Source organism: Paraglaciecola sp. 2405UD69-4, from assembly GCF_047525415.1.
Taxonomy (GTDB): domain Bacteria; phylum Pseudomonadota; class Gammaproteobacteria; order Enterobacterales; family Alteromonadaceae; genus Paraglaciecola.
Genome location: NZ_JBLIXM010000003.1, coordinates 288,357 through 403,699, shown reverse-complemented (window position 1 = coordinate 403,699; position 115,343 = coordinate 288,357). Strand labels below are relative to the sequence as shown.

Genomic DNA, 115,343 nt, shown 5'->3' with positions numbered 1-115,343 from the left:
TGAAGAGCGGCGTGTTGATGCTGGAACATAACCACGACCCATTTCTACTTTAATGCGCATGCTAAGTTCAGCTTCGCCAGTTAAAGTACAAACTACATGATCAGGGTTAACAATTTCCACATCGCCATCATGCTGGATATCACCAGCTAATACTGGGCCAGCTCCCGACTTCACTAGAGTTAGCGTTGCTTCAGTTTTGCCTTCAAGACGCACGGCTAAACCTTTAAGGTTAAGCAATATTTCAATAACGTCTTCTTGCACGCCTTCTTTGGTGCTGTATTCATGTAATACACCATCAATTTCAACTTCTGTTACAGCACATCCTGGCATTGAAGACAATAAGATGCGACGTAACGCGTTTCCTAGCGTATGGCCAAAGCCACGCTCTAAAGGCTCTAAAGTTACCTTAGCGCGTGTAGGCGAGACGTTATCAATTTCAACTAATCTTGGTTTTAAGAATTCAGTTACAGAACCCGACATTGTTTCCTCTCTTCTTTAAGCTTTACTTAGAGTAAAGTTCGACGATCAACTGTTCGTTAATTTCGGCAGACAAATCAGTTCTTTCAGGAACACGTTTAAATGTACCTTCCATTTTTTTGTTGTCTACTTCAATCCAAGTTGGTTTTTCACGCTGATCTGCTAACTCAAGAGCAGCAACGATACGTGCTTGTTTCTTCGCTTTTTCGCGAACAGACACAACATCATCAGCAGAAACGTTAAAAGAAGGAACGTTAACAACTTTACCGTTAACCAAAATGGCTTTGTGGCTTACAAGCTGACGTGCTTCAGCACGAGTACTTGCAAAACCAATACGGTATACAACATTGTCTAGACGCTGCTCTAAAAGTTGTAACAAGTTCTCACCTGTATTACCTTTCAAGCGTGCTGCTTCTTTATAGTAGTTACGGAATTGCTTTTCTAATACACCGTACATACGACGTACTTTTTGCTTTTCACGTAATTGCACACCATAGTCTGATAAACGTCCACGACGGGCGCCATGCTGACCAGGTGCATTATCTATTTTACATTTCGAGTCAATTGCTCGAACGCCACTTTTAAGGAACAAATCTGTTCCTTCGCGGCGGCTAAGTTTGAGTTTGGGACCCAAATATCTTGCCATGATCTTTCTCCAACTGTCCGTCGATTAAACGCGACGTTTTTTCGGTGGACGACAACCGTTGTGAGGTATAGGTGTCACATCGGTAATATTAGTGATTTTATAACCAGCAGCGTTTAAAGCTCTGATCGCAGATTCTCGACCTGGACCTGGACCTTTAACAAACACTTCTATGTTTTTCAAACCGTAATCCTGAGCGGCAACACCTGCACGTTCAGCAGCTACCTGAGCAGCAAATGGTGTAGATTTACGTGAACCACGGAAACCTGAACCACCTGACGTAGCCCAAGACAAGGCGTTACCTTGACGGTCTGTAATTGTCACTATGGTGTTGTTGAAAGAGGCGTGGATATGAGCCATACCATCTGCAACTTGACGTTTTGCGCGTTTACGCGCTTTGGTTGGTGCTTTAGCCATAATACCCTCGCTTATCGTTTAATTGCTTTGCGAGGACCCTTACGGGTACGCGCATTGGTTTTAGTGCGCTGACCACGTAGAGGAAGACTACGACGGTGGCGTATACCACGGAAGCAACCTAAGTCCATCAAACGTTTAATACTCATTGATACTTCACGGCGAAGGTCACCTTCAACTGTGAATTTAGCTACTTCATCACGTAACTTATCAATCTGTTCTTCTTCAAGATCTTTGATCTTTGTTGTCTCTGCAACACCAGCTGCTGCACAAATGCTTTTAGCACGTGTGGAGCCGACACCATAAATTGCTGATAATGCAATTACGGCATGCTTGTGCTCAGGGATGTTAATGCCAGCGATACGGGCCATTAACAGTACTCCTCTAAATTTATAGTTATTAGCCTAAAAAGCCCGATAGGATACTTACCCAATAACTAAATTGCAATTAAGGATTGAGGCGCTAGTGTATCTAGACGACCCCCAATCCCAGTTGATTAACCTTGCCTTTGCTTATGCTTAGGGTCAGAACTGCAAATCACACGCACAACACCGTTGCGCTTAATGACTTTACAGTTACGGCAAATCCGCTTGACGGATGCACGAACTTTCATTTCATCACTCCGTAAATCGCTAACTTAACGGCCGTAGCCCTTAAGGTTAGCTTTCTTAAGAACAGACTCATATTGATGAGACATCAAATGTGTCTGTACCTGCGCCATGAAATCCATGACAACCACTACCATAATTAGTAATGATGTACCGCCAAAGTAGAACGGAACGTTCCAGGCGATCAACATGAACTCAGGCACTAAACATATAAAGGTTATGTAAAGCGCACCAGCCAAAGTTAGGCGGGTCATTACCTTATCAACATATTTTGATGTTTGCTCACCTGGGCGAATACCTGGGATAAAAGCCCCAGACTTCTTCAAATTATCTGCTGTCTCACGAGGGTTAAAAACCAACGCAGTATAGAAGAAACAGAAAAATATAATTGCCGCAGCATAAAACATCACATACAAAGGTTGTCCTGGAGACAACATTAAAGCCACATCTTGTAACCAAGATAAAGACTCATTCTGACCAAACCAGTTTGCAACTGTGCCTGGAAACAAAATTATACTTGAAGCAAAAATTGGCGGTATTACACCAGCCATATTTACTTTCAAAGGTAAATGCGTACTTTGAGCAGCAAACACCTTACGACCTTGTTGACGCTTAGCATAGTTAACGACGATACGACGTTGTCCACGCTCAACAAACACAACAAAGTAAGTAACCGCAACAATTATCACGCCCACTAATAACAAGAACAATAAGTTTATTTCACCTTGTCTAGCTTGCTCAGCAACATTACCTAATGCTGATGGCAACCCAGAAACAATTCCGGCGAAAATCAGAATAGAGATACCGTTACCGATACCTCTCTCTGTAATTTGCTCACCTAGCCACATAAGGAACATAGTTCCAGTAACTAAGCTAACAACTGCTGTAAAGTAAAAACCGAAACCAGGATTAATTACCAAACCTTGCATAAGGTTAGGTAAGTTAGTCGCAATTCCAATTGCTTGGAAAGTAGCCAACACCAACGTAAAGTAACGTGTGTATTGACTAATTTTGCGCTTACCTGCTTCGCCTTCTTTTTTCAACTCCATCATTGGTGGATGCATATGCGTTAACAATTGCACAATAATAGAAGCTGTAATATATGGCATGATGCCTAGGGCTAGAACTGATGCACGTTCAAGAGCACCACCAGAGAACATGTTAAACATTTCTACGATAGTACCTTTCTGTTGGTTGAATAACTCAGCCAACACCGCAGCATCAATACCAGGAATAGGTACAAAAGAACCCAACCTAAATACTATGATCGCACCAAGTACGAACAACAATCTTGATTTAAGCTCGCTCAAGCCGCCTTTAGCGCTTGAGTCCTGTCCTGGTTTAGCCATCTAGCTTATTCCTCTACTTTACCGCCAGCTGCTTGAATCGCTTCAAGTGCGCCTTTAGTTACCTTTAAACCACTAACCGTTACGGCACGTGAGATATCGCCACTTTTCATAACTTTAACAAACAACATTTCTTTCTTGATAAGACCTGCTGCTTTTAAAGTTTCAAGTGATACAACTTCACCTTCTACCTTTGCAATTTCACTTAACGTAACTTGGTCAGAAACCATAGATTTACGAGAAGTAAAACCGAATTTAGGAAGACGACGTTGAATTGGCATTTGACCACCTTCAAAACCAGGCTTTACAGAACCGCCAGAGCGAGACTTTTGACCCTTGTGACCACGGCCACCAGTTTTTCCAAGACCAGATCCCATACCGCGACCTACACGTTTACCAGCTTTTTTCGCTCCAGGTGCAGGAGCAAGAGTATTCAATTGCATCTTTTACTCCTCCACTACTTCAACCATGTAAAATACACGGTTGATCATGCCACGGACAGAAGGGGTATCTTCTAATTCACGAACATGACCGATGCGACGAAGACCTAAACCTGTAAGCGTAGCTTTATGTTTAGGTAGACGACCGATAGAGCTTTTTGTTTGCTTTACTTTTATCATCTTAGCCATGTTCAATTACCCCAAAATTTCTGAAACAGACAATCCACGCTTAGCAGCAACAGACTCAGGCGAATTCATTTCTGTCAACGCATTGATAGTTGCACGCACAACGTTAATTGGATTGGTAGATCCGTAACATTTTGAAAGTACGTTTTGTACACCAGACACTTCTAATACTGCACGCATCGCACCACCGGCAATAATACCAGTACCTTCAGATGCTGGCTGCATATATACTTTAGAGCCTGAGTGACGACCTTTAATCGGGTGCTGTAGTGTGTTGCCATTAAGATCAACAGTCACAATATTGCGACGTGCTTTTTCCATAGCTTTTTGGATTGCTGCAGGCACTTCACGTGCTTTACCATATCCAAAACCAACACGACCATTACCGTCTCCTACTACTGTTAGAGCAGTAAAGCTAAAGATACGACCACCTTTAACTACTTTAGAAACACGGTTAACAGCGATTAATTTTTCCAACAAGTCACCTTGTTGTTGAGCTTCTACTTTAGCCATAATTAACTCCTAGAACTGAAGACCAGCTTCGCGAGCTGCTTCAGCTAATGCCTTAACGCGACCGTGATATTTGAATCCACTACGGTCAAAAGCAACAGACTTGATGCCTTTCTCCATAGCGCGTTCAGCAATCGCTTTGCCAATAGCTGCAGCTGCGGCTGAATTACCAGTGCCTTTTAGGCTGCTAGCGATTTCAGTTTCAACTGTTGAAGCCGACGCCAATACTTCAGAACCGCTTGGAGCGATTAACTGAGCATAGATGTGACGCGGGGTACGGTTAACAACCAAGCGATGCGCTGCCAATTCACTAATTTTTTTACGTGCACGAGTAGCGCGACGCAAACGAGCTGATTTTTTATCCATCGTACTGACTCCTACTTCTTCTTAGCTTCTTTACGACGCACAACTTCATCTGCGTAACGAACACCTTTACCTTTATAAGGCTCTGGTGGACGGTATGCGCGGATATTAGCTGCAACCTGACCTATCAATTGCTTATCAACGCCTTTAACGATGATTTCAGTTTGACTAGGAGTTTCAACAGAAATACCTTCAGGCATTTCATATGCTACAGGATGTGAGAAGCCTAAAGTTAAGTTAAGTTTCTTACCTTGCGCTTGAGCACGGTAACCAACACCATTTAACAATAACTTTTTCTCAAAACCTTCAGCTACACCAACAACCATGTTGTTTAGCAAAGAGCGAGCAGTACCAGCTTGAGCCCAACCATTTACTGCTCCTTCACGAGGAACAACTTTAAGTTGTGCGTCTTCTTGAACTACTTCAACTGCTTCGTTAAATACACGGGTAAGCGAGCCGTTTTTACCTTTTACTGTGATCTCTTGACCTGAAATAGAAATTTCTACACCAGATAAGACATCTACAGGAGCTTTTGCTATACGTGACATTATATTCCCCTTACGCTACGTAGCCGATGATCTCACCACCCATGCCCGCTTTACGCGCTGCACGGTCAGTCATCACACCTTTAGAGGTAGACACGATAGCTACACCTAAACCACCCATAACTTTTGGCAACTCATCTTTTTTCTTATAGATGCGAAGACCAGGGCGACTTACGCGCTCAATGCTTTCGATTACTTTTTTGCCTTCGAAGTACTTTAAAGTAACTTCTAAAACAGGCTTAACGTCACCAGATACTGCGAAGTCTGTTACGTAACCTTCTTCTTTAAGTACGTTTGCAATTGCAACACGAACTTTTGAAGAAGGCATAGATACAGAAACCTTGCTAGCCATCTGGCCGTTACGTACGCGGGTAAACATATCCGCGATAGGATCTTGCATACTCATATCAGCTACTCCTTACCAACTGGCTTTTTTCAAGCCAGGCACTTCACCGCGCATCGCTGCTTCACGCAACTTGATACGACTCATGCCAAACTTGCGTAGGAAACCATGTGGACGACCTGTGATGTTGCAGCGATTACGCTTACGACTTACAGATGAATCACGTGGCAGTTGTTGCAGCTTAAGAACAGCATCCCAACGGTCTTCGTCAGAAGAGTTGACATCGCTGATAGTTGCTTTAAGAGCAGCGCGTTTTACCGCGTACTTAGCAGCTAGTTTGGCGCGTTTTGCTTCGCGCGCTTTCATTGATTCTTTTGCCATAACCCTACACCTTACTTTTTGAACGGGAAGTTAAACGCGCTTAATAAAGCGTGTGCTTCCGCATCGTTTTGAGCGCTAGTAGTGATAGTAATATCCATACCGCGGATTTTATCAACCTTATCGAAATCAATTTCAGGGAAGATAATTTGCTCACGAACGCCCATGCTATAGTTACCACGACCGTCAAATGACTTAGGATTTAAGCCACGGAAATCGCGGATACGTGGAATTGCAATTGAAACTAAACGTTCAAAGAATTCCCACATACGTTCACCACGTAGGGTTACTTTACAGCCAATCGGATAACCTTCACGGATTTTAAAACCCGCAACAGATTTACGAGCAACAGTTACAACAGGCTTTTGACCAGCAATTGCTTGCATGTCAGCCGTGGCATTTTCCAATACCTTTTTGTCTGCTACCGCTTCACCTAAACCCATGTTTAGAGTGATTTTTTCAATCCGAGGGACTTGCATGACGCTTTGATAGTTGAACTGCTTCGCAAGTTCCGCTACCACTGAGTCTTTATAGAAATCATGCAGTTTCGCCATCGTACTCTCCAATTAATTAAATTAGTTCACCGTCAGATTTAAAGAAACGAACTTTCTTCTCACCTTCAAGACGGAAACCCACACGATCTGCTTTACCCGTTTTCGAGTTGTAGATCGCTACATTTGATACGTGAATCGATGCTTCTTTTTCAACAATACCACCCGCTTCACCCAATTGAGGGTTAGGCTTCTGATGCTTCTTGATAAGATTTACACCTTCAACGATTAGACGGTTAGCTGCAGGAATAACTTTAAGCACTTTGCCTTGTTTTCCTTTGTCTTTACCAGTCAAAACGATGATTTCATCATCACGACGAATTTTATTAGCCATATCGTGACTCCTTATAGTACCTCAGGGGCTAGTGAGACAATTTTCATGTTATTCACACGAAGTTCTCTCGTAACCGGACCAAAGATACGCGTACCAATCGGTTGCTTGTTTGCATTTAGCAAAACAGCTGCATTGTTATCAAAACGGATAGATGAACCGTCTGGACGACGAACGCCTTTCCTAGTACGCACCACCACTGCATTTAGTACATCACCTTTTTTTACTTTACCGCGAGGAATTGCTTCTTTCACAGTAACTTTAATGATGTCACCAATATGTGCATAACGGCGATGCGAGCCACCAAGAACCTTAATACACTGAACCCTGCGAGCGCCGCTATTATCAGCAACATCCAGGTTAGTTTGCATTTGGATCATGTTAGTGCTCCGCTGTTAAAATTAAGACTCTTCAGAGTCGTTTATCTGTAAAAAAGCAGCTATTCGTTGCTTTTTTATACATACCCCAGTTAAAAGGGCGCGAAATACTAACAGAAAAGTAAGGGGAGGGATAGTACAATTTTAAAATAATATAATAAAACTACAGCTATTAGTCTTAAGTGTGCGTTTTACCACATTGTAGCGCTACAGGTAGCATTTTAGTGGAGACTTAAGGAAATCAACTTCATAAAAAAGGCCTCTAACGAGGCCTTTTTTAGTTATGAAAGATTAATTAAGCACGGATATTTCAAACCCAGTCGCTGAATCATCTGTTTTCTCAACAGTTATGATGTAATTAACTTCTTCATTAATCCCTAACAATTCTGTTCTGTCCAGCAAAACCTGAGTGTCATTATTATCTTCAAACACTGCTATCAACTCATAAAAATCACTAGGTAAAGTAATACTTCTACTTTCTTCGTAATCTAATCCAGCCACTAGATATTCTGCGCTTTCTATCGTTTCGTCTTTACGAACAAAATAGAAGTCTATATCAAAGAAGTCAGGTGCTAAATTAACAATTTGTATTTGATGATCAAATACTTGCGGTAAATTACTTTCTTCGAACGAGATAGCGGTCAAAGCTTCATCTGCATTTCTATATAAAACCACTGCCTTACTTTCACCTTGATTTAATGTGATTAGGCGATTGTTAAATGCAGTAGACTCATCAAGTGAGGCCGAAAGGCGGTAATCACCAAATTCAATTTCAGTAAAGTCGCTTAGTTCATTAGCCCCAAGGCTCAACTCTTGCTCTGTATTATCGTCATTACCAGCAAGGGTTAAGTCGATAGAAGCATCGTCATCTAAACTGTTATAAATTCTATACTGTGCCGTTGCATCATCGTCAGCATAATTTCCAACAGAAGAAGAGTTAATAATCAAATCTACAACAACATTATCTTGAATAGCACCTGTAGTGGTTCTTAAAGCGATAACATATTCAGTATCGAAGGCGAAACTTATAGTCGCACTTTCGAAGAAAGGTTCAGTTGAACCTGACTCAGTTAAATAAATAATATATTCACCTTCATCAAAGTCGTCACTGTCACTATCACCATCCCAATATTCGAATTCATCAAGCTGCTGATAATTTACAGCACCTAAGAAATTAGCAGCACTGAAAGGCTCACCTGCTTCACTCATATAAAGGTCATAACTTTGACCATCAGCAATAACTGATGTCGCAAATACACGAAAATGATCTTCTAAGTCTTCTCGAGTATATGTGTATTCTATAAAAGAAGGAGTTTCGTAATCGCCACTTAGGATAATCAAAGACTTGTCACCATTTTTTAGGTTAACAGTCATTTCTTCTAGCGTAACTTCTTGGTCATCAGCGTCGATACGATAAAATTCTAATTCAAGTTCGCCTTTCTCAAGGGTAATTAGGCTAGATGCGTCACCATATGTTGCTGAACCTAAAAGGTTTCCATCTACTTCAGCCATCAATGTTGTAGCGCTGTTTGCAGAGCCATTATAGAACTGAATGTAAGAATCGTTAAATGTGTCATTTCCATTGCCACCAGAACCGCCACATGCTGAAAGAAGCAACAGCGACAAAACAGCGGGAGACAAAAAAGCATTTTTCATAAAAAATTATCCATAGTTATTACATGTGTACAGAAATAGGATGTAGGACAAGTAAATAAGTTCCACATTATTTACACATTCTTAGCAAAGTGCCGCCAACAGACGACCGCAAGGCGTCAAATTAATACTGGAACGGGAGTTTACAGAGATTTTCTATACTTTGCTATTGCAATGCAATTTTAGTCGTAAATATGCCGTTAATAAGCTTTTCATATTTATTTTCTAACGTATGCCTTTTTATTTTCAAAGTGGGAGTGAGTAAGTCATTATCCACTGTCCATTCATCTTTTAACACGACTATATGGTCCAGTACAGCGTGGCTTTCTAAGGTCGAGTTCACCTCATTAAGAGTATCTAATAAACTAGTCTCTATTTCTTTTGGTGAACGCTTTAAAGCATCCTCTGATAAAACAACTAAGGCGATAGGCTGTTTCAATTGCGCACCTGTCACACAAACCTGCTCTATCATAGAATTAGCCATTAACTTTGATTCAATAGGCACGGGCGCTATATATTTTCCTTTGGAGGTCTTAAATATTTCTTTGAGACGACCAGTAATTTTTATATAACCATCATCATCTATCGAGCCTTTATCGCCGGTTCTTAAATAGCCATCATCGGTTAAAACCTCAGCAGTCTTCTCTGGCTCCAAATAATACTCTTTCATATTACATGGCCCTTTGACCTGAATCTCACCATCTTCCGAAATTCTAATATCTACACCTTCATAGGCCTTACCAATACACCCTATTTTGTCGGCCCTAAAAGGCACGCAGCAAGTACCGTATGCACTGTTTTCTGTCATACCCCAGCCTTCAGATATATTAATACCAATATCTTTAAACCATTCTAAGGTAGCTGCGGCTATTGGAGCAGAGCCACTGGCACATAAACGAGCCTGACTTAACCCTAACTTTTGTTGTATTTTCTTTTTAACAATTGAATTCACAATAGGGATCTTCAAAAGAAAGTTAAGCTTCTTTTGTGGCATATTAGCCAGCACTCCCATTTGAAACCGAGTCCATAAACGAGGAACAGAGACAAATAATGTGGGTTGAGTAGCACATATATCTCTTGAGAATGTATCTAAAGACTCTATAAAACTGACTTTTTCTCCTGAATAAAAACTGGCAAGCTCAATTAACACTCGCTCTGTTATATGTGCTAAGGGTAAATAGCTCATGACTCTGTCTGATGAGTCAATATTTAAAGCCTGTAGGGAAGCATGGGCAGCCCAACAAATCGAACGATAGTTATGCACTACGCCTTTTGGATTTCCCGTACTACCTGAGGTATAGATAATTGTCATCACTGAGTCTAGATCTGGGACAGGCGCTTCCATAAATGGAGCTGAGTTTAATAATTCCTCCCATTGTTTATCTGCAGGAATATTCGGGTAAGGAAATGCCAATTTTATAATATCATCGCCTACAGCTGCGACTTGGTTTTCAGTGTCATCAAGTTTACCTACAAACACCACAGGGCACTTAGCATGCTCAAGAACATAACGGATAGTTTTTTCGCCAGCAGTCGCATAAATGGGAACTGATATATGACCTGCCATCATGATAGCCAAGTCTGTAATAAACCACTCTGCACAGTTTTTAGACAATATAGCTATGTGGCTCTTTTCAGGTAAATTCAGTGCAAGCAAACTACTCGCGACTTTGCGAGCCTGCTCTCCTACACTCTTCCAAGTGAATTCTGTCACTACACCCTTCACTGGTTGTTTCAAATATACAGAATTAGGCTCAGTTGATTCCCAGTGGTAAAGCATTTCAAGAGGAGTTTTTAGCAACATATTTTATCCCAATATATAAAGACTAATGGTTTCTGACACTTAGCCTACCGCTTAATAATTACAATATTTTAACATCAATATTAATCTAATGAATAGTTATTTACATTATTTTAAAGTTTCATTGATAATTATCATAAATATCAATTACCGAAAGTTATAGGCGTGGCGCTTCAAACAAAGAAAAATAAGCGTTAAAAAATCAGAAAAGTACTACATGCTTATTGACAAAATAGCATGGTAAACAGGGGGGAATAGTGAAGGCTTGAAATCACTTTTTACTTAAGCAGAGGAGGGGTATTGGTTACTTGATAAACTTAATTATGCTTTATCAATAATCAGGTAAAGTGGCAGATATGCCACTTTATAATTGGTAATAAAAACAGCTAAGCTCTTTGCCTTACAATTTCATACAGACAGATCCCTGTTGCAACAGAAACATTTAAGCTAGAAACGGAGCCTGCCATTGGAAGTTTAATTAACTCATCACAATGCTCACGTGTTAAGCGGCGCATTCCTTTTCCTTCAGCTCCCATAACCAAAGCCATCGGACCGACAAGTTTACAGTCAAAAAGGCTGCTTTGTGCTTCGCCAGCTGTGCCTACAATCCAAACGCCAGCATCTTTTAAGTCCCTAAGTGTTCTGGCTAAGTTAGTTACTTGCACCAAAGGGATTACATCAGCTGCGCCACAAGCAACTTTTCGGACCACAGGAGTAAGAGCTGCGGACTTATCTTTAGGCACTACCACAGCATCGACACCTGCAGCATCTGCAGTGCGCAGGCAAGCGCCGAGGTTATGAGGGTCTGTGACACCATCTAGTATCAGTAATAAAGGCGTTTTAGAAGACTCAACAATCCTTGTTAAATCATTTTCATTAAACTGTTTAGCCGGTTTCACTTTCGCAACTACACCTTGATGCTGCCCGCCATCAACTTTGTCATCCAAGGTCTTTCTTTGGCAAAATTGCACTGATGCACCAAACTTTCTAGCTTGGTTGACAATTGAGTGAATACTTTTGTCATCACGTCCTTTTAGCACGAACAACTCAATTAACCTTTCGGGCTCTCTATTTAAAACCGACTCAAGGGCGTGAATGCCATATAACCACTCTTGTTGAGCCATTATTTATTCCTTTTTCTAGATGAACTTGCAGGTTTGTTACGAGAACCTTTTGTTTTACTGCTGGATCTCGATTTTCTGCCAGTCGGTTTTTTCGTAGGTTTCTTTTGAGCTGAAGGCTTAGCGTCTTCTTTAGGCTTACTTGCTGTTTTGTCTGAGCTTGAGGCCGTACTTTTACTGGTGCTTTTCTTACGGCGAGATGGTTTACGATTAGCGGAACGTTTGATGGCTTTACCATGTGCACCATCAAGTAAAAAGTCAATTTTACGTTCATCTAAATTTACAGATGCAACTTTCACTTCTACAGGATCGCCTAAACGATAAATAACCCCTGAACTCTCTCCAATAAGATACTGCTTTACCTCATCAAAACGGAAATAATCATTATCTAAAGACGTAATATGTACTAAGCCATCAATATGGAACTCTGTTAAACGAACAAAAAACCCGAAATTAGTGACAGATGCAATAACCCCTTCAAAGACATCGCCAACATGATCAAGCATAAACTCGCACTTCAACCAATCAGACACATCTCGAGTTGCGTCGTCTGCTCTACGTTCAGTCATAGAACATTGCTCACCTAATGCTTCAACTTCGTCTACTGAATATGTTTTTCCGCCTGATTTACTCTTCTTTTGGCTTTGCTTATCAACAATTGCCTTAAGGGCTCTATGAACGACCAAGTCTGGGTAGCGGCGAATTGGAGAAGTAAAGTGAGCATAGGCTTCTAATGCCAACCCAAAATGACCAATATTTTCATGGTCGTATACTGCTTGCTTCATTGAACGCAGCAACATAGTTTGAATTAGCTCTTGATCTGGGCGACCTTGAATTTTTTCAACTAGATCGGTGAAATCCTGAGGTGAGACCTCAGAACCAATTTTATGGGTGATCCCAACTTCAGCCAAATAAGATAGAAAAGAGCTTAAGCGATCAGGATCTGGCTCGTCATGAATTCTAAACAGCCCTTCAGCATTATTTTTCTCAAGGGTTTGAGCCGCTGAAACGTTTGCCAGAATCATACACTCTTCAATCAGCTTATGGGCATCATTGCGAGTAACAGGTACGATATTCTCTATTTTTCGTTGAGCATTAAATACAAATTTACTTTCTTGGGTTTCAAACTCAATTGCACCTCGCTTATTGCGTGTCCGCTTCAGCGCTCTGTACATATCATGAAGGTTTTTAAGATGGGGAACTTGCTCAGCATAACGCTTATGTAATTCAGGATCTCCCTGTAAGATACTCCATACCTTTGTGTAAGTTAAACGGGCATGAGAGTTCATAACAGCTTCATAAAATTTGTGCTGCAGTAACTGCCCAGATGAACTTATGGTCATCTCACAAACCATACATAAACGGTCGACTTCAGGATTAAGTGAACATAAACCGTTGGAAAGCACCTCAGGTAACATCGGAATAACTTGCTCAGGAAAATAAACAGAATTTCCCCGGTTTTGAGATTCGCTATCTAAAGCTGTTCCTGGGCGAACATAATAACTAACATCAGCAATAGCCACCCATAATTGCCATCCTCCATCATCAAGAGGCTCACAAAATACAGCATCATCAAAATCCCGAGCATCTTCACCATCTATGGTAACTAACGGTAACTGACTTAAATCAACTCTACCGTCTTTAGCTTCTTCAGGTACCTCTTCAGTTAAGCCTTTTATCTGTTTATCAACACCTTTAGGCCAATTATGGGGAATATCAAAGGTGCGTAGAGCCATATCTATTTCCATGCCTGGCGCCATATGCTCGCCTAGCACTTCAATAATCTTACCGATAGCATTTTCTCTTCGACGAGGCCTTTGGATAATTTCAACCACCACAATATGGCCCTGACGAGCGCCATTACTTTGCTCTTTAGGGATCATGATTTCATGATTTATTCGGCTATCGTCGGGTATGACAACACCCACATTATTTTCAAAAAAGTAACGCCCTACAATTGGCTCTGCACGAGGCTCAATGATTTTTGCAATACGAGCTTCCCGTCTGCCTCTATTATCTGTACCACTTTCTTTCGCTAAAACCACATCACCGTGTAATACAGCAGCCATTTGAGCATTATGAATAAATAAATCTTTTTCGCCATCTTCACGCTTTAAGAAGCCAAAACCATCTCTGTGTCCAATGACTCGCCCTTTGATCAACTCTTCAATTTTTAACTTGGCGTATTTTTTCTCTCGAGTAAACTCTACCTGACCTTCTCTTTCCATCGCTCTCAAACGACGTTGAATCCCAATCCTAGAATCTTCATCTTTTGCATCAAGTAATTGGCAAAAATCTAGGAAAGACAAAGCTCCCTTAGCTTTATCTAGGAGTGCAAGCAGATATTCTCGGCTCGCCACTGGGTTTTCGTATTTTTCTTTTTCCCGCTGATAATGGGGATCGTCTGAATGAGACAAATGGAAGGTCCGTTGATTTATAGTATGAATGGCTATTATAACGAGTTAAACAATTTAAAAAACAGTGCTTTCATATTTTATATCTTACTAAAAGACAAAATCTGACAAACCATTCCCGTTTGTTTACAAAAGCTAACCCAATAATTTTATGAATTTAATGGCCTTTTAGCTTTTCTAACAGCTTTAGGATGCATTAACTTCTCTAACCCTGTAATACACTTTGCAATTTTAGCATGGGTAGATTTGTCTGAAGTAATTGCATTGTACAACCAATGATATGCATCTTCGTAATCGTAGGGACTACCAAAGCCATCAATGAACAACTCAGCCAACTGAATTTGAGCCTTTAGATTACCCAAAGCAGATGCTTCACGAAGATATACTACAGCTCTTTCTTTGTCTTGCTGTACAAGTTTACCCAAAGAATAATAGCGCCCTAATTGTTCAAGACCAGCGGCCAAACCTTGTTCAGCAGCCTGATGCATAAACATAATACCTCTCTCGGCGTCTTCTTGAACACATACTCCCCAGGCTAGCATGTCTCCCCATAAAAACTGGTAAGCAGGTATTTTTAATGTTTCAGCTCGAGCTTGGATATCTTGAACAAGCTGGCAATCGTCTATCACCACGCGGCTAAGATGCTCATTTCTATTAATTAGTTGCAACAGCTCTTCTTGGGAATAAAGCTGAACTGCTTTAATATTTTCAGCGGCGGTTAGGTTGCCTATAAACAAAAGCATGGCAAAAATAGAGCATAACGGTTTTATTATGTGCATGATGACTTTTCTATATTTAAGCTAATGGTATTTTATCGGCAACATTTAGGTTTTTCTAAACTACAAAGTTAGATTTTCTTGGATAAGCAATCCAAGATCTATGTTGGGCTCATAGCTAGTTGCAAAACTTGTGCATGTTCAAATAAATCATGACCTAAATCAGTCAAGTAGCCACCATCGGGTTGTGTCACTATCCCTTTATCAAATAATCTCTGCGCCGCAGATACAATCTCTGGCTCCGCATCATGATGTATCTTTATACCTTGCATTAGACTTTTATTGGGAAATTTAAGTAGTAACGTGAGTTCAGTAACCATATCAGATGTAAATGTCATCGTGTTTCCTCTCATAATCAAACATTGAATAATATGTTTTCATTCACATTATCCGCTTATAAGATGATTAGGTGAGCTTAACTAGATAGGCAATTTCATTATTTTTATCTCAAACACCATATCATCTGACACCACGTTACCACCAAAATTAAGGTGGGATCCAGTTTTTGAGATAACTAAACTGCCCCACTAAAATTTAACTGCCGCCAACTTTCATAAACAAATACTGAGACTGCATTAGAGAGGTTCATACTGCGGCTTTCGGGTAGCATAGGAATACGCACTCTTTGCTCCGGCGGTAATGCTTGGATAACATCATCTGGAAGCCCTCTAGTTTCTGGCCCGAACAATAAGGCATCACCAATTTTATATTCTACTTCAGCAAAAAAGGCTTTGCCTTTTGTTGTACATGCAAAGAGTCTTTCAGGAGAGCGAGCTTCAATATACGCCTCTAGACTAGGATATTTTTTAACCTTGGCAAACTCATGGTAATCCAGCCCTGCCCTGCGAACTTTTTTATCATCCCAATCAAAGCCTAGCGGTTCAATTAAATGTAAAGCAAAACCAGTGTTAGCACATAATCTAATAATGTTACCTGTGTTAGGGGGAATTTCCGGTTGGTATAAAACAATATCAAGCATAAATTTGGCTCTTAAAAAATGATGGGGAATAGTAACAAAAACAGATTGGTTTATCTGTACTCGACTATTTAAAAAAAGTTAAGATCCTAGTCATAGTAGGGACTCTATATTTATCACTCTCTGCAAATAATTCATGCTTGGCATTTTCTACTCGCATAATTTCACTGTGTGGGATTTTCTTGGCCACTTTAAGCTGACGCTTGTTATCAACTACGCTATCGCCACCAGCTTGTATAACCAGTGCTGGAACGTTAAAAGTAGCGGCTTCGCGCTCTATTTTGTCCATAGCAATTAATGCTGCCTTTAGCCAACTACCTGTCACTCCACCAAGTTGTAATTCTGGCTGATTTTCATATTCCTGCCTAAAAATAGCGTACCTAATATCACTGTGGGTAAGCTCATTCTTTTCGAAAGGTTTACTAATGTAAGCCTTTTGTCCCCAAAAAAAGCGTACCTCTTTATAAATAAAACTATTTAGAGACAACAAAGCTTGTGAAAGCCAGTTAGGTAAAGAAGGACGAATTCCAAACATAGGAGCAGAAAACACCACCTTCTGAAAAAGCCCCGGATAACGAAGTACCAATAATGCGCCTATGGCACTGCCCATAGAGTGGCAAACTAAATGTGCTTTATGTTGACTGCGTTTTAACACCACAGTATCCATAAATGTTTTAAAATCACTTACATAATCTTCAAAGTCTTCTACATAGCCCATATGAGTGTTTTTTAACAACCGCCCTGACATTCCCTGCCCTCGGTGATCATGTATAAAAACAGAGTATCCATTTTGATAAAAATCATAAATCACCTCTTTATACTTAATAAAGGACTCAATTCTCCCCGACGAGATAACAATACTCCCAACAGCATTCGGGTGAATGGCATAGGCATAGGCAATTGGCACTTCATCTTTTCCAGCCAAGCTGGAAATGGTAATTGTCTCTCGCCAAAATGACTGAATATCACTGTGATACTTAGCCATTAAGTTCTTTTCATTACATAACCTAAATTGAGACATCCCACACCCTAATACTTAATTGACAAAGCGAACCACAACTTCTTTTTTTGCAAATTTACAACGAAAAACCCCAACTACTACCCACTAAAACACTCGCTTTACTCAATAGTTAAAGGGATGGATATCCTAACTAATAAGCCTCCATTTGGGCTATTTTCAGCACGCATATTGCCACCATGCTTTTTGACAGCTTGGGAGGCAATGGCTAACCCTAAGCCTACCCCACCACTGTCTCTATCTCGAGCTGTTGACTCACGGTAAAAGGCATCGAATATTTTAGTGAGTTGCTGCTCCGGTATTCCTTTACCATCATCTAATATATTCCAGGTTAACATTCCTTGGCTCAGCATAACCCGAACATCTATGTTACTAGCTCCATAATGAATGGCATTTCTTAAGACGTTTTCAACTGCACTGCTTAATAACTGAGGATCAGCCTGAAAAGTCACATTCTCTGTAAACTCATAATTCACGCTCTTACCTTTTTGTTCCGCTTCAAATTGCGCATCAGCAATAATAGGTGTCATCACGTCTGTTAAATTAATGGTTTGTATATTTTGAATGGGCTGTTGATTATCTAGCTTAGACAAGGTCAATACTTGACTAATCATACTTTCGATTTGTAAAGCCTCTTTTTCTATTCTGTCTAAAGCGACTAACATATCCCCAGACACTTCAGATTCGCTTTGTTGCTGCGCAATGCCAATTGACAATTGCAACCGAGTTAACGGAGATCTTAATTCATGAGAAATATCGGCTAACAACCTTTTTTGCCCTTGGAGCAGCTGCTCTACCTGCTCTGACATATGATTAAAGTCCCTCCCCAATTGACCAATTTCATCTAAGCGATCACTCACCGAGGAAACTCGGACGCTCAAATCCCCACCAGCCATTTTTTTAGAGGCATCTTGTAACTGGATAATTGGCTTTAATAGAGAATGCACAAATAAGTAACACAAGCCACCGCTAAGCATAATCAACAGACCAATAAATAAACCAGGATATTGATGACGAACTACCCTAAGTGTTCCCCCTGGCCTTGGAGTGGCGACAAATAAAGAGAATTCTTTGTCGCCCACATTCACGCTGCTTGCTCCCCAATAAGCCATACCATCAGCCCAAATAGCCAATGATTTATGTTGCGCTTCAAATAACTTTACCGTATCCACTGAGGCGTAATTACGTCTGTTGTTATCAAAAATGATAGTTTTATCAGCAAGATTAAACATGACTAAATTAACACGGGCTCGTTTGCTAACCTGTGCTAAGGCGTCTTGCAATAACTGCTCATCATCTAATCTATGTAACCTGTCTATTTGTTTTTGAACCTTGCGGGTTATATTCCCTAATTCTTTTCTCTGTTCGGGGTTTAGTGGCCGATACTTAACCTCGGAGTCAAGTTGCTTAACTAGCCAAATGGAACTTATAAAAATTAAAAAGGTGGCTAACCAAAACCACAGAAACATTTTTGCAAACAAGCTTTTTGCAGGATTGAAACGCCTAAAAAAACTCATGATTCCACCAAATACAAATAGCCAGCCCCTCTATGGGTTTTGATTTTTTCAGTAGGGTTAAATTCAGCAAGTTTTTTGCGTAAATTACTTACATGCATATCTATACTTCTGTCAAAAGCGGCTAATTTACGCCCTAGTACTTTTTCGCTGATATCGTTTTTGCTCACTAGGATTCCGTGATTTAACATAAGCAGATGCAAGATAGAGTACTCCGTGCCCGTTAACTCTAATAAGTGGCCATTACAGTGAACTTGTTGAGAAGGTGGTGACAACTCTACATCCCCTAAAACTAAATTTTGCTGAACACTGGTAGCCGGTAATAATCCCATACGACGAACTAAAGCCTTTATTCTTGCTGAGAGCTCTCTATGATTAAACGGTTTAGCAAGATAATCATCTGCGCCCATCTCTAGTCCGAGGATTTTATCGAGGTCATCTCCCTTAGCCGTTAACATTAAAACCGGTGTAAAATGACTTACTCGAAGTTTCTTCAATACTTCAAAGCCATCTAGTTTAGGTAACATGACATCAAGTATAATTAAATCATAATGCTTACCTGATGTTGCTTGAGTAATACCAGACTCACCATCATGCACAATATCAATATCGTAACCCTGTGGTTTTAGGTACTGAGATAGAAGATCAGTTAACTCGATATCGTCATCGATTAGTAAAAGTTGTTTGTTACTCATTTGCCACCTTTTAATTTTAAATGCACATCCAGGGGTACTTGGTAAGCTATTATACAGTAGGCGGAATAATGCCACGCCCCACCTTTACAAAAGCTTTACATTCCCTTTGCGTTTCTTTGCATTGCAATCGCTACACTGTCCCTACTGAAATTAACCAACCGTAAAAAAGGAATATCCTTATGTTAAAGCTTAAAACATTGCTAACTCCAATCGCAGTTTCACTAGCACTGGTTATAACTACCCCAGCGTTTGCTAATAAAGACCGAGGCCATCAACGTGATGGTATGCGTCATATACTATCGCAGCTTTCTTTAACTGATGCTCAAAAACAAGACATCAAAGAAATAAGAAAACAAGGTCGCTTAGATAAAGAGGCATATCAAGAAGGAGGTTCGTCATTTTTCTCTGAACTGCAACCTTTAATTCAAGCTACTGAATGGGACCAAACGCAAGTTGAGATCAGCTTGGCACAACATCAAGCTGCCATATCTGAAAAAATGTTGCACCGTGCTGAACAGAAAAACCAAGTATGGAATACACTAACTGAAGCCCAGCAAGCTGAGTTTTCAGCATTGGTAACAGAAAAACAAGCAGAGAGAGATGCCAAACGGGAAGAATCCCAAGACCATAAAAAAGGGAAAAAAAGAGGCAAAGCTCGCATGTTTAGAGGCTTAGATTTAACAGATACTCAAAAAGCCGACATCAAAGCCGTCAGAGAGCAAGCTAAAGCAACAGAAGCTGCTTTAAAAGACAGCTTAAAAGAGTTTAAAAAATCAGAGCGTGCACTAGTTAACAGCACTGACTTTACGGCAGAAAAATGGCAGGCATTAAGTAGTCAGTATCAAGATGACTTCTTAGCGTTGGCGGTTTCTAAAGCAAAAGTAAATCATGATGTTTGGAACTTACTTACTGTTGAACAACAACAAAAAATGAGTGAGAAAATAGAGAAAATGAAAAGTCGTAAGCATCACGGAAAAAAACAAAAGAAACAACAAACTGTTTAATTTATTAAGGTCCCTTAAAATTTATAAATCTAGTTTGTAAGTAACTTGTAAAAAAGCGCCTGTCGGCGCTTTTTTAGTCTTATTCTCAACATACTTACATTTCATTCAAAACACTTTTGTTTTATCCTCGAGCACAATAGAACACCAGTAATTTATTTATCTGGCGCCAAGGATCATAATGAAAAAAACACTAAGTATAATACTACTACTTGCACTAACTGCATGTGAGCACACCTCTTCTTCTCCTAAAACCTTAAGCTCTAATCAGCTTGATATAAACCAGCAAGCTTCTCCTTCAGAGACGGAAAAACTTAATCAATGGTTTTCTGAAAAGTACCAAGAAAAACTCCTAAGATCTCCCATTACATTAACCAGACTTGGAAGAAAGGAGAGATACGGTGAGTTTGATGACTTTAGTGAGGCTGCCGAAGACAAAGAGTTAATGTGGTTGGCTCAAAGTGTGGCAGAGCTCAAACAAAATGTGGACTATGAGCTTTTAACAGATGATGCCAAAGTATCCTATGATATTTGGGTTTATCAATATGAAGCAGCCAAGGCGCTAGCCCCATACAAACATCAAAAGTACATTTTCACACAAATGCTTGGTGCTCATACAAGCCTACCTAACTTTCTAATAAACTTTCATAAAGTAGATGATTTATCAGATATGCAAGCCTATATAAAAAGAATAGGAAGCTTATCTACTGCTATCAATCAATTATTGGCAAGAGCAAAACTGCATGCAGACGAAGGCGTCCGCCCGCCTTATTTTTCTTATGACGCTATTATTGCACAGTCTAGTAATCTAGTGACTGGCGCGCCATTTGATAAATCAGATGTCGACTCTCCCATTCTATCCGATGCCAAAAAGAAAATAAGTGCATTGGTTGTAGCCAACACCATAACAACAGACCAAGCCAAGGAGTTAGAAGCTAAGGTTTTAACAGCACTGAAAACTCAATTTCAACCAAGTTACCAGAGCCTAATAACCTGGTTTACACATGACAAAGCAAATGTATCAGATCAAGCCCAAGGCGCAGGCGCCCTGCCAAATGGCAAAGCCTTTTACGATGCTATGTTACGCAATGCCACAACCACCGACTTAAATGCTAATGAAATTCATGAAATTGGCTTAGCTGAAGTCGCAAGGCTCCTAGGATTAATGGAAAATATAAAACGCCAAGTAAAGTTTACCGGAAGCCTTCAAGAGTTTTTTGCCTTTATTAAAAGTGATGTGACTAATCAAGAATTTTACTACCCTAATACCGACGCAGGTCGGCAAGGTTATTTAGATGATTCAACGGCTTACCTTGAGTATATTCACAGCAAACTGCCAGATTATTTTGGAATTTTACCAAAAGCAGATTTAGTCGTTAAAAGAGTAGAGGCTTTCCGAGAGCAAGCTGGTGCACCGCAACACTACAACCCGGGCACACCTGATGGCTCACGCGACGGTGTCTACTACGCGCATCTGTCCGATATGACCGCCATGCCCAAAAATGAAATGGAAGCCATTGCTTACCACGAAGGTAATCCAGGGCATCATATGCAAATATCTATCGCTCAAGAACTACAAGGTATACCAGAATTTCGCACCCAAGCTTTCTTTACCGCTTACATAGAAGGCTGGGCACTTTATGCTGAGTTGCTCGCACTAGAAATGGGTGCCTATAATTCACCTTATACTGACTTTGGCCGCTTAGTGACAGAGATGTGGCGTGCTATTCGGCTTGTGGTGGATACAGGAATACACTCAAAAGGTTGGACAGAGCAGCAAGCCATTGATTACTTCAAGCAAAATTCACCCATCTCTGAGGGAGCAATACTCGCCGAGGTAAGACGGTATTTTGCATGGCCAAGCCAAGCTACCGCATACAAAGTTGGCATGTTAAAAATTCTAGAACTTAGAGAAAAAGCTAAGTTAGCCTTAGGCGATAAGTTCGATATAAAGGAATTTCACGATACAGTGTTAGGTGGCGGTGCGGTACCTTTAAATGTATTAGAGCAAATGGTAGATAGCTGGATAGCCTCAACGTTAACCAAGTAAACCCGCAATAGAATGACAAAGCAATTAGCGTAAAAATAATACTAGCCTGAAGATTCGGCAAACTGGAGATTTTATGGAAGACATTCAACTGCGTACTAAACTGGATGAGTATTATCATCAAGTCAAGCAAGTAATATTAAACAAACAGCACCCTATTTCTGGCCTTTTGCCAGCAAGTACAGCAGTGACGGTACATGGTAATTATCAAGATGCCTGGGTACGTGACAATGTTTACAGTATTTTAGCTGTATGGGGCTTAGCACTTGCTTATCGCAATATTGATGACGACAACGGCAGAGGGTACGAGCTCCAGCAGCGCACAGTGAAATTGATGCGAGCTTTGCTACGTTCCATGATGGCGCAATCCAATAAAATTGAAAAATTCAAAAAAAGCCGCGCTCCAATAGATTCTTTACACGCTAAGTACGACACAGCAACAGGTGAGCCAGTTGTAGGTGATGACGAATGGGGCCATTTGCAAATTGATGCCACCTCAGTATTTTTACTCACCATGACCCAAATGATTGCTTCTGGTCTCGATCTAATCTGGTCAGAAGAAGAGGTTAACTTTGTACAAAACTTGGTGTACTACATAGAAAGAGCTTACCGCACCCCAGATTTTGGTATTTGGGAGCGAGGAGCTAAAACAAACAGTGGCAATGTAGAACTCAATGCAAGCTCGCTGGGGATGGCAAAAGCCGCGTTAGAGGCACTATCAGGGTTTAATCTTTATGGTACCAAAGGCGCCCAATCTAGTGTTATTCATGTTGTCCCCGACAACATTGCTCAAGCTAATATTACCTTATCAGCCATGTTACCTAGAGAGTCGAACTCAAAGGAAACAGACGCAGCGTTACTTAGCGTTATCGGATATCCAGCCTTTGCTGTCAAAGACAAAGAGCTACTACAAAAAGTTCGTGACGATATAGTCAACAAACTTGAAGGTAATTATGGACTTAAACGATTTCTTCGTGACGGCCACCAAACCGCAATTGAAGATGAAGGCCGTTTACATTATGAAGAGCAAGAGCTAAAACAATTCGAACACATAGAGTCAGAGTGGCCGCTCTTCTATACCTATTTGTATTTAGACGCTATTTTTCGAGATGATAAAGAAAAAGTAGCTTATTACCGTGAGCGCCTCAATACAGTATTAGTTGAGCAAGACGGACAGCAGCTACTGCCAGAACTTTATTTTGTCCCTGAAGAAAATATAGAGCAAGAACGTGCAAATCCTGGCTCTCAACCACGAGAACCCAACGATAATGTACCCTTAGTTTGGGCTCAAAGTTTATTCTTACTAGGTGCAATGTTAGAGGATAATTTACTTCGTAGAGGTGACTTAGACCCGCTTGGAAGACGTCATCTTAAGCAAGCTAAAAAACCAACTGTGCAAATAGTACTTTTAGCCGAAGATGTAGTTTTGCAACAAGAGCTTGCCACTTATGGTGTCGCTACACAAACCCTAGACGATATATCTCCTGTTAAAGTTTATCTCCCTGAACACATTGCCAAAGTGCATGGTCAAATAGGTTTATGCCCGCCACTTGGCTTAACTGGACGCCATGAACGCAGCTTAAAAAGCTTAACAACAAGCCGAGTTTACATGATGGCTAAGCAGCAAGCTGTGTGCCTTACGCCTTCGTTTTTGCAGCAAGAGCACTTTCTTAGTTACGACATTGACTTTTTAGTAGGTCACTTTAAGTCGGAGTTAAACTACTTACACAGAAATTGGACCGAGCTAGGCCGGCCTACTGTCACAGTATTGCTGACTCACAATCTTTTAGAAACCAACAGAGATAGTTTTTATACACTTATAAAACAAATAGATAGCGGTGAAGTAGATGGCATTCCTGTGCGTCATCAACATATGGCTCAACTACTTAACACAGCAACCGTTGAGTACATTGAAAACATTCATGATCTTAATTTACCTGAGTCGCCACTAGCAGACCTATTATATCGCCCTTGCATGTTGCCACTTGAGGGAGAACATCAACCTCTTCTGCAAAGCACAGAACTAGAAATTGCCCTTGAAACAAATATTGCAGCCCTTACTAGCCAATTAGCTGGCGCGAGTAACTTGTATCATCAAATAGCTCTGCTGACCCAGTTAGTCGCATTAACTTCTATCAACCATGATATTGAACTAGATGGGAAAAAACGTAAGTTATATGAACTCATAGAAGAGGTACATGCCCATGCTGGCCGTTTAAGGCTATGGTCAGTGTTACGTCAAGCTACTGGTTTACAAGGTAAGAACGTTGGCGAGATAGATCTAGCAGTCGGCGATCTACTAGTAGCACAAAAATTTATACAAGTAGGTCGTTCATATCATGATGACTCAATTATCACTCGACCACTAAGTGATGATGAGTTACTCGATAGAATCAAAAAATACTGCCGTGAAGATGTTCGAGACCAAGTTTTAACCCAAGAAGTATTGCTATATCTTGGTCTTTTAATCAAATCTCGCCCTGAGTTATTCAGCGAACTATTAACACTTAGAGTCAGTCAGCTCATTATCTTACTAACAAGCCAAATTGTCAGAACTGAAAAAGTCACGGCAGACCAAGCTTATGAAACCTTAATGAACCAGTCACCTTGTGACATTCAATCTAGACTGGAGTCTGTACTTGAAGACTTCCAAATCTTGGCAGACTTACCTCAAAAAATGGAAACGCTTCATGCTCAAGGTAATAGTCAATCTTTAAATTGGAAACAAAATTTAGGGCTAGATGAATTAGCCGTTCCAGAAGAAGGATGGTTAGCTTGGAGACAACATCAAGGTATTATTGACCGCCGTTCGAGCCAGTTTTTGGCAAAAATTTGGAAAATTTTGCACCACACCAGTGGCTTAGTTATCGGTAACAAGTTAGATAAACGTAACCGGATATCCAGCAGTATAGTATTAAGTGATATGACAGAGGGCGAACAAGCTTTTGCCTTACTAATAGAACACATGCTTAACAACATACAGGCCGCTGAATATCGACAGCTAACCATTGAGGCGCTGGAAGCTTTAGCAAGCTTTTTTGAACAAAATCCAAGTTTGAAAATTGATGAAGCCATAGTAATAGACGTAACCATCGGTCATGCTGTTAACCTAGCTCATATAGACAAATACCCAGACCACCAAGCTAACTATGATGAGCATAAGACACAAGCATGGGAGGAGTTCTATGCTCAAGCCCCGTCAAAAAGCACTAGCTTTATCATTTCGGCCTTAAGTCACCTATTAACTGTTCGTCCTAACGAAGCAGCTGCAATAAGTAGCTAATGAAAATAGGCTACTTATAAACAAACCTGGCTTATGGCCAGGCTTGTTTATTTAGCAACTGAGTTCACTTAGCTAAAATTTAAGAGGACTAATGCGCACTATAAATCCGGAATATCTCTGTGGTAAGTAGAGCCTTCAACGAAAAATGGTGAAGTAATTAACATGTCAGCGGTGGCCATATTACAAGCAACAGGCAGGTTCCATACTGAACATAAACGCAAAAGGGCTTTTACATCTGGATCGTGAGGTGCTGGGTTTAATGGATCCCAGAAAAAGATTAGGCAATCTAGTTTTCTCTCAGCGATTAACGCGCCAATTTGCTGATCACCACCGAGTGGGCCACTCTTAAAACAGTGAATATCTAAATTCAACTCTTTTTGTAACAGGCCTCCAGTGGTTCCCGTTGCCACCAACTTATGTTTACTCAACTCTTCTTTATGGGCCAAAGCCCACTTGATTAAATCTGGTTTCTTGTGGTCATGGGCGACCAAAGCAATGGTTTTTTGCATCGATTTCTAAGCCTTACATTTTAGGTTTGTAAAAAAGGGTAACAAGATAAAAGCATTAAACCTACAGTTTTTAAAAACACACCTTACCTATCATTTGCTGCAGTATAGTTACTGTAGGGTTAACATAGTCTAAAGATATAAATTCATCTGGCTGATGAGCTTGTTCAATACTTCCGGGCCCTAACACAATAGTGTCGCATCCAAGCTGGTTAATAAAAGGGGCTTCTGTAGCGTAATTTGCACTTTGATATTTTTTACCGGTTAATCGCTCAGCTAAAGCTAAAATGTTTTGTTCGTCCCTACAGGCAAAAGCTGGCGCACTAGGGTACATCAAATCCAAACTCAAACGATTAGGGTATTTAGAGAACACTGGCGCTAATGCTTCGTCTATTAAAGCCAATGCTTGCTCGTCAGGTAAAGCTGGAACAGCACGCAAATCAAAATTAAGGCTACAATGTCCACAAATACGGTTCTCGCTGTCTCCTCCATGTATATGGCCTAAATTCATAGTGACATGGGGCACTGAAAAACTATCATCATGATACTTAGCTCTAAGCTTTGTCTGTAAGTCCATCAATTGGCCAATCGCCTGATACATAATTTCTACTGCATTCAGTCCCTTATCTGGGTCGCTTGAATGACCAGATTTACCCTGTATTTTAAGGCTTTGTGCAATGTGACCTTTATGTTTATATATAGGAACCAGCTCTGTTGGCTCGCCAATAATCGCCATGTCCGGTTTAATTAATTGTTGCTGGGCAAAAAACCTAGCGCCCGCCATGGACGTTTCCTCATCAGCAGTGGCTAAGACATACAGCGGCTTTTGTAACTTTTGCAGGGGTAAGGTTTTTAATGCTTCTAAAATAAAGGCAAAAAAACCTTTCATATCGCAGCTACCTAAACCAAACAATTTGTTATCTTTTTGTTTCATATCAAAAGGATCTGTTTGCCACCTCCCCTCATCAAAAGGCACAGTATCAGAGTGACCTGACAACAATAAGCCACCTTCACCACTACCTAACTTGGCAAGCATGTTAAATTTATTTCGGCTATCAGGAACTTTTTGAATAGTTATTTCAAATCCAAAATCCCTAAACCAGCCTGCTAACAATTCAATTAGTGGTTTATTAGTCTGATCCATTTTTTCATCAAAGGCACTGATAGAAGGGACTTTAATAATAGATTGATAGTGTTCTATGAAAGATAAATTTGGCATAACCACCCACTTAAATAATTATTCACTATTATTGCATAACTATACAATACATGGCATTCTACGCCTATTATAGATTGGTATAGAACACAGATTTAATGTTACTAGTGTCAGTACCTTAACTTATTTTGGTAACGTAACGAATATGCACATCCTAATTTCTATTTACACTTCCCTGCCTAGCTTCGCCAATATTTTGTTTCGACGATAGCCGAAATTGTGGCGTCTAGCTCACTCTTTACTTTAAACTGTTATGTTTTGGTAAAGAGTGATTTTTCTTTTTCCCCTTTTTAAGCAAGTACAACTCTAAGTAGAGTTGATAGAGAGTTTCTAATGTTGAAAACCTGTATTATTGGAGCCAGTGGTTATACTGGCGCTGAATTAGCCGCTATTGTAGACCAGCATCAAAATTTTGAGCTCGCCGGTTTATATGTATCTAGCCATAGTGCTGATGCGGGTAAAACCTTAGGAGAGTTACATCCTAAGTTATTTAATCAAATTACTTTAACCTTACAGCCTATTGATGAGACTAAGCTCTGTGAGCTAGCTGCTGACTTTGACTTGATTTTTCTTGCAACCCCCCATGAAGCCAGCCACAAATGGATGCCAGAACTTACAGGTAAAAAAGCAGTTGTGATGGACTTATCAGGGGCTTTTCGAATTAAAGATAAACAGGTTTTTGCTGATTTTTATGGCTTTGAACATACAGCCGAGAGCTTATTAGATGAAGCTGTTTATGGATTAGCTGATTGGCACCAAGCGCAAATTAGTAAGGCGAATTTGGTGGCAGTACCCGGCTGTTATCCAACAGCTTCCTTAACTGCTCTTAAGCCATTGCAGCAGGCGCAACTCATTGAAGATGGCCACCTTCCTATCATCAATGCTACGTCTGGTGTCTCAGGTGCAGGACGTAAAGCCTCCTTAACTAGCAGTTTTAATGAAGTGAGTTTACAAGCTTACGGCGTACTAGGCCACAGACACCAGCCTGAAATAACTGACTACCTTGGTACACCTGTAATTTTCACCCCCCACCTTGGTAATTTTAAACGTGGGATATTAGCCACAATTTGTGTCAAGACTCCGACAGGCACAACACCAGCCCAAGTAAATGAAGCCTATCAGTCAGCCTATAGCGGTTCATCCATAGTAAGGCTTAGGAATACTTGGCCTAAAGTGGATGATGTGACTCATACCCCTCATTGTGATTTATTTTGGAAACTAGATGAAAAAACAGGGTATTTAATTGTCACTAGTGCAATTGACAACCTTTTAAAGGGTGCTGCTTCACAGGCGATGCAATGTGCTAATTTACGCTTTGGATTCGAATCTCACTTAGGGCTGGTAAATTAATCATGTCAGACAAACAAAAGTTAGTTATTAAAGTGGGAGGGGCATTTATGCAAGCCCCTGAAATCGCAATACAGCTATTAAATACCATTTCCAAATTACAAAGCTCTTACCAAGTAGTTTTAGTTCATGGTGGTGGCACTATGGTTGAAGAACTATTAAGTGCCCTTAGCTTAACCAGTCAAAAAATAGACGGCTTACGGGTTACCCCAAAAGAGCATATGCCTTACATAACAGGCGCATTAGCAGGAACAGCAAATAAACAGCTTTGCGGCCTAGCCATACGCGCTGGTATAACTCCTGTAGGACTGAGCCTAGCCGATGGTAATATGTGTAACACCACAGTGTTACGAGAAGAGCTTGGTTCAGTGGGTACAGTTGAAGCTTCCCAAAGCACTCTTTTAGATGCACTCGCTGATACAGGTATGCTTCCTATTATCAGCTCAATTGGCGCTGACACCTCAGGTAACCTGCTTAATGTCAATGCAGACCAAGCAGCCACTGTTATCGCTCAGCTTCTTAATGCCCAACTGTTACTCTTGTCAGATGTACCTGGCGTACTTGATGCGGAAAAATCTTTAATTGAGCAGTTAGATCAAGAAAAAATCGAACAGCTAATTGAAGAAAACGTTATCCGAGATGGTATGATTGTAAAAGTACAAGCTGCACTAACCGCGGCGACAAGCTTAGGCCGAAGTGTGACTATCGCAAGTTGGAAAAATTCAGAAAAACTACTCGGGCTGTTGCAACAACAAGCAATTGGAAGCAAAATTTCGCCCTCAACAAAAACAACGCACTAAATTCGCAGTAAATATACAAGGTATGATCATGAAAAAAGATCTTCTCTCATTTAAAGATTGGAGCGCAGAGCAATTAACCGCATTGCTTGAATTAGCGAAAACCATAAAAAGCAACCCTAGTGCGTATCGTAATGCGTTAGACGGATTATCTGTTGTCGCATTATTTGAGAAACCTTCACTGCGAACCCGAGTTAGCTTTGATATAGGTATCAATAAGTTGGGAGGGCATTTAGTCTACCTCGACAGCCAGTCAAATAAATTGGCAGGACGTGAAGATGTAAAAGATATGGGAGCTAATTTAGCCTGTTGGGCTGATGCTATTGTGGCCAGAGTGTTTGCTCATAGCACCCTTGAAGAATTAGCCGAATCAGCAAAAGTACCTGTTATTAATGCCTTATGTGACATGTACCACCCTTGTCAGGCAGTTGCTGACTACTTAACTATTAGCGAGCACTATGACGATCTTAGTAAAGTAAAACTTGCATACATAGGTGATGGAAATAACGTCACACATTCTTTAATGTTAGTGGGTGTCGCTTTAGGGTGCGAAGTTATAGTCATTACCCCTAAAGGTCACGAGGTTGACCCACAGATAACCAGTATCACAGAAAAGCGTGCTGCTGAGTTTGGTGGCAAGTTAACTGTAAGTAACGATATTGACGCCGCTATTGGCGCTCACGTGTTATACACAGACACTTGGCTATCTATGGGTGATGATACGCCTCTAGCTGATATTAAAGATACCTTTGCAGGATATGAAATAGACGAAGCGCTAATGAAAAAGACAGGTGCTGATTATGTCCTACATTGCCAGCCAGCGCATAGAGACTTAGAAATAAGCGGAAGCTTGATTGACTCAAAACAATCTTTATTATTCCAACAAGCTGAAAATCGCATGCATGGTCAAAATGCAATTTTAGTGGAATTGTTAGCAAAAGACTTTAAACCGAATTCGTAAATAGCAAACTCACTCTAGTTTGCAAAAAACAAAATAGTGTTAGGTTGTAACAACAAACCTAGCAAAAAAATACACTAACGTAGTATCAAAAAACATTAATAGAGATACTGCTATTAACAGGAAATATCATGGCAATCGCAAAAAACAAACCTATCAAAAAAGTGGTATTAGCTTACTCTGGTGGACTAGACACCTCTGCAATTATTCCTTGGCTAAAAGAGAACTATGACTGTGAAGTTATCGCTTTCGCTGCTGATGTAGGCCAAGGTGAAGAAGAACTTATTGGGTTACACGAAAAAGCAATCGCCACTGGCGCAAGCGAATGTTACATAGTTGATTTAAAAGAAGAGTTTGTTGCCGATTATATCTATCCAACCATTACCACAGGTGCGGTATACGAAGGCGAGTACCTTTTAGGTACATCTATGGCCCGCCCAATTATAGCCAAAGCTCAAGTTGAAATTGCACGTAAAGTAGGTGCAGATGCGCTATGTCATGGTTGTACAGGTAAAGGAAACGACCAGGTGCGCTTTGAAGGTACCTTTGCAGCCTTAGCACCTGAGCTAACTGTTATCGCTCCTTGGCGTGAATGGGACATGGTTTCTCGTGAAGACTTACTAGACTATCTAGCTAAAAGAGACATCAAAACAACTGCCTCAATCACCAAAATATATAGCCGAGATGCAAATGCTTGGCATATCTCCCATGAAGGTGGTGAACTAGAAGATCCTTGGTGTGAACCTACCAAAGGTATTTGGACAATGACAGTTGACCCAGAAGATGCGCCAGATGAAGCTGAACGAGTTCACCTTACATTTGACCAAGGTAAACTCACTAAGGTAGATGGAGAAGAGCTCACTCCTTATGGCGTACTAATGAAACTAAACAAGATTGCTGCCGCACACGGTGTGGGCCGTATCGATATAGTAGAAAACCGTTTAGTAGGCATGAAGTCTCGCGGATGTTACGAAACTCCTGGTGGCACAGTTATGATGGCAGCATACAAAGCCCTTGAGTGTTTGGTGCTTGATAAAGCATCTTTGAAATACCGTGAACAAATTGGTTTAGAGTATTCTCACGTTATGTACGATGGCCGCTGGTTTACTGCGTTAAATGATGCGTTATTGGCCGGTGCCGCAAGCTTTGCACAAAAAGTAACGGGCGAAATAGTGGTTAAACTATACAAAGGTCAAGCCACAGTTGTTCAAAGAAAATCACCCAACAGTTTATACTCTGAAGATTTTGCAACATTTGGTGCAGACGATGTTTATGACCAAAGTCATGCTGAAGGCTTTATTCGTTTATTCAGCTTATCTAGCCGTATAGATGCCATGAACAAAAAAGGCATAGCTTTTAAAAATACAGGGATAGAATAATGAGTTTATGGGGAGGCCGCTTTCAAGACGGTAGCAGCGCCATGTTTAGAAGGGTAAATGATTCATTACCCTTTGACCGTGCTTTAGCAAGTCAAGACATTAGAGGCTCAATTGCTTGGTCAAAAGCTATTTGTAAAGCAGGCGTATTGACACAAGACGAACAACAACAATTAGAAGGTGCTTTGCAGGCTTTATTAGTTAAAGCAGAAGATGGCACCCTAGATTTTGATGCTAGCAGTGAAGAAGATATCCATAGTTTTGTGGAAGCTACCCTTATCGAACAGTTAGGTGATGTGGCCCGTAAATTACATACTGGCCGTAGCCGTAATGACCAAGTAGCCACTGATTTTAGACTTTGGACCCGAGAGCATGTTGATCTATTGGTTGCCGATCTAGAAAACGTAAAAGCCTCGCTTGTTGCTACAGCTAAGCTAAACAAAACAGTGATCTTACCTGGGTACACCCATTTACAACGAGCTCAACCTGTACGTTATCCACATTGGTGTTTAGCTTACGTAGAGATGTTTAAGCGTGACATTAGCCGATTAAAGGACTTACGAGCTCGTTTAAACCAATCTCCACTTGGTTGCGGTGCATTAGCTGGTACAACCTACCCAATTGATCGTCAAGAAATAGCTGACGACCTTGGTTTTGACAGCCCATGTTTAAACAGCTTAGATGCAGTATCGGATCGTGACTTTGTACTAGAGCTGTTATTTGCTGCAAGTACTAGCATGATGCATATGTCTCGTATGGCTGAAGATTTAATTTTCTTTAACTCTGGTGAAGCTGGCTTTATTACCTTAGGTGATGAAGTAACATCTGGCTCATCGTTAATGCCGCAGAAGAAAAATCCTGATGCATTAGAGCTAATGAGAGGGAAATGTGGCCGTGTGTTTGGCAGCTTACAAGGCATGCTAGTGACAATGAAAGGTCTTCCTTTGGCATACAATAAAGATATGCAGGAAGACAAAGAAGGCCTACTTGATGCGGTAACTCAATGGCACATATGTCTATGTATTGCCTGTGAAGTGATAGACAGCATCAAGTTAGACTCAGAGCGCTGTGCAAAAGCTGCCCGTGAAGGTTACGCAAACGCAACTGAATTGGCTGATTACCTTGTTGCTAAAGGCATTCCTTTTAGAACGGCACATGATATTTCAGGTCAAGTCGTATTGGCTGCTTTAGAGCAGAAAAAAGCCATTGAAGAACTTAGTCTAGAAGAGCTTAAAAAGTACTCTGACTTGATTGAAGATGACGTGTACGAAATTCTGCAACTTGAATATCTAGTAGATAAACGCAGCATTTTAGGTGGCACAGGTATTAAGCCCGTAACTGCAGCGTTAGATGCTGAATTAGCCAAAAGTAGCTAAGGACTCAATAGTGGTTGTATCTCATATCGATAGCGTAAAAATTATTCGTAATTCGGCGCCCTACATCAATGCTCACAGGGGTAAAACCTTTGTATTGATGTTTGGCGGTGAGGCCATCGAAGATGAAAACTTTGCCAATATCATCCATGACATCGCGCTATTAAATAGCTTAGGTGTCAGGTTAGTATTAGTACATGGTGCACGACCACAAATTGATGAAAGAGCTCTACTTAGGGGCTTAACACCTCGATTCCATCGAGATGTACGTATTACAAATAAGCCTACCCTAGAGTGTGTAAAAGATGCGGCTGGATCTGTAAGATCCCAAGTTGAAGCACTACTCACTATGGGGTTGGCTAACTCTCCTATGCATGGCTCACAAATAAGAGTGTGTTCAGGAAACCTAGTAGTCGCTATGCCTATTGGAGTACAAGATGGCGTTGACTACGAAAATACTGGGTTAGTAAGACGTATTGATGTAGATGGTATTAACGATCACCTCAACGATGGCTCTATCGTACTTTTACCTCCTATGGGATATTCCGCCACAGGCGAGGTTTTTAACCTTTCACATAAAGATGTCGCCACTAATGCAGCCATTGCATTAAATGCTGACAAGTTAATCTTATTCAGAGAGCAAGACGGTTTGATATCTGAGGACGGAAGGCTACTTAGAAGCATAGAGTTAGATCAAATTAACGACATGCTTACCCAACCGTTTTATGCACCCGAGAAGCAGTTATTTGAAGCCATAATCTCTAGTTTAGAAGCTGGTATTAGCCGTTGTCACTGTGTAAGTTATCGTCAAGACGGTGCGCTATTACAAGAGCTGTTTACTCGAGATGGCGCAGGCTCATTAATATCGCAACGTTCATATGAGCAACTAAGACATGCAAATGTTGAAGATGTGGCTGGTATTTTAAAACTAATCAAACCTTTAGAAGAAAAAGGGATATTAGTCACCCGCTCAAGAGAGCGGCTCGAGCAAGAAATTGAACACTTTATGCTACTTGAAAGGGATGGCATGACCATAGCGTGCGCTGCACTTTATCCCTATACAGAAGATGAAATGGGAGAATTAGCATGTGTCGCTACGCACCCTGATTACAGGGGAGGAAATCGTGGTGAACGGTTACTCGAAGCCATTAAAAAACATGCACAGCAGCAAGGGCTCAGCACCATATTTGTATTAACCACTGTCACAGCACATTGGTTTCAAGAGCAAGGCTTTAAACAGGCTACCCTTGACGACCTGCCTGCTAAAAAGAAGCAACTTTATAACTTTCAACGAAATTCAAAGGTGTTTAAACTAGAGATCTAGTTAACTGACGTTAAGACCTCTTATATGAAGCAGCACTTCTCATTAAACACCCCATTTTGTATCACTGTAATTTTCGTGCTTTTGTTTTCAAGCTGCGATTTGTTTACAGATAAAGCAATTAAGCAAGCTGAACAGTTTATTACCCAGCAAGATATTGATAAAACTACCGAAAATTGGAAAACTGATTTACCCAAGCCTCCCGAACTAAACTTTACTAAGGGAGCAACTTACCTTTGGAAACTATCGACAAGTCATGGGGATATAGAGATCACCTTTATGCCCGAAATTGCTCCTATGCATGTCTCTAGTACAATTTATCTTACAACTTTAGGTTTCTATGACGGTTTAGTATTTCACCGCATTATTCCCGGCTTCATGGCTCAGGGGGGCGATCCACTAGGAACCGGGAGAGGTAATCCAGGTTACGCTTATTCTGGTGAGTTTGATGCTAATACTAGGCATACAGAAGCAGGTATGCTCAGCATGGCAAATGCAGGCCCAAACACCGACGGAAGTCAGTTTTTTATTACTTTTGCCGCAACCCCTTGGTTAGACGGAAAACATACCATTTTTGGCCAAGTCACCCAAGGTATGGAAGTGTTAGAAGCAATGGAAAATTTAGGCTCGCGAAATGGACGGCCTAGTGAAGATGTATCTATTATCAAAGCTAGTATCGTGACTGATTAGCATTAGAGCCAATATCTATTAACCGCACTTGACTGCTATTTGTTGAGTGCGGATTGCTTCTTCTCCTAGTCACCATAAACTCCCCCTTCCTTTGAAATAACCGCCAGTCATTCAAACGACTGTACCTTATTGTATTAGACTCAAACATAGGCCTAAACTTCATGATAAAGTCTCTTTAAAGGCTTTTTAGGCACTTACATTCTTGCAGGCTCAATTTTGCCCACTGCTAACTTACAGATTAGATACAACCTAACAATGGCATGGCCACTGGCATTTAACGCATTGCTGGTTCAGTCCATGTTATTAATCGACACATTTTTAGTCGCCCCCCTTGGTGAGCTCGCTGTCGCTGCTTTAGGAATAGCCAGCACACTCATTGCTTTTATTCTCGGTGTAGAGATTGCTATCGGCAACGGCATACAGCTACTAGTAGGAAGAGCTTTTGGCTCTAAAAGCCAAGAAGAACTAGCAATAGCCTATTGGTCAGGGCTGGTGATCAATATCTCTACTTCTGTGTTATTTTTCCTTATCTTGACTATTTTCGACACCCATATAATCACAGCCATTACTAACAATGCGGCTTTGATACCTGTAACTGAAACTTACCTATCAATCACTAAATACATAGTCCTCATTACCGCTTATACCCAAGTGTGTACTGCACTATTGAACGGCTGTGGTAAAACCCGAAAGCCATTACAAGGCTTTATGATTGAATTGCCCATCAATGCAGCTATCAGCTACATACTTATAAACGGCATGGCTGATTACCAAGGCCTAGGTGTCGAAGGTGCTGCTTGGGGGAGTCTAATCGCCGTCATAATTAGAGCTGCATTTCTCCATCTAGTATTAAAAACAGACCTCACAATAAACCTTAGCTACCCAGTAAATCGCAAATTATCAGCTGAAATTGGCCCTCAGTATCTTGAAATTTATCCTATTGCTGCAAACTTCTTGGTGCTATCTGTTGGCGCGACCATTTATCACCTTTTATTCGCCCAATTAGACTTATATTCCTTTGTTGCCATCACCCTTATATTTCCATGGATCAGAGCCGGAACTCAGTTTCCAAACTCATGGGCCCAAGCCTCAGCTATTACTATTAGCCAAACATTAGGACAAAAGGATACCCAAAACCTTAGTTTGTTTGTAAGTGCTGCAACAAGGATAGGCATGTGGATTTCTGTAGGGGTTGCATTAGTGTTTATTATATTAAGCTTATCGGTACCCATTATTTATCCAAATATTGCCCTGCAGACACTTAGCGCCATAATAGCTATTGCTTCACTCTTCATAGCCTTACCTATAGTCAGGGCATACAACACAATAGCTGGGAATATTCTAAGGGCACTTGGCCAAAGTAACCTAGTATTGAAAATTCACTTTATTACACAATGGCTAGTAGCATTACCGCTATGCGCAGTGCTGATCATATATCTAGATGCTTCAATTTTCTGGGGGTTTGCCATGATCCCTCTTGAAGAAGTTCTGAAAATTTATTGGTTTTATCGATTCAAAAAACACTATGTGAGTCTTGCAAACAAAAAGCGGGAGTTGTAACTATGAAGATATTGAATGTGTCTTAGCTAAGTGGGCATGAGCCATAGTGAAATAAAACATGCAACAATAGCTAAGTATTGCTTCATAAAAAAACCGATGGTGACAACCATCGGTTTTTAAATAAAACGGATTAAATTAAAGTCTTTACTTTATTTAACGCCAGCAATTGCTTCTTTAGCTAGTTGAGTAATTTTATCCCACTCGCCGTTTTCCATAGCGTCTTCTGGTGCTAACCAAGAGCCGCCACAACAAGCAACGTTAGATAATGATAAATAGTCATTGTAGTTGCTAGGGCTGATGCCACCAGTAGGACAAAATGTGATTTCTGGGCATGGACCGCCAATTGCTTTAAGCGCTTTAACACCACCAGATGCTTCAGCAGGGAAAAACTTAAGGTGAGTATACCCAAGGTCTTTAGCTGTCATAAGTTCAGAGATAGAAGAAATACCAGGTATAAGTGCAATACTTCCTTCATTACCTGCTTTTAATAAATCAGTTGTTAAACCTGGGCTAATCGCGAACTTAGCACCAGCGTCAATCACTTGTTGTAATTGCTCGCGGTTCGTAACTGTACCAGCACCAATTACTGCTTCAGGTACTTCTTTAGCGATTTTAGCTATAACGTCTAAAGCCGCGTCAGTTCTTAACGTTACTTCTAAAACCTTAATACCGCCCGCAATCAAAGCTTTGGCTAGAGGCACAGCATGCTCTACGTTTTTGATAACTAAAACCGGCACCACTGGCCCCTGGCTGAATATTTCTTCTGATGTCATTTTCCAATTTTTTGTCATTGAATTTTAACCTTTAAAATTTTGATTTAAGTAGGCCATAGCTCCAATCAAACCATGATCGGGCTCGGTAATAATGAAAGTGGGAATACCAACAACATAGTCTTTAAATCGACCTTTTGCTTCGAAACGCTCACGAAACTCACTTTCTTGAATAAACTTGGTGAAACGGGGGGCAATGCCACCACCAATATACACGCCACCACGTGTTCCCATATTAAGGGCAAGATTTCCTGCAAAACTACCCAAAATTTTGCAGAATTGGTTCAAGGTAGCCAGGCATAATGCACAGCTACCATTGAGAGCTTTTTCAGTAATTTCAGCTGCGTCTGACAAGACTGCCTCTGAACTTTCATATTCTGATAGTGCTTGATAAATTTGCACTAAACCACGGCCGGATAATACTTCTTCGGCCGATGCATGACCTAATTTTTTGGTTAAAAAACGAAGGATAGCAATATCAAGCTCATCGACTGCAGCAAAGTCTACGTGACCGCCTTCACCATCAAGAGCTAACCATCCGTCATTAACTGGTGCTAGATGTTTTACACCTAGACCAGTACCGGGACCGAATACCGCTATATTCTCATTTTCCTGAATGACACCTGCCCCAACTTGATACTTTTGCGCATCTGTAAGAACAGGTACTGCATGAGCTACAGCTGTAAAATCATTGATGACACCTAACCAATTTAGGTTTAATTGCTGCTTGAGTTCGCTGATTGAAAAATCCCAGTGACTGTTGGTCATCGAGATATTGTCACCAGTCACGGGGCAAGCTACTCCTAAACATCCAGCGGTAAAAGTAACATCCGAATACTCAGAAAAATAAGTATTAATAGCATCTGTAATAGTGGCAAAGTCTACACATAGATACTTTTTAATATCCTTTACTTGCTCATTTTCTACTTGAGCGATACGAATATTTGTACCGCCAACATCAGCAACAAACTTCATACTTAATCCTGACCTAGAAATAAAGAGCAAGCACCTTGCTCAGCACCTGTTAAGGTAGTTCGAATGGCAGCAAACATCTCCCTACCCATTCCAACCTGATGGCTTGCGACATCTGTCACTTTCGCTTCACGTTTGCTCAAGTCATCATCAGACACTAGGACTGACATAACACCACTTGCTGTATCTAGTTCAATCATGTCGCCGGTTTGTATTTTTGCTAACAAACCACCTTTCAAAGCTTCCGGAGTCACATGAATAGCAGCAGGTACTTTACCTGATGCACCCGACATACGACCATCGGTTACCAACGCCACTTTAAAGCCTCGGTCCTGTAATACAGCAAGAGGCGGCGTTAAACTATGAAGCTCTGGCATACCGATAGCTGATGGGCCTTGGAAACGCACCACAACAACACAATCTTTATTTAGCTCGCCAGCTTTGAACGCTGCATGGAGTTCAAATTGGTCTTCAAATACAACAGCTGGAGCTTTAATGTGGCAATTAGGATCACGAAGCGCTGAGGTCTTCATTACCGCACGGCCTAAGTTACCCGATAATACAGATAAACCACCATCAACTTTGAATGGCTTCTCAACCGAAGCGACGACTTCTTTATCGTATGACTCTGTCGGCCCATCTTGCCATATCAATTTACCATCTTTGATTACAGGCTCTTGTGTATACTGCTCAAGACCATCACCACAGATAGTTTTTACGTCATTATGGAGTAATCCAGCATTTAGTAACTCTCTAAATAACAGTGCCATACCACCAGCGGCAGTAAAATGGTTAATATCTGCAGAGCCATTTGGATATATTCTAGTTAATAGAGGAACAACCCTTGAAATATCCGCAAAATCATCCCAGTTGATGATGTATCCCGCTGAGCGAGCAACTGCAACTAAATGCATGGTGTGGTTAGTTGAACCACCAGTGGCAAGCAAGGCAACTAGCCCATTTACAATCGCTTTTGCATCAACAATATGTCCCATAGGACGATAGTTATCACCTAGGTCGGTAATACGCGTGATTTGCTTAGCAGCTGCATCAGTTAAAGCATCTCGCAAAGGCGTGCCTGGATTAACAAAAGAAGACCCGGGTAAATGTAACCCCATAGTTTCAACTACTAATTGGTTACTGTTTGCTGTGCCATAAAAAGTACAAGTACCGGCTGAGTGATAAGACTTAGACTCTGCGTCTAACAATTCTTCTCTGGTTGCTTTACCTTCAGCATAAGCCTGACGTACTCGCGCCTTTTCTTTATTTGGAATACCAGATGGCATTGGACCAGCAGGTACAAAAATACTAGGTAAGTGACCAAAGCTAAGGGCTCCCATCAATAAACCAGGGACAATCTTATCGCATATACCAAGCAACAAATTGCCATCAAACATATTGTGCGACAAAGAAATAGCTGTAGCCTGAGCAATAATATCTCGACTCATCAAGCTAAGATCCATACCAGGTGTACCTTGGGTAACACCATCACACATTGCAGGAACACCGCCCGCAAATTGTGCAACACTGCCTACTTCACTTACGGCTTTTTTAAGAATTGCCGGATATTCTTCATATGGCTGATGGGCCGACAGCATATCATTGTATGAAGAGACAATAGCGATATTCGCTTTTGTCATACTTCGTAAGTCGGCTTTATCTTCGGTACCACAAGCTGCAAAGCCATGGGCTAAGTTTCCGCAAGATAAAACACCACGATGAGGTCCTTCACGGCGAGCTGCATCTATTTTATCTAAATATGCTTTGCGAGTATGTTTACTTCGCTCAACGATTCGTTCTGTGACTTCCTGAATGGCAGTGTTCACAATTTTCTCCAAAAAAACTAAAAGTGGTTAGAGCTTAAGCCTTAGTTAAGGTGCCCACATCAATTCTACGTCAGCATTATTTAACACTGCACGAATAGGCATCTCTAATTCATTGTCACCGCCCAAAGCAACATCTAAAACGTCTTTTTTACCTTCGCCTGTAAGGTGTAAAAATATTTGCTTGCTGTTAATTAAAGCGGGCAAAGTCAGAGACATTCTTTGATTAGGAGCGGTAGTCGGTTGTACTGCGATATACGACTGACCAGAATCTAAGTCTAAACCTTCAGATATTTGCTCTGAACATGGGAATAAAGAGGCTGTATGACCGTCTTCGCCCATACCTAAAATAACAACATCAAATGGCCTGTGAATATCTTGCAAGTTGCTTGAACATTGCTGCACAGCTTCATTTGCATCAGCATGATGGGTTTTCAAAGGGAAGAAATTAGCATTAGCAGCATTATTGATCAGAAGCTTTTCACGGAGCATTTTCTCATTTGAGGCATCATTGCCATTATCAACCCAACGTTCGTCGGCCAAACTAATGTCGACTAAGTCCCAGGCAAGGTTAATTTTAGATAATGCACCAAAGAGTGCTGCTGGCGTCCTGCCACCAGAGACAATCAAACTAGCTCGACCATTCTCTTCAATTCCATCTCTTAGCAATTTTGAGATTTTACGAGTAAACGCTAAATTTAATTGCTCAGTGGTTCTAAATTTCGACTGTGTTAACGGCATTATTTTTTCCCTATTTTACTTTCATACCAAGCTCTATCTTCTCGTGCTAATAGTGCAATAGAAGATACTGGTCCCCATGTTCCTGCTTGATAAGGCTCTGGAGCTTCTTTACTCGCTCCCCATGCAGCAAGAATTCCATCAACCCAAGTCCATGCGGCTTCAACTTCATCTCGGCGTACGAATAATGATTGGTTACCCAACATAACTTCTAATAATAACTTTTCGTATGCATCCGCAATACGCTCATCTTTAAAGGTATCAGAGAAGCTTAGGTTCAACTTAGATTTTTGTAGGTTCATTGCACCTGAGCTGGTTAACCCTGGTACCTTATTCATTACTGTAACTTCTACACCTTCATCAGGTTGTAATCTGATCGTAAGCTTATTGGGCGGTAACTGGGTAAAACTATCTTTAAACAAGTTATGAGGCTGACGTTTAAAGAAAATGTTAACTTCACTTGTTTTATTCGGAAGGCGTTTACCTGTTCTCAAATAAAATGGAACACCTGCCCAGCGCCAGTTGTCTATATCAACCTTCAATGCGATGAAGGTTTCAGTTGTACTTTGTTGATTTGCATCAGGCTCATCTAAATAGCCTGGTACCTCTTGCCCCTTAATAAAGCCTTCAACATATTGTCCGCGCACGGTATTCTGACGAACATTAGAAGCATCAATAGGACGTAATGCTTTTAATACTTTCAGCTTTTCGTTACGAATGTTAGTTGCGTCAAGAGTAGCAGGCGGTTCCATGGCGATTAAGGTCAAAATCTGTAATAAATGGTTTTGCACCATATCACGCATTTGGCCTGCATCATCAAAATAGCCCCAACGGCCTTCAATACCCACAGACTCTGCAACACTAATTTGTACATGGTCAATACAGTTATGATCCCAGTTGGTTGCAAATATTGAATTTGCAAAACGTAGCGCAACCAAGTTCAGTACTGTTTCCTTACCTAAATAATGGTCAATACGATAAATTTGTCTTTCTTCAAAGAACTCTGCAACCTGATCATTAATTACCTTAGACGACTCCAAATCATGACCAAGTGGCTTTTCAAGTACGACACGCATACTCTTATCGATAATTTTTGCTGCTTTTAAGCCACGGCAAATATCCCCGAAAATTGAAGGAGGGGTAGCAAAGTAACAAACCATGATGCGTTTCACATCAACGTGCTCTTTGAACACTTGGTAGCTCTCTGCATTTTTCATATCAACGCAGACGTAATCTAGCTTTTCTTTAAACCTTTCCCATGTTTCAGGACATAAGGCTTCTTTTGTGAAACTTTCAATGTTTTCTTTAACTAACTTAACATATTCTTCAACGCTAACGTCTTGACGAGCCACACCGATAATTTTTGTTTCAGCATGCATTAAATCAGCTTTTTCAAGTTGATACAGGGAGGGTAAAAGTTTACGTCTGGCCAAGTCACCTAGGGTACCAAACAAAACAAAGTCACAAGGTTCGAATGAATTTTCCAAAACCATTTTTTTTGCCTACTTAAATATTGAGAGAAATTGTTGCCAGACTAGACCCATATATCTGCATATAGGATCCCTTAGCTTATGGTATAAAATTTAACATTAAATGTAGTAAATTTACAACTTATCATGCCCTATTCACCATACTTATAGCCCACTTGGTCTATTAAACTGCATTTGTTGTAAATTTTTATGTCAAAAAATTACAACAATAGTACCCATAAGGAAAGTTAAAGGGTAATCTTACCAATAAGGTAAAACAATTATAATGAAGTTTTCTGTTTAATATGAATATTCTGGAAAAAATAACTCAACACGATTCTTTATTTAGTAAGTCAGAACGTAAAGTCGCGGAAGTTATCCTCGAAAACCCCCAAATGGCTATTCACAGTAGTATAGCAACACTGGCTAAAATGTCAGAGGTAAGTGAGCCTACTGTTAATCGCTTTTGTCGCAGACTAGACACCAAAGGATACCCAGATTTTAAACTACATTTAGCCCAAAGCCTGGCTAATGGTACGCCCTACGTAAATAGACACGTAGAAGAAAACGATGGGCCAGACGAATATACAAATAAAATATTTGAATCAACTATGGCTTCTCTTGAAGTCGCTCGTTCGTCTGTTGATATCAATACCATTAATCGAGCGGTAGACTTACTAACCCAAGCTCAAAAAATATCATTCTTTGGTCTAGGGGCATCTGCTTCAGTGGCACACGATGCATTAAACAAGTTCTTTAGATTTAACGTTCCAGTGGTTTATTTCGAAGACATATTAATGCAGAGAATGAGCTGTATGAATTGTGGAGAAGAAGACGTAGTTGTATTGATTTCTCATACGGGACGGACCAAAAGCTTGGTAGAAATCGCGCAAATCGCCAGAGGCAATGATGCGACAGTCGTAGGTATTACATCTAAAGATAGCCCCCTCGCCAAAGAATGTAACTTAGTATTATCGCTAGAAGTGCCCGAAGACACTGACATGTACATGCCTATGGCCTCACGGATCGCACAATTAATTTTAATTGATATCCTAGCAACAGGCTTTACGCTAAGACGTGGTAACAAGTTTAGAGAAAACTTAAAAAGAGTAAAAGATACTCTCAGGGGCTCTCGATTCGACAAGAGAGACGGATATCAATAAAAGGAATAAAAAGAGCTTTAGAGCTCTTTTTTTTCATTATTGATTCACTTTATGGCTAATTTGCACTACCATTTTCGTAATAAAATTACAGATTTGTTAATTTGTGACGATTTAAGCGTTACATGTTAAAATCGTCATAAATAATTAAAAGAAGTATTGCTAAATGCTAGCTATGCTTACGAATATAATATTTTATGTATCAGACACCTATCGAACAAAGATAGATTAATAATGCGCGACAACTACAGAGCAATATAACAATGTTAAGACGAACAAAAATACTGGCGACCTTAGGTCCATCTACCGATACCGTTGAACAAATTGAAGGAATTCTAAACGCCGGAGCCAATGTGGTAAGGATGAATTTTTCTCACGGTACTGCACAGGACCATATAGATCGCGCAGAAAAAGTTCGAACTGCAGCAAAAAAATTAGGAAAATACGTTGCCATTTTAGGTGATTTACAAGGCCCTAAGATTAGAGTTTCAAAATTCGCTGAAGGCTCAATTATTCTAAAGATTGGTGACCATTTTATTTTAGATGCGGACTTAGACCGTGATGCTGGTAACCAAGAATCAGTAGGAATTGACTACAAAGCTCTTCCCCAAGATGTATCAGCTGGCGATGTTCTATTACTTGACGACGGCCGTATTCAACTAAAAGTTGAAAGCGTTGAAGGAAATAAAGTTCACACCAAAGTAACAGTCGCAGGAAAACTTTCAAATAATAAAGGTATTAACCGTCAAGGCGGTGGATTATCAGCAGAAGCTTTAACTGAAAAAGACAAAGAAGACATAATCACAGCGGCCAAAATCGGAGTGGATTATTTGGCGGTATCTTTCCCTCGCTCAGGTGACGATCTTCGCTATGCTCGCCAATTAGCAGAAAAAGCAGGTTGCAGCGCCATGATTTGCTCTAAAGTTGAAAGAGCTGAAACCGTAGCAAGCAATGAAGCCATTGATGATATTATCGAAGCATCAGATGCAGTTATGGTTGCAAGGGGTGATTTAGGGGTTGAAATTGGTGATGCTGAGCTGGTGGGCGTGCAGAAAAAACTTATTTCTCGTTCACGTCAGTTAAATAAAGTGGTTATTACTGCAACGCAAATGATGGAATCAATGATAACCAGCCCAATGCCAACCCGTGCTGAAGTCATGGACGTTGCAAACGCTGTATTAGATGGCACAGACGCAGTGATGTTATCAGCGGAAACAGCTGCAGGTGAGTTTCCTGTTGAAACAGTAAGCGCTATGTCTAGAGTTTGTATCGGCGCAGAAACCCATCCAAGTGTAACCATTTCTAAGCATAGAGTGGATGAATCATTCAACTCTATCGGTGAAACTGTTGCATTAAGCGCGGTATATTCTGCTAATCATTTAAAAACAATCAAAGCAATTGTTACCTTAACTGAAAGTGGCAGCACTCCATTATTAATGTCTCGTATTACTACTTCGCTTCCTATCTATGCTTTATCTAGACACGACAGTACCTTAAATAAAATGGCGCTTTACCGTGGTGTTAAGCCTGTATATTTTGACTCTAGAGGTAGCGATCCTGGTCAATTAAAAAATGACGTCATTGCGACTTTAAAAGAAAAGGGCATTGTAGAAACTGGCGATCAGTTCATTATGACCTACGGGGATGTAATGGAAACAGTAGGTGGAACTAATGCTTGTAAGATTGTTACTGCTTAAACGCTTTAGATAACAACTTGTCCCAACTTGATAAAAACGAGCAGCAATGCTCGTTTTTTTATGGCCAAAATAAACATACATATTAATAGGGCCTATAGTTTTTTATTATTTAAATAAAGTAAACTTATGCGCTGTCCTAATTACACTCTCATACTTGACCATTAATATTGAGAGAATAATGAGCACTAACAAAGAGTTTGATATTGTAATTTATGGCGCTACTGGTTTTACCGGTAGATTAGTAGCTGAATATTTAGTTAAACAGTACTCAAAAGATAACTCACTAAAATGGGCAATGGCTGGCAGAAGTGCAGCGAAACTAGCCCAAGTAAGAGACGAAATAAACGCCCCAGAAGATACTCCCTTAGTTATTGCTGATGCTGATGACATAGATACAATCCAAGCCATGTTACAACGCACCAAACTTGTACTTACCACTGTTGGCCCCTATCAAGTTTACGGTTCTGAACTCGTGGCTATGTGTGCTAAGTCAGGTGTGGATTACGTTGACTTATGTGGTGAACCGGTTTGGATGGGAGAGATGATCGCACTTCATGAAAAAACGGCAAAACAAAGTGGAGCGCGCATAGTATTTTCCTGTGGTTTTGATTCTGTGCCGTCTGATTTAGGTGTTTATCAACTTCAAAAGTTAGCCAAACAGCAATTTGGCCACGTCATGTCTACAATAAGATGCCGAGTCAAAAAAATGAAAGGCACTTTTTCTGGCGGCACTGCAGCTAGCTTTAAAGAAACATTAACTGCCGCTAAGAAAGACCCCGTAAAAATGGAAGCTTTATTGAATCCATTTTCTTTAACACCCGGATATACAGGGGCTAATCAACCTATAGGCAATAAACCCTTTTATGAAGAAGACTTAAATACATGGGTAACGCCTTTTGTAATGGCAGTCATCAACACTCGAAACGTACATCGCTCTAACTTTCTTTTAAATAAAGCCTATGGTGAAGCATTTACCTATGACGAAATGTTCATGACAGGTCCTGGAGAAAAAGGTGAAGCAGTGGCTAATGCTATGGCAAATGACAAAAGTATGGGTGGGGATAGCGGACCTAAACCAGGCGAAGGACCAAGTAAGGAAGAACGAGAAGCAGGCTTCTACGAACTACTTTATGTGGGCACTGACGCCTTTGGAAATGAAATTAAACTCTCAGTAAAAGGTGACAAAGATCCAGGTTATGGTTCCACTTCAAAAATTATAGCTGAAGCTGCGATTTGTCTTGTACAAGATGCCACAGCAACGCCTGGGGGAATTTGGACTACAGCACCAGCTATGGGAGATATATTAACTAAACGTTTAGAAAGAAATGCTGGATTAAGTTTTACTCAAGAATAATCCCTTCTAATACTTGGGAGCCCAATTGTTGGAAATGCCCCAACATGAATGCTCCCAATATTGTAAGCCTTTACCTAAACCATCCTGCAATACTAAACCTATCTGTATTACTTACACAAACCTCATGGGGAAAGCGCTCACTCAAAAAAATAATACATCGATTGAACAAGGGGTTAACCTTAAGTGTTGGCTCTACTTGATCTTCATCTAAGTACAAAAATAACTCCCCACCATCCACTTGCTGCCATTGCTCATTCAAATACAAAACAGTACTTAACCTCCGATTCTTTTGAGCTAAAGCCTGCTGGGTCTTAAAGGCATCTAAATGACGTAAGTAAAAGTCCCCTTTTTTATAATGGGAAAAATGACATTCAAACTCTGATAGCCCCATGTATAACCGACGATTTATTCCTTCCCTTAAGTGCTCCATAAGAACCATATAGGCTCCTTGAATGCTACTTTTTTCCGAGAGCCATAATGTTGTATCGGTTCTTATTTTTGAATCTAGTTTTTTGTTTAGGTTTCGACCAATACCCGCTTCTTGAAACTCAGAAGCAGATAACACTTTAGCTTCATCTAATAAATTTTTACTTAACTCACTCGGTAAAAACTGGTCTATCACTGCATAACCATCATTTGCTATTGAGTCTGTAATCTGGTCAATAACTGCCTCGGTGAGTCCGTTTTTGGTATTCTTATTACTCATAATTACCCTTTAAAGGTTTACTGGGCATTTTCGTTAAGGGCACTATATTATTCAAGTGAATATTTTTCAGTAACCTTAAAATTGCTTAGATATTAGCTAAAAAGTAGCAGCAGGGGTTGCTAGGTAGATGACTAAAGAGCGAATGGCAACTCATGATTTTTAACGGTTAACTTGCGGGTCATAATAAATGTATTTTGGATAAGAGCAGCATCACTACTAGCTCGATGGCGCTGCTCTTGCATTTCCTTAAATAGTTTGTCTTTGGTAGCGTGCCATACTGACATTTGAGGTTCCTTTAATATCATTTCCAAAGAGCTAACTTGAAATTGCATTTCTAACCCAGCAGAATGATACAGTTTGATTAACCAAGTATCATCCACTACCCATCCGTCAGAATAGACTACTTGCCCACTAAGAAACTGATTCAGCTGACGACATACAGAATGGGCTGACTCTCCTTTTTCACTTAAAAGGCGCCGGCTAATGCCGTGTAGAGACTCTGCTTTTTCATCCCAATGAATCCAATCAGGCTGTGGCTTTATAAGACTACAAAAGCGATCCCCTGCTGCATTAATCACCCCAACCTCAATGGGGTAACTTGCTGCACCAAAGCCACTTGCTTCAATATCAATAATTGTTGGGATCAATATTCTTCTCTCACAATTTTTAACCTGCACTTCTAAAGGGTAATTTTATCACCCTGTTTTTTTTTACAATATATAGCATGAGTTAACCGTAACTCAATGATTAATATGTATTTACTCAATAAGAGCATTGGAATAATGTAATTTACGACTATTGTCTACAATAATACCATCGTAGCCGGGAGTCATATTTAACAAGTCCATTCCCTTTTGAACACCTAATACAAAAACAGCGGTAGACAGAGCATCATTTAACGTACTGCTAGGCCCAATAATTGACACGCTTTGCACCTCATAGGCCGATGTGCCCGTTTTAGGTGATAATATATGATGATAACGTAGACCGTTTTCTTCAAAATACCTTTCATAATCACCAGAAGTAGATAAGGCAATATCTACCAAAGGTAGCACCACTGCCTGCTTATCCTTATTTCTAGGGTCTCTTATACCCACCATCCAAGGCTTATCTAAACGACTGCCTAGCAAACGGGTATCTCCCCCCGCGGTTACTAAAGCATGTTTTATGCCCATCTTTTTCAAAATGGCAATAGAGTTATCTACGGCATGTCCTTTAGCAATACCTCCTAGATCTATCTTTACATTTTCGTTGGCAAAGGAAATGCTGTGGCTAACCTCAATAAATTGTATATGCCTGTAGTTAATTGCTGGAAGCAACTTGCTGATATTTACTTGATCTGGCTTTTTATTTTCACGATAGTCATACAAAAATCCTACGCTCGCAAAGGTAATATCAAACGCTCCTTGTGTTTCTTTAGATAGCTCGACAGCTAAACTTATTAGCTCATATAGTTCTTTAGAGACAGTTACGGGTCCCTTTGCGGCAGATTCATTTAACTGACTTAATTCACTGGAAGCTTTATATGGACTCATAAGCTCGTCAATTCGGCGCATTTCGTTCATCACAGCTTCTGTGGCAGCTTCTCCTAAAGCATCAGAGTCACTCCATAACTCCACATGAATATTGGTACCCATGATCCCTTGTTTCTTTTCAAACCACTTCGCCAGGCTGCCAGTTGACGTAAACATCAGTACCAAAAACAAAACACATATTCGAGAGCTACATTTCATTGCTATAACTCCAACCCTACCTGATATAACTGATTTTTCTTCAAACCATATTGTTCAGCAGTCAATGCTGCAGCCTTTTTAAGCGGGAGTTCTTTCATTAATAACTTTAGTAAACCAAGGGCCTCCGCTGAGATATTTGTTTGACTCGGTTTTTCGCCAGCTACCATTAATACAAACTCACCTCTTTGATGGTTTGCATCTTCTTTAAGCCAATCTAAACAGGCCTGCGTAGTTCCCGAGTAAAATGTTTCGAAGGTCTTTGTTAACTCTTTAGCTAATACCACCTCACGGTCAGCTCCAAGCTCGTTTCTCATTAGTTCTAGAGTATCCACTACTCGCCTGGGTGATTCATAGAAAACTGTGGTCATTGTTTCTGATAACAAATTTTGTATTGCCTGCTGTTTAGCCACTGCCTTTACTGGCAAAAAGCCTGCAAACTTAAACTTGTCAGTGGCAAGTCCAGCAGCACACAGTGCGGTAATTGCAGCACATGGACCAGGCAAAGGCACAACCTTAATACCTGCGAGCCTGCATTGGCTAACAAATCCATATCCTGGATCACTAATCAAAGGTGTGCCAGCATCAGAAATTAGAGCGATGGTCTCCCCTTGGCTTAACTTTTCAATTAACTGTTTGGAGCGCTGTGCTTCATTGTGATCATGGAGAGAAATTAATCGGGTTGATATAGAGTAATGTTGCAATAATTTTTGACTATGCCTGGTATCTTCAGCTGCTACTAAATCAACCTCTGCGAGAGTTCGCAATGCTCTATGAGTGATGTCCTCAAGGTTCCCAATTGGCGTGGCCACAATAAATAACGTACCTGATTCAATCAAAGATAATTCTCCAAAGTAAAGTTCTCGTTGTTGCTAGATATTTATTCCCGATACTATAAACTATTCGACTCTTTCTTTTATGAGTATCAGCGATGAGTTTTCGAAGTTTTAGGGTAATTAGCGTCGCGGTTTTAATATTATTTTCCTGTTCTAGTACAGTAGAGAAAAAACCGCAAGTTGTAGAAAAAGTACCATCAAAAAAAGAAACCGAAACAATTAAAGATTCGGCTTACTACCTTCAAAAAGCTAAAACAAGTTTCGCTAACAACGCAAACATATATCAAAGAAACTCATTTTTGTTATCGGCCGCAGAAGCTTTTCAAACAGAAGAAAAGTGCGATAAAAGCATAAAAATGCTTCAGGTATTACAAACAGAGCTTCAAGATGAAAAAATGATCCGCCATGCCAACCTTGTAGTTGCTGAATGTTTGGTAATGCTGTTAAAAAATAACTCCCAAGGGGCTGATACTTTTTTGGCAGATTTGCCAACAGATACGATTTATAAAGATAGAGTGAACGCCCTTAAAGCAGAGCTATTTACTAGAAAACAAGACTGGCTCAGCGCAGCAAACTTTTATTTAAAGTCATCTGACTTTGACATTGAAAAAAGTAACAAGGTTTGGTCACTTTTAAAAAACTTGAACCTAGATGAGTTGGAACAGGCAAGTTTAAGACATACTGATCTACACCCTTGGTTACAACTAGCCATTATCAACAAACGCTTTGCTTTAGACCCAGCAGAATACAAGCAGCAAATAGTGAATTGGCAAAGTAGAAACTTGAATGAAATAATTGCTACTAACCTGCCCGAAGAGGTAGTACAAATGATGCAATTGGAGCCTATATCACCTTCAAGAATAGCAGTATTAGTTCCTTTAAGTGGCCGCTTAGCTAGCCAAGGCTTGGCTATCAAAAAAGGTATACTCGCCTCGTACTTCTCAGATTTACCAAATAATGTAACCAAGGGTTATAATGCAGACTTGCTCCCTTCTGAAAATGGCAGCCCATTTAAAGAACTGCGCTTTTTTGATTCCTCTTTGAAAACTCCAGAAGAGTTAAATGCCCTTGTCGCTGACTTTGACGTAGTCATAGGACCATTAATTAAAGACAAGTTAGCTGGATTAAAAGCAATTTTACCCGAAGATAAGATCCTTTTAGGCCTTAATAGGCTAGATAATATAGAAGCAGAACAAGTCAGTTCGATATCAAATTTGTCTTCAGAAGCTGAAGACAAACGCCAAGCTGAACGTTATTACTTTGCTTTAGCCCCAGAAGACGAAGCGCAGCAACTGGCTAGGCATATTTATAAAAAGCAATTGATTCACCCTGTTATATTTGCCTCTGAAAGCTCCGCAACACAACGAATGGCTCAAGCTTTTATTGATGAATGGCAGAGGCATTCTAATTATACATCCCCAGAATTAATAACCTTCAAATCTAATAAAGATATGCGGGAGAAAATCACCAAAGCACTAGATGTATCACAAAGTAAAGCACGAATTAGACAAATAGAATATTTATCCAATCAGGAAGTCTTTGGCGTAGAAAGAAACAGGCGAGATATAGATGCAATCATACTATTCGCCAACCCGAATCAAACAGAATTATTGAATCCAATTATTGAAGCAAGTTTGAGCCCATTTGCTAGACAATCTTTATCTGTATTTGCTTCATCTCGTAGCTACAGCATTGATGTAAATCAGAATAGTTTGAGAGACTTACGAAATCTAACCTTTACTGATATGCCATGGATGTTACCAGATCACCAATGGGATGATTTATCAGCACAAGTGAATGAGCTATGGCCACAGGAAAAAGACAGCTTATTGAGACTATTCGCAATGGGAGTAGATGCTTACAATTTGGTCCCTCACCTACGAACCCTGAAGTTACTATCTGAGGTTGAACGCCATAGCCTAACAGGAGACATCACCATAGATATAGATGGCGTAATTCATAGGCGCCTACCTTGGGCTCAAGTTAAACAGGACAAGGTAACCTTAATTGAACTGGATTAAGCAGGCTATTTCACCATTAATAGGCAAACAAGCAGAAGACTTGGCTAGAACCTTCCTAGAGAAACAAGGTCTCAAGTTTATTCAGCAAAATTATCGTTGCCGTACAGGTGAAATAGACCTCATTATGCAAGATGCAGAGCAGTTAGTATTTATAGAGGTGAAGTATAGAAGCAAAAGCCATTACGGCTCTGCAATGGAATACTTTCATGCAACTAAACGTCGAAAATTTGAATCTGCACTGATGCACTTTATGATGGAAAAGTCATTAAATCCAAGTATTGCACCCCATAGAATTGACCTAATCGCTATAGATAATAAAAACGTTAATGAAGACGATATAAACTGGTTTAAAAACCTTTAGGTCCCAAATTTAAATAAGTTAACAATTTGCATCAGGAGACTTATGCTAGAAGATATCAAGGCAAGTTTTAAAGAAAGTATACAAACTAAAATTGCCTCCATAGAAGTATTACCGGAGCATATTGCCAATGGCGCATATATGGTGGTTAATGCATTAATAAATGACAACAAAGTTTTATGCTGTGGTAACGGTGGTTCATCGGTTAGTGCACAGCATTTTTGTTCATTACTGCTTAATAAATTCGAAAGAGATAGACCTAGCCTGCCCGCTGTAGCACTCACTTCAGACGGCGCAGTGCTATCTTCAATCGCTAATGATTATAACTTTGATGAGGTATATTCAAAGCAAGTACGAGCATTAGGGCAAAAGGGAGATATTCTAGTTGTTATTTCCACAAGTGGAAATTCTCAAAATATAATCAAAGCCATGGAAGCAGCATTAAGCCGAGATATGACAATTATTGCCTTAACCGGTAAAGACGGAGGGCAGATGTCTGGCTTGTTGGGTCAAAATGACGTAGAAATTCGAGTCCCTTCCAATCGCGTGGCAAGAATTCAAGAGGTGCATTACCTAGTGGTTCATAGCCTTTGCGAAAGCATAGATAACGCCCTATTTCCCGAGTAACAATTAGGATAAAAATAATGTCAAAACAGCAAATTCGTAAAGGTATTATCATCGTAACCTTTAGCTTATTAATGCAAAGTTGTGCCGGACTTATAATCGGTGCAGGTTTAGGCGTAGCTTCAGTAGCACACGACAGACGTACCTTAGGTACCCAAGTTGACGATAGAACGATTTCAGGGAGAGTATCAGTTGTACTGGCCGATGATATAGAAATAAAAGAACAAGCCAGTGTCGTGGTGCAGGTTTTCAATGGTAGCGTGTTGTTAGTTGGGCAAGCCCCAACCGATGCCCTAATACAGAAAGCTGAACGGCTAGCCGGTACAGTAGATAACATTAACAAAATACATAACCAAATTAGGTTGGGTGATCCAATTACCGCAAGCGCAGTTGCAAACGATACTTGGTTGGCTTCAAAAGTAAAAACCAAACTCCTAGCTGATAAGAGAATAGATGGTTTACACGTAGAAATCGAAGTGGAAAATGCTGAAGTCTTTTTAATGGGCTTAGCAACCCAAGAAGAGGCTGATATAGCTGTAGACATAACTAGAAATATTTCAGGTGTAAAGCAAGTGGTTAAGGTTTTTGAGTACCTCTGATACCCAAGCTGAAACCTGGTGTATGAAACATAAAAAAAGCGCCTATGGCGCTTTTTTTATGTTTTTCTATTTTACTACTGTCAAAGTAGGTTTGCCTTTTTTCGGCTGTGGCTTGGGCGCTGGCTCTTCAGGCTTTTCAATATCTTTAGTATCAAGACTATCCTCAACTGTAAAAACAGTGCCTGCACCATTTTCTTTAGCATAAATAGCTAATACAGCAGGGCAAGGTATTGAAAGGCTGCGAGGCACACCACCAAATCTAGCTTCAAAACTAACCTCTTCCAACCCTAAATGAAGTTTCCCAGTAGAAGCAGGCGATACATTCAAAACAATTTGCCCATCTTGTACAAACTCTTGTGGAACTTGAGTTCCTGGATAATGAGCATCTACAACTATATATGGAGTGAGATTATTATCTACAATCCACTCGTAAAAGGCTCTTAACAAATAAGGTTGATTAGCAGTCATAAACAGTATTCTCTCTAAAGAGGCTTGTGAATTTCGCGCTCTTGATCCGTTAATGAAGCTTTAAAAGAAGCTCTATCAAAAATACGATTCATATAAGCACGGACATCTTTACTACCCGCTCCACTAAGCTCAATACCTAAAGCAGGTAAACGCCATAACAGTGGTGCTAAATAGCAATCGACCAAACTAAACTCTTCACTCATAAAGAACGGAGTTTCTGCAAATAAAGGAGCAAGTGCTAATAAAGCTTCACGAAGTTCTTCACGAGCTTGAGCCACATCACCCTTGTTGGCCAATATATTTTCAACCAATACATACCAGTCGTTTTGGATACGGTGCATAGTCAAACGACTTTGACCTCTTGATACTGGATATACAGGCATAAGTGGAGGATGTGGAAAACGCTCATCCAAATATTCCATAATGATGTGAGAATTATATAAAACTAACTCACGATCAACTAAGGTTGGAACTGTGCCATATGGATTAAGATCAAGTAGATCTTCTGGTAAATTAGTTGGATCAGTATAAGAAATTTCTACACCAACGCCTTTTTCTGCTAATACAATACGAGCTTGGTGGCTATATATATCAAGCGTATCTGAAAACAACGTCATAATTGAACGTTTATTTGTGGCAACTGCCATTTAACACTCTCCTAAATTCGAATGCATCGCTGCATATCTATTACTATTCAGCTATTCAGTCACACAAAACTTGTGGAAGATAAATAACAGAAAAGAAAGGGGCGTTCAGCCCCTTTCAAAATTTTGCGAATTATACACTATTTTATTTCACAAGATGTGAGGAATTAATGTACATCTCTCCAATATTCTTTCTTAAGTAAATAAATTAAGACAAACAATATCAGTAAGAAAACAATTACCCAACGGCCGATACTCTCAGACTCTAATCGAGAAGGTTCGCCTGTATAAACCAGGTAATTCACTAAATCTAAAACTACCGCATCGTATTCAGCTGGGCTTAGTGCACCACTTCCATCGGTTTTAATACCAACGTGACGCTCAACCATTTCACCGTCGACCATAGCTTCTTCTGTGCTGATACGTGGCACACCTTGCAACTCTTGTAATACATGTGGCATACCAACTTCAGGGAAAACCATATTATTCACACCAAATGGACGACTTTCATCAACATAGAAAGTACGTAAATAGGTATAAATCCAATCAGCACCACGAACTCGAGCTACTAAAGTTAGGTCTGGAGGTGGAGCACCAAACCACTTAGCAGCAGACTCAGATGGCATTGCATTTTTAATGTGATCACCAGGCTTTTCACCGGTAAATTGCAGATATTGCTGACCTAAGTCCACAGGAATACCTAAATCTTCAAAAGTACGCTGATATCTCTGGTATTGAGTTTGATGGCAGCCCAAGCAGTAATTCATAAACATCTTAGCGCCATTTTGCAATGATGCTTTATCTGTTAAGTCATATTCTGCTTTATCTAAATGAACACCGCTACCTGCAGCTAAGGCTCCAAACGATACTAACAAAGACAATACTAAAACTATCTTTTTCATTCTGTGATCCTCTCTGGTACGGGCTTGGTACGTTCATTTTTGCTGTAAATAAATAACAGAGCAAAAAAGCCAAAATACATAATAGTTGCTACCTGAGATGCAACAATCTTCCAGTTTTCTTGAGGTGTTCCACCTAAATAACCTAGGAAGATGAAAACAACTGCAAACACAATTAAGTTCCATCTATGTAAACCACAACGATAACGCCAAGACTTCACTTTACCTCTATCAATCCAAGGTAAAAGAGCTAGCGCTACAATAGCGGCAAACATACAAATAACACCACCTAGCTTATGAGGTACAGCCTTTAATATCGCGTAGAAAGGTGTGAAGTACCAAACAGGGAAAATATGCTCCGGAGTCTTAAGAGGGTTAGCAATTTCAAAGTTAGGATGTTCTAGGAAATATCCACCCATTTCCGGATTGAAAAACATGACGTAACAGAAAAGGATCAGGAATACACTAAAGCCAACTAAGTCTTTCAACACTATATGCGGGAAGAAAGGTACTATGTCATCGACGATATCGTACTTACTTGTGTAGTACTCATGGATTTGAAACTTAGTTTTCTCGTCTTCAGACAATGAGCCTTTCTTACGTTTAACATCAGTTCCATCTGGGTTATTTGAACCAACCTCATGTAAAGCAACAATGTGCAAAAATACTAAGATAACAATGACTAATGGAAGTGCAATGACATGTAAAGCAAAGAACCTGTTAAGGGTTGCACCTGATATAACATAATCACCTTGAATCCAAACCACTAGATCAGGACCAATAACAGGAATAGCACTAAATAAAGATACGATTACTTGAGCTCCCCAGTAAGACATTTGTCCCCATGGAAGTACATAGCCCATGAATGCTTCAGCCATTAATGCTAAGTAAATAAACATTCCAAACAACCACAGCAATTCACGTGGCTTTTGATATGAACCGTAAATCATACCTCTGAACATATGCAGGTAAACAACGATAAAGAATGCTGAAGCACCAGTACTATGCATGTAACGCAGTATGTAGCCGTATTCAACATCTCTCATGATATATTCAACAGATGCAAATGCTTCTTCTGCTGTTGGTGTAAAGCTCATGGTTAGCCAAACACCGGTAACAATTTGGTTGACTAAAACTATGGTTGCCAAGAAGCCAAACATATACCAGAAATTCATATTTCTTGGTGCTGGATACTGAATTGCGTGCATATTTGCAACGCGCATTATGGGAAGACGATATTCAACCCAATCCATTAAATTTTTCCACATACTATGCCGCCCCCTCTTCTGAACCAATCAAAAGAGTATTGTCGTCAATAAATCGGTAAGGTGGCACGACTAGATTCAATGGTGCCGGAACGTTATCGAAAACTCGCCCAGCCATATCAAACTTAGAGCCATGACAAGGACAGAAAAACCCTTCTTGCACACCCTCTACATACTCTGCAAATGCACCATCTTTTAGGTGCTGAGGAGAACATCCAAGGTGAGTACAGATCCCTACTAGCACTAGATATTCTTCTTTCAATGAGCGGTATGGATTTTTAGCAAATTCTGGCTGCTGCTCTTGATCTGAGTTAGGGTCTTTTAGTTTATCATCATGATCCGACAATGATGCTAGTAACTCTGGTGTTCTACGGGCAATCCATACTGGCTTACTTCTCCAAATAACCCGAATCAACTGACCAGGTTCAATCTTGCTGATATCGGCTTCTACATCAGCCCCAGCAGCTTTCGCTTTTACACTAGGGTTCCAAGAACCAATAAAAGGAACTGCAGCACCGACTACACCGACACCACCGACAACAGAAGTTGCGACCGTCAAAAAACGACGTCTGTTACTACTATCAGGTTGGTTTTCGGTCTCAGACGAATCATGCGCATCTAAAGATACATTGCTCATCCATTAATCTCCGAGGGTTGGATTGACAAATATTACCCTATCAGTGGTGCCAAAACACACAGAAGTGATAGGAAATATATAGGTATTGTTATTAACAGAAAATGATAAAAGAAAAACCACATAAAAGACAAGGAAATCGTCAATAAAATGAAGAAATACTGACACTTAACACTTTTATTTAAAAGAAAGTAATAAAAAACCCAGCAAAAGCTGGGTTTTTGAGAATTTCTCTTGGAAAGAGTGTCGTCTGACAATTAACGTTTTGAGAATTGTGGACGCTTACGAGCTTTATGAAGACCAACTTTCTTACGCTCAACTTTACGTGCATCACGGGTAACAAAGCCCGCTTTACGTAATGCTGGACGAAGAGTTTCATCAAACTCCATCAAGGCACGTGTAATACCGTGACGTATTGCACCAGCTTGACCGCTAATACCACCACCAGCAACGGTGACGTATAAGTCAAATTTCTCTGTCATTTCAACTAGTTCTAGAGGTTGACGCACGATCATACGTGCAGTCTCACGACCAAAGAACTCATCAAGAGGACGTTTGTTTACTACAATGTTGCCGCTACCTGCACGTAGAAAAACACGAGCGGTAGAGCTTTTGCGTCGGCCAGTGCCGTAATATTGATTATCTGCCATCTGTAATGCTCCTTAAAGGTCTAAGACTTGAGGCTGTTGAGCAGCATGTTTATGCTCAGGACCCGCGTAGACTTTCATTTTGCGGAACATATCGCGTCCAAGTGGACCTTTAGGCAACATACCTTTAACCGCTTTTTCAATGATCATCTCTGGTTTGTGGGCTTGTAACTTTTCAAAAGTAGTATCTTTAAGGCCACCTGGATATCCAGTATGAGAATAGTACATTTTGCCTTTGGCTTTATTACCAGTAACAGTTACTTTCTCAGCGTTGATCACAACTATATAATCACCAGTATCCACATGTGGAGTATACTCTGGCTTATGCTTTCCGCGTAAACGGCTAGCAATCTCAGTCGCTATACGACCAAGAGTTTTGTCTGCGGCGTCAACCACATACCATTCACGTTTTACCGTTTCTGGCTTTGCAACAAAAGTTTTCATTTTAAAATTACCCGAAATATATAAATAATCGTTACTTGGCTTTATGCTCGATATTTTACCACCGACTGCTACATAAAACCGCTAAAAATCAATACTTTGACCCCTTCGAGTCGTATGATTCATCCGCTTTCCCAAAGCGGGGGCAACTGGGCAGGGCGCGAATTATACAGAAGTTCCTATAAAACGCGAGTATAAAATTTAAGCTTTTTGCTATTTAGTGATTTTTTACACTTATCTCAATAATCACATGCCATAGATAAAATTACAGCAACCGTATTTTCATTCCCATTTAACGGCAAAAAATTACACCATTAGTCTAATTTTTAATAAACCTAATTCAGTTATATTGAGCTTTCGGTAAAGGTCTTTTCATCACTTTAGTTAATTAGGTGTATAAAAAATTTGAAATTTATTGAAACAGGAGTTGGTCTTAAGTTTACATAATGGACTACAGTGATTCTTTGTTTGTCCGTTTTTAAAATAACCATTAACAGGATAATAATTTATGAAAAATTCAAACTCTATTAAAAATGCTTTATTAGTAGGTTGTACTATTGCAGCATCGCAAATGGCAGTAGCTAAGCCAAATGATCAATTATCAGTAACTGATTCTGCTCCAGAAGAAGTCAAAGTAGCGGTTCAAGAATGGAAAGAAGGAAAAAGACTACGAGGACGTAAAGACAAATGCTACGGCATAGCGTTAGCCGGTGAAAATGACTGTAAAGCTGGTGCAGGAACAAGCTGTGAGGGTACTTCTACAGTAGATTTTCAAAAAGATGCTTGGACATTTTCTCCAAAAGGGTCTTGTGAATTTATCGTAACCCCACATGGCCCTGCGTCTAAAAAACCAATTGCTTAGTTGATTGTCACTTTGATACCAAAACTAACAGATTTGCCCGCCTCTGCGGGCATGTGTTTGAAACCTGAATATTTCAACTCAATCCATACCAACCTAGATGGCGACCTATGGTTTGAAGTACATGCAGAGAATTATCTTATCCAAGGTGGGCCTAGATTAGAAAAACTGCAAGATATAGCGAGTCACTTTCCAATAAGTATCCATGGAGTGGGGGCATCCTTAGGTGGTCCGGATCCAATTAGTAAAGAACATCTCGATAGATTAACGAATTTGCTAAAGTTAATACCAAGCGCAGCATTTTCAGAACATATTGCATGGTCAGGAACCCAAGGCAATTATTTGGGCAATCTAATGCCTACGCCGCTAACCAAACAATCTCTGAACAATACCGCCCAAAATATCCTACAATTTCAAAACGCTCTACAACGTCCTATTTTAGTTGAGAATCCTGCTAATTATCTCAACTTTAAGTCTGAAATGCCCGAGAGCGAATTTATGATGTCTCTTGTTCAAAAAACCGAATGCGGAATTCTTTTAGACGTTAATAACTTATTTCTCAGCGCCAACAACACTGGAGTTGATGCCCATAGCTACATACGAGATTTAGACCCCAATGTGGTAGGAGAAATACATATTGCAGGTCACTCTAAAGACCCTATAGAAAAAGGGTTATTAATTGATTCACATGACAGTCCAGTATCAAAAGAGGTATGGGAGCTATTACAAACTACTCTTTCGCTTCTAGGACCTAAACCTGTACTAATAGAGCGGGATGATAACTTACCTACATTTGACGTACTCTTAGACGAGAGAAATATGGCGCAAAAACTAATTAACTCCTATAAGAACTTAGTTTGATATGAGTGAGTTTCACGCGGCATTTATTGACTATGTAAAAACGGGAAGCCTAGAGGCCATTTCCTCCCATCTATCAGGTACTGAAAGCCAAGGTCGTTTGGCTGTGTATCGCAATACTTTCATAAGTGGCTGTATAGACGGGTTAGTCAGAAAGTACCCTAGCTGCGAAAAACTATTAGGCGTAGATTTTTTTAAATCACTAGCCCGGGACTATGCTATTAACTACCCTCCCTCTAGTCCTGTGATTAGCGAGTTCGGCGAAAACTATCCTGAATATATTCGAGATACACTTAAACAAAACTATCCCCAATTAAGTTACGTTTGGGACATATGCCAATTAGATAGGGCTTGGCACCATGCCTATTTTGCACCAGAGAAAACTCCTTTGGATGAAGCAGGCATCGAATCCCTCATTACAAATATAGAAAATCAATCTTTATCATTACACCCAAGTGTGCAACTTGTACAAACTAAGTCCGCAATTTCTGATTTGTGGTCACAGCTAAGAGATGGCGACATTAATGAAAAAACGCCCTTAAGCCTCACACCTGAAACAATAATGCTATGGCGAGATGAAGATAAGATTTTACACCGCACACTTTGCACTCCTGAAGCTATATTTATTCAAAGTATTCAAGAGGGAAAAACCTTAGGAGAGTCAGCAGAAATAGCCATCCAAAGTGAGGAACTAGATATCAGTAATACCTTTAGTCAACTTTTACTTAATAACTTAATAACTTAAAGAGAACACACATGCACACATTGATTATTTCGTACAATAAGATAATGGAAAAGTTAAGTTTATATCTGACAGATTTAACGCTACTTATTGCAAGACTACTTGTTGCAAACGTATTTTTTTCTTCGGGGATGACAAAGTGGAACGGATTTTTTAGCTTTAATCCAGAGAAATATGATTTGTTTTTATATGAGTTTTTTTGCCCTGACCCAATCCGTGAAGGCGCCTTGTTATTGTGCGATGCAGAGACTTTAGATTACGTAGAAGGCTCTTCAATTATTACCTTCATAGAAACCTTAGCTGTCGGAGCTGGTGTAGCTGAGATTGTATTCCCAATATTGCTTGCTTTGGGCATATTTGCACGTGTTGGTGCAGTGGGTTTAATTGCCATGACCCTATTTATTCAATTAGCGGTATTCCCTAGCTGGGATCATTGGTGGAACCCAGCGGTTTGGTGGTTTGTGGTATTGATGGCAGTATTAAGTATGGGACCAGGTAGACTATCCCTAGATTCATTACTGGGGTTAGAGAAAAAACGTTGATATGTATCAGTGCATCCCTTGCAAATTTAGAATTATTCAAGGGATGCATTAAAACCGAAAAGCTAGCGCTCAGGTACTAACAATGCTGGGTCTAGCCTCTCTTTAAACCAATTTATACGCCAGTCTAAATGGGCACCAGTGACTCTTCCAGTGGCTCCTATTTCAGCCACTAAATCACCCTGTTTAACTCGTGTACCCGCAGCTACTAGCCCTTTACTTAAATGCAGAAAAGTTGATGTAACACCGTAACCATGGTCAATGATCATAGTCCCACCAGAATAATACATGTCAGATTCAAACAACGTTACGATCCCATCTGCAGGGGCAAATACAGGTGTACCAGTTGGCCCGGCTACATCTAACCCAAAGTGCGGTCTTTTTGGGGTCCCATTAAACACTCTGCGACTACCATATACACCACTAATAGGCCCTTCAGCAGGCCAGATAAAATCTTGGGTAAAGTCCAGCCTATCATCATTATTTGACCTAGCACTCGCTATTTGTTGATTATCTTTACGAATACGCTCAAAAACCTCTTTTGAGGGGCTAACATACTTACTAGCCACACCTTCAATTCTTTGCTCTTCGTAAGTGCGTTTTGATAAAGTAATGGTTTCATTATGTTCATCACCATGGTTACTTTGCCAAGTTAACTGGTGCTCAAGCTGAGCATCTCGCCCAAAGCCAAACACAAATTGGCCAGTTTCAGAGATATTTATAGGCTTATTGTCTAACCAAACTTGGCTACCTGCAGGAAGCTGACCTCGTATTAAACTACCTTGGGTCAACTCCCCTTTAAGAGTGAGGGCATCCGCTAATGCATTAAATACCCAAAGCATTGTGGCCATTAAGATAAGGGGTTTAAGCAAACGCTATGGCTCCTTTACCTACGCCTTCATAAGCAAGAACTCTAAAGTCCTCGTCAGGTGACAACCTTTTGTGCTCATCAGCCATAAACTGCGCTAAGCACTCTACTGTGGTATCTGTATCGAGCATTTCAGATTCAGACTTAGGAATAGCTAGTTCAAACCTTCCCTGTGAGGCTTCATAGGCAAACACATGATGTTGTTCAAAATTGCCTTGCTCTAATTGAAAAGCAGTTTGATTCGGTTCAACTATATCTTCTGTTGAACCAATATAAATATCACACCAGCGCTTGGCCCAGTATTCTTGCCACTTTATACTTTCAATCTGATTTTCAAAAATCACTACTTTTGACCTATGACCATGGGCGATACGCTGACAGTTTCCGTCATGCTTTTTCAAACCATGGGTGTAATGATAGTAAGGGGTATTAATCACCTCAGCGCGAAGGTTCAACTCTATCCCCGCAACATTTTCAGGTAAGTGGGTTGCTATCACATCTTTCAGGTAATCACCCACAGAAGGCATAGTGACTTCATCTGAATATACAAATGCATATGCTTCGGCTGGGCAATTAAGGTGGATAGATTTATTGTCTGGTCGCATAAAATCGACCTTCACCCTGTCTGTTTTTTCATTTTGCTGAACTCGGCTAAACTCATGTTCAACAGGTACCAGCAATTTGTGATCTATGTACTCATCAATTAAGTATTTGAGTTGTTTTTTGACCTTGCCAAAATCCAACACCATACTTTCTTCATTTAAATCGCCATTTAAGATTACGTCAACGATCCAGCTTTCTCCCACCATTCCCCGCTTGGGGCATAAGTAAGAAAAATCCATCACAGTTAAATCATTCACAAATAATTGCATAAAAAAGTATTGTTACCTTGTCTACATTACATACTTAAAACGTTAGCTTTCGAGTCCAACAACTTAGTTGGGATATCTATAATATCAGTTTTGAGACTTCAAAAGTTGATCTTTAAGATTTGGTGGAATACCACGTATCATTAAAGTATCAGATCCTGCATCATAACTTACTCTATCTCCGAGTAACTTACGCTCAAAGCTCAACGATATACCACCACCTTGACCGCTAAATTTAGCGAGTGTTTTTAGGGCGCTTCTATCCGCTTGAAAATTTTCTTCTACTGGTACTTCAGCCTGCTGATTAAAAGCCTCAAAGCTTACGTGATCACTCGGTAATTTTGCTGCTAATTCTTGAATTTGAATATCTTCACCAAGCTCTAGTTTCTCTTTATAATATTCAGAAACCGTATCTCTTGCTTGATGCTTTTCTTCTGGATCAAGTTGCTCCGCAGCCAAAAACGCATCAACTGTAGTAAGTAATTGTTTGTTTTGTTGCTTTATATCAACCAACTCTTCACAGCCAATAAAGTGCATAAAGAAGTCTGAAACCTTACGCCCCATTCTGCCTTTAATAAAACTGATATATCGTTGCTGCTCAGCAGAGACAGACAATTGCGTAAGATCTATTCTTACTGCCAACTGCATTTTACTCAGGTCGAGATGATCACTACTGGTAAGCTCTAACTCTTGATTAATTTCAACGTGTTGCTTAGTGTTAATAATCGCAATCATCAAGTAATCTGTTGCCAAAAACTGATAATGGCTAAATACCACAAAGCCTGTTTCTAATGTTCCAGTATCTATTAATGATTTTTTTAATAGTTCACTTGCCTGAATACTAAAGTCTACAAAATCTTTACTATCATCTAGCATGTCTTGCAATATACTTTTGAATGGCACCGAGTGGGGAGTGAGTGCACTCCCTTCTTCGTCATCGGGTTCTTTACTAACACTGACAATTTCAGCATTTTCTGCAACAAAACCGCCTACACCTTTACTAGGTTTAGTATTAAAAGCGTGATTAATTTGCTGAGCCAAATTCTCAATTTCTGGACTGACATCAAAACAACTCGTCCTAGGAATTAAAACCAATTCTTGCTGTTGATTAACGGCTAATTGGTGCACCACAAAATGATGAATTAAAGCACTCACATTTTTTCCTCAAAGTAATTAAATTCGTTCTGTTATAGTTGGTTGATAGCAATTTTACTGGACCATTGTTACTATCGCCCTAATTATACAAGTAAAATATCTGAGCCTATCCATATGCCACAACAATCCAAATATTCTGACAGCCAATTTGAAGCCATTATGCATGACATTATAATTGCGTTAGAAAAACACCAAGCAAACAGAGACCTTTCTCTTATGGTGTTAGGCAACCTCATTACCAATATTTTTCAGCAACAAGTAAGCGATAATCAGCGCGAACAAATGGCCGAACAGTTTACACAAGTGCTGCTTAAAAGTATCAATGGAAAATAAAAAAGTTAAAGGTAAAGCAAACCTATGATTTTAGCTGAAACGCCCCGTCGCAAGTTAGTTAGCCAATTAGTCACCTGGGGGCATTGGTTTGCACTCCAAAATATCGTTTTAGCTATCATTATTGCGGCCATTTACATTTTAAACTCCCCTGCGCCATTTACAGCAATTGGTAATCTGTACCTATTTACGAATTGGGTTAGCCATATTGGCTTTCTGACATTTTTTGCGTTTGTTATTTTAATTTTGCCATTGTGCTATTTGTTATCAAACGCCAAAGCAGTAAAAATAATAAGCTCAATAGTCTCAGCCTTAGGTTTAGCCCTCCTCGCTTTTGATGCACTACTGTACAATAAATATGGCGTACACCTCAGCTTTAACTCAGCCGTATTAATACGTGATGAAGCACAAACCGTAATGTCAGATTTTGGTTGGCAACAATGGGGATTCTTAGCCTTACTATTTATTGTGTGGTTTTTATTCCAGTTAGTGGTAGCCAATGCTTTATGGCAACGTGTAAAAAGACTGCAAAAAAAGAAGCTAGGTTTACCTATAAGTAGCTTTTTTGTTGCTTGCTTTGTAATTAGCCATGGCCTTCATGTATGGGCAGATGCCAAGCTTTATCAACCAATAGTTAAGCAAGATAATATGTTCCCATTATCTTACCCAGCTACAGCAAAAACACTAATGTCTCGCTATAGCCTATTAGATCTAGAAGATTATCAACAACGAAAAGCACTGCAGTTCGATCAAACTATTAGTGGCATTAATTACCCTGCTACACCTGTCTATTGCGCCGTACAGAATGACCAAAAAGTGTTACTGCTTGGTGTAATTGATGAAGAAATAAATGGCTCAATTCCCGGAATATCAACCATGAGCCAGCATTACGGACTACAGTCTAGTTTACCAAGTAGTATTAAAACTGTTCTTTACGGACTTCCCGAGTTATATCACAGTGCTTTATCAAGCTATGAGCCCATTTTACTAAGCTTACCCGCATCAATGGGCTTAAATATAAGTGTGTATTCTGAAGAGAAAATCGCCCCTAAAGTAGATAAATATACTCAAAACTGGGACGAGTTTAAAAATAATGTGCGACAACTACAAAGTAACCTTGCTATTGGTTTTGTTAGTACAGAAGGTTTGTCTCAACTGCTAACTACAGAAGTCCAAAATAACTACCAAATTTTAATTACACATCTGGGGCAAACAGATACGCTGCCTAGTCAGTTATTCAGCAATATTAATATCAATAAAAAGATGTCTAGCCATGAGGATTTGGCACCAACCATCTTGAATTTATTAGGTTGTTCTGCCAACACCAATGCATATAGCACAGGAAGTGATCTAACCAGCGATAATAAACGTCGCTACATAGTTAGCACCCAAGGAAGTAAAGTTTTACTTCTTACTGACAAGCAAAGAATTGAGATAATGAACAATGGCAATGTGCGCATTTTTGACTTATCTACAAATGAAGAAGTATTCACACCTGTTGACACTGGTTTACTTAGCCAAGGCATAAAACGTCTAAGTAGCTTTTCAGCCAAATCCGCCCGCTAAAGCTAAATAAATATTATAAACGCCCCTATAGTAGGCATTGTAGGGGCGCCACACTGTATAACACCTAGTTAAAACTTTCGCGTCTAACAGCCCGTTATTTATGAATAAGTTGACCGCTAAAAGAGTAAAAAGACATGAATGTTATGTAGCCAGTTTTTGTTAATGTACTGCTTTTTAAACTAGCCATTGAATTACCCTTGACATAAATTCCAATCGGACCTAACCTTAATGATAATTGTTATCATTAAGGTTAGGTCCGATTATGTCTTCAGAGTATTCTTTTGTTTTCTATTCTTTAGAGCTAGCAGTACGTTACGGCAGCAACAGCAGCGAAAGCCATGATGACATTGCCTGTTATGTCCACGTAGCCTTAGAAAGAGCAAGAAAACTTACCTGTATTAAAGCAGCTCGAACTGCACACTTGCGAATTGTTGATACTCTAATAGAAACCATGTGCGATACCTGTCATAACCAAAACTGGCGTATTCAGTGCCACCGGTATTTAAAAAAACTTATGCCTTTGATGTTTGAGATCCTTGACGAAGGAGACTATGCGAAGAAGACAAAAGAAATTGAAACCTTGTACAAATTTTTCGTCAGCCACGAACAACTTCCGAACAAAGACAAAGCAAACCTAAAAAGCCATTCATACCTTTCTAAGAAATGATACTTCAGAAACTTCATAACCTTACTTAGAATCAAGTTGACTAAAAAAGTTCCATATCCACTTGACATATTATTAACAAAACAGATAATGAAAACTATTCTCATTACTATAAATTTGGAATACTTCAATGAAAAAGTCTTCAATATCTTTGGCACTATTACTCGCTTTATCATTAACCGCTTGTATCGACGACGGTGAAGATGGGGTTGCTGGTGCTGACGGCGCAACTGGTGCTGACGGTACCGATGGTGTAAGTGTTTATGTTACCCGTGACGATGTTGTCACATCTAATGCTAACATTGCATACGCTGCCTATGCCGACTCTTTAATCTCTGCACAAAGCCTTCGTGATTCACTAACAACATTTGTTGCAGACCCTAGTGAAACAAACTTTGTTGCTGCGAAACAAGCATGGTTAGATGCACGCGAACCCTATGGACAAACAGAAGTCTATCGTTTTCGCGTAGGTCCAATTGACGCACTTACTACAGATGAGAATGGAGACTATGTATTAGGTGAAGAAGGCGATGGCCCTGAAGGACGCATCAACGCTTGGCCTTTAGGTGAAGCTCTTATCGATTACGTTGCAGCTGAAGTTGACGGCGATGAAGGTGAAGGATTAGCCGGCAGTAGTATCATTGAAGACACTGATTCTTACCCAAACATTACAGAAGATGTAATAAGTAGCTTGTTCGAGTATGAAGGCGAAGAAGCAAACGTAACAACAGGCTACCATGCCATTGAATTTTTACTTTGGGGTCAAGATTTAAACGCCGATTTATCTGGCAGTGGCGACCGTGATGCCACAGCTGGTCAACGTACTGTATCTGACTATTCAATTGTAAGTGGCGAATGTACTTCTGGTACAGAAATAGTAGCCGATGAAATTTGTGTTAGACGTGGTGAATATTTACTAGCTGCCGCTGAAATACTGATTGATGATTTAACCACAGTTGTTGAAGCTTGGGAGCCAGAGACAGGTTTCCATTACGAGAACTTTGTAGCAGGTGGCGATGACTCACTAGCCCTTATTTTCGAGGGAATGGGCCGCTTAAGTTTTGGTGAATTAGCCGGTGAGCGTATCAACATTGCTCTTACTACTGACTCACAAGAAGACGAGCACTCATGTTTCAGTGATAACACTCACCGCGACATTTTCTTAAATGCTAAAGGCGTACAAAATGCATTTAATGCTTCATATACACGTATTGACGGTGAAGTAGTTGAAGGTGCCTCACCTTACGATTTACTAGTAGTTGAAGGTGAGTTCGAACTTGCAAACAACCTGCGTTCAGCACTTGAAGCAACTATGTCAGCAGCTTCAGTTATTGACACAAAAGCTAAAACAGGTACTCCCTTCGATGTGTTGATTCAAGAAGGTATCAGCCAAGAAAATGTAGTGGCTGTTATCCAAGCGTTAGATACTCAAACCGGCTACATTGAAGACTCAATAGACGCCCTAAGTATCACAACTGGTGACTTGTATCAGGATACTGAAGAAGAGTTCTAACAGTAACTGATCTAAATTAAAAGTTAATATATAGAAAGGGGCCTAGTAGGCCCCTTTTTTAGTTAAATGTGTATAATAACGCTTCTTATTACTAATAGTACCGTCAACAGCATGAGTATAAGTTTAAATAGTTCTTTACCAAACCAAGCTAAGATTTTTGGTTCTCTCTTTATTAGTATTGCCTTAACTGCCTGTGGTGGCGGAGGAGGAGCATCTAACTCCAACGATACTCCTATTGTTATTATTGAGGAGCCTGAAGAGCCTGAGCTAGACCACAGTGGTTTAACTCCCGTTGAAAGCGATATCATTGATAATACAGAATATTTAGCAGGTGGTGACGTCACCCTTTTTGTAACTAATGATAAAGCATTTGAAACACGTCCAGATGCAATAGCCGACGACTTTACATTCGACAGTTTTTTCACTCAAGGCGACCACTTATTTAGAACTGCCCATGATGATTCTGGCCCCCTAATGAATAGCGATACCTGCCAAAGCTGCCACATAAATGATGGCCGTGGGGAAATATCAGACGATATAGACACTCCTTTTATCAGTACCCTAATCAAAATTTCAGATTCAGCAGGCAATGAAGATCCTATATACGGTGATCAAATTCAAATTTTTGCTGAGCAAAGTTTTAGTACCTCAGACTTAAGCGCCGGCATTGCTCAGTATGATGCCTCAATTAACGGAGACCAGCTTTTTGGCGAAGCTTACGTATTTGTAGAATACCAAGATATAAACGGCACCTACCCAGACGGTACTGCATTTACACTGCGTAACCCTGTATACAAAATAAAATCTCCTAGCTTTGGCCCGTTCACAGAAGATATTCAATTCTCAGTACGCATGGCACCTAGTGTGTTTGGTACTGGTTTACTAGACGCTATCCCAGCTGACAACATTTTAGCCCTAGCAGATGAAAGTGACAGTGATAATGACGGGATATCTGGCCGTGCATCTATGGTAACAGACGCCATAAGTGGTGAAACTGTGCTTGGCCGCTTTGCCTATAAAGCCCAAGCCGCAACTGTATTACAACAATCTGCAGCTGCGTACCGCGGCGATATTGGTTTAACCAACAGCCTGGCCACAGCTGAAAACTGCACCGACTTACAGCTTGCCTGTCAGGTATTAGCCGAACAAGAAGGTGAAGTTGGTGACGACTACGATGTATCGGATAGAGAATTAGCTTTAGTGGAATTTTACACCAGCGTATTAGGTGTTCCAGCAAGAAGAGGCTATGACAGCAACTCACAAACTTGGGATGCGGATATCAGTGAAGGAAGGCGTTTATTTTTTGAATCAGGCTGTATTGGATGCCATACACCACGTCATGTAACGGCAGATGCCAATGGCAGTGCACTGGGTGACATTCCCTTAATCGGAGACCCCGACCCTACAGATGCAGCAGACATCATTGAACCTTTGTCGAATCAAACTATTTACCCATATACAGATTTACTGCTTCATGATCTAGGCGGTAGTTGCGCTGTTACTCGCGAGTTAGCAGATGGCACATCATGTACCGAAGGCGAAGCCTGTTATTACGTACAACGCTGTGAAGGCCTAGCTGACGGCGTTGCACAGGGTGACGCTATTGGTAGCGAATGGAAGACTCCCGCACTTTGGGGCTTAGGTTTAGTACAAACCGTTAATTCAGATTCAACCTTTTTACATGATGGGCGAGCCCGAACCATAGAAGAAGCCATACTTTGGCATGGCGGTGAAGCTGAAGCAGCTAAAAGCAATTTCATGGAATTAGATGCAAGCGCCAGAACGCAAATGCTGCAGTTCTTAAGCTCTCTCTAAGTTAACTAGGTAACCTTTACTCACCATGCCTAATTTTCCTTTGCTACTTGTTGTGATTTTTGGTCTAAGTGCTTGTTCGAAGGCACCAGAGTTTGACCAGAGTGAGCTGACTCCTGCGGGAGAAATGACAGCCAAAAGGGTATCCCACCGTACCTATGTGGTTGAGGGCGAAGGCGTAGATTCCTTACAGAAACTTAATTTTTGGACCGGTTTTTCGTTGTTTCGAGACCCTTGGGTTATTGCACCTAGCTCAACAAAAGACAGAGACGGATTAGGACCTCTGTTCAACACTCGGTCTTGCATTAGCTGCCATTCTCGAGGTGGAAGAGGGCCAGCGCCAGAACAAGGTATTTCTAGCCCAACAGCCATGGTAATTCGGCTCGGTCTTAAAGACTCAGTGGACAAAAGCCTGAGCTTTCATGACACTGAAACCTTTAAAAACTACGGAGAGCAAATTCAACCACGGGCTATCAATACGATACATACAAGCCGTTTGCCTGAACCACTTACCCCCGAAGCTAAATTAAAATTAGAGTATGATTTAATAAAAGATACCTACCCAGACGGTACCCAGTACGAACTAAGAAAACCACATTATGAATTAGTTGACCTCGCCTACTCAGACATACCTGACTCAATTGGCCTATCACCTCGATTTTCTCCTATTGTTTACGGAGCGGGGTTACTTGATGCCATTTCCGAGCAAGACCTACTTGCCCAAGAAGATATCAATGATCTCGACCAAGATGGCATTTCAGCTCGATACAACCGTGTGCCTTTAATAAAACTATACTTGTCTAGTGAATTACAACCAGATGCCACAAAAGGGGTAGGACGATTTGGCCACAAAGCTAAACATCCATCTTTAGGACAACAAATAGCCGCGGCATTTCGAGATGACATAGGTATCACTAACTCTTGGTATCCAGAAGAATCTTGCACTCAAATCCAACACAAGTGCGCCATTGCGTCAGAGCTTGGCCAACATTCAAGCATAGAAATACCCGATAAATTACTCGCACTAGTAATAGATACCAACCAGTTTATGGCCGTGCCTCCAGCTCGTAATCTCACCTCAGAGAAAGCGCAAGCTGGGCGAGAAATATTCTATCAAGCAGGCTGCGCTACTTGCCATACGCCAAGTTACACCACTGCAGCCAACTATCCTGTTGCGGCCCTAGCCAACCAAAAAATATGGCCTTATACAGATTTAGCCCTTCATGATATGGGCCAAGGCTTAGCAGACGGCGTAACGGAGAATGACGCCTCAGGACAAGAATGGCGCACGCCACCACTTTGGGGCCTTGGTGCTCAAAAAATATTTAGAAAACAGCCTTTGTATTTACACGATGGCCGTGCACGCTCAGTCGAAGAAGCCATTTTGTGGCACGGCGGCGAAGCACAAAGCAGTAATACATATTTTAAAAAACTATCTAAAATCGAACGCCAACAATTGGTCGCGTTTTTAAACGCAATTTAGGAGCAGAACATGAACAATCAGCCCACAGCACAATTGAAAAAGCTATTTATTGCCACAACCATAGGCCTTACCACTTTACTCAGCGCTTGTGGTGGCGGAGGAGGCGGTGGTAGCTCTAATGGAGGAACAACTACCCCAGTAGTGGAAACACCTACCACAGACATCACCACTGAGTTTGGCGATTACCTAACAGACTTAGTAGATGGGCATATCATACCAAGCTATAGCGCTATGCAAACCCAAGCGCAAGCCCTTACTGATACAGCAACTGCGTTTTGTGCACTTAGCTCTCAAACCTCTGGCGACCTTAGTAATTTGCAACAAAGCTGGAGCGACTTCAATCAAAGTTGGCAAGCTATTCAATGGTTAAAAGTAGGCGCAATTTCTGATGATAATCGTATTTTTCGTATGGAGTTTTGGCCTGATAGCCAAGAAAAAGTACCAGAAGACGTAGATGACTTAATTGAAGATCATCAACAAATTACAGTGACGGCTGAGCTTATATCTGAAGAAAGTGTGACAGTTCAGGGCATATCGGCACTTGAGTATTTACTTTTTCCTGCAAGCACAAGTAATTCGCTATTAAATGCAGAAGACAAAGCAAAACGCTGTGAAATAACGGCCGCTATTTCAGAAAACTTACTCAACATGAGCACAGAAATTCTCAGTGATTGGCAAGCAACAGGAGGAAATTATCGCTCTGAAGTTATCAATGGCACAGGTGAATTTGATTCAGTGCAAGAAGTCATTGAAGAGCTAGTTACCACTTGGTTAGAACATATTGAAATAGTCGAAGACTCTAAAATAAATGAAATAGTCGGCACTGAATCACCGGGTAACCCAGAAAGTGCTGAACATTACCTAAGCGACGAGTCACTCCTTAGCATTGCCACAAACATCGACACCATTATGACTATATACACCAACGATGATGGCAAAGGCTTTGACGAAATCCTTACTGATTTTATTGAGCTAGCATCTGTAGATAATGACATTACCGCTTCTTTAACAAGTATTTCAGCGCAAATTACTCAAATCACCCAAGACTTTGACTCGTACGAAGCCGCTCTTGCCGATGACAATGGCCGAATTGCACTTAGTGATTTAGTTAATGAAATGCGAGAGCTAATAGATTTAATCGACATCGACTTTACCCAGGCCCTAGAAATCAGCCTTAACTTTACTTCTTCAGACGGCGACTAACTAACCATGCGAACGAACTTAACCCTATCGAGCATTTTCCCCTTATCAAAATATACCCTGGGGCTAATATCACTTTCAGTTTTGGCGGCAAACTTTAATGTTACAGCACAAGAAAACGCCTCAGACAAGCCAGAGAGCTTACAAGAGGTAATACAAATTTTTGGGCAAAAAAATGCATTAGAAACCGCCACAGGCTCAGGCTTTGTAGTGGATGAAGCTGCGCTAGAACAATTTGAGTTCGACGATATACACCGTGTATTGCAAAGCGTACCAGGAGTGTATATTCGTGAAGAAGACGGTTATGGCCTGCGTCCAAATATCGGGCTGCGCGGAGCCACCAGTGAGCGCAGTAGTAAAATAGCCTTAATGGAAGATGGCGTATTAATTGCGCCAGCCCCATACTCTGCACCTGCGGCTTATTATTTCCCCAATGTTTCTCGAATGACACAAGTAGAAGTATTTAAAGGCCCTTCTGCTATCAGTTATGGTCCAAACACAGTTGGTGGTGCCATTAACATGCAGTCTCGTGCTGTGGGTAAAGATAATACTGGCGAATTGGACATAGCCTTTGGGCAACAGGAATATGGTAAAATTCATGGTCACTACTCTAAAGAGATTGGCGACTTAGGAGTAATGGTAGAAGGTATACATTTAAGAGCTGACGGCTTTAAGTCACTACCTGATGATGGAAATACCGGATTTACCAAAAATGAAATACTGGGCAAAGCCGACTACGCATTTACCGAACTAGCTTACAATCAACAAGTACAGGTTAAAGTTGGCTATTCAGAAGAAGTTTCTTACGAAACCTACTTAGGCCTTAGTGATGAAGACTTTGCTGAAGATCCCTACCAGCGGTACGCTGCCAGCCAAAATGACAAATTTGATTGGGAGCATCTGCAACTTCAAGCCGACCATTACATGGAGCTGAGTCCAGATATCACGGTATTAACACAAGTGTACCGTAAAGACTTTAATCGTGACTGGGACAGGCTTAACAGTTTTGAGTCTAATCGCAGCATTAGCTCAATATTGGCATCTCCAGATGTTGGCTTAAATAGCCGCTTTTTATCTGTTCTCAAAGGTGAAGAAGATAGCCTAAGCGATTTTGGCGAAACCTTAAGTTTTACCTTAAACGACCGTACATTTTATTCCCAAGGTATACAATCCAAGCTTACGTGGGACAAAACCATCAACCAAGCTGAAATAAGCACAGACTTTGGAATACGCTTGCATCAAGACCAAGTAGAGCGACTTCATCGCGCTAGGTTCTTTAATATGGAAAGTGGCGAGTTAGTATTTGCAGGCCTTGCAGACGAAGTCATCTTAAACAACAAAGAAAATACCACTGCCATTGCTGCCTACGTAAACTCTAAGGTGGAGTACGGCAATTTACATACTTCATTAGGCTTACGGGTAGAAAGTATTGATGGTGAATCAAACGACTTCTTACTCAATACTCTAGACAAAAACAGCGATACTGTGGTGCTACCAGGGGCGGGTATTTTTTATCAATTATCTCCAGAGTTGGGATTACTAGCAGGAGTCAACAAAGGCTTTGTTCCTAATAGCCCAGGTGAAACCAGTGATATAAAACCAGAAGAAAGCTGGAATTATGAGTTTGGCTTTAGAGCAAACTTATCAACATGGCAAATAGAAGGCATAGGTTTTTACAACGACTACAGTAATCTAAAAGCAAGCTGTACCTTGTCTAGTGGTTGTACAGACGAGTTAGGCAGTGAGTTTAATGGTGGAGAAGTAGAAATATATGGTGCTGAACTCAGCGCCACCGGCCAATTCGAAATCGATAAAAGCTTACATATTCCTGTCAATATTGCGTACACCTATACTCAGTCAGAATTCCAGAGCAGCTTTGAGTCAAGCTTCTCCCAATGGGGTAACGTAACTGCGGGAGACGAGCTTCCGTACCTACCTGAAAATCAATTAAATATCCAAGTAGGTCTCGCAGGGGACAACTGGCAAGTAGATCTCGCTTATAAATATATCAGTGAAATGTCAGAAGCTGCGGGAACAGGCACAGATTTAGATGGAGTCAGCACTTCAGCACTTAGCCAAATCGACGTGGCGGCTTGGTATCAGATCAATCAAAGTCTGAAAATTTACTCTAAGTTAGATAACCTCACTGACGAGATTCAAATTGTGTCACGCCGTCCATTTGGAGCTAGGCCTAACAAACCTCGTCAATTCATAGTAGGAGCAAAATACAGCTTTTAATAAACAAGTTAAGCTGTAAACAGGTACAAAAAATGGCAATCAACCGCAGACAATTCATAGTAGGCGCCAGCCAAGTTGCAATAGCAACTTGGCTTCTCCCCGCCTGTACAAATTTAAAACCAGAACAATGGATAGTTAGCACCTGTAATGATCAAAGTGGCCAAACTATGGCAGCAGCCCTTGATAGCAAAGGCCAGATCATTAATACCGTAAACCTTCCAGCTAGAGGCCATGACTCACTTGCTCTGCCCCACAAACCTGGTCATGCATTAGTATTTGCACGGCGCCCAGGCAGCTTTGCTGTAGAAGTAGATTTTAGCTCTGGTACTATAGTCAAACAAATCCAAAGCCAAGCAGACAGCCACTTTTACGGCCACGGTGTGTTCTCAAGTGATTTCAAATATTTGTACACCACAGAAAACCTATACGATAAAAAACGTGGACTTATCGTGGTACGCGATGCACAAACCTATCAAGTATTAGAACGATACGAGTCCGGCGGCATTGGCCCACACGAACTAGCCCTAATGCCAGACAAGCAAACCATAGTAATAGCAAATGGTGGCATTGAAACCCATCCAAACCAGCATAGAAAAAAACTCAATATCGAAACTATGCAACCAAATTTGGCATATCTAGACCTCAAAACAGGACAAATACTTGGAAGCTACCAACCGCCAGACCATCAACTAAGCCTGCGACATTTAGACGTAGCAGAAAATGGCACAGTGTATGTCGGCGCACAGTACCAAGGCCATAAATCAAAACTGCAACCATTACTCTATTCTCACCAAGGTGAAAACCTATTGCGAGCTTTTCAAGCCGACCAAGCACAATGGCATAAAATGCAACAATATACCGCCAGTGTGTTAGTGAAAGACTCGTTACTTTGCGTAAGTTGTCCAAGAGGAGCCCACCTTAGCTACTGGGACACCCAAAGCCATAGGTTTACCTATCAACAAAAAATGCGTGATGTATCGGGCCTGGCTAAAACTAACAAGCAAATATATGCATCTACCGGTAGAGGGCAGCTAACAGCACTCCTTGATGATGAAATACTTACTAAGCAGCAATCCCAACACTCACTAGACATAAAATTTGATAATCACATGACAATCATAAACGGGGCTTAAGTTTAAAAATTAAGAAACTGAATGAGACTCATCTTGCCTGCTACTTTGCATAGCCGACTTAACATACAAATAGGCAGGTAAAGCACAGCTTAGCCCAACCGTTAGATTGATGATGATGAAAAATAAAGGTTTTGGATTAGATGAGTTTTTTGATTCGTTAAACATAAACAGCCAAAACACAAAAGAGCTAATAAGAAGATCAACACTAAACCCTGCAGCGGCCCCATTAACAAATAAAGACGTGACAAATAACGGAATATTTAAACCTTCTAACTGTATAAATTGAAAAAAATACAAGTAAGGAATAATGCCGCCTACTATGGCTAATATAAGATAGAGATTTTTCACTATGTGTGGCCTTTTAAATAACTGAAACTAAATTGAGTAACCATAGATAACCCACTGTAATGGTTAAGCTAACAACAAAGCCGAGATTTTTGACTCGCCAACATACTTTTGTCATATAGGCCACTAATCCCATGATAACCATAGTAAAATTGATAATCATGTAAAAGGCTATTACTAGTAAAGTACACCATAAAGAAACCTTCCTGGGGTTGTCATAGCAAAATAAGCTGAAATAACAGTACCAATATATGCCCCAAGCATACATGCCGAATGACGTCTAATATTACCTTTACGAATAGAAACTACCCCTACAGGAACACACAAAATAACCACAATAGAAAAGGTATGTAACCAACTTAGGGCACCTGTTGGCATAATGAAAAATGAGCTAATTGCCGTAACCAACATCAATACAGCCCAAAGTTTACCAATACCTTTATGAAGCAATGTTCCTTTTTCTAGAAGCAGGTTGATAGCACCAAGAAAGATTGATGGGATGACAGCGAAAAGGTGTATATAAATTTCCATATTAACTCTGAATAACTAGCATGACTGTTAAAAGCCAAAGCTTAAAGGGACTTACGCATTTTATCCACTAACTCAATACATGCCTTATACAACAACACTTCCATATCTTTATTATTATAAAGAGAACCAAAACCCCAAATGTGACTAAAACTAAATAGGTTACCAATAAATTCACGCCATGAAACGGATTGAGAAACGCTAAACGTTTGAATTGTTTTGTTTTCTTGGAGTTTATATAAGCGCGATACTAGCTTAATTTTAGGACGCCAAAATATCGGAACCTCAACTGTTCCATAGCCCACAGTAAACGCATCACCGCCATGTAAAGTTACTATTACTACATCCAATCCCATATCTGATTTTTTGGGCTCTGCAATAGATGAAGCACTATGCAAACAAAAAATTTCCTGTAACTCTTTGCGCATATGACCTTGTAACGAATTCCCAGTCATAGAAAAAAATGACTCTACTTTAGAAATTTTACTATCATTTACTACTGCTAATGAACCTAGGTATACATTAGGCTTTTCAGGCTTAAACCAATCTAGTAGCAACTTAACGTTCCTTTTTTGCTGGCAGCTTTTTACAACAAGTGTTTATGGCCTTGCATGTTAAGATATTGAATTTATCAACTCACAATGCATGTTACTTAACAATCCTAAACCCAATAAAACAAAAGCTAATACCAGCGCACACCATAAAGATTGACAGTGCGTTTATCAGGTTTATAGATAGCTCTGCTGCTTGCGAATAACTATTTTCTAAAAACAAGCCTCCAAGAACACTCCACCCAAGACCAAGAGCGACCATTAAATACTTGATAACCAAACGGCCCCAAATATCTAGGTTCATGTTAATGTAAACTCCTTCGTACCTGTAACACCTTTAATAAAAGTAATCCTGACTTAAAATCACAAACCATTCTTAAGCCTTAATTAAATCTATGGTTTTTAATTCTTCTTTTGTGAATAAGTTAAGCATGTGAACCATGATTTCTTGTGCATCACTAATCAAAAAAACATCGTATCCCTTGCCATTATTCTCCTCAATAATTGAGATGTATTGATGACAAATGGTTACTTTTTCTATCTTTTGAATATCAATATTTGACGTAAACACAGTCCCAGCACTTTTACACTCTAATAAGTTGCCATCCCGTTTAATGAGTTCATTTACTGAATTTTTTGCTTTGTATTTTTTAGATAATTTATAACACCAAGACAGCGACATCACTATGGCTCCAATACTAAACAACATATTAAGAGCATTAATTTGCTTGCTATAAATTAAGTACAAAAGCCCTGAGGTAAACAATGCGGCCATAAACAGGCTTAGTTTTGATAAAACATTATCTGACATATTCAAATCAATCCTTTATTTGATATTGGTAACTAACCTTAAGCACAGGTACAAGTGCACATCTATTTTGCTAAAGACTTGAAAACCGGATACCCGCTAGAATTAATGTATCCATTTTGACGACTTTATAGCTATTAGCATATTAGGCTTGCTAGCGCTGAAAATACCCTTTTAACTTAGCTCTGATAGTTTGCACCGTTTTAGGTGTAATTGGACCTAACAGACCAAGTTTATCCTTAGGAAGGTGGGCAGTGCTGTCTTCGTTTGCATCAAACACATAATAATCAAACATATCGCGCCAGTATTTTCTTTCGCTTGGCGATAAGTCACGAATCGAAAGAATGGCGTGATCTAGAGCTGGTGCTGGCAGTCCAAGATGTTTGGGTGAAATCCGCCACCAAAAATTGATTAACATATTGAAAGGCTCTAAGCCATCAACCTGATGCCACCACAATGGCGGCATATAAATGGCGTCTCCTGGTTCGAGCTCTGCTATTTGAGCAACCTCTAAAGCCTGTTTAAAACGGGGAAACTTATCAAAATCGGGCTGATTCAGATCCACCATAGATATAGTGCGTCCAGCAGGGGTATTATCTATTGGGCCTAAATACAAATTACGAAATTGGTCAGGGGGAAACACCACAAAACGCCTACGTCCACCAACCACACAGGCTAGGTTATAAGTGGAGTCATTATGTGGGGCGATTTGCGTCCGTGTGCCCATCCAAGCAAAACCATTAGCACTCTGTCCGCCAAGGTCAATAGGGTTGGCTTTGAGTAACCCCGGAAAATAAGAATCAAGATGTGCCGCCGCTACATAAAGACAAAGCTGCTCTACGTCATCCTCTGACGCTGCGATTCTTTTGAATATTTCACCTAAGTCCGCGTTCTGCATCTTAATATTCAAAGACATATCGTCATTATAGAAGACCCGACCGCGATTTTCCGGTGGCCCACTCGATACCATCACTGGCTTTTTATTATAAAAACCAAGTAAATAAGAACGCAGCGCATCAGAAGATTCTTGTGCAGCCTGAACCACAGGCCAGTCACTTACCATACCGCGCACTATATACGGCATTGGTGAAGTAAAATCAGCCTTTGCTAGGTTACCGGATGCGTCAAGTCGCTTTTCCGGCAAATGTGGCAGGCTATTAAATAGGTCGTTTGAATGAGTGCTCACGGCTAGTTGCTCTCCATTATTTGCGTGACTTTATTGTTTTTTTGTATCATGTATAAGTCTTAACGTTATGGCAGTCTAAGGTACTGATCTTTTTACAGTAGATGAAGCAGTTACCATACACTAGGTATAGTTGCGACTTAGTCATAATCATGGGCAAGCTTACAAGCCTAGTTGCAAATATAAGCTAAATGGCTTGAGTTTAATAACCCCCATCTAACTAAAATTCACGCCCTTACCTTAGTTTAATTTATCAACAGATTCAATGGTTTACCTAATTTGTGTCATAAGCGTTACTAGATTGCCGGGCAACTGGTACTATTTAAACTCTTTATCCTTGAATTAAAGCGACTCAATAGGGTTAAAAAATCCTGCGAAGGTGCTATTTCGCTCCTAAAAATCTCCCGAGCAGTATCTTCATCCCCGTGACTGTCTAATGAATTATATATTTCAACCTTGTCATAAATGGTCTTGTACTCGGGGTATTTGAGGCTTAGCTGTTTCTTTATGGATGGACTTAAGGTTAACCATTGATTCAATGGCTTATCTACTTGTATTTTTTCAGGAGCATCATCAAGGTAAATGCTAAATGCGACATAGCCTTGTTCAATAAGAGCTAACTGGGTATCTCTATAGCGATGGGTTATCTCCTCAAGCTCTGGGTGTTTGGCTACAATGACATTCGAGTAGTCATACTGCCACTGAGTTTGTAAATCTGCATATTCTTTATACTTTTGGTGCACACATTCATTGCCTCTGACACTGGAAGTAAAAAAGAATATGGCAACAAATAAAACCCAATATTTCATATAGACCTTAAGATTAGGTTTTTTCACTGTTTATCATGTGCTCTGTCCTCATGCGGTATCCCTCTTCCCATGCGACTAAGACGGCAAGTAAACCAGAGAAAAAGATAACTCCCATAGACATAGGAAGAAAGGTCACAAGTGACATAGCACCAATACTTTTACCTAAAAATGTTAAGCAAAACATCAATATTGAGAAAATAAAGAGCAACAAACCGATAACAGCCGTCGCTCTAGCAATAAAAAGTAAAAACCCCAAATGTGTACTCTGAATATTATTATAAGGTTTCATGCTCATCCTTGAGATTGGTTTAAGTAATAAATAACTATTAAACAAGCGCTTCACGCATGGCAGACAAAGATGGCAACGCTGCCCTGATTGCATGACTACCAGTGAGTTTACGAGAGATTTTATACAATCGGTATTTCCATACCTAACGAATATAAATTTTACCCGAAGATGTGTGATAACAATAACACTTAATCTAGCTTAGGGAAACCAACCGACTTTTTTAACTAATTGTTCAATTATTGGAAACGTCTCTTTTATCAATGGGCAAAGTCCATTGATAATCTAGCGAACTTACTAGATTGCAAATTAGTCTCAACCAAGTTACGCTCAAAAAACCACCACCTTAGCCATTTAGTAATAACTCGTTATTAGCAGTTAAAAGGTAGAGGGTTCTATTTCATTGTTTAGTTAAAGGAACAACACTCATGAATAAAGTATCGAGCCTATGCATTAATGTGATTTTACTATTGGCATTCAGCGCCTGCTCTAAGGTAGTTGATAAACAAGACTCAGAGCACCTATCCACTGCAATCGAAAAGCCGACTGCCATAACACTAGTATATAACGCCCCTAAAGATTGGGAGGTCGCAAATCAAAATGGTCTTACCGTTTACACTGCACCAGAACATGATGCAGCTATTGTAATAGCCGCCATCCCAGAGGCTGACAACGCCCTAGCTGCAGCCACATCAGCTTGGAAAACATACCAGCCTTCGTTTTCACGGGAGGTAAGAATAAACGCCCCCCAAGCCGTAACGGGAGGCTGGGAAGCAAGCAGAGAGATTGAGTACGTAACCTCTATTGCAGAAGAAAAGCTTGTTTATGCCTATGTATTTCAAGCTAACAATAGTTGGCAGGTTATTTTGTTAGATGGAAAGGTCGGCACCTTCCTAAAAAGACAAGCAGCAACTTGGGGCTTAATAGAAAGCGCAAGTGTAGAAGGATACACCCCAGAAGATTTATCAGAACGCCAAGCTCTTTCTTTAACACCAGAAAAGGTAGCTGAACTAGTTTCATTTGTAGAGTCATCAGCAAATTCACTAGATATTCCAGGAGTAGGAATAGCCCTAGTCGAAAACGGTAACGTTATTTACGAAGGTGGAGTCGGCATCAAAAATATTCACACTAAAGAGCCAGTGGATAAAGATACCCTGTTTATGATCGCCTCTAATACCAAAGGCATGACGACTTTATTATTAGCCAAATTAGTAGAAATGGGCAGGTTAAACTGGGATGACCAAGTAGTTACCCATTACCCAGATTTTAAACTAGGCGATGAAAAAACCACCCAAAGTGTATTAGTTAAACACTTAGTTTGTGCTTGTACAGGCTTACCCCGCAAGGATATGGATTGGATATTTAACAGTGGCCCTAACATCCCCGCATCTGCCACCTTTAATGACTTAGCACTAACAGCGCCTACTAGTACCTTTGGTGAGTTATTCCAATACAATAACCAAATGGCAGCTGCGGCTGGGTACATTGCAGCTCATATTTTGTACCCAGATATGGAGATAGGCGCGGCTTATGACAAAGCAATGGATGAATACATATTTGCTCCTTTAAAGATGCAGGATACAACTTTCTCTTTTGCTGAAGCATTGACAGGCAATGTTGCTTCCCCCCATGGCTTAGACTTATCTGGTAATACTCAGTTAATTAAACAAACAGCTACCGATGGCTTTAATCATACCGTAACCCCATATCGTCCTGCAGGTGCGGCATGGTCAAGTCCTAGCGATATGATCAAATATGTATATAACGAGCTGTCTACTGGATTAGCACCCGATGGCACTAGGCTATATGCAGCCGAGCCATTACTTAAGAGACGAGAGCCTACCGTAGCAACTGGCGCAGAATCTAGTTATGGAATGGGCCTCTCAAACGATAAAGTGAGTGGTATAGAAATAGTTGAACATGGCGGTAGTTTGGCTGGCTATAAGTCTAACTTTATAGCGATTCCATCTGCCAATGTAGGAGCGGTGATCCTTACCAACTCAGATGAAGGCTATAAATTAATTACACCATTCAAACGCCGTTTAATCGAACTTATGTACAATGCAGAGTTGCAGGCAGAAAATAAAATACGTGTAACAGTCGAAACTACACAACTTAATGCCGGGAAACTCCTAGAGGAGGTCACCTACCCGCCAGCTCCAGATATTATCAATAATCTAGCTGATAATTATTACAGCAAAGAGTTAGGTGAGCTTGCAGTCATTAAAGAAAATGAAGATGTATTACTAAACCCTGGCGTTTGGGAAACACATACAGGTACAAAAACCAACCCAGATGGCACAATTTCTTTGGTAATTATTGCACCTTTTTTTCTTGGTGGTGAACTGGTAATAGGCAAAGAAAATGGCTTGCGCACCTTATCTTTATTAGATGCTCAGCATTCATATGTGTTTAGGGAAGTACCAGGTAAGCAGTGATAACCGGTATTTAGAAGGCTCTAAGATCTTTATAGTAGAGCCTTCAATCAGGAGTAACAGTCGAAGAAGCAGTTACCTTTAAAATCATGTAACTGCAATATTTATCATCGCAAGTAATATTAATAACCAAAGCGATAGTTCTCGCAATTTAATCGAATAGCCACTAACTAATAATTCTGTTCTATTGCAGTCATCTTTTTCAAAAACTGCTCTAAATGCTCTTCTTTTTCATATTCAAAAGCATACTGATTGTGAAAACCAAATCGCAACATTACCAGAGCGTCTTCGATAAATAGGGTATAACCATCAAAGTCAGTAGAGCCTTTTAATCCACCTAAGGCATATTGTTCTTGTTGCTTTTCTCCGTGTTCTCGCATTTTATCAAATACTGACAACACGAATTTACTATCGATTTCATTTTTCATAGCAACAACTCCTTACTCCAGTAATACTAATATGGAGAGTTTTTGGTCAATTTCAAGCTTTGCTATAGTCAATCACAGGTAAAATATCAAGGGCACCTAACTATTCGGTAGATGAGTTAAAAGCTCGCCAGTTACTCTTAAAGTCTAAAGAGAGCTTATTGATGTTGACAGTAAAACGCCCTGTAGTCCCAATAAAACGGGTATTATCCCACTGCGGATTAGATATCAATGCCACAAGATTCGCTCCTGATTGAAACATGCTGCTAGGAACTGGGATGTTTTGCGGATTGCTCTGCCAATCTTTGGTTTCTAGTAACTTACCATTAATGTAAATTTGTTTAACTTGATGATTTTCACCTAAGCTAAAACTCACAGCTTTAGGGGTAGATGCAAAGTTAAAATACTTACGAACCAATAAGGCTTGCTCGTTCGGTTGTGACTCAAGAGCTGTTAACTTTACCGATGGCCAAGCTGAATCATCAAAATCTAACGCTAAAAATTCTTCTTTTATGGGGTTAGTGGCCACCTCTTTTACATCGGCTTGACCAATAATGATCCCGCTGACCACCTTTTTGTGTCTACCATTAGTAACAATCAGCTGAAATGGCCCACCGGCATTTTGACCTGGCATAGTCACCTGCCATTGCCCATCGCCTGCAGCTTGTACCCGAGCCATGGTATAGGTTGTTTTTTGTTTTGTAAGCTTAATATCTAATGAGCTTCCTGGTGCTGCAAGGCCATTGACCTTGATTTCTTCACCTGGCTGTATATGCATATCATCACTTAGCGCCGTAGACAAAACTAACGCTCCAGCAGGGTTACTAATTTCGATATTTTTCTGACCAATATAAATATCATTAACAAGGTCTACATGTTTTTGGTCTATCACTTTAAGTTGATAAGGCCCGCCAGGGCTTTGCTCGTTCAAAGACACATGCCAACTGTTGTCACTTTTTACAGTTACTCTAGCCATAGTAACTGTGACATTATTCCTCACTAACTTTACATCTATGGTTCGGCCTTTGGGACCTTGTCCACTAACGTCAATCGTTTTATAGGCGGGTAATGTCATCCCATCAACAAAATGTTCTGACAAAAAAGCAGTATCCATTTCAGCCCCATAAAGGTGACTTGGCATAGCTAAAAGGCTGCTCCAAAAAAATGGGATTAAAAAAAGGTGTACCCAACCAGATCCATTAGTTTTTTTGCCCTTATTGCACTGCATTTGACTTTTATCTCCATGAATATGTCACCAAGTTGAGACACTTGGCCTTTTTATTTTTAGTAAGTTGAAACGTTAAAATCGTCATTTGAATAAGCAATAACGCTGCTAAAGCAAACCAACAAGCTTACATAGCTCACGTTACAATATCTTGAACAAGCAAGCTTTGGGCCTAGACGAACCTAAATTAAAATGAATGCTTAAGCTAGAGCCAACAAGTGAGGGTTAGCTCGTAAAATCATTTTTTGCTGCTCAATAAAAATCTAAAAAAAGCTGTGGATAGGGGTAAGCACCTATCAATTTTGGTCTAACCACCACTCTAATGCTTTAGAGTCTGCTGTTAAATCTCCAATGTTTTGAGCTACCCAAGCTTGGTTGTAATAGGTATCTAAATAGCGTTCACCACTGTCACACATCACACTTACAATCGAGCCTGCTTGGTTATTGTCTAGCATGTCTTTGGCTAATTGTAATACTCCCCATAAATTGGCTCCTGTAGATGGGCCTGCCTTTCTGCCAATTAGCTTTTCTAACCAGTGAATGGTGGCAACACTTGCAGTATCCGGTATTTTTATCATTTGGTTAATCACGTCAGGTTGAAAAGACAATTCCACTTTGGGCCGGCCTATACCTTCAATACGGCTTGATTTATCACTCACAAGTGTTGTGTCTTTTGTCATGTAACTATCGTAAAAAACAGAATTTTCAGGATCAACCACCACCAGCTTAGTATTAAAACCTTGATACAGGATATAGCGGCCTAAAGTAGCAGAGGTGCCGCCTGTACCTGCGCTCATAACGACCCATTCTGGCACGGGATACCGCTCTCGCTCCATCTGTTGAAAAATACTCTGGGCAATATTGTTATTACCACGCCAGTCTGTGGCTCGTTCAGCATGTTTAAACTGGTCCATAAAATATCCACCTAGCTCGGCAGCTAAACGGAGTGATTCGCCGTGCATTTGTGATGCTGAGTCTACAAAGTGACACTGGCCGCCGTACATTTCTATTAATTTAATCTTACTTTGGGCTGTACTTCGCGGCATTACGGCAATAAAAGGTAAGCCTAACATTCGTGAAAAGTACGCTTCAGATACTGCAGTACTGCCCGAAGACGCCTCAATAATAGTAGTAGTTTGATTAATTTTTCCATTACACAGGGCGTACAAAAATAACGATCTGGCTAGCCTATGCTTTAAGCTCCCCGTTGGGTGAGTGCTTTCATCTTTTAGGTAAATATCAATATTAGCCAGCTTTGGTATGTCCAATTTAAATAAATGGGTATCAGCCGAACGGTGCAAGTCTGCATTGATTTTTTGAATGGAGTCTTTAACCCAGGAATTCATATGACCTCTGTTTTTAATGTTTGTTTTTGTATCTGGCTTTATTTTTTCTGACAAATCTGACTACTTTTTTATATACACTCGAATATCAAAATCGACTGTTACCGCTGTGACGTATTCAATAAGTTGCTGGCGCTTTTGTTCAGTAGCAGACCAATAATAAGGCGTCATCATGAGTAAATTTTCTACTTGGTTTTTACTAGGTAACTCAAGGTCAAAGTTTAAATTAAATTGCTGCTTCAGCAAAAAGCCTTGTGGTTCAAGAGGCTTAGCTTGATGTTGCGTAGGTGAGTCATACAAGGCAAACTTAAACTCTTGTAGGTGCTCACTAGCAGGATTAACAACTACCCATATACCTTTGTCTTTCAATACTCTATGGATTTCTAATTCGCTACTAGGTGCAAAAATCTGCAGCACACCATCTTGACTAGCGCTAGGCAAAGGTAAGTGAAAAGTACTCGCAACAGCATATTGCTGATTCAGATATTTTTTTGCTGCTTTTTGTATCGCAAACTTAGATATATCCACACCGCTGTAATGAATAGTCAAATTATCATTTGGCAAAGATAGGTGTTCGGCAAGCCAATTGAGGTAATACCCCTCGCCGCAACCCGCATCAAATATATTAATAGTTTCATCAAGCTCTGACGGCGATAAATGTAATTTAAACATTCCCGTAATAGTTTGCGCTAACGCCTGATAAAAACCTGACTCTAAAAAAGCCCTGCGCCCATTAACCATTTGTTTATTGTCACCGGGGGCTTTACTGTTTTTATTTTGGGCTAGCAACAAGTTTACATAGCCCTCTTTTGCTTTATCAAAACTATGGTTGTTCTCACAGCGCCATACATTCTGATGTAACACCAAAGCCGTTTGACAAGACGGGCATATCCACGAAGACAAGAGGTTACTCATAACACCTAATATTTACTAATAAATTCAATGGGTATAAGTGTAACACTATCACCAAGGTAGATTGACCATTCACTTTGACCTTTTTCTTAGGCGTTTCGTATAGAACAACCTTTTACTTTGTTTCGCAAATTGCGATAGTTAAAAGCTAAAAATTTATGATTCAAGGAAAGTATTATGTCTGCAATACGCCTCATTATGTGCGTTTTATGTATTACCTTTATGCAACAAGCTTGGGGCACGCCAGGTTATTACCGCTATCCAGCATTGCACGACAACACCTTAGTATTTACTGCTGAAGGCGACTTATGGAAAATAACTATTGGCGAACAATACGCCCAACGTCTTACCACTCACCCCAACGAAGAGCGCGAAGCCCATATATCAAATGATGGCAAGTGGGTTACCTTTGTTGCCAATTACACCGACTCTCCAGAAATATACATTATGCCTATTCAAGGCGGTATGGCAAAAAGGTTAACCTTCGAAAACGTCTCGGTTAAAAACCATGGCTGGAGCCCTGATGGTAAAGTAGTTTACAGCTACAATGGCCGTATTGGCCCTATGGGTAACTGGACCCTAAAACAGCTTGACCCAAATACCCTAGAAACCACTACTATTCCTTTGTCTGATGCCGTTGAAGGCACCATTGCCGCAGATAAAGTGCTTTATTTTGTACAATTTGGCTTACAGGTATCAACGGACAACGCCAGAGCCTATCAGGGCGGAGCCACAGGAGAGCTCTGGAAATTTAATGTAGACGCAAAAAAAGAAGCTATTCCCCTTAGTAAAAAACATAAAGGCTCTATTCGCAGACCTATGCTTACCCAAGACAGAATTTACTTTATTAGTAATCAAAGTGGCGTAGATAACCTGTGGTCTATGACCCTAAAAGGCAAAGACCAAACCCAACACACTCACTATAAAGGTTGGGAAATTCGCAGTGCCAATATTTATCAAAATAAAATCGTTTATCAACAAGGGGCAGATATAAAGTTATTAGATATCTCAAGCAATCAAACTAAAACATTAGACATTGCTCTTACCTCTGATTTTCCCCACCTTCGAGAGCGTTGGGTCAATAAGCCTTTAGACTATCTCACAAACGCAGCCCCATCAGCCAAAGGCAAAAAGGTAGTATTAACCGCAAGAGGCAGAGTCGCCATAGCCAATACCGATAGCTCCCGCTTAGTTGAAATAGCCACACCTAAAAACTCCCGTACCCGTAAAGCAGTTCTTAGCCATGATAATCAGTTTGTCTATGCCTTAAATGACAGCAGTGGCGAAATAGAAATTTGGCAATACCCAGCGGATGGCTCAGAAGGCGCAACACAATTAACCACAGATGGCAGTATATTCCGCTGGAATTTATATTTATCACCAGACGGTAAAACTTTAGCCCATGATGATAAAAACGGTGAGTTATGGCTACTCGACTTGGCGACTAAAGCGAATACCAAAATACTCACTGGTAACACAGGCAGTAACCCCATCGCCTCTTTAACTTGGTCAAAAGATCGCAGAATGATTGCCCTAACTTATAACGACCTTCAAGAAGATCGCAGTCAAGTGATGTTAATTGAGCTCTCTGAAGACCTGTCTGCAAACACTCAAAAATTACTTACATCAAATAAATATAACTCTTACTCTCCTGCTTTTTCAGACGATAGCCAGTGGCTATATTTTTTGTCAGACAGGGAGTTTAATAGTTTCCCAAGATCACCTTGGGGCGACAGAAATATGGGGCCAACCTTTGATAGGCGCACCCAAATATTTGCTATATCTCTTAAAGAAGATGCTAGTTTCCCCTTTAGCGACACCAATGAACTTAACTCAAGCCCCGATAGCGAACAAACCTCTAAACAAGATGAAACTGAAGAGACAACCCCAGCAGCAGATACATCTCCAGTAGACTGGGACGGTATACAAGCAAGACTATGGCAAGTGCCTGTTACATCAGGTAATTACTCTAACTTACAAGTAAATAAAAAGTACTTGTATGTGCAAGATACAATCTCAGAGCCAAATACTAAACCTTCGTTAAAGTCTATTGAGATCAAGCCTAAAACCAATATCTCGACTTTTAGTCGTGCAGTAAAAGATTATTCCCTATCAAATGGCGGCAATACACTATTCATTCAAAGAGCCGATAGCAGAAACTCGATGTACTTGGTCAAAGCCGCTGCTAAGTTTCCCGCTAAAACAACAGATGCTAGGGTACAAACAGCAGCATGGAAACTCGCAATCAATCCAGCCCTTGAATGGCAGCAGATATTTCACGATGCTTGGCTTATGCACCGCGACTCATTATTTGATAAAAATATGCGCGGCCTAGACTGGTCAGCAGTGAAGCAAAAGTATCAGCCTCTTTTATCACGCCTTACCCATAGAAATGAACTCAATGATATTTTTGAGCAAATGATGGGGGAGCTAAACGCCCTGCACTCACAAGTGCGCGGCGGAGATATGCCATATGATAAAGATGCTCCCAAACATGCATCTTTAGGAGCTGAGTACCAACAAACAAGTGAAGGTCTCAAAATCTCGCATATTTACCAAAACGATCCTGAGCTTATAAAAAGACTAGCGCCTTTAGCACGCCCTGATGTTAACGCCAAAATCGGAGATATCATCACAGCACTGAACGGTAAAGCGATTACCAGTAAACCAGACTTAGTTAAAGCCTTACAAAACCAAGCAGGAAAACAAGTACTGTTAGATTTAAAACGTGGCGATGAAACCATAAAAACAGTGGTAAAGGCTGGCAGCAATCGAGATGCTATATTTCAACGTTACTATGACTGGACCATCCACAACCAACAAAAGGTATTTGATACAGACCAAAACCTAGGTTATCTGCACTTGTATGCTATGGGTGCCAACGATGTTTCCACCTTTGCTAGAGAGTTTTATGCCCAATACAAAAAACAGGGCTTGATCATAGACGTAAGGCGCAATCGCGGTGGCAACGTGGACAGCTGGCTTATTGAAAAACTATTAAGACGCGCATGGTCTTTCTGGCAACCAGAAGAAAACAGCACCTATACCAATATGCAACAAACCTTTCGAGGGCATTTGGTGGTACTAGCCGACGAATATACCTACTCAGACGGAGAAACCTTCACAGCGGGTATAAAGGCCTTAGATTTAGGGAAAGTGATAGGCAAACAAACCGCAGGGGCAGGCGTATGGCTAACTGGCCGAAACAGACAATCCGACAAAGGTATGTCACGGGTGGCAGAATATCCTGTATTTGCACTAGATGGCCGTTGGATTACCGAAGGGCGCGGAATTTCTCCTGACATAGAAGTTAGTAACCTACCCCACGCAACCTTTAATGGTGAGGACGCTCAACTAGAAGCGGCAATAAAGTACTTACAAAAACAAATAAAGCGCAAACCTGTTAAGAAGTTACAAGCTAAGCCTTTTCCTAAGGTAGAAATCCCAGCAGACGATATTATTGATTAACTCTTAAACAACTAAACGGCCTTTGATGAGAAGAACAAAATAGATAATTTTGCCCTTCTCATCAGGTAAAACTATTCCTGATTAAAATACAGTGCTAGGGTTTCTTGAGCCAAGTCAGCTATATCTATGCCCGCGTCATTACACATAATGGCAACAGATAACTTTTTTTCAGGAAACCTCACATAATAGGTAGAGGTACCAAGCCAACCACCAGAGTGAGAATAAGCCTCTTGTCCCATTACTTTTCCAACAAACTGACCGTTAGCATACAGCTTATTGCCTGCTTTATGACTGCTGTTAGCGAGGTTCATTAGACTAATAATTTCATTTGGCGCTTTACCTACTTTAGGAAAGTAAAAATTCTGATCCCACTTGAGTAAATCTTCAAGATTCGTATGCAAACCACCATCCCCCACCCAAAACAAGTTAGTCATATCGTTGATATACTTGCCTGAATCATTCTGGGTGTATCCCATTGCGCGATTTTTTACAATTTCTACTGGGTCATCACTAAAGAAAGTATTTCTCATATCTAAGGGCTTAAATATGTTTTGATCTGCATACTCTCTTAGGGTTTTTCCTGACACTTGTTCCACCAACATAGAAAGTAAAAAATACGCCAAGTTACTATATTGGAATTTTTGATTAGGCTTAAGGGCTAAGGGCACGGTTTTAACAACATCATAAAACTCGCTAATCGTCAGGTAATCTTCATTCCCTAAACGAAAATCTCCGCCAGCAACAGATTTTAGATCAATACTTCCCTCTGACTTTTCACCTTCATAGGAGCCTGCGATCAGATCATAATCCCCCATTCCACTTACATGCCCCAGCATGGCGCGAATGGTAACTTTCTCTTCGTATTCTCTTAAGTCTTTAAGGTAGGTGTGTATGTCTGCATCAAGGTCTATCTTGCCTTCTTCGGCTAACAACAATACTGCCATAGCGGTAAACTGCTTAGAAACAGAAGCCATTCTATGTACTTGAGTACCGTCTAAAGGCACTTCTAATTCAAGATTGGCAAGACCATACCCAGCTTTATGAATAAGAGCGTGATCTTTTATCACACCTATATTACAACCGGGCGAATCTTGGGTAACTTTAGTAGAAAATAGCTTATCAATCGACAAGCTCAGGTCTGAAGCTAAAACTGAGGGCACAATATTTAGCAGAGACGCTCCTAAAAGCACTTTAAGTCTAATCATCACAACTTTCCCTTTGCATAAACCAATCAATTATCAGTGTAAAAATCCTACTCTAGATTTTTTTGTATCGAAAGTACTTTAGCAAGTAGCTTATCTAAGATGCTGCAAAGGATGTGATTCCGCAGACCAAATAGCTTCAAAAAAGTACTTAACAACTGACTCAGGCACCTCTTCCACTGTTTTATATTTCCAATTTGGTTTACCGTCTTTATCTACAAGCAATGCCCGCACGCCCTCCTGAAACTCGCCAAATTCTCCAGATTTACAAGACAAACCCAGCTCCATACGCAAACACTCTGCTAGGCTCATATTTTTACCCCGGCGTAACTGCTCAAACACAATATGCGCTGCAACAGCAGAGCCATTACTCAAGGCTTTTTGGCCCTTGATTAACCAAGGATCGTGTTCCGAAGCTTTACCTTTAATAGCGTTGACAACCGCTTCTAGCGTTGGCAAATCTGATAATTCATGTAACCAATTCTGATAGGGCTTTAAGTGACTTTCAGGTAAATGTTTCACACTTCGGTTTTGGAAGGTTTTACATATATTGTCTAGGGTTTTATGTGCTGAGACAGTCTGCCAGTGGTTAGATAATAGCTTTTCAAAAAACTCAAGCTTGAGATCGTCAGTTACAAAGTAATCGGCAAGGCCTGTATAAAGTGCATCGGCGGCATTAATGTTGGCAGCGGTTAAACCAAGGAATAAACCACAACCATCTGGCATTTTATTTAAAAAGTAACTCGCCCCAACATCTGGGTACAAGCCTATGGTTATTTCTGGCATAGCTATTCGGGAGCTAGACGTCACAATGCGATGGCTTGCACCACACATCAAGCCTAAACCTCCCCCCATAACTATACCATTCCCCCAAACTACAACCGGTTTAGTATAGGTATGAATAAGGTGATCAAGCTCATACTCTAAGGAAAAAAACGCCTCTAAAGTAAATTCACTTTGACTAGCTGTAGAGGATTCGCTCTGAGCTTGCTTCATAGCGTGGAACATGGAGACCACATCTCCACCAGCACAAAACCCTCTATCCCCATCGCCATCTAATAAAACCATGACTATGGCGTCATCTTGCTGCCATTTTTTTAATTGCTTTGTAAGAAGAGTAACCATCTGCATATCTAGGGCATTTAAAGCCCTCACTTTTGTTAATCTGCAGTGCCCTATTTTTAGTCCACTTGGGGTTAACATCTCATTAAATGTGACTGGCGTGGTTTCCATAGGCATCTGATTCTCATATTTTTATAGTAGCAATTAATCAACTATATTCTGCTTAAATGTTATCAGGATATTAGATAAACGTTAATTTTATAATTAGGTTTAACCACAAGTAAGAGTAATATTACAAGCGTATGAATACTCGGGCGTTTTAGTTCTATATTTTCATACTTATCTAAGAAAAATTGTCATTAATTTGTGGCTCTGGCCTGTTATGCTGAACTTTAATTGTCCATGTAAAACAGGTGCTATGTCGTATCATAAGGTTAGAGTTGCCGTTGTAGAAGACAACGGAATGGCTAGAGCCAATATTCGTAACCATCTTTTAGATATGGGGTTTACGCACATTAGCTGCTTTAGTAATGGCCGTGAACTTAAAGCAAACATCAAGCGCAATAAAATAGACCTATTACTGATGGATTTTCATCTTGGACTCTACAAAAATGGTGTAGAAGTTGTTCAAGATCTTCAAAAAATTAAACTTATCGATGAGCGAACATGCGTTATGTTCATCACTTACGACCGCCTACCCTTAATCATTGGGCAGATAGTGAATATTCATCCAGAAGCCTTAGTGATCAAACCGTACACAATTAATAACCTTCAAAAAAACGTCAAAAACTGCCTTAACTTACACAAATATTTAATGCCTATTTATGAAAATATGCATGACAAAAATTTTTCAAAAGCTCTCAAAGGTATTAACGGTTTAATCACCGCCGATGACAAACCCAAATTTCGTTCCTCTTTAGTAAAAATGAAAGCTCAAATTCTAACGAAACTTGGACGTTACCAAGAAGCGAGGGAGCTTTATTCAGACATTCTAAAACGTTCAGATAAAGTGATTTGGGCAAAGTGGGGATTGGTCCAAGCTATGTTTCTAGATGGCAAAGTAGAGCAAAGCGAAGAGTTGCTAGAAAGCTTAACCGACTCCCAACTAACCAATGTAAAAGCATGCGAGTGGTTAGCAAGAATTAATGTAGAGAAGAACCAATACAATAAAGCAGAGAAGTATATGGGGCAAATTAACGAAGGGGAGTTATCTATTCCTGCATCGCAACTTAAAGCCCATATTTACCAAGCCCAAGACCGCAGTAAAGATGCAATCAAGTTTTTAGAGAAAAAGCGCGAATCAAACCGTTCAAATCGGGAGCACTTTGATGAAATGTCTCTAGAGCTAGCACGTTGTTATATTTTTGAAGCTGAGCAAAAACTAGCAAATGAGCGCCAGCCTAGCTTAAAAGTAGCTAAGTATTTAATTGGTGCCGCTGGCAGAAAATCCCTCGACCCAGAACTCACTATCCGCAAAGACTATATGCATGCCATTGTTGCCTATTTAGAAGGTAACGAATCAAAAACACGGGAAGTACTTGCCCGAAAGGGTATGGAAGATTTACGAAATGCTGAGATATGTACTATTACCGATGCCGTTCATGTTTGGCAAAACATTGGTAATACCGCCAGAGCCAAAGACTTTTTAGCGCTAGGTGAAGAAAAACTAAAACATATAGAAGACGAAAACGAAAAAACTGTCTCAGCTAAAATGATAGCAAAAGGGGCTGATAGGATAGGAGAAAGAAAACCACAAGCGCTAGAATACAATAGAAATGGCCTACAAAAATACGCAGAAAAAGCATTTATAGAAGCGACAGAAGAATTCTATAAAGCCTATATTCTATTCCCTCGAGAAATCGCCTTTAGCCTGAATCTATTACAAAGCATGGTGGATGCTGAGTTAAGGGATTACCAAAAAATGAATACTATTGAGTTACTGAAAGAACTGCAAAGCCGCCAATTAAACAAAGCCAATAAAAAAAGATTTACCGATATTGTTAGCCGTGTTGTTAGAAAAAATCATATTTACCACTATGATATTTCTATAGAAGATTCTGTAGAACTAACAAAAACCTAAGAGTTGTTAATTTTGATTAAAGTAAATCTATTTACTACTGGTGTCCAAAAGTACTATTTTTTACTGCTGCTAACTTGGCTTAGCGATTATGTTTATGCTCAAAAAATACAATTGCATTTTGACGAAGGCGAGCAAGGAGGCTGGGTTCCCTTTAGAACAGGCGCTCAAGCCAACCAAAGTGGTGTTTTAACAGATGTAACACAACTTATCAGTGTTAACTCAGAAATTGAGTTTATACCTGTGCCACTGCCGGCTAGAAGAGCTCAGCAAGCATTAGAAAAAGGCCTAATCGACTTTGACATTATTTGTCTTGAATGGCTCAATCAAGGGCAAAAATCCCAATCATTTGTGACCAGCGAACCACTCTTTGAAGTAACAGAGCACCTAATCACATTGCCCTCTAAGCAAAATTTGTTTCCAGACAGAGCCTCTATTTTTGGCAAATATGTTGGCACAATTGCAGGCTATTTTTATTTTGATGACAGTCAATTTAAAAGAGTGGACTTTTTAAACGAAAACCAACTCTTGCTAGGGCTTAAACATAAAAGATTTGATGTAATTATTCTTGAGCGTGAAACAGCAAAGTATTGGGCCAGCCAACATAAGATGGACATCAAATTCACCGCGCTGCACAGCAAAGGCAATTTACTTATAAGACTGCGCCAAGAGCATGCTGAGTTGATGCCGCAGATAAATGAAACAATTCAATATATTAAACAATCTGGCGCGCTACAAAACATACTCGATAAACATGGCGTAGACTCTAAGGTTTCTTATACAAAAATGTAGATTAACTCCCCAAACAAGCTCATCCATAAATAACTTATTCATAATCATACTATTTGATGCGCAAAATTATTCCAAGTTGGTGCAGCAGCAAATCAATACATTGCTATTAGCTGCCACTAAACCATAACCACAGCCCCACTTACAAAGTGTTACAAATCGTCTATGGCAGATCACACATAGCATTACTTGAATACCCGAGCCAAGAATTAACCGCTCTATCTTTATTGGTATGTTTATTGTTTTATGCTAACCACTAAAACCTAAACTCATCAAAACAAACCAAAATCTAAAATGAAATTCACTATGCTTAAACTAAATAAAAAATTCCTATCCGTTACTGTCGGTTTACTGCTATCCCAAAGCGCCTGTGCAAGCTCAGTGTCTTTAGAAGATGCAACAGCAATACAGCGCTCTATTGTGACGCTAGATACCCACCTAGATACACCCGCCCACTTAGTTCAACCTGGGTTTGATATTCTAGAGCGCCATACTTATGGCCATGACTTTTCACAAGTTGATGTACCCAGAATGCTAGAAGGCGCCTTAGATGGAGGCTTTTGGGCAATTTATTCTCCGCAAGGGGAGCTCACTAAAGAAGGCTACCAAGAAAGTCGTGATACCGCTATCTTAAGAGCACTTGCTATTCATACTATGGTGACAGCCAACCCAGATGTATTTGAGTTTGCTACCGAGCCAGAAGATGCCGCCGCCATAAAAAAAGCCGGTAAGCTAATTGTTTACATGAGTATGGAAAACTCATACCCACTAGGTACAGACGTAAGTTTACTTGAAACCTTTTACAAGCTTGGGCTACGTATGGTGGGTCCGGTACATTTTAAAAACAACCAATTTGGAGACAGTTCTACCGATCCAGCTGGCGTAAAGTGGAATGGATTATCGCCCTTAGGTGAGGAGTTAGTGGCAGAAGCTAACCGTTTAGGCATAGTACTAGACGGCTCTCATGCTCACGATAAAACCACCGAAGACATGATCCGTTTATCAAAAACACCTATCATTTTATCCCACACAGGTAGTAAAGCCATTTATGATCACCCCCGCAATGTTGATGATGCCTTGCTTAAAAAGTTGGCGGCATCTGGTGGGGTAATTCAAATGAACGCATACAGCGATTACCTTGCAGATTTACCTAAAAACCCTGAGCGAGCAGAAGCCTACAAAGGTTTATTTGCCCTTAGAAAGCAAGGGGTAGACATGGATGTATTAATTGAAAAACGCCGAGAAATTGAACATGAGCATCCTGCAGTAAAAGCCACATTTGAGGTGTATATGGAACACTTTTTACACGCTTTAAAAGTAGTAGGGCCAAAACATGTGGGCATAGGAGCTGACTGGGATGGCGGTGGCGGCGTTAAAGATATGATGGATGTAGTTAACTTACCCAGGATAACCCAACGCCTCCTGGATGAAGGCTATACAAAAGCTGATTTAGAAGACATTTGGGCCAATAATGCCCTTAGAGTTTTACAAGCTGCCAAAGATTATTCAGAAAGTTTGAAAGCAACAAAGTAGTTACTAGTAAAACCTGTAATTCAAAGGGGAACTGGCTTGTTCCCCTTTTTGTTGGTTAATCCACACTTCTTAATTGGTTCAAAAAGTACGAAAATAGCTCTGAATTTGACCTTAACTTCAGCTTAGAATAAAGCTTAGCCCGATGAACTCGCTCTGTGCCCGGTGATATATGCAGGTTGTCTGCAGCAGACTGGGAAGAATGTCCCGTAATCACAAGCTTTGCTATTTGCCGCTCTCTAGCTGTGAGTAAATCTGATTCAAAATTATTAAGCAAATAGTTCACTCGCTCAGAAACAATAGATGATAAAGGGGTCACATCTTGACCTTGTTTTGCAGCATACTCCCAGTGCTTACGAATTAGCCCAATAATTAACGGACTAACACTCTCAAGGGCTGCCAACTCACTTTCACTAAATGCACTACTTGGTTCATGACGACCGATGCAAAACTGTATAAAGCCTAAATCATTACAGTTAACAAAAACATACACCAAATCTTCGATACAACTTACGCGATAGTAAGTGCTATACATATCAGAGCTTTTGAACCCTTCAGGCATAAGCCGGATCCATGGATAAATGCCATCGGCTAGATTATTAACAAAGCCTTGATAAGCGGGGCTTGCCACATAAGCGCCGTCTAAAAATCGTGCGAAAAATATCTTATCTTCATGCTCTAGCAGGTTTGAAAAAAGAAGCTCTGGCGCTTTCTGCTTGTTGTAACAAATGGCTGAACTACTATCGAAAGGAAGCACGGTTTTTAATGAGTCAACTAACTCCCTAAAAAAATGTTTGTTGCCAAGGGTATCTACTAACCTAGTTTGCACTTCAATGTTCAGAAATTCGTGGGTACTATTTTGCATTGAGATCTCGTTTTACATGTCATCTTTATGGGTTAGTAGCCATTTTCTAAACTGGCGAATGGCATAGTCATCTTGGCGCTCTTTGTCATAAAGTATGTGAAACCGTTGCGAAGGTTTAAAACTCTGCTCGCAAGCTACAATTAACTCCCCCTCAACTATGGCGTCTTTAATTAAATACTCTGGTAAAATAGAGACCCCAATATTATTTTTTACAGCTTGTAGCAAATAAATAAAGTAATCAAAATACTGCCCGCCAATCATAGAAATTTCTTTTTCAGTCATACCCGCTTTTAGGAACCACTCGTCCGTAGTAGACATAGCATTGCTTTGATGAATAAAATCAAAATCTGCGACCTCTCGCATTGTTTTTACAGGCTTTCTCCCCCGTAAATATTTAGGGGTGCACACAGCAAAATAAGTATCATGACGCAGCGGCTCTGCATAATAATGGGGCCATTCACCATCTCCCCATAAAATAGCAAAATCACAGCGGCGAGTATTACGGGCAACCGCTTCAAAGTCAGTACCAAGATCAATCTCAATGTCTGGATAGTTGGTATAAAACTCATTTAATTTAGGCATTAGCCATGCAATAGCAAAGGTAGGCTCAGTAACTACTTTGAGTTTGACTGTTTTGGTAAATTCGGTATTTGAAGATATTTTTTGGGTCACGGCATTTAGGCTGTTCAACATTTTATGAACTTCTTCTGCGTACTGCTCCCCTACAGGTGTAAGGGTTAGTTGATTATCTTGCCTATAAAACAACTCACGGCCGATTAGCTTTTCTAAATTTTTAACCTGACGACTCACCGCACTTTGGGTTAAATGCAATGCATTGCCCGCATAGGTCATATTCAGATGGTGAGCTACCGCATCAAAACACTGCAATGAAATTATAGTAGGGAGTTTTCCTCTCACTTACATCACCTTTATCCTAAACAAGTTTAGGCCCTAATTCTTATTCATATCTTTGTTATTTAAACCACCATTGTAGCCATTCCATTTTGTAATACCATCAGTTGTTTTTGTTGTTTGCGAGATTTAAAGGCAATTAATAGTATGCGTGGCAGTTAAAAAAAATAATAAAGCAATTATTACTACTTAGTTCGAGGGAGTATAAAGATGTTTAGACCAAACAGATTAAGCCTAGCAGTTTGTTGTGCTTTCATGGGCTCGCCAGCATTAAGTATGGCGCAAACAGTACCAGAAGAGACAACTCCAGCAACAAAGGATATTGAAACAATATCGGTGACTGCGACACGTCGTGAGACGACTATTCAAGAAGTACCTTATAGTATTTCTGCCTACGGTGGCGAGGCGTTAGAAAATGCAGGTATTACCGATTTTTCTAGCATTGCGCGCTCCATTCCTGGTTTAACCTTGACCGATGTGGGCCGTGGCAAAAACGGAATCTCTTCTGGCATAATTATGCGTGGTCTTAACCTTACAGGTGGCGCCCAAGAAGACTTCGCCATGACAACCGATCCTGTGGTGTCTATTTATTTAGGTGAAACCCCTTTATTTGCCAACCTTGAACTCCGTGATATGAATCGTGTAGAAGTCTTAAAAGGTCCACAATCAACCTTGTATGGTTCGGGCTCTTTAGGTGGCACGATCCGCTATATTCCCAATAAACCAGAATTCGATAAAGTATCAGGAAAAGCCCAAGCTAAATTATCCTCTACAGATGGTGCGGGTGATTTAAACCATGATGTGGAGTTCACATTAAACGTACCGTTAAATGACACCTTCGCCATCCGTGGCGTGGTCACTCAATTAGCAAACGGAGGTTATATTGACAGCGATTATATCGCTGGACTTGATGCAAATAATCAGCCTACTGGTGAGTATTTTACAGCAAAAGATATCAACGACGAAGACGTTGCAATGGCCCGTTTATCTGCCCGCTGGTTACCCACAGATAAAACAGAAGTGCTCCTCACTTACAACATGCAAAAAGATGATGTGCAAGGCTCGTCAGCAAGCTCTGAAGGGTTAGATGGATATCAGTCTGCTGCAAAAATCATAGAGCAGTTTGAACGTGAAACCAGTATTACCTCTCTGGTTATTGAACATGAACTAGGCTTTGCAGATTTTACATCATCCACCTCTATTACCAGCAACGAAGCCGAAAGCGCTTATGACCAAAGTTACAACTATGGTCACTCAACCTGGTGGGGACCTTATTATGTTTCTTACTATGGATACACAGGTGGTACTTCACCGGCAGCAGAAGTCATAGTGGGAGAAAAAACCTACAAAACCGATACTATTACCCAAGAGTTCCGTTTAGCAGGATCCGCTGATGATAGTGTGGATTGGTTATTAGGTGTGTATTACAACTCGGTAGATTTTGAAGCAGACGCTTACGACTATGTTTATGGCCTAGATGCAGCATTTAATATTACTAACCCAGTAGGCACAGACGTTGGTTACGGTAATATCCAAGAAACTGAGTTTGAAGACTACGCTATATTTGGTGAAGTAACTTACTACCCAACAGATGAATTGAGCATAACGGCGGGGCTTCGTTACTTCGAACAAAACTTTTATGCCAAACAAGAAGTATTACTTCCCGCCTGTGAAGAGTTCTGGAATACCACGCTAGGCTTCTTCTCATGTGGGGATACTGAAAACTCGGGCATTGACCCTAGAGGTTACGCAGCGGGTGAAGATGAAAAAGATTTCAGTGATCTGCTTTACCGTTTAAACATAGCGTACGACATTGACCTAGATACCAAGGTTTACCTAAATATTTCTCAAGGTTTCCGCCACGGTGGAGCAAATGGCTTACCTACCACTGGGATATTTGCTGAGGGTGAAGAATACTTATTTTTTGAACCCGATAAGTCAACCAACTATGAAGTGGGTGTAAAAGGTAACATGTTCGACAGTAACCTTTACTACAGTGCTACCGCTTACTATATAGACTGGGAAGATCCAATATTATTAGTGCAATCGCCAGCCGGTGGTTTCCCTGCCATGATCAATGCCCAAAGTGCAGTATCTAAAGGGATTGAAGTCGAATTAAATGCAAGTCTAACCGAGAATTTAAAACTGAACTTTGGTTACACCTATACCAATGCCGAGCTAACTGAAGATTTTGTTGCGCCAGATGGCAGTTTTGGTGCTGCAGACGGTGAGTCTTTACCAGGCATACCAGAATCTACCTTAGTCAGTTCTTTGATTTTCACCCAAGAACTAGGTGATGGAGAGTTAACTGCTCAAATCGGTGTATCTTTTAAAGATGAATTCACAACCGGTTATGCCGAACCTTCTATCTTTTATGAAACAGGATATGATGAAATTCCCTCGTCAACCTTGTGGAATGCTAGTGTAAGGTACGACATAGACCAATGGTCTGTGGCCTTATTCGCTGAAAACCTATTGAACGCTGATGATGCAACCGCATCTGATGGTGATGGCAAATACATCATAAATGAGGCAGCCGGTGAAGTAAAAGCTGGTGAGCAATACGATATTGCACAGTTAGGTGACCAATTATACCGCGTGCGTCCACGTACTGTAGGTGTATCTGTTAGTTATAAGTTCTGACACAATAACTGCTAGTACTTAACTAATAATAAGAGCGGAAATTTTGGATCAGTGTAACGACCATTACCACCAGCTGATTCAGGCAAGTCTGGCCGCAAACGATATTGATCGCGCGGCCAAACTTTGTACTGAAGCACTCAAAACAGATGCCACTAATGGGCAGCTCTGGCAAGACTTGTCAGAAATTAGTCTTCGCTTGGGGCAAACCAAAATGACAATCAATAGCGCCTTAAAAGCAATTGATTGTGATCCCAAAAATGTGTGGCATGTTTTTCATCTAGCTGGGTGTTACTTACAATTTCAGACCTTTTCTGCAGCAACCAAAGCCCTAGACAAGGCTGCCTCATTATTAAATAGCAACAACAGTGCTCAAGAGTGGGATAAGCTCGGCGAACTGCGCTACATGGCCAATCAAATTGATTTAGCAATCAGCGCCCATACCCAAGCTTTAATAGTGGAACCAAACAGCAAGCGAAGCCGCAATCAACTAGCGGCCTTACTGCGCTTTAAAGGTAAACTTGCTGAAGCCGAAGTGCTGTACACAGACGTCATTAAATTAGAGCCTGATAATTATCAGGCTTGCTATAACTTGTCTCAATTACGCCGCTTCAAGAAAGCGGATGATATTGTTCCTTTGCTCACCCGTTGCAGCCAGCTGTTACCAGCTGAGCACCATGGCCATATTATGCTCCATTACGCTTATGGCAAAGTCTTTGAAGATTTAGGTGAGTACCCTAAAGCGTTTCGGCACTTAAGTTTAGGGGCTGAATTAAAACGGCAACAAAGGCCTTATCATATCGAGCAAGATTTAAGCTTAATGAAAACCCTTGTTTCATTTTCTGAAACCCTCAAAACACAAATAACGGCTGCAGCTCAAAATGCCTCCCAAACACCAATATTTGTGGTGGGTTTACCCAGAACAGGGACAACCCTAGTAGAACGTATTATTGCTAGCCATCCAAGTGTGGTTAGTGGTGGCGAACTAAATGCTTTACCTATGGCCTTACTTGAAGCCGGAGGTAAGCCTATCGCCGCTGGTTTAGAAGGCGTAGACCAAGACTTAGTCAAAAAAGTCACGCCAACAACCTTAAGTAATATGGCAACACGTTATCTGCAACTTGCCAATAATTATGTGCAAGGAGCAAGCTTTTTTGTAGATAAGCTTCCCTATAACTTTTTATATTGCGGCCTTATCTTACAAGCCATGCCTAACGCTAAAATAATACATGTAAACCGTAACCCCTTTGATGCAGCGTTGAGCAACTTCAAAATGCTATTTGATAGAGGTTACGAGTACTCATATTCCCTTGAAGATACAGCAGATTTTATCTCTGGTTATCAAAATATGATGCAGCAGTGGAAAATACAGTTTCCATCAAAAATACACACCATAGACTACGAACAGTTAGTTAACTCCCAAGAGGCTGAAACCCGTAAATTGCTGGAGTTTTGTGAGTTAGATTGGGCACCAGAGTGTCTTAACTTCCATCAAAACACTAGTGCTAGCCAAACCGCTAGTGCCAGCCAAGTGCGGGAGCCTATTTACAGTCGCTCAGTAGGTCTATGGCGTCAATTTCAAACACAACTTACCCCCTTGCTTGATGCATTTGCGAAACATGGCATCCAACCAAAGGACAATAAGGAACAATAATGGCAAAACTAGACGTTTTCCAATCAATGTGGGCTATGGAATATAAACGCCCCGATGGCTTTGAACTAAGCCTTGAAGAAAAACTAAATAAGATAGCCAACGCCGGCTTTAAAGGCGTGAGTTTTGATATCGGCTACCACCCGCTAGCATTAATTGAAGAAGCCATGCCCTTGCTACAAGCCCATGGTTTGGATCTAGTTTACAATGCCTTTGTTAAAAGCCCTGAGCATTACAGCGATATAATCGACTTTGCAGCTAAACAGCCAATCAAACCAAGGTTTATCGCCATAGTTGGCCAAATTGAACCTTGGAGCGTTGAACACGTAGCTGATATTACTAAGCAGTGGATGGCCATTAGTGAGCAAGCAGGCATACCTTCCCATGTGGAAATTCATCGCAATTGCATGACCAATGATTTACTTTTTACCTTACAACTCATGGAGCAAGTACCTGAGCTGCTAATGGTGGCTGATTTATCACATACTTTAGTGAATCAAGAATATTACCTACCACTGCACGACTTAGCCAAGCAAAGAGTATCTGAATTTTTAACAAGAGCCGAAGCTTTCCATGGCCGTGTAGCTACCCGAGAGCAGGTTCAGGTTCCTTTTATGTTTCCTCAAAACAAACCTTGGTTTGAATTATTTCAATCTTGGTGGTCAGAAGGGTTTGATAATTGGATAAGCCGTCACGGTAAGCAAAGTGACGACGCATGTGTATTTTTATGTGAGCTAGGCCCACCTGTATATGCCATAACAGGTGCTGACGGCGAGGAGTTGAGCGACCGCTGGGAAGAAGCACTCATCATGCGAGAAACCGTACAAAAACTATGGCAAGAGTCCCTAAAAAAAGCCTAGTTTTTTTGCTTGCCAGTTCTTAAAACAAATATTAATTAATGTCATTGAAAACGGACTTTCTACAATAAAAACAGATATATAGAGAAAAAAGATGCAAAAACAAACCTGTGGTGAAGCACTAACACGTTTATTACACGCTTACGGAGCCGACACAATTTTTGGCATACCTGGCGTTCATACCATTGAGCTATACCGCGGGTTAAAAGGCTCTCTATTAAAACATGTGACGCCCCGTCACGAACAAGGTGCCGGTTTTATGGCTGATGGCTATGCTAGGGTGACAGGCAAACCTGGCGTATGTTTCATCATTACAGGGCCAGGCATGACCAATATAATCACCGCCATGGGCCAAGCGTTACAAGATTCTATTCCCATGTTAGTGATTTCTTCGGTTAACCGTACCCAACAGCTAGCCATGGGAGAAGGACGCTTACACGAACTGCCCAATCAATTAGCCATTACCTCAGGGGTATCTCGTTACAGCCATACCCTTTTGAGTGTTGACAATCTACCTAAAGTGCTCGCCCAAGCGTTTGCTATTTTTAGCAGCCAACGGCCAGGTCCTGTGCATATTGAAATACCAATCGATGTTCTCGCCCAAGATGCCAGCCATATAGATATGCAACCTTGGCCTATGCCTCAAGCACCGGCTCCTCAAGAGGCAGGAATACAAGAGGCGGTAGCTTTGCTAAGTCAAGCAAAGCGCCCTGTTATGATCTTAGGTGGCGGAGCTAAAAATGTCGATTTTGTAGCCCTTGAGCTTGCAGAAAAACTCAATATGCCAGTTGTAAATACCTGCAATGGAAAAGGCGTTATGCCGCCGGACCATCCGTTATCCATTGGCTCTACCCCTTCTCACCCAGCCATTCGTGAGGAGCTTGAAAAACAAGCTGATGTAGTACTTGCAGTAGGTACAGAACTGGCAGAAACCGACTATGACTTTTTCTTTTTAGGGGATTTGAATATCAGTGGCAAGCTTATACGAATTGACATTGATAGCGCACAACTTATGCGAAACCATAAGCCAGATTTACCTATTTTATCTGATGCACAGCAAGCGCTAACGGCTATTAATATGGGCTTAGCAAGCATTAAAACCCAAAATAGAGATATAGTGCATTCTCGTTGTGAGACTTTACGTAACAGCACCCAGGATATGAAAAAACCTGCTTATCGTGATTTTTTCAAAACCATCACAGATACCTTAGGGGATTGCATTATCGTTGGCGACTCAACACAGCCTGCCTACTATGCCCAAGCCTTTTATGAAACTAGCAACACAGCCCGATATTTTCATTCAACCACTGGCTACGGTACCTTAGGTTATGCGTTTCCAGCGGCAATTGGCGCAAAAATAGGCTCACCGGAATTAGCTGTTATTGGCTTAACCGGTGACGGTGGCGGACAATTTACTCTTAATGAAATTATCACAGCAGTAGACGCAAATGTGCCTGTTATTTATATCGTATGGAACAACCAAGGCCACGGCGAAATTCGCCGCTTTATGGATGACGCAAATGTAGAAAGAAACGGCGTAGATATTAGCCCTCCTGATTATGTAGCCCTTGCTAACGCTATGGGATGTAAAGCAGCACACGCAACTAGCCTTAAAGAGTTATCCACATTATTAAATCAAGCAGAGGCTTATGATGGGCCATTTTTAATTGAATTTAACGAATCCGCCCTTGATTGCGGCTACGCATTTTAGGAGTGAAAGGTTTGAAAGTATTTCTCAGTCGCCCATTATTTGATACCCAGTTATTAGCCTCTAGATTCGAGGACGCTGGTATCACCTTAATTACCACAGATTCCGATGACATCTGCCCCATAGCCACTTTATTAGAACAGGCAAACGGTGCCGACGGCCTAATCACCCATACCGAAGATAACCTGACAGCAGAAGTCATTAATCAACTCCCTGCTAGCATCAAGATAATTGCAAATTATGGTATTGGCTTTTCTAATATAGACATAGAAGCTGCCACTAAAAAAGGTATACAAGTCACCAATACTCCTACCGATGAAGCGTTTCACGCCACCGCAGAAGCCACAGTAGCTTTATTGGTATCCATAGCAAGGCAAGTTCCTGCACTAAACGCTGAAAGACGCGCCATGAAAACCGACCCAGCGCCTTCATTTAAGCGACCAACAGCTGTGTCAATTCGCAAAAAAGTGACGGGAATTGTTGGCCTAGGTCGTATCGGCTCCCGTGTTGCCAAGATGATGCATCATGGCTTTGAAAACAGCATTATTTATTACGACCTTTATCAAAATGAAAGTTTAGAGCAAGAGCTCAATGCTAAAAAAGTTCCGCTCAAAGAGTTAATGGAAACAGCAGATTTTATTTGTGTGAACATGCCCTTATCTGAGCAAACCTATGATCTAGTCTCAGCAGATATGCTGGCATTTATGAAACCAGATGCAGTACTTATTAATACCGCCAGAGCTGGCCTTGTAAATGAAGATGCCCTTATTGAACGTTTAAACAAGGGGTTATTACACGGAGCAGGCCTTGATGTTTACAGTGATAAAGTGAATGCTATCACAGCAGATAATGTCGCACTTACCTCTCATTTTGCCAATTTCGAAAAAGAAGCCTATACCGCGATGACCAATCTGGTTATTGATAACCTGATAGGCCAGTTAGCTCACAAAAAACCAGTCACACCAGTGAACTCACCACTAGGACGTTAATCATGACAGTACAGCAAAGCTCCTCACAGAAAGAAGCCGCAATCTCTCCCATTATTTGGCTCAAACTATTGGGGTGTTCATTATTTGGCGTGTTATTTTTCTTAGTGCCCTTTCAATATAATAACTCCTGGACCATCAGCCTAGGGGTAGTGACCAGCCTATTTACCCAAATGATTGGTGACAACATGAAGGTTTTTACCTGCGGTATCTTTTTTTTAGGGGCGTTGATCGCCGTTATCTATAATTTAACGCCAAGAAGCTTTGCTAAAAAACTGCCATTAAGTGAAAAATTTATTGCCGCACATTGGTTATGGACATTGCTGGCAATTATAGGTGGTGTAGCATCAAGCATGACGTTTTTTCAGGTAGGTCCAGACTGGGTTATATCTAAAGAAACTGGCATAACCGCTTATATAGATGTGGCTGGAGCAATATTCTTATTGATTGGGTTGGGCTGCCTATTTTTACCCTTTTTGACGGATTATGGGCTGCTTGATTTTATCGGCACTTTGTTGCAAAAAGCCTTTCAAAAGCTGTTTAACTTACCAGGACGAGCCACAATCGATACTCTAGCCTCATGGGTAGGATCATCTAGTATTGCCGTTGTGATGACAGACTACCAATACAAACAAGGCTATTATAGTGCTCGTGAATCGGCGGTTATCGCCACTAACTTTTCTGTGGTGTCTATTCCATTTGTATTACTAACGGCTCAAGTGGCAGGTATAGAAAGTCACTTTTTACAACTTTATGCCAGCATGATTTTTATTTGTGTTTTATGTGCCATAGTCACACCGAAATTGCCTCCTTTATCTGGGTTTAAAGATGAATATTGTGGCGGACAAGAAAAGAAACTAAATGAAGATGTTGAGTCTGGCGAAAGCCGAGTCGCTTGTGCGACACAAAGAGCCATTGCTACCGCAAAAAAAGCGCCTTCACCGCTAAGCTCAATTAAAAAGGGCTTTTGGTCGATGACAGACATTTATCTAATGATGATGCCAGCGGCTATGACAATTGAGTTTTTAACTTTATCCGTATACAGCCATACCAGCATACTGCAAACCTTAAGTTACCCATTTATATTTTTATTAGAAGCCTTGAATATTCCAGAAGCAGAAATGGCCGCACCGGGGTTATTTATTGGGTTACTAGATCAATTCGTGCCTACTATAATTGCAGGTAGTTTAAGTGAGCCTATCACTAAGTTTATCCTTGCAGGCTTATCAGTGACTCAACTTATATTTTTCGCTGAAACTGCCATACTGATTATGCGCTCAGCTATTCCCATCACCATTACACAGCTAATTGCTATATTTGCGATCCGTACAGCTATTTCATTTCCGATACTGGTTGTTATTGGTCATATGCTATTTTGAGTACGTAAAAATACATAACATTCTTCGTATGTTTTACAGCCCCTAGCTGTGATTAGATGATACAAATATATAAGTACTAATAGGTAGCATCATGGAATACATAAAAACAATAACAAAAGAGCATGTCACAGCGCACGGGTTACCTGCCATAGCGTTTAAAGATAAAGACATCTACGAACAAGAGTGTGACAAGATATTTGCACAGGGCTGGGCAAGTATTGGCTGTGGTCAGCAAATCAGCAAACCTGGCGATATATTACCTATCCGTATTGCTGGGCAATCGCTCATTGCCATTCGCAATAAACAAGGGGAAATCGGAGTATTCCATAATATATGCCGCCATAAAGCCGCCCCATTAGTTGACGAACCATGCAACAAGCGCAGCCTAGTCTGTCCTTACCACAAGTGGTCCTTTAAAATAGACGGTGACTTACTTAGCGCCCCTAGGTATTTTGGTAACGATAACAAAGTTATGACAGCCGAAAACAAAGCTGATAAAGGCTTAATCAAAGTTCGCTTTGCAGTTTGGTGGGATATTATTTTTGTAAACATAGACGGTAAAGCCGAGCCTTTTGAAGATTTCATCAAGCCATTAGACGAGCGACTCGCTATCTACCCAAAAGACGATATTCGTATGGTCAGCACCACTGATTATTCTGGGGAAGTTAACTGGAAACTTGCTGTCGATAACTTTTTAGACGGTTATCATGTCCCCTTTGTACACTCACAAGCATGCAGTGTAGAGTCAGTGCTTGGGCAAGAAGATTTATTTTTATCAGAGAATATTGTTGGTTTACACCTGCCCCACGGGGCCAGTGCCAAACCAGCAAAAACCGCCAAACAGTTACCGCACTTTAATGGCCTACCAGAAGAGAAACAAGGCACCCAGCAATGGTTTGGAATTTTTCCTAACACCTTGTTTTTTGTAGACCCATGTTGGGTGCAAACCATAGTGGTTAAACCTATGGGCGAAACCCATACCGAAGAATCTCTTAGTGTATATGTGGTAAATGATGAAGCTGCCAGCGAAGAATACGCAGCCGAAACAAGCCGCTTGCATGAAGTGTTAAACGAAGTAAATCAACAAGATATTGAGCTACTCGATAAACTTCAAATTACCCGCAGTAATAATATTGCCAACCAAGGGCACCTTAATGACGCTTGGGATCAAGTCAATATGACATTTCACCAAATGTGGCTTCAAAAAATTAATGCCGCAGCAGCGAACTAGGTGAGTAAGTTAATGAGTAAAGAAACGAACATAGCACAGAGTATTCAATTATGAGTTGTATCATTATAGGTGCTAGTCATGGCGGCGTTCAGGCGGCCATTAACCTGCGCACGCAAGGATATACGGATCCTATTACGCTGATTAGCGCAGACAAGGTGTTACCTTATCAAAGACCCCCTCTGTCCAAAGCCTTTTTGCAAAATATCCTGCCAGAACAAAGATTATGGCTGCGCCCTGAAACCTTTTACACGCAAAAAGACATTGATTTACGCCTAGGTACGCGGGTTGTCAAAATTGATAGGCAAAAACAACTGGTAGTTTTAGATAACCAAGAGCAACTCAGCTACAGCAAGCTAATACTGGCTACCGGTGCTTCAATTCGTAAATTGACAATTCCTGGTAGCGACCTAGAAGGGGTGCATTATTTACGGGATCATCAAGACACCCTTGGCTTAAGAGACCAATTGCCAGAGGCCAATAACGCAATTGTCATTGGTGGCGGTTACATAGGGCTAGAGGCCGCGGCGTCACTCACAAAACTCGGCAAAAATGTCACCTTACTGATCAATAGTGAACGCCCACTGCAACACCTTACTAGCCCAGTAGTAAGTGAATATTTGAGTGCACTACAAAAGGCAAATGGCGTAAATATTGAAGTACTTGCGGGTGCAACCGCAATAATTGGCGAGCATAACAAGGTTGTAGCAGTACAAGCTGCCAATGGTAAGCGGTATCCAGCGGATATAGTGGTAGCAGGTATAGGGGTTAACCCTGAACAGTCCCTTGCAGAAGATGCCGGATTAGCGGTAGAAAACGGCATTAAAGTAAACCAATACATGCAAACTTCAGATGCTGATATATTTGCCATCGGTGACTGTGTGAGCTTTTATCACCCCATGTATCAAAAGCAAATGCGTATCGAGTCGGTGCAAAATGCAACAGACCAAGCTAAAACTGCGGCCTTAGCAATCTGCGGAACCTTAACGCCCTACTCAGCTACCCCATGGTTTTGGTCTGATCAATATGATGCAAAGCTACAAATTGCAGGTATATCTGCAGGTTATGATGAAGTAGTGGTCCGTGAAGAGTCTGAAAAAAGCTTAGCTGTATTCTATTTCTCTGGTGACAACCTCATAGCAGTCGACGCCATAAACCAACCAAAATCGTTTATGATCACCCGTAAATATTTACATAGCCTACCCAAGGTGAATAAAATCAAACTGGCAGATTGCTCGCAAGATCTAAACAGTATTTTTACAGAATAAATAGGAGTACAAAGTGCCAAATATTACATTTATTTTACCAGACGAAAGCCAAATTACTGTAGCTGCTAACGATGGCGACAGCCTAATGCAAACTGCCGTAGACAATGGCATCGAACAGATAAGCGCTGATTGTGGTGGCTGTTGTTCCTGCGCCACTTGCCACTGTTTTATTGACAACAGCTGGAAAGAAAAACTAACCCCAGCCGATGATATGGAAACCGACCTTCTTGAAAACGCCATAGACAATGTTCAAGAAAACAGTCGCCTGTCTTGCCAGATATTCTTAACTCCAGAACACGATGGCCTAGTCGTAGAAATACCTGAAAGTGAATGGTAAAAATACCGAGTTCTAATACTAGCCTTAAGCTGTTTCAGGCTCATTAGTATTAGGCAAGTGGCCATACATATTATTGTATGGCGCTTTTAATCTCGGTGAGCTTTATTGGCATTAATGCGGTTGCCATTGCTAGTGATAAGGTGAATCCGGGCCCTTCGTTATCTAATGCCGCTGCTGGCAAATAAAAACGAGGCGTGTCTTTTAATTCATACAAGGCAGCATCCAGTAAATGCCATTGACCTTGATGCCAGACTTCAGACCAGGCATGACCAAAAGCTGATACATCAGCTTCTTCCTCAACAATCACTGTGCCTATTATCACCCGTGATGGTAAGCCTAAGCCCCTTGCTAATGCTGTAACCAATATTGCATGTTCAGTGCAGTCGCCACTTCTTTGCTCGGCAACCACTGAGGCAATATTAAAACCGTGTATATATGTGACATCATCAATATAGTCGTTCACATAAGCACTGAGTTCGTCTACCTGCCAATTATCTGCATCTATGTTTGGAAATGAAGATATAAAGGTTTTTGTATTTGCTTCATCCACATCTATGACAAAGCTAGCACTTGAGTGTTTTACAGCAGGACTGCCTGTAAAGCTTGATGTCTCCTCTATCGTGAGCTCAAGACTGTCCTGGTGTTGCTGCACAACCTTAATATGACTCCATTGACTCAAACTTTTTGCAAGCTTTTTAGGCCGTGATGCCGTTAGCTTCAAACTCACTTTAGGCCCAAGTGGTAAAGTTTGTTTCTCGTCTAACTGTAGACTTATCTCAGACAGCAAGGCGCTGGTTTCTGCTCTAACGGTCACTGCCATCGAGAGCAAAAATGTGCAGCATAAAAGCCTCATGGAATTTTCGGCTCACCATGACTATACATAAGGGTTAGCGTCACACTAATAGGCCCTTGTTCCATGGTTCCTTTTCTAAAAATGCCTTTTTCATCAGCTTGAAAGTCCATCAAAAAAGGACCCATATCTATTTTTAAGTTTGCATCTGGGTTACCGGTTATTTTGCTTAGTTTGACTATCATAGCGCTAGTTGGATCAGCGTCAGACACCCACATATTAAACTCTGCCGACTCTTCAGTTGAAGCCAGTAACTTTTTCGTTTCTAAATGACTACCAAAGCCAGACAGTAGCCAACCTGTGTACGCTAATTCTGCCTTGATGGGTTTGTCTTGAAGTTGTCCTTCAACATGCCACTTGTCATCACTACGACTAAGATCATAACTTGATCCTATTACACCATTATCTATCGTGTAAACATTGCTATTAATGACAGAGCCATCAGGATAACTCCATTCAGTGGCAACAGAGTCAGAGCGGGATATAGAACTAGCATCAACCGGAATTAGAAACGCAGTGTGCTTTTGAATACTAACGTCGCCATCAGCATCAGTAGTGTAAATTTCATGACTATACCCAATTGGGGTATCGCCTATGCTGGCGTGATAGATAGGTTCAAAAAAGGCTGATTTGGCTTGGTTTTCGGCAACTGTGGTTACGAATGATTCGAAAACATCAATAAATGCTTGTTGATATCCCAATTCATTGTGAATACAAATTTGCAAGGTTTCACCCACAAGAGCAGCAGCCCCTTTAAGTATGCCTGCAACTTTTTCGTTGCCTTGACCTAGATTATACAAGGTATCTAATTGCAGGTATGGAATGTTGTCAATCACACCTGTATCAATTGCATAGTTAAATCTAGCGGATAGCTTCTTATTATTAAGGGCTTCTACGCCCGTTAAACTTTGATCAATAATATTGCTAAGTGAATTTGCTGGGCCGTCAAATTCACTGAATATGTAACACTCAACAGGAGAGTCGATACCCACATCTATTATGTAATACCAGAAACCTTCACTTTCTTCGGCTAGGGTATATTTGCCTAACGCACGACCATCAATATTTAAGGCCGGTATTTTCAGCTTAGTGCTTTTTTTGACTTTGGTATCTCTAGCTACTGCATCTTTAAACCACTTGGGAAACTGCTCTAGCCCTACCAGTGTTTTGGCATCCACACCAAAGCTAAAAATAAGTACTGCAATGACACCACTCAAAAATTTCATACTCTTATCCCTTAAAAAAACAGCTAGTAAATTCAATAAGTCAAAAACCAATCTGAACTACTTTATAGTGCTATTGTTTATGCGGCAAATAAAAATCTCTCAAATTGTCAGCTCAGAACCCTCGCCTTTTCCAAAACTGCACTTCACCATCACCATGTTCAATTGCGACATCAAAGACTTTTTCAGCTACGACTTTGCCATCGCACTTTATAAGCATATGCCAATCACCTACTTTGTCATCAACTGGCGACCAAATGGTATCACCTAGATAGAAATCCCAGTCGTTATTCCTCACATAGACCTCACCTTCAAAAGGCTCCATAGGCCTACCTTTTTTGTCATGAATATTTGGATGATGAATAGCCCACTCTAAACACTTACCTTTGGCTTTTTTTACATTCAAAATAAACCCAAATTCAATATCTAGTTGCGCTGGAATTTTAGTGGTAAAGCTTTTGATATTCGGCAGTGCTTTACTTTTTTCATCCCAACTGTCGTAAATACCAAAACTGCTTATTTCAAAATAATGACGTAGCTTAGACAAAATCCCTCCTCATAACATAGTAAAAATAGTGGCTACTAGCTTAGGTAACCACTGTAGATTTTTAGATTGCTCAGCCTATGAACTCAAAACAAATAAAGCCAATTTATATTGCAAATTAGGTAGCGGCAAAAGCCTACAAAATACAATTAGTCAAAAACACCACTTTTTAGCCAAATAGAAAATACAGTTGGTTCTTTTAAAACACAGAGCCTAGAGCAAGATCACCAAAAACACATAAGACATTGAATTATATAAACTTTTAAAATTGGCACCTGTGTTGCTATAGCTAGAGTAAGTCATAATGACGGTTTTAATAACTTAACCAAAAAGGAAATATCATGAACACATTTACTAAATTATTAGCAACAGCAACATTAACCTTAGGTACTATCACTTCAGCCAGTGCAGCAACAGTACTTGTAGCAGCAGACGATTATGTGACAAGCAAACTTTGTGTAGTCGCCACAGAAGGTAGCAAAATGAGGTTATCTCAAGCGATTAAGAAAACTGGTTTGAGCAAGCGTGATGTTGCCAATAATGTCACATGTAATGATCAAGATTTGATTTCCTTTGTGGAGCAATATGGCACTAATGCCAACGATATAAACAACTTTTTAACTGGCGGCAAATACACTGGTAGCGTTGAAATCACCACCATAGCCTCTCGATAGTTACACTTGAAAATACTCTTTAGGGTATTACTCATTCTTCATCGCTAGATTGGTATGTTAATCTGGCGATGAAAACCCCTCTTCTTTAGCCATTCTTAAATTAAAAATTAACCATTGTTTGCGGTATTACGCTTTCTAAATTCTGATGGTGTTATGCCTTCTTTTTTCTTAAAGAAAGAATAGAAAACAGATTTACTGTTAAAACCCACTTCATAGAATATTTCAGTAATAGACTTGCTTGGATCAACAAGGAGTAGGCGTTTTGCTTCTTCGATTCGGTACTTATTAATAAACTCGTAAAAGTTCACTTGAAAATGACGATTTAAGGTTACTGATAAATCCTTGCTTGAAACATCTAAGGTTTTTGCCAATTCATCAATTGTAATATCGGCCAATAGATAGGGCTTTTCAGACTCCATTATGGTTTCAATGCGCTCAGTATAGCTAGGTTGTTGTGTTTTTTTATCAACGGCTATCGGCTCAGGAGTTTGCGATAGCACCGGCATAATCGAATGGGATTTAGTCACGCTATAAAATAGCAGCGAGACCACCAGTAAAAATGTCGCGTAGTATGAAAAAAGCCCTAATCCAATAAAAGTGGACA

113 protein-coding genes (2 of these 113 cut by a window edge) are annotated in these 115,343 nt (G+C 40.5%); 46 read left to right on the top strand and 67 right to left on the bottom strand.

Annotated elements, in window-relative coordinates; translation table 11 throughout:
- From ACMUMK_RS14015 to ACMUMK_RS13890, 26 genes are all read right to left on the bottom strand, one after another.
- On the bottom strand, positions 1-480 hold the 5' end (the start) of the coding sequence (locus ACMUMK_RS14015) for a DNA-directed RNA polymerase subunit alpha (protein WP_133471040.1). Its footprint begins 510 nt before the window's first position; the window shows 480 of its 990 coding nt (coding positions 1-480); its start codon is at positions 478-480; the stop codon falls past the left edge of the window.
- A 22-nt stretch (positions 481-502) separates the two neighbouring features.
- Complete coding sequence (gene rpsD / locus ACMUMK_RS14010; protein ID WP_133471041.1) at positions 503-1,123, bottom strand: 30S ribosomal protein S4; 621 nt, start codon at positions 1,121-1,123, stop codon at positions 503-505.
- A gap of 24 nt (positions 1,124-1,147) precedes the next feature.
- Complete coding sequence (rpsK, locus tag ACMUMK_RS14005) at positions 1,148-1,537, bottom strand: 30S ribosomal protein S11 (RefSeq protein WP_414701762.1); 390 nt, start codon at positions 1,535-1,537, stop codon at positions 1,148-1,150.
- Positions 1,538-1,548: 11 nt separating this feature from the next.
- The gene (gene rpsM, locus ACMUMK_RS14000) at positions 1,549-1,905 is read right to left on the bottom strand and encodes a 30S ribosomal protein S13 (protein ID WP_414701761.1); all 357 of its coding nucleotides are present in this window, start codon (positions 1,903-1,905) and stop codon (positions 1,549-1,551) included.
- Between the two features lie 125 nt (positions 1,906-2,030).
- Entirely contained in the window at positions 2,031-2,147 is a 117-nt protein-coding gene (gene rpmJ / locus ACMUMK_RS13995) for a 50S ribosomal protein L36 (RefSeq protein ID WP_007104309.1), read from the bottom strand.
- Between the two features lie 24 nt (positions 2,148-2,171).
- Positions 2,172-3,491 carry a preprotein translocase subunit SecY gene (secY, locus tag ACMUMK_RS13990; protein ID WP_414701760.1) on the bottom strand — a complete coding sequence of 440 codons (1,320 nt, stop codon included), beginning with the start codon at positions 3,489-3,491 and terminating at the stop codon, positions 2,172-2,174.
- A gap of 5 nt (positions 3,492-3,496) precedes the next feature.
- On the bottom strand, positions 3,497-3,931 hold the full coding sequence (gene rplO / locus ACMUMK_RS13985) for a 50S ribosomal protein L15 (protein ID WP_414701759.1): 435 nt from the start codon (positions 3,929-3,931) through the stop codon (positions 3,497-3,499).
- Between the two features lie 3 nt (positions 3,932-3,934).
- Positions 3,935-4,117, bottom strand: a complete 183-nt coding sequence (gene rpmD, locus ACMUMK_RS13980) for a 50S ribosomal protein L30 (RefSeq protein WP_133471046.1) — start codon at positions 4,115-4,117, stop codon at positions 3,935-3,937.
- Between the two features lie 6 nt (positions 4,118-4,123).
- Complete coding sequence (gene rpsE / locus ACMUMK_RS13975) at positions 4,124-4,627, bottom strand: 30S ribosomal protein S5 (protein WP_133471047.1); 504 nt, start codon at positions 4,625-4,627, stop codon at positions 4,124-4,126.
- Between the two features lie 9 nt (positions 4,628-4,636).
- Positions 4,637-4,990 carry a 50S ribosomal protein L18 gene (gene rplR / locus ACMUMK_RS13970; protein WP_414701758.1) on the bottom strand — a complete coding sequence of 118 codons (354 nt, stop codon included), beginning with the start codon at positions 4,988-4,990 and terminating at the stop codon, positions 4,637-4,639.
- An 11-nt stretch (positions 4,991-5,001) separates the two neighbouring features.
- Complete coding sequence (gene rplF, locus ACMUMK_RS13965; RefSeq protein ID WP_414701757.1) at positions 5,002-5,535, bottom strand: 50S ribosomal protein L6; 534 nt, start codon at positions 5,533-5,535, stop codon at positions 5,002-5,004.
- Between the two features lie 10 nt (positions 5,536-5,545).
- Positions 5,546-5,938 (bottom strand): 30S ribosomal protein S8, encoded by a 393-nt coding sequence (gene rpsH / locus ACMUMK_RS13960; protein WP_414701756.1) that lies wholly within the window; start codon positions 5,936-5,938, stop codon positions 5,546-5,548.
- Between the two features lie 12 nt (positions 5,939-5,950).
- Positions 5,951-6,256 carry a 30S ribosomal protein S14 gene (rpsN, locus tag ACMUMK_RS13955; protein ID WP_414701755.1) on the bottom strand — a complete coding sequence of 102 codons (306 nt, stop codon included), beginning with the start codon at positions 6,254-6,256 and terminating at the stop codon, positions 5,951-5,953.
- 11 nt (positions 6,257-6,267) lie between these two features.
- On the bottom strand, positions 6,268-6,807 hold the full coding sequence (gene rplE / locus ACMUMK_RS13950) for a 50S ribosomal protein L5 (RefSeq protein WP_133471052.1): 540 nt from the start codon (positions 6,805-6,807) through the stop codon (positions 6,268-6,270).
- Between the two features lie 16 nt (positions 6,808-6,823).
- The gene (gene rplX / locus ACMUMK_RS13945; protein ID WP_414701754.1) at positions 6,824-7,138 is read right to left on the bottom strand and encodes a 50S ribosomal protein L24; all 315 of its coding nucleotides are present in this window, start codon (positions 7,136-7,138) and stop codon (positions 6,824-6,826) included.
- 11 nt (positions 7,139-7,149) lie between these two features.
- On the bottom strand, positions 7,150-7,515 hold the full coding sequence (gene rplN / locus ACMUMK_RS13940) for a 50S ribosomal protein L14 (protein ID WP_133471054.1): 366 nt from the start codon (positions 7,513-7,515) through the stop codon (positions 7,150-7,152).
- 288 nt (positions 7,516-7,803) lie between these two features.
- The gene (locus tag ACMUMK_RS13935) at positions 7,804-9,168 is read right to left on the bottom strand and encodes a DUF4397 domain-containing protein (RefSeq protein WP_414701753.1); all 1,365 of its coding nucleotides are present in this window, start codon (positions 9,166-9,168) and stop codon (positions 7,804-7,806) included.
- 163 nt (positions 9,169-9,331) lie between these two features.
- Positions 9,332-10,969 carry an AMP-binding protein gene (locus tag ACMUMK_RS13930; protein WP_414701752.1) on the bottom strand — a complete coding sequence of 546 codons (1,638 nt, stop codon included), beginning with the start codon at positions 10,967-10,969 and terminating at the stop codon, positions 9,332-9,334.
- Between the two features lie 383 nt (positions 10,970-11,352).
- On the bottom strand, positions 11,353-12,090 hold the full coding sequence (rlmB, locus tag ACMUMK_RS13925) for a 23S rRNA (guanosine(2251)-2'-O)-methyltransferase RlmB (RefSeq protein WP_414701751.1): 738 nt from the start codon (positions 12,088-12,090) through the stop codon (positions 11,353-11,355).
- The gene (rnr, locus tag ACMUMK_RS13920; protein WP_414701750.1) at positions 12,090-14,504 is read right to left on the bottom strand and encodes a ribonuclease R; all 2,415 of its coding nucleotides are present in this window, start codon (positions 14,502-14,504) and stop codon (positions 12,090-12,092) included. Before rnr ends, rlmB begins: the two co-directional genes overlap by 1 nt.
- Positions 14,505-14,650: 146 nt before the next feature.
- Positions 14,651-15,244, bottom strand: coding sequence for a tetratricopeptide repeat protein (locus ACMUMK_RS13915; protein WP_414701774.1), 594 nt, complete (start codon positions 15,242-15,244; stop codon positions 14,651-14,653).
- A gap of 134 nt (positions 15,245-15,378) precedes the next feature.
- On the bottom strand, positions 15,379-15,615 hold the full coding sequence (locus ACMUMK_RS13910) for a TIGR02647 family protein (protein ID WP_414701749.1): 237 nt from the start codon (positions 15,613-15,615) through the stop codon (positions 15,379-15,381).
- A 176-nt stretch (positions 15,616-15,791) separates the two neighbouring features.
- Positions 15,792-16,256: a tRNA (uridine(34)/cytosine(34)/5-carboxymethylaminomethyluridine(34)-2'-O)-methyltransferase TrmL gene (gene trmL / locus ACMUMK_RS13905; RefSeq protein ID WP_414701748.1), complete on the bottom strand. Its 465-nt coding sequence runs from the start codon at positions 16,254-16,256 to the stop codon at positions 15,792-15,794.
- Positions 16,257-16,320: 64 nt separating this feature from the next.
- Positions 16,321-17,274: an alpha/beta fold hydrolase gene (locus ACMUMK_RS13900; RefSeq protein ID WP_414701747.1), complete on the bottom strand. Its 954-nt coding sequence runs from the start codon at positions 17,272-17,274 to the stop codon at positions 16,321-16,323.
- A 98-nt stretch (positions 17,275-17,372) separates the two neighbouring features.
- Positions 17,373-18,788, bottom strand: a complete 1,416-nt coding sequence (locus ACMUMK_RS13895; protein ID WP_414701746.1) for an ATP-binding protein — start codon at positions 18,786-18,788, stop codon at positions 17,373-17,375.
- The gene (locus tag ACMUMK_RS13890) at positions 18,785-19,480 is read right to left on the bottom strand and encodes a response regulator (RefSeq protein ID WP_414701745.1); all 696 of its coding nucleotides are present in this window, start codon (positions 19,478-19,480) and stop codon (positions 18,785-18,787) included. The genes ACMUMK_RS13895 and ACMUMK_RS13890 overlap by 4 nt, the downstream gene beginning before the upstream one ends.
- 179 nt (positions 19,481-19,659) lie before the next feature.
- Here ACMUMK_RS13890 and ACMUMK_RS13885 point away from each other — a divergent pair, with 179 nt between their 5' ends.
- The 3 genes from ACMUMK_RS13885 to ACMUMK_RS13875 all read left to right on the top strand — a co-directional run bounded on the left by ACMUMK_RS13885 (position 19,660) and on the right by ACMUMK_RS13875 (position 25,811).
- Positions 19,660-20,484, top strand: a complete 825-nt coding sequence (locus ACMUMK_RS13885) for a Spy/CpxP family protein refolding chaperone (protein WP_414701744.1) — start codon at positions 19,660-19,662, stop codon at positions 20,482-20,484.
- A gap of 178 nt (positions 20,485-20,662) precedes the next feature.
- The gene (locus tag ACMUMK_RS13880) at positions 20,663-22,531 is read left to right on the top strand and encodes a DUF885 domain-containing protein (RefSeq protein WP_414701743.1); all 1,869 of its coding nucleotides are present in this window, start codon (positions 20,663-20,665) and stop codon (positions 22,529-22,531) included.
- A gap of 73 nt (positions 22,532-22,604) precedes the next feature.
- Entirely contained in the window at positions 22,605-25,811 is a 3,207-nt protein-coding gene (locus ACMUMK_RS13875) for a glycoside hydrolase family 15 protein (RefSeq protein ID WP_414701742.1), read from the top strand.
- 98 nt (positions 25,812-25,909) lie between these two features.
- On the opposite strand, the gene ACMUMK_RS13870 is transcribed toward ACMUMK_RS13875, so the two are convergent.
- Both ACMUMK_RS13870 and argE read right to left on the bottom strand, forming a co-directional pair.
- Positions 25,910-26,320, bottom strand: coding sequence for a methylglyoxal synthase (locus ACMUMK_RS13870; protein WP_414701741.1), 411 nt, complete (start codon positions 26,318-26,320; stop codon positions 25,910-25,912).
- Positions 26,321-26,390: 70 nt separating this feature from the next.
- Entirely contained in the window at positions 26,391-27,536 is a 1,146-nt protein-coding gene (gene argE / locus ACMUMK_RS13865) for an acetylornithine deacetylase (protein WP_414701740.1), read from the bottom strand.
- A gap of 330 nt (positions 27,537-27,866) precedes the next feature.
- Here argE and argC point away from each other — a divergent pair, with 330 nt between their 5' ends.
- The 8 genes from argC to ACMUMK_RS13825 all read left to right on the top strand — a co-directional run bounded on the left by argC (position 27,867) and on the right by ACMUMK_RS13825 (position 36,955).
- A complete protein-coding gene (gene argC, locus ACMUMK_RS13860; RefSeq protein WP_414701739.1) occupies positions 27,867-28,883 on the top strand; it encodes an N-acetyl-gamma-glutamyl-phosphate reductase in 1,017 nt (338 codons plus the stop codon).
- Positions 28,884-28,885: 2 nt separating this feature from the next.
- Positions 28,886-29,680 (top strand): acetylglutamate kinase, encoded by a 795-nt coding sequence (gene argB / locus ACMUMK_RS13855; RefSeq protein ID WP_414701738.1) that lies wholly within the window; start codon positions 28,886-28,888, stop codon positions 29,678-29,680.
- A gap of 28 nt (positions 29,681-29,708) precedes the next feature.
- Entirely contained in the window at positions 29,709-30,638 is a 930-nt protein-coding gene (locus ACMUMK_RS13850) for an ornithine carbamoyltransferase (RefSeq protein ID WP_414701737.1), read from the top strand.
- A gap of 128 nt (positions 30,639-30,766) precedes the next feature.
- Positions 30,767-32,014 carry an argininosuccinate synthase gene (locus ACMUMK_RS13845; RefSeq protein ID WP_414701736.1) on the top strand — a complete coding sequence of 416 codons (1,248 nt, stop codon included), beginning with the start codon at positions 30,767-30,769 and terminating at the stop codon, positions 32,012-32,014.
- Positions 32,014-33,387, top strand: coding sequence for an argininosuccinate lyase (argH, locus tag ACMUMK_RS13840; protein ID WP_414701735.1), 1,374 nt, complete (start codon positions 32,014-32,016; stop codon positions 33,385-33,387). The genes ACMUMK_RS13845 and argH overlap by 1 nt, the downstream gene beginning before the upstream one ends.
- A gap of 10 nt (positions 33,388-33,397) precedes the next feature.
- The gene (gene argA / locus ACMUMK_RS13835; protein WP_414701734.1) at positions 33,398-34,708 is read left to right on the top strand and encodes an amino-acid N-acetyltransferase; all 1,311 of its coding nucleotides are present in this window, start codon (positions 33,398-33,400) and stop codon (positions 34,706-34,708) included.
- 24 nt (positions 34,709-34,732) lie between these two features.
- Positions 34,733-35,395 (top strand): peptidylprolyl isomerase, encoded by a 663-nt coding sequence (locus tag ACMUMK_RS13830; RefSeq protein ID WP_414701733.1) that lies wholly within the window; start codon positions 34,733-34,735, stop codon positions 35,393-35,395.
- Positions 35,396-35,611: 216 nt separating this feature from the next.
- Positions 35,612-36,955: an MATE family efflux transporter gene (locus ACMUMK_RS13825; protein ID WP_414701732.1), complete on the top strand. Its 1,344-nt coding sequence runs from the start codon at positions 35,612-35,614 to the stop codon at positions 36,953-36,955.
- Positions 36,956-37,104: 149 nt separating this feature from the next.
- On the opposite strand, the gene ACMUMK_RS13820 is transcribed toward ACMUMK_RS13825, so the two are convergent.
- Genes ACMUMK_RS13820 through zwf form a run of 5 tightly spaced genes read right to left on the bottom strand, consistent with a single transcriptional unit; the run spans position 37,105 to position 42,751 of the window.
- Complete coding sequence (locus tag ACMUMK_RS13820) at positions 37,105-37,746, bottom strand: bifunctional 4-hydroxy-2-oxoglutarate aldolase/2-dehydro-3-deoxy-phosphogluconate aldolase (RefSeq protein ID WP_414701731.1); 642 nt, start codon at positions 37,744-37,746, stop codon at positions 37,105-37,107.
- A gap of 6 nt (positions 37,747-37,752) precedes the next feature.
- Positions 37,753-38,700, bottom strand: a complete 948-nt coding sequence (locus ACMUMK_RS13815) for a glucokinase (protein WP_414701730.1) — start codon at positions 38,698-38,700, stop codon at positions 37,753-37,755.
- Between the two features lie 2 nt (positions 38,701-38,702).
- On the bottom strand, positions 38,703-40,523 hold the full coding sequence (gene edd, locus ACMUMK_RS13810; RefSeq protein ID WP_414701729.1) for a phosphogluconate dehydratase: 1,821 nt from the start codon (positions 40,521-40,523) through the stop codon (positions 38,703-38,705).
- 45 nt (positions 40,524-40,568) lie between these two features.
- A complete protein-coding gene (pgl, locus tag ACMUMK_RS13805; RefSeq protein WP_414701728.1) occupies positions 40,569-41,261 on the bottom strand; it encodes a 6-phosphogluconolactonase in 693 nt (230 codons plus the stop codon).
- Entirely contained in the window at positions 41,261-42,751 is a 1,491-nt protein-coding gene (zwf, locus tag ACMUMK_RS13800) for a glucose-6-phosphate dehydrogenase (RefSeq protein WP_414701727.1), read from the bottom strand. Before zwf ends, pgl begins: the two co-directional genes overlap by 1 nt.
- A 281-nt stretch (positions 42,752-43,032) precedes the next feature.
- Here zwf and ACMUMK_RS13795 point away from each other — a divergent pair, with 281 nt between their 5' ends.
- The 3 genes from ACMUMK_RS13795 (at position 43,033) to ACMUMK_RS13785 (ending at position 46,938) form a co-directional block, all read left to right on the top strand.
- The gene (locus tag ACMUMK_RS13795; RefSeq protein ID WP_414701726.1) at positions 43,033-43,890 is read left to right on the top strand and encodes a MurR/RpiR family transcriptional regulator; all 858 of its coding nucleotides are present in this window, start codon (positions 43,033-43,035) and stop codon (positions 43,888-43,890) included.
- 260 nt (positions 43,891-44,150) lie between these two features.
- The gene (pyk, locus tag ACMUMK_RS13790) at positions 44,151-45,584 is read left to right on the top strand and encodes a pyruvate kinase (protein WP_414701725.1); all 1,434 of its coding nucleotides are present in this window, start codon (positions 44,151-44,153) and stop codon (positions 45,582-45,584) included.
- A 178-nt stretch (positions 45,585-45,762) separates the two neighbouring features.
- Positions 45,763-46,938: a saccharopine dehydrogenase family protein gene (locus tag ACMUMK_RS13785; RefSeq protein WP_414701724.1), complete on the top strand. Its 1,176-nt coding sequence runs from the start codon at positions 45,763-45,765 to the stop codon at positions 46,936-46,938.
- Between the two features lie 70 nt (positions 46,939-47,008).
- Here the strand turns inward: ACMUMK_RS13785 and ACMUMK_RS13780 are convergent, their stop codons facing one another.
- The 4 genes from ACMUMK_RS13780 to rsmI all read right to left on the bottom strand — a co-directional run bounded on the left by ACMUMK_RS13780 (position 47,009) and on the right by rsmI (position 50,213).
- Entirely contained in the window at positions 47,009-47,644 is a 636-nt protein-coding gene (locus ACMUMK_RS13780) for a 2OG-Fe(II) oxygenase (protein WP_414701723.1), read from the bottom strand.
- Between the two features lie 131 nt (positions 47,645-47,775).
- A complete protein-coding gene (locus tag ACMUMK_RS13775; protein WP_414701773.1) occupies positions 47,776-48,294 on the bottom strand; it encodes a hypothetical protein in 519 nt (172 codons plus the stop codon).
- A 108-nt stretch (positions 48,295-48,402) separates the two neighbouring features.
- Positions 48,403-49,377 carry an FAD:protein FMN transferase gene (locus tag ACMUMK_RS13770; protein WP_414701722.1) on the bottom strand — a complete coding sequence of 325 codons (975 nt, stop codon included), beginning with the start codon at positions 49,375-49,377 and terminating at the stop codon, positions 48,403-48,405.
- 2 nt (positions 49,378-49,379) lie between these two features.
- Positions 49,380-50,213, bottom strand: coding sequence for a 16S rRNA (cytidine(1402)-2'-O)-methyltransferase (gene rsmI / locus ACMUMK_RS13765; RefSeq protein WP_414701721.1), 834 nt, complete (start codon positions 50,211-50,213; stop codon positions 49,380-49,382).
- A gap of 92 nt (positions 50,214-50,305) precedes the next feature.
- On the opposite strand from rsmI, the gene ACMUMK_RS13760 reads away from it, so the two are divergent.
- The 4 genes from ACMUMK_RS13760 to ACMUMK_RS13745 are packed head-to-tail and all read left to right on the top strand — an operon-like array spanning position 50,306 to position 53,812.
- Positions 50,306-52,231 (top strand): penicillin-binding protein activator, encoded by a 1,926-nt coding sequence (locus ACMUMK_RS13760; RefSeq protein WP_414701720.1) that lies wholly within the window; start codon positions 50,306-50,308, stop codon positions 52,229-52,231.
- The gene (locus tag ACMUMK_RS13755; RefSeq protein WP_414701719.1) at positions 52,218-52,592 is read left to right on the top strand and encodes a YraN family protein; all 375 of its coding nucleotides are present in this window, start codon (positions 52,218-52,220) and stop codon (positions 52,590-52,592) included. Before ACMUMK_RS13760 ends, ACMUMK_RS13755 begins: the two co-directional genes overlap by 14 nt.
- Before the next feature lie 42 nt (positions 52,593-52,634).
- Positions 52,635-53,216 carry a phosphoheptose isomerase gene (locus tag ACMUMK_RS13750; RefSeq protein WP_414701718.1) on the top strand — a complete coding sequence of 194 codons (582 nt, stop codon included), beginning with the start codon at positions 52,635-52,637 and terminating at the stop codon, positions 53,214-53,216.
- 17 nt (positions 53,217-53,233) lie between these two features.
- On the top strand, positions 53,234-53,812 hold the full coding sequence (locus ACMUMK_RS13745) for a BON domain-containing protein (RefSeq protein ID WP_414701717.1): 579 nt from the start codon (positions 53,234-53,236) through the stop codon (positions 53,810-53,812).
- Between the two features lie 66 nt (positions 53,813-53,878).
- On the opposite strand, the gene ACMUMK_RS13740 is transcribed toward ACMUMK_RS13745, so the two are convergent.
- From ACMUMK_RS13740 to rplM, 7 genes are all read right to left on the bottom strand, one after another.
- The gene (locus ACMUMK_RS13740) at positions 53,879-54,280 is read right to left on the bottom strand and encodes a ClpXP protease specificity-enhancing factor (protein ID WP_414701716.1); all 402 of its coding nucleotides are present in this window, start codon (positions 54,278-54,280) and stop codon (positions 53,879-53,881) included.
- A 14-nt stretch (positions 54,281-54,294) separates the two neighbouring features.
- Positions 54,295-54,927 (bottom strand): stringent starvation protein SspA, encoded by a 633-nt coding sequence (gene sspA / locus ACMUMK_RS13735; protein WP_414701715.1) that lies wholly within the window; start codon positions 54,925-54,927, stop codon positions 54,295-54,297.
- Positions 54,928-55,091: 164 nt separating this feature from the next.
- Entirely contained in the window at positions 55,092-55,826 is a 735-nt protein-coding gene (locus tag ACMUMK_RS13730) for a cytochrome c1 (protein WP_414701714.1), read from the bottom strand.
- On the bottom strand, positions 55,823-57,091 hold the full coding sequence (locus tag ACMUMK_RS13725; RefSeq protein WP_414701713.1) for a cytochrome b: 1,269 nt from the start codon (positions 57,089-57,091) through the stop codon (positions 55,823-55,825). The genes ACMUMK_RS13730 and ACMUMK_RS13725 overlap by 4 nt, the downstream gene beginning before the upstream one ends.
- A 1-nt stretch (position 57,092) precedes the next feature.
- Positions 57,093-57,725 (bottom strand): ubiquinol-cytochrome c reductase iron-sulfur subunit, encoded by a 633-nt coding sequence (gene petA / locus ACMUMK_RS13720; protein WP_414701712.1) that lies wholly within the window; start codon positions 57,723-57,725, stop codon positions 57,093-57,095.
- Between the two features lie 254 nt (positions 57,726-57,979).
- On the bottom strand, positions 57,980-58,372 hold the full coding sequence (gene rpsI / locus ACMUMK_RS13715; protein WP_133471128.1) for a 30S ribosomal protein S9: 393 nt from the start codon (positions 58,370-58,372) through the stop codon (positions 57,980-57,982).
- A gap of 12 nt (positions 58,373-58,384) precedes the next feature.
- Entirely contained in the window at positions 58,385-58,813 is a 429-nt protein-coding gene (gene rplM / locus ACMUMK_RS13710) for a 50S ribosomal protein L13 (protein ID WP_414701711.1), read from the bottom strand.
- Positions 58,814-59,318: 505 nt separating this feature from the next.
- Between rplM and ACMUMK_RS13705 the strand changes: the two genes are divergently transcribed.
- The 4 genes from ACMUMK_RS13705 to ACMUMK_RS13690 are packed head-to-tail and all read left to right on the top strand — an operon-like array spanning position 59,319 to position 61,811.
- Complete coding sequence (locus ACMUMK_RS13705; protein ID WP_414701710.1) at positions 59,319-59,672, top strand: DUF2282 domain-containing protein; 354 nt, start codon at positions 59,319-59,321, stop codon at positions 59,670-59,672.
- A gap of 51 nt (positions 59,673-59,723) precedes the next feature.
- Positions 59,724-60,530, top strand: a complete 807-nt coding sequence (locus ACMUMK_RS13700) for a DUF692 domain-containing protein (RefSeq protein WP_414701772.1) — start codon at positions 59,724-59,726, stop codon at positions 60,528-60,530.
- A gap of 1 nt (position 60,531) precedes the next feature.
- Positions 60,532-61,272, top strand: coding sequence for a putative DNA-binding domain-containing protein (locus ACMUMK_RS13695; RefSeq protein ID WP_414701709.1), 741 nt, complete (start codon positions 60,532-60,534; stop codon positions 61,270-61,272).
- Positions 61,273-61,283: 11 nt separating this feature from the next.
- Positions 61,284-61,811, top strand: a complete 528-nt coding sequence (locus ACMUMK_RS13690; protein ID WP_414701708.1) for a DoxX family protein — start codon at positions 61,284-61,286, stop codon at positions 61,809-61,811.
- Positions 61,812-61,873: 62 nt separating this feature from the next.
- Here the strand turns inward: ACMUMK_RS13690 and ACMUMK_RS13685 are convergent, their stop codons facing one another.
- The 3 genes from ACMUMK_RS13685 to yejK form a co-directional block, all read right to left on the bottom strand.
- Positions 61,874-62,659 carry a M23 family metallopeptidase gene (locus ACMUMK_RS13685; RefSeq protein WP_414701771.1) on the bottom strand — a complete coding sequence of 262 codons (786 nt, stop codon included), beginning with the start codon at positions 62,657-62,659 and terminating at the stop codon, positions 61,874-61,876.
- A gap of 13 nt (positions 62,660-62,672) precedes the next feature.
- Complete coding sequence (locus tag ACMUMK_RS13680; protein WP_414701707.1) at positions 62,673-63,548, bottom strand: 6-carboxytetrahydropterin synthase; 876 nt, start codon at positions 63,546-63,548, stop codon at positions 62,673-62,675.
- Between the two features lie 84 nt (positions 63,549-63,632).
- On the bottom strand, positions 63,633-64,700 hold the full coding sequence (yejK, locus tag ACMUMK_RS13675; protein ID WP_414701706.1) for a nucleoid-associated protein YejK: 1,068 nt from the start codon (positions 64,698-64,700) through the stop codon (positions 63,633-63,635).
- A 114-nt stretch (positions 64,701-64,814) separates the two neighbouring features.
- Here yejK and ACMUMK_RS13670 point away from each other — a divergent pair, with 114 nt between their 5' ends.
- From ACMUMK_RS13670 to ACMUMK_RS13630, 9 genes are all read left to right on the top strand, one after another.
- Entirely contained in the window at positions 64,815-65,033 is a 219-nt protein-coding gene (locus ACMUMK_RS13670; RefSeq protein ID WP_414701705.1) for a DUF1414 domain-containing protein, read from the top strand.
- 24 nt (positions 65,034-65,057) lie between these two features.
- Positions 65,058-66,596, top strand: a complete 1,539-nt coding sequence (locus ACMUMK_RS13665; RefSeq protein ID WP_414701704.1) for a DUF3413 domain-containing protein — start codon at positions 65,058-65,060, stop codon at positions 66,594-66,596.
- Positions 66,597-66,858: 262 nt separating this feature from the next.
- Entirely contained in the window at positions 66,859-67,263 is a 405-nt protein-coding gene (locus ACMUMK_RS13660) for a hypothetical protein (RefSeq protein WP_414701703.1), read from the top strand.
- 127 nt (positions 67,264-67,390) lie between these two features.
- Positions 67,391-68,773, top strand: coding sequence for an imelysin family protein (locus tag ACMUMK_RS13655; protein ID WP_414701702.1), 1,383 nt, complete (start codon positions 67,391-67,393; stop codon positions 68,771-68,773).
- 111 nt (positions 68,774-68,884) lie between these two features.
- Entirely contained in the window at positions 68,885-70,588 is a 1,704-nt protein-coding gene (locus ACMUMK_RS13650; protein WP_414701701.1) for a di-heme oxidoredictase family protein, read from the top strand.
- A gap of 25 nt (positions 70,589-70,613) precedes the next feature.
- The gene (locus tag ACMUMK_RS13645; protein ID WP_414701700.1) at positions 70,614-72,068 is read left to right on the top strand and encodes a di-heme oxidoredictase family protein; all 1,455 of its coding nucleotides are present in this window, start codon (positions 70,614-70,616) and stop codon (positions 72,066-72,068) included.
- 9 nt (positions 72,069-72,077) lie between these two features.
- Positions 72,078-73,271, top strand: coding sequence for an imelysin family protein (locus ACMUMK_RS13640; RefSeq protein ID WP_414701699.1), 1,194 nt, complete (start codon positions 72,078-72,080; stop codon positions 73,269-73,271).
- 6 nt (positions 73,272-73,277) lie between these two features.
- Complete coding sequence (locus ACMUMK_RS13635) at positions 73,278-75,506, top strand: TonB-dependent receptor family protein (protein WP_414701698.1); 2,229 nt, start codon at positions 73,278-73,280, stop codon at positions 75,504-75,506.
- 32 nt (positions 75,507-75,538) lie between these two features.
- Positions 75,539-76,639, top strand: a complete 1,101-nt coding sequence (locus ACMUMK_RS13630; protein WP_414701697.1) for a DUF1513 domain-containing protein — start codon at positions 75,539-75,541, stop codon at positions 76,637-76,639.
- A 9-nt stretch (positions 76,640-76,648) separates the two neighbouring features.
- Here ACMUMK_RS13630 and ACMUMK_RS13625 read toward each other — a convergent pair whose 3' ends face one another.
- The 8 genes from ACMUMK_RS13625 to ACMUMK_RS13590 form a co-directional block, all read right to left on the bottom strand.
- A complete protein-coding gene (locus ACMUMK_RS13625; RefSeq protein WP_414701696.1) occupies positions 76,649-76,987 on the bottom strand; it encodes a DUF2834 domain-containing protein in 339 nt (112 codons plus the stop codon).
- Positions 76,988-77,161: 174 nt separating this feature from the next.
- Entirely contained in the window at positions 77,162-77,515 is a 354-nt protein-coding gene (locus tag ACMUMK_RS13620) for a DUF2306 domain-containing protein (protein WP_414701695.1), read from the bottom strand.
- A 41-nt stretch (positions 77,516-77,556) separates the two neighbouring features.
- Complete coding sequence (locus ACMUMK_RS13615; protein ID WP_414701694.1) at positions 77,557-78,069, bottom strand: hypothetical protein; 513 nt, start codon at positions 78,067-78,069, stop codon at positions 77,557-77,559.
- A 91-nt stretch (positions 78,070-78,160) separates the two neighbouring features.
- Complete coding sequence (locus ACMUMK_RS13610; protein ID WP_414701693.1) at positions 78,161-78,367, bottom strand: hypothetical protein; 207 nt, start codon at positions 78,365-78,367, stop codon at positions 78,161-78,163.
- 72 nt (positions 78,368-78,439) lie between these two features.
- On the bottom strand, positions 78,440-78,874 hold the full coding sequence (locus tag ACMUMK_RS13605; protein WP_414701692.1) for a hypothetical protein: 435 nt from the start codon (positions 78,872-78,874) through the stop codon (positions 78,440-78,442).
- A 151-nt stretch (positions 78,875-79,025) separates the two neighbouring features.
- Entirely contained in the window at positions 79,026-80,057 is a 1,032-nt protein-coding gene (locus ACMUMK_RS13600) for a cupin-like domain-containing protein (protein WP_414701691.1), read from the bottom strand.
- 293 nt (positions 80,058-80,350) lie between these two features.
- Positions 80,351-80,863 carry a hypothetical protein gene (locus ACMUMK_RS13595; RefSeq protein ID WP_414701690.1) on the bottom strand — a complete coding sequence of 171 codons (513 nt, stop codon included), beginning with the start codon at positions 80,861-80,863 and terminating at the stop codon, positions 80,351-80,353.
- Between the two features lie 13 nt (positions 80,864-80,876).
- Complete coding sequence (locus ACMUMK_RS13590; protein WP_414701689.1) at positions 80,877-81,152, bottom strand: hypothetical protein; 276 nt, start codon at positions 81,150-81,152, stop codon at positions 80,877-80,879.
- Positions 81,153-81,577: 425 nt separating this feature from the next.
- Between ACMUMK_RS13590 and ACMUMK_RS13585 the strand changes: the two genes are divergently transcribed.
- A complete protein-coding gene (locus ACMUMK_RS13585) occupies positions 81,578-83,587 on the top strand; it encodes a serine hydrolase domain-containing protein (protein WP_414701688.1) in 2,010 nt (669 codons plus the stop codon).
- A gap of 167 nt (positions 83,588-83,754) precedes the next feature.
- Here the strand turns inward: ACMUMK_RS13585 and ACMUMK_RS13580 are convergent, their stop codons facing one another.
- From ACMUMK_RS13580 to ACMUMK_RS13565, 4 genes are all read right to left on the bottom strand, one after another.
- Positions 83,755-84,012, bottom strand: coding sequence for a DUF3081 family protein (locus ACMUMK_RS13580; protein WP_414701687.1), 258 nt, complete (start codon positions 84,010-84,012; stop codon positions 83,755-83,757).
- A 100-nt stretch (positions 84,013-84,112) separates the two neighbouring features.
- The gene (locus tag ACMUMK_RS13575) at positions 84,113-85,150 is read right to left on the bottom strand and encodes a DUF1533 domain-containing protein (RefSeq protein WP_414701686.1); all 1,038 of its coding nucleotides are present in this window, start codon (positions 85,148-85,150) and stop codon (positions 84,113-84,115) included.
- A 380-nt stretch (positions 85,151-85,530) separates the two neighbouring features.
- Complete coding sequence (locus tag ACMUMK_RS13570) at positions 85,531-86,580, bottom strand: PLP-dependent cysteine synthase family protein (RefSeq protein ID WP_414701685.1); 1,050 nt, start codon at positions 86,578-86,580, stop codon at positions 85,531-85,533.
- A 60-nt stretch (positions 86,581-86,640) separates the two neighbouring features.
- On the bottom strand, positions 86,641-87,492 hold the full coding sequence (locus tag ACMUMK_RS13565; RefSeq protein WP_414701684.1) for a putative RNA methyltransferase: 852 nt from the start codon (positions 87,490-87,492) through the stop codon (positions 86,641-86,643).
- A 174-nt stretch (positions 87,493-87,666) separates the two neighbouring features.
- On the opposite strand from ACMUMK_RS13565, the gene ACMUMK_RS13560 reads away from it, so the two are divergent.
- On the top strand, positions 87,667-90,957 hold the full coding sequence (locus ACMUMK_RS13560; protein WP_414701683.1) for a S41 family peptidase: 3,291 nt from the start codon (positions 87,667-87,669) through the stop codon (positions 90,955-90,957).
- A 71-nt stretch (positions 90,958-91,028) separates the two neighbouring features.
- On the opposite strand, the gene ACMUMK_RS13555 is transcribed toward ACMUMK_RS13560, so the two are convergent.
- Positions 91,029-92,162 (bottom strand): serine hydrolase domain-containing protein, encoded by a 1,134-nt coding sequence (locus ACMUMK_RS13555; protein ID WP_414701682.1) that lies wholly within the window; start codon positions 92,160-92,162, stop codon positions 91,029-91,031.
- Positions 92,163-92,252: 90 nt separating this feature from the next.
- Complete coding sequence (locus ACMUMK_RS13550; protein WP_414701681.1) at positions 92,253-93,398, bottom strand: enoyl-CoA hydratase/isomerase family protein; 1,146 nt, start codon at positions 93,396-93,398, stop codon at positions 92,253-92,255.
- Positions 93,399-93,639: 241 nt separating this feature from the next.
- Between ACMUMK_RS13550 and ACMUMK_RS13545 the strand changes: the two genes are divergently transcribed.
- The 3 genes from ACMUMK_RS13545 to ACMUMK_RS13535 all read left to right on the top strand — a co-directional run bounded on the left by ACMUMK_RS13545 (position 93,640) and on the right by ACMUMK_RS13535 (position 97,620).
- Positions 93,640-95,301 (top strand): response regulator, encoded by a 1,662-nt coding sequence (locus tag ACMUMK_RS13545; protein WP_414701680.1) that lies wholly within the window; start codon positions 93,640-93,642, stop codon positions 95,299-95,301.
- Positions 95,302-95,313: 12 nt separating this feature from the next.
- Positions 95,314-96,090, top strand: a complete 777-nt coding sequence (locus ACMUMK_RS13540) for a substrate-binding periplasmic protein (protein WP_414701679.1) — start codon at positions 95,314-95,316, stop codon at positions 96,088-96,090.
- Positions 96,091-96,393: 303 nt separating this feature from the next.
- A complete protein-coding gene (locus ACMUMK_RS13535; RefSeq protein ID WP_414701678.1) occupies positions 96,394-97,620 on the top strand; it encodes a dipeptidase in 1,227 nt (408 codons plus the stop codon).
- A gap of 55 nt (positions 97,621-97,675) precedes the next feature.
- Here ACMUMK_RS13535 and ACMUMK_RS13530 read toward each other — a convergent pair whose 3' ends face one another.
- Together ACMUMK_RS13530 and ACMUMK_RS13525 are read right to left on the bottom strand one after the other, a co-directional pair.
- Complete coding sequence (locus ACMUMK_RS13530) at positions 97,676-98,482, bottom strand: response regulator transcription factor (RefSeq protein WP_414701677.1); 807 nt, start codon at positions 98,480-98,482, stop codon at positions 97,676-97,678.
- 12 nt (positions 98,483-98,494) lie between these two features.
- On the bottom strand, positions 98,495-99,400 hold the full coding sequence (locus tag ACMUMK_RS13525) for a LysR substrate-binding domain-containing protein (RefSeq protein WP_414701676.1): 906 nt from the start codon (positions 99,398-99,400) through the stop codon (positions 98,495-98,497).
- Between the two features lie 204 nt (positions 99,401-99,604).
- Between ACMUMK_RS13525 and ACMUMK_RS13520 the strand changes: the two genes are divergently transcribed.
- From ACMUMK_RS13520 to ACMUMK_RS13480, 9 genes are all read left to right on the top strand, one after another.
- Positions 99,605-102,037, top strand: coding sequence for a TonB-dependent receptor (locus tag ACMUMK_RS13520; protein WP_414701675.1), 2,433 nt, complete (start codon positions 99,605-99,607; stop codon positions 102,035-102,037).
- Positions 102,038-102,080: 43 nt separating this feature from the next.
- Positions 102,081-103,688, top strand: coding sequence for a tetratricopeptide repeat-containing sulfotransferase family protein (locus ACMUMK_RS13515; RefSeq protein ID WP_414701674.1), 1,608 nt, complete (start codon positions 102,081-102,083; stop codon positions 103,686-103,688).
- Positions 103,688-104,545 carry a hypothetical protein gene (locus ACMUMK_RS13510; RefSeq protein ID WP_414701673.1) on the top strand — a complete coding sequence of 286 codons (858 nt, stop codon included), beginning with the start codon at positions 103,688-103,690 and terminating at the stop codon, positions 104,543-104,545. The genes ACMUMK_RS13515 and ACMUMK_RS13510 overlap by 1 nt, the downstream gene beginning before the upstream one ends.
- Before the next feature lie 91 nt (positions 104,546-104,636).
- Positions 104,637-106,253, top strand: coding sequence for a 5-guanidino-2-oxopentanoate decarboxylase (locus ACMUMK_RS13505; protein WP_414701672.1), 1,617 nt, complete (start codon positions 104,637-104,639; stop codon positions 106,251-106,253).
- A gap of 11 nt (positions 106,254-106,264) precedes the next feature.
- On the top strand, positions 106,265-107,239 hold the full coding sequence (locus ACMUMK_RS13500; RefSeq protein ID WP_414701671.1) for a 2-hydroxyacid dehydrogenase: 975 nt from the start codon (positions 106,265-106,267) through the stop codon (positions 107,237-107,239).
- 2 nt (positions 107,240-107,241) lie between these two features.
- Positions 107,242-108,615: a YjiH family protein gene (locus tag ACMUMK_RS13495; protein ID WP_414701670.1), complete on the top strand. Its 1,374-nt coding sequence runs from the start codon at positions 107,242-107,244 to the stop codon at positions 108,613-108,615.
- A gap of 91 nt (positions 108,616-108,706) precedes the next feature.
- Positions 108,707-109,846, top strand: a complete 1,140-nt coding sequence (locus tag ACMUMK_RS13490; protein WP_414701669.1) for an aromatic ring-hydroxylating oxygenase subunit alpha — start codon at positions 108,707-108,709, stop codon at positions 109,844-109,846.
- A gap of 50 nt (positions 109,847-109,896) precedes the next feature.
- Positions 109,897-111,111 carry an NAD(P)/FAD-dependent oxidoreductase gene (locus ACMUMK_RS13485; protein WP_414701668.1) on the top strand — a complete coding sequence of 405 codons (1,215 nt, stop codon included), beginning with the start codon at positions 109,897-109,899 and terminating at the stop codon, positions 111,109-111,111.
- A gap of 13 nt (positions 111,112-111,124) precedes the next feature.
- Positions 111,125-111,448, top strand: coding sequence for a (2Fe-2S)-binding protein (locus ACMUMK_RS13480; protein ID WP_414701667.1), 324 nt, complete (start codon positions 111,125-111,127; stop codon positions 111,446-111,448).
- A gap of 70 nt (positions 111,449-111,518) precedes the next feature.
- Here the strand turns inward: ACMUMK_RS13480 and ACMUMK_RS13475 are convergent, their stop codons facing one another.
- The 3 genes from ACMUMK_RS13475 to ACMUMK_RS13465 form a co-directional block, all read right to left on the bottom strand.
- Entirely contained in the window at positions 111,519-112,268 is a 750-nt protein-coding gene (locus ACMUMK_RS13475) for a transglutaminase-like domain-containing protein (protein WP_414701666.1), read from the bottom strand.
- Positions 112,269-112,297: 29 nt separating this feature from the next.
- Entirely contained in the window at positions 112,298-113,524 is a 1,227-nt protein-coding gene (locus ACMUMK_RS13470; protein WP_414701665.1) for a hypothetical protein, read from the bottom strand.
- A 112-nt stretch (positions 113,525-113,636) separates the two neighbouring features.
- A complete protein-coding gene (locus ACMUMK_RS13465) occupies positions 113,637-114,068 on the bottom strand; it encodes a DUF3859 domain-containing protein (protein ID WP_414701664.1) in 432 nt (143 codons plus the stop codon).
- 338 nt (positions 114,069-114,406) lie between these two features.
- Between ACMUMK_RS13465 and ACMUMK_RS13460 the strand changes: the two genes are divergently transcribed.
- Positions 114,407-114,739 carry a DUF3718 domain-containing protein gene (locus ACMUMK_RS13460; RefSeq protein WP_414701663.1) on the top strand — a complete coding sequence of 111 codons (333 nt, stop codon included), beginning with the start codon at positions 114,407-114,409 and terminating at the stop codon, positions 114,737-114,739.
- 107 nt (positions 114,740-114,846) lie between these two features.
- Here the strand turns inward: ACMUMK_RS13460 and ACMUMK_RS13455 are convergent, their stop codons facing one another.
- Positions 114,847-115,343: the 3' portion of a helix-turn-helix domain-containing protein gene (locus ACMUMK_RS13455; RefSeq protein WP_414701662.1), read on the bottom strand. The gene runs 667 nt beyond the window's last position; only the last 497 of its 1,164 coding nucleotides appear in the window; its start codon lies beyond the right edge, outside the window; its stop codon occupies positions 114,847-114,849.

Coding starts and splice junctions, on each gene's coding strand:
- ACMUMK_RS13660 (WP_414701703.1), top strand. CDS start 66,859: ATGTCTTCAGAGTATTCTTTTGTTTTCTATTCTTTAGAGCTAGCAGTA.
- ACMUMK_RS13850 (WP_414701737.1), top strand. CDS start 29,709: ATGAAAAAAGATCTTCTCTCATTTAAAGATTGGAGCGCAGAGCAATTA.
- ACMUMK_RS13760 (WP_414701720.1), top strand. CDS start 50,306: ATGAGTTTTCGAAGTTTTAGGGTAATTAGCGTCGCGGTTTTAATATTA.
- ACMUMK_RS13505 (WP_414701672.1), top strand. CDS start 104,637: ATGCAAAAACAAACCTGTGGTGAAGCACTAACACGTTTATTACACGCT.
- secY (WP_414701760.1), bottom strand. CDS start 3,491: ATGGCTAAACCAGGACAGGACTCAAGCGCTAAAGGCGGCTTGAGCGAG.
- rpsE (WP_133471047.1), bottom strand. CDS start 4,627: ATGGCTAAAGTAGAAGCTCAACAACAAGGTGACTTGTTGGAAAAATTA.
- ACMUMK_RS13830 (WP_414701733.1), top strand. CDS start 34,733: ATGAAGCAGCACTTCTCATTAAACACCCCATTTTGTATCACTGTAATT.
- ACMUMK_RS13890 (WP_414701745.1), bottom strand. CDS start 19,480: ATGAGTAACAAACAACTTTTACTAATCGATGACGATATCGAGTTAACT.
- ACMUMK_RS13845 (WP_414701736.1), top strand. CDS start 30,767: ATGGCAATCGCAAAAAACAAACCTATCAAAAAAGTGGTATTAGCTTAC.
- ACMUMK_RS13725 (WP_414701713.1), bottom strand. CDS start 57,091: ATGTGGAAAAATTTAATGGATTGGGTTGAATATCGTCTTCCCATAATG.
- ACMUMK_RS13565 (WP_414701684.1), bottom strand. CDS start 87,492: ATGAGTAACCTCTTGTCTTCGTGGATATGCCCGTCTTGTCAAACGGCT.
- ACMUMK_RS13740 (WP_414701716.1), bottom strand. CDS start 54,280: ATGACTGCTAATCAACCTTATTTGTTAAGAGCCTTTTACGAGTGGATT.
- ACMUMK_RS13520 (WP_414701675.1), top strand. CDS start 99,605: ATGTTTAGACCAAACAGATTAAGCCTAGCAGTTTGTTGTGCTTTCATG.
- ACMUMK_RS13820 (WP_414701731.1), bottom strand. CDS start 37,746: ATGACAAAAAATTGGAAAATGACATCAGAAGAAATATTCAGCCAGGGG.
- argE (WP_414701740.1), bottom strand. CDS start 27,536: ATGCCAAATTTATCTTTCATAGAACACTATCAATCTATTATTAAAGTC.
- ACMUMK_RS13930 (WP_414701752.1), bottom strand. CDS start 10,969: ATGTTGCTAAAAACTCCTCTTGAAATGCTTTACCACTGGGAATCAACT.
- ACMUMK_RS13785 (WP_414701724.1), top strand. CDS start 45,763: ATGAGCACTAACAAAGAGTTTGATATTGTAATTTATGGCGCTACTGGT.
- ACMUMK_RS13880 (WP_414701743.1), top strand. CDS start 20,663: ATGAAAAAAACACTAAGTATAATACTACTACTTGCACTAACTGCATGT.
- zwf (WP_414701727.1), bottom strand. CDS start 42,751: ATGGTTTTGGAAAATTCATTCGAACCTTGTGACTTTGTTTTGTTTGGT.
- ACMUMK_RS13475 (WP_414701666.1), bottom strand. CDS start 112,268: ATGGCAGTGACCGTTAGAGCAGAAACCAGCGCCTTGCTGTCTGAGATA.
- ACMUMK_RS13620 (WP_414701695.1), bottom strand. CDS start 77,515: ATGGAAATTTATATACACCTTTTCGCTGTCATCCCATCAATCTTTCTT.
- ACMUMK_RS13885 (WP_414701744.1), top strand. CDS start 19,660: ATGTTAAAGCTTAAAACATTGCTAACTCCAATCGCAGTTTCACTAGCA.
- ACMUMK_RS13590 (WP_414701689.1), bottom strand. CDS start 81,152: ATGAAACCTTATAATAATATTCAGAGTACACATTTGGGGTTTTTACTT.
- rplM (WP_414701711.1), bottom strand. CDS start 58,813: ATGAAAACTTTTGTTGCAAAGCCAGAAACGGTAAAACGTGAATGGTAT.
- ACMUMK_RS13680 (WP_414701707.1), bottom strand. CDS start 63,548: ATGCAATTATTTGTGAATGATTTAACTGTGATGGATTTTTCTTACTTA.
- ACMUMK_RS13795 (WP_414701726.1), top strand. CDS start 43,033: ATGAATATTCTGGAAAAAATAACTCAACACGATTCTTTATTTAGTAAG.
- ACMUMK_RS13900 (WP_414701747.1), bottom strand. CDS start 17,274: ATGTCTCAATTTAGGTTATGTAATGAAAAGAACTTAATGGCTAAGTAT.
- rlmB (WP_414701751.1), bottom strand. CDS start 12,090: ATGGCTCAACAAGAGTGGTTATATGGCATTCACGCCCTTGAGTCGGTT.
- ACMUMK_RS13915 (WP_414701774.1), bottom strand. CDS start 15,244: ATGCTTTTGTTTATAGGCAACCTAACCGCCGCTGAAAATATTAAAGCA.
- ACMUMK_RS13555 (WP_414701682.1), bottom strand. CDS start 92,162: ATGATTAGACTTAAAGTGCTTTTAGGAGCGTCTCTGCTAAATATTGTG.
- ACMUMK_RS13780 (WP_414701723.1), bottom strand. CDS start 47,644: ATGAGTAATAAGAATACCAAAAACGGACTCACCGAGGCAGTTATTGAC.
- ACMUMK_RS13545 (WP_414701680.1), top strand. CDS start 93,640: ATGTCGTATCATAAGGTTAGAGTTGCCGTTGTAGAAGACAACGGAATG.
- ACMUMK_RS13550 (WP_414701681.1), bottom strand. CDS start 93,398: ATGCCTATGGAAACCACGCCAGTCACATTTAATGAGATGTTAACCCCA.
- ACMUMK_RS13490 (WP_414701669.1), top strand. CDS start 108,707: ATGGAATACATAAAAACAATAACAAAAGAGCATGTCACAGCGCACGGG.
- rpsN (WP_414701755.1), bottom strand. CDS start 6,256: ATGGCAAAAGAATCAATGAAAGCGCGCGAAGCAAAACGCGCCAAACTA.
- ACMUMK_RS13510 (WP_414701673.1), top strand. CDS start 103,688: ATGGCAAAACTAGACGTTTTCCAATCAATGTGGGCTATGGAATATAAA.
- ACMUMK_RS13650 (WP_414701701.1), top strand. CDS start 68,885: ATGAGTATAAGTTTAAATAGTTCTTTACCAAACCAAGCTAAGATTTTT.
- rplR (WP_414701758.1), bottom strand. CDS start 4,990: ATGGATAAAAAATCAGCTCGTTTGCGTCGCGCTACTCGTGCACGTAAA.
- rplN (WP_133471054.1), bottom strand. CDS start 7,515: ATGATCCAAATGCAAACTAACCTGGATGTTGCTGATAATAGCGGCGCT.
- ACMUMK_RS13645 (WP_414701700.1), top strand. CDS start 70,614: ATGCCTAATTTTCCTTTGCTACTTGTTGTGATTTTTGGTCTAAGTGCT.
- rplE (WP_133471052.1), bottom strand. CDS start 6,807: ATGGCGAAACTGCATGATTTCTATAAAGACTCAGTGGTAGCGGAACTT.
- ACMUMK_RS13935 (WP_414701753.1), bottom strand. CDS start 9,168: ATGAAAAATGCTTTTTTGTCTCCCGCTGTTTTGTCGCTGTTGCTTCTT.
- ACMUMK_RS13815 (WP_414701730.1), bottom strand. CDS start 38,700: ATGAAGTTTGTTGCTGATGTTGGCGGTACAAATATTCGTATCGCTCAA.
- argC (WP_414701739.1), top strand. CDS start 27,867: ATGTTGAAAACCTGTATTATTGGAGCCAGTGGTTATACTGGCGCTGAA.
- ACMUMK_RS13670 (WP_414701705.1), top strand. CDS start 64,815: ATGCCACAACAATCCAAATATTCTGACAGCCAATTTGAAGCCATTATG.
- ACMUMK_RS13695 (WP_414701709.1), top strand. CDS start 60,532: ATGAGTGAGTTTCACGCGGCATTTATTGACTATGTAAAAACGGGAAGC.
- ACMUMK_RS13875 (WP_414701742.1), top strand. CDS start 22,605: ATGGAAGACATTCAACTGCGTACTAAACTGGATGAGTATTATCATCAA.
- ACMUMK_RS13700 (WP_414701772.1), top strand. CDS start 59,724: ATGTGTTTGAAACCTGAATATTTCAACTCAATCCATACCAACCTAGAT.
- sspA (WP_414701715.1), bottom strand. CDS start 54,927: ATGGCAGTTGCCACAAATAAACGTTCAATTATGACGTTGTTTTCAGAT.
- ACMUMK_RS13745 (WP_414701717.1), top strand. CDS start 53,234: ATGTCAAAACAGCAAATTCGTAAAGGTATTATCATCGTAACCTTTAGC.
- ACMUMK_RS13605 (WP_414701692.1), bottom strand. CDS start 78,874: ATGTCAGATAATGTTTTATCAAAACTAAGCCTGTTTATGGCCGCATTG.
- pgl (WP_414701728.1), bottom strand. CDS start 41,261: ATGCCGTTAACACAGTCGAAATTTAGAACCACTGAGCAATTAAATTTA.
- rplF (WP_414701757.1), bottom strand. CDS start 5,535: ATGTCACGTATAGCAAAAGCTCCTGTAGATGTCTTATCTGGTGTAGAA.
- rpsI (WP_133471128.1), bottom strand. CDS start 58,372: ATGGCAGATAATCAATATTACGGCACTGGCCGACGCAAAAGCTCTACC.
- ACMUMK_RS13530 (WP_414701677.1), bottom strand. CDS start 98,482: ATGCAAAATAGTACCCACGAATTTCTGAACATTGAAGTGCAAACTAGG.
- trmL (WP_414701748.1), bottom strand. CDS start 16,256: ATGCTTGATATTGTTTTATACCAACCGGAAATTCCCCCTAACACAGGT.
- petA (WP_414701712.1), bottom strand. CDS start 57,725: ATGAGCAATGTATCTTTAGATGCGCATGATTCGTCTGAGACCGAAAAC.
- ACMUMK_RS13470 (WP_414701665.1), bottom strand. CDS start 113,524: ATGAAATTTTTGAGTGGTGTCATTGCAGTACTTATTTTTAGCTTTGGT.
- ACMUMK_RS13640 (WP_414701699.1), top strand. CDS start 72,078: ATGAACAATCAGCCCACAGCACAATTGAAAAAGCTATTTATTGCCACA.
- rpsH (WP_414701756.1), bottom strand. CDS start 5,938: ATGAGTATGCAAGATCCTATCGCGGATATGTTTACCCGCGTACGTAAC.
- argB (WP_414701738.1), top strand. CDS start 28,886: ATGTCAGACAAACAAAAGTTAGTTATTAAAGTGGGAGGGGCATTTATG.
- rpmJ (WP_007104309.1), bottom strand. CDS start 2,147: ATGAAAGTTCGTGCATCCGTCAAGCGGATTTGCCGTAACTGTAAAGTC.
- rpsD (WP_133471041.1), bottom strand. CDS start 1,123: ATGGCAAGATATTTGGGTCCCAAACTCAAACTTAGCCGCCGCGAAGGA.
- rplO (WP_414701759.1), bottom strand. CDS start 3,931: ATGCAATTGAATACTCTTGCTCCTGCACCTGGAGCGAAAAAAGCTGGT.
- rpmD (WP_133471046.1), bottom strand. CDS start 4,117: ATGGCTAAGATGATAAAAGTAAAGCAAACAAAAAGCTCTATCGGTCGT.
- ACMUMK_RS13570 (WP_414701685.1), bottom strand. CDS start 86,580: ATGAATTCCTGGGTTAAAGACTCCATTCAAAAAATCAATGCAGACTTG.
- ACMUMK_RS13635 (WP_414701698.1), top strand. CDS start 73,278: ATGCGAACGAACTTAACCCTATCGAGCATTTTCCCCTTATCAAAATAT.
- ACMUMK_RS13630 (WP_414701697.1), top strand. CDS start 75,539: ATGGCAATCAACCGCAGACAATTCATAGTAGGCGCCAGCCAAGTTGCA.
- ACMUMK_RS13730 (WP_414701714.1), bottom strand. CDS start 55,826: ATGAAAAAGATAGTTTTAGTATTGTCTTTGTTAGTATCGTTTGGAGCC.
- ACMUMK_RS13870 (WP_414701741.1), bottom strand. CDS start 26,320: ATGCAAAAAACCATTGCTTTGGTCGCCCATGACCACAAGAAACCAGAT.
- ACMUMK_RS13485 (WP_414701668.1), top strand. CDS start 109,897: ATGAGTTGTATCATTATAGGTGCTAGTCATGGCGGCGTTCAGGCGGCC.
- rpsK (WP_414701762.1), bottom strand. CDS start 1,537: ATGGCTAAAGCACCAACCAAAGCGCGTAAACGCGCAAAACGTCAAGTT.
- ACMUMK_RS13655 (WP_414701702.1), top strand. CDS start 67,391: ATGAAAAAGTCTTCAATATCTTTGGCACTATTACTCGCTTTATCATTA.
- ACMUMK_RS13770 (WP_414701722.1), bottom strand. CDS start 49,377: ATGAAATGTAGCTCTCGAATATGTGTTTTGTTTTTGGTACTGATGTTT.
- ACMUMK_RS13685 (WP_414701771.1), bottom strand. CDS start 62,659: ATGGCCACAATGCTTTGGGTATTTAATGCATTAGCGGATGCCCTCACT.
- ACMUMK_RS13750 (WP_414701718.1), top strand. CDS start 52,635: ATGCTAGAAGATATCAAGGCAAGTTTTAAAGAAAGTATACAAACTAAA.
- rpsM (WP_414701761.1), bottom strand. CDS start 1,905: ATGGCCCGTATCGCTGGCATTAACATCCCTGAGCACAAGCATGCCGTA.
- ACMUMK_RS13560 (WP_414701683.1), top strand. CDS start 87,667: ATGTCTGCAATACGCCTCATTATGTGCGTTTTATGTATTACCTTTATG.
- ACMUMK_RS13575 (WP_414701686.1), bottom strand. CDS start 85,150: ATGCCAAGTCACCTTTATGGGGCTGAAATGGATACTGCTTTTTTGTCA.
- ACMUMK_RS13595 (WP_414701690.1), bottom strand. CDS start 80,863: ATGAAATATTGGGTTTTATTTGTTGCCATATTCTTTTTTACTTCCAGT.
- ACMUMK_RS13895 (WP_414701746.1), bottom strand. CDS start 18,788: ATGAGTTTTTTTAGGCGTTTCAATCCTGCAAAAAGCTTGTTTGCAAAA.
- ACMUMK_RS13535 (WP_414701678.1), top strand. CDS start 96,394: ATGCTTAAACTAAATAAAAAATTCCTATCCGTTACTGTCGGTTTACTG.
- argH (WP_414701735.1), top strand. CDS start 32,014: ATGAGTTTATGGGGAGGCCGCTTTCAAGACGGTAGCAGCGCCATGTTT.
- ACMUMK_RS13910 (WP_414701749.1), bottom strand. CDS start 15,615: ATGACATTTACATCTGATATGGTTACTGAACTCACGTTACTACTTAAA.
- ACMUMK_RS13705 (WP_414701710.1), top strand. CDS start 59,319: ATGAAAAATTCAAACTCTATTAAAAATGCTTTATTAGTAGGTTGTACT.
- ACMUMK_RS13460 (WP_414701663.1), top strand. CDS start 114,407: ATGAACACATTTACTAAATTATTAGCAACAGCAACATTAACCTTAGGT.
- ACMUMK_RS13495 (WP_414701670.1), top strand. CDS start 107,242: ATGACAGTACAGCAAAGCTCCTCACAGAAAGAAGCCGCAATCTCTCCC.
- ACMUMK_RS13610 (WP_414701693.1), bottom strand. CDS start 78,367: ATGAACCTAGATATTTGGGGCCGTTTGGTTATCAAGTATTTAATGGTC.
- ACMUMK_RS13665 (WP_414701704.1), top strand. CDS start 65,058: ATGATTTTAGCTGAAACGCCCCGTCGCAAGTTAGTTAGCCAATTAGTC.
- ACMUMK_RS13580 (WP_414701687.1), bottom strand. CDS start 84,012: ATGAAAAATGAAATCGATAGTAAATTCGTGTTGTCAGTATTTGATAAA.
- ACMUMK_RS13690 (WP_414701708.1), top strand. CDS start 61,284: ATGCACACATTGATTATTTCGTACAATAAGATAATGGAAAAGTTAAGT.
- ACMUMK_RS13585 (WP_414701688.1), top strand. CDS start 81,578: ATGAATAAAGTATCGAGCCTATGCATTAATGTGATTTTACTATTGGCA.
- pyk (WP_414701725.1), top strand. CDS start 44,151: ATGTTAAGACGAACAAAAATACTGGCGACCTTAGGTCCATCTACCGAT.
- rplX (WP_414701754.1), bottom strand. CDS start 7,138: ATGGCTAATAAAATTCGTCGTGATGATGAAATCATCGTTTTGACTGGT.